The sequence below is a fragment of the Mycobacterium fragae genome (assembly GCF_002102185.1).
Lineage (GTDB): Bacteria > Actinomycetota > Actinomycetes > Mycobacteriales > Mycobacteriaceae > Mycobacterium > Mycobacterium fragae.
Window position 1 is genome coordinate 1 of record NZ_LQOW01000016.1, and the last position, 108,541, is coordinate 108,541.

Sequence of the window (108,541 nt, forward strand, 5' to 3'; positions counted from 1 at the left end):
TTCTGGGGCGGGGCGGGCTCGGTGGCCTGCCAGGAGTTCATCACCCAGTTGGGTCGCAACTTCCAGGTGATCTACGAGCAGGCCAACCAGCACGGCTCCAAGGTGCAAACCGCCGGGTCCAACATGGCCTCCACCGACGCCGCCGTCGGCTCCAGCTGGGCCTAACCGCCGCCCGATTAACAGGTAAGCCGCACGGCGCGAAGATGAGGAATTTGCGGCCCGCTACTCGTCAGCACCTGGTTTATCCTTCAATTCCGCGCCATCTTCCGGTCGCGGTGTCACGCTGCCAGGTTGGTTTTTCGCGCCGAGTTGATCGGGTATGCAAGCAGTTTGATGCGAGCGCTGTGATTCGTGCGAGCACCAATCCAGGATCACATCAGCAAAGCGGTGCGGCCAAAATGAATCGAACGAGCGCGACCGGCGGTGGGCCAATGTTAGTCGATAACCGCTTCACCGAAGTCTGTGGTGCGTCGAGGCAGGAGGCGTGTACCCCGGGTGGGGCATTGCTCCGCCGATGTCCGCGAGCATGGGTCAGGCCGGCTCGGTCCGCGCGTTGTCGATTCCGCAGTCATGGGCAGCAGCGGCTCCGGCGTTCCGCCAAGTCGCCACGGCACTGCCGATGACCAGCGCCACCGCGGCCCCAGAAGTTGCAGCAGCAAGTTCGGGCCGGCTTTCAGCGACATGGCCCCCAGTATGGCCGGGCGGGCCCTGGGCGGCACGACCGGTCTAGGCCGCCGGGAACGCGCGTCGCCGGATGCTCGCCCAAGGGCCGAATCACCGCGGCGGCCGCCGAGCGGCCCAGTGACGAGAACCGCGGCCGAACTACGCGAACTCGCCGAACTACGAGACTCCGGGATTCTTACCGAGGAGGAATTCACCCAGCAAAAGCGACGCCTTCTCGGTCAGTAACAGCGCGCGTCGCCGGATGCAGTGCGTCGATGAGCTCTGCTCGGTGTTGGCTCCGTAATAGCGTGGCCGCGGTTTGATGGGCGACACCAGCGGGCAGCCGATGTCAGCGTTGACGGAATCGAGGGCGACGGTGGGGACGAGCGCGGTGACCCGGCTGGCAGGCCGGATGGTATCGAAAGTGTCGTGGCCGGTATATCAGCTACCCGACGAGGATCGCCGTTCGGTCATCGGCGCCCTGATGGTTTCGCCGTCGAGCGCAGCGATATGGCGATTCGCCGTCTTGATGCTGCTGTCAAGCCTGGTTGCGGCGATCGGGCTGCTGCAGAATTCCGCAGCAGTCGTGATCGGCGCGATGATGATCGCGCCGCTGATGTCACCGATCATGGGCATCGCAAGCTGTCTGATCATGGGATGGGGACATCGGCTGTTGGGCGGCTTGGCGCTGGTATCGGTTTCGGTCGCAGGTGCCGTCGCGGTGGGATGGTTCTTCGCCGTCTTGCTACCCCCAGCGGGAACCGGGCTGCCTGCCGAAGTTGTCGCACGGTCCAGCCCCGACATTCGAGACCTGCTGGTTGCGTTGGCAGCCGGCGCCGCCGGAGCGATCGCCACCGTGCACAAACAGATCTCCGTGGCGTTGCCCGGTGTTGCGGTCGCTGTCGCGATCGTCCCGCCACTAGCGGCAATAGGCGTCCTGTTGGGTCGCGGGCAACCGGAGTTGGCTCGTGGCGCGGCGCTGCTGTTTCTGACGAACTTAGTCGGCATCGTGCTGATGGCAGCGGTGGTGTTCCTGCTGACCGGCATAGTGCCTGGCGACACGTTCCGTACCCGTCGCGGCCAGATTCTTACTTCTCTGGCTATCGCCGCCCTTTGCGCACTGGCCGTCGCCTTGATCCTCACGCCGCGCTTTATCGCTGTGACCCGCCAGGCCCACGAACTCAAGGTCGCCACACAGACGATCACAGATCTCCTCGACTCTGGCAGCCGACTCAGCCGCATCACTACTTCTGACAACACGATTCGGGCCGACATCACTGGCCCCACTGCTCCCCCACCGATACAAAAGGTGGCGGCCACGCTCAGTCGCGCGCTGGGCCATCCGGTTACGGTGCAGCTGGGTTGGATACCGATGCGGGACCCGAAGCGCAACCAGCCCGACACGCCGCAGCTGCCGTTGAACGAGCTGAGCCCATTGATCGAAAAGTGGCTAGCCGCACAATCATTGAGTTTGAAAGGCCTCAGTTACGAGTCCGGGACATTGGTTGTCTCCACCGCCGGCCCGCATCCACCCAAGAGTTCGGAAAACCTGACGACGCTGATCCGTGCGCGCTACAACCAACGCGTCCCGGTCAGTCTGGCCTGGACCCGAACTCCCGGGACCATCGGCTCCAATGGCGGGGAAGCAGCACTCACTACCGCGCGCGACACCGCCGACAAATGGGCATCGTCCAGACCGGGCACCACCGTCTTGAGTGTTGACGGGTCCTCCGCGGCGGTCACGGTCACCTTAATCGGCCAGACCCAACCGGACGTCGTCACCCTGCGAACTGACCTTCAGACCGCACTTCCGCAAGCCGCGATCACCATTCAGTGGGTATCCGGGGGCCTATTGGTTGTGGCCACGCCCACATCGACACCCACGCCCACGGCAGGTCCCACACCGACAACGAGTCCGGCAACGACACCGCCGCGATAGCTCGAGGCGGACTGGACCCCGACTGGCGAATACAAACCGCGCATGTACCCGGCCCTCACATGCACTTCGCGTGGAAGCGACGCAACAATGGCTGTGCCATCGGCAGGTTCTGACCTTCCCGACGGCCTATCTCGGGTTCCATGTGAGGCGCGTCTGTTACCAGTTGAGCGAGTCGGCCCGCGTTCGACGTCGGAGATCGCGCGGCTCACGCGGTGGCAGATTTGTTGCTCGAGCAGGTTGAGCGCCACTGACCGCAGGGCAATGTGGACCCGCGCTGATCTTTGTGAGCACGTCAATGCAGTACTTGTGTTCGTCGATCATCTTCGCGATGCCACGTAAACGTCGGGTCGCTGGAGACGACCGTACGGGAAGGCAGGTGATGGCATGGGCGAAAAGGTCAGCAGCGCCGAAGTGCCAGTCAGCCAGGACGTGTCGGCTGCCGTGGCGGTGCGCCCAACGATGGCGCCGACCGCGACGGCCGTGACCCAATCAAACGGTGTGAATTCGGAGATGGTAGGCGTCAGGGTCATCCGGAAAGCGATTGCTCTAATGGCGAATAGGGCAACCGCCTTGAGCGCTGAGTATGCGGCGGGACGCCAGCGTCGACTAGCTGCGCCAGCACCGCGTTCATGACGAGCACTATGTCTTTCACCATCTTTCATCTCCTACCCATGATGAGCGGATCGCCCCACCCGGTTACCGTCCGGCCGGGCTGAGTCCGCTGTGCGAATATTCCCGCCGCAACGCTGAGGCCATCCTTGTCGGAGCGAGCCAATGAACCCTCCCACGCCATCCGGCCCGATATAGCATCACGTCCGCAAAACTCGTCCCAAACGACAAACATTGCAATGGTTTGACCTGCGCAGCGGCCACCCCCGCCGCCCACGGATGTTGGCAGCGCGAGCTCACATGTACTTGCCCCGGAATCGGCGATACAACGGCCAAGCAACAGCCAAGTTGTAGACGGTGCCGGCGAGAAGGTATGGCCACCAGGTGCCGCGGTCGCTGGCGACCCAGAATGCCTTGGCGGCCCAATACGGCGGCAGCACCCCGAATGCCAGATTCCAGCCGGAGTGAATGAACCACGGCAGGCACGGCAGGCCAGCGATGAGCATCCCAAGGGCTCGCACCGCCGCCAAACCCTGAATCTTGTTGTTCGCCATGGCAAGAATCAGCAGCAGGGTCACAACGGCCGACAGCCCGGCCAACAGTCCGATGGGGATCAGCAGTGGAGCAAGGCCCGGTTCCAGTAGCCCGCTGAGCGACATGGTCGCGACCACGTAGGCAGTCGTGACGACCAGCACCGTGCACGCGCGATACCCGAACAAAATCGACAGCGGCACCGGCGTAACCCGCAGCGCCGTCAACGTGCCTGCGTCGACCTCGTCGAGCATTAGGAATGCTGCCAGTCCACCTGCAATGATGATGCTTGTCAGCAGCAGAAACGCTGTGAGAACCAGTGGATAGTAGGGCACCAGGTCGAACTCGTAACGGTTGGCGACCATCCTGGTAAACAACGGCGTGAGCAGCGCGACGCCGGTGGTCCAGATAACGGGAGCGAGGACGATCATGACGAGCAGCGGATCGCGATAGGTACCGCGAATGTCGTTGCGGCCGAAGGCGCTCAATGCCCGGGCACCGACGCTTTTGACCATTAAAGGACACCACACCTTTCGATGACGTAACGGCCGAACATCGTCTTAGCCGCCCGGCACAACGCCACCACCCATGCGACCGGATAAGCCACCGCATAGAACACTTGCAATGGCGCCAAGCTCACCTGGTCGAACGCGGCCCCCAGCAGTAGCAGTGGTCCCTGCGTGGGCATCAGGTAGAGGATCGGGTTCGCCCACAAGCCGGAATAGTGCACGATCGGCGGCACCAGCATCAGCGCGAGCGGGATGGTCGCCGTCAAGAACCAATCGGTCACCGAGGAGAACGGCAGCGAGGTAACGAATCCCACCAGCAGCATTACTAGCGTCCCGAGCACAATGCCGACTACCAGCGGCGCGGGATGGTAGTCCAGCCCATGCACGATGGTAGCCACAGCCACAGCGACGAAGAGTGAAATGAGCAGCAGCACAGTCAGTTTGGCAGCAAGGTATTCGCCGAACCGTAGCGGTGTAGAAATGATTGCACCGATCGTCCGCTCTTGCTTCTCGAAAAACACAGTGCCCCCGATGAAGAAGAAGCCGATGATTGCGACGTCTCCCATCAGGATGTAAGGCTCAGCGACCGGCCGGATTGCCCGCGACATCGGCAGCAGCACGGCGAGCCAAATCAATCCGGAGAAGACCGCGGCGTGCAGAAACCGCTGCCGGACTTGCAGGGTCAGCTCGAGCCGCAGCGCGCTTGCGAACCTGGTCATTCCAGTCTCCTGCCGGTGATCTCGACGAAAACATCGTCGAGGCTGGCTTCCCGGCTGTGGATGGTCTCGACGTGGTGACTTCGCAGTAGAGCGTGGAAGGCGGGATCGTCGGCAAGGCCGTCCATGGCGAATTCGGCAGCGTCAAGACGGCCGCTCTCGCCACGGTATTGGACGCGGACTCGGCGCTGGCTGCGGGCGATCTTCAGCTCGCTGGGCTGGTCCAAGGCAACGATCCTGCCATCCACAACGAAGGCCACCCGATCGCACAGCTCGTCGGCGGTCGACATGTCGTGGGTGGTGAGAAAAACAGTGCGGCCACGCGCTTTTATGTCCAGGATCATGTTTTTGACTTTGCGGGCGTTCACCGGGTCCAGGCCGGAAGTTGGTTCGTCCAGAAAGAGCAACTCTGGGTCGTTGATCAGCGACCGCGCAAAGGTCAGCCGCATCTGCATTCCCTTGGAGTATTGGCCCACCCGCGTGTGGGCGTCATCGGCCAGCCCAGCGGCGGTCAGCAACTGCATCGGGTCCAGCGTCACGCCGCCGTACAGCGACGCGAAGAATCGCAGGTTCTCCAGGCCGGTGAGCTTCTGGTAATGGTTGGGCAGCTCGAACGAGACGCCGATGCGCTCGTAGTAGTCAGGCCCCCAGTGCAGGGGATCTCGGCCCCATACCGCCGCCTTGCCGCCATGGCCGCGGAGAAGGCCGATGAGAAGCTTCTGCGTGGTGGACTTCCCCGCGCCGCTGGGACCGAGGAAGCCGAAGATCTCGCCGCGGCCGACAGTGAAGTCCATGCCACGCACCGCGGGCTCGGAGGTTCTCGGATACGTGAAACTGAGGTCGCGAACCTCAATGACCACGGTGCTCACCCTCGAGGATGTGCCTGCCGGCTCGAGTTTCTGCATGCGCTCGTGTTGTTCCTTCCCGGGTGAGCGCGGCGCGCCAGACGGGCTGGCGGGCCACGCGTACGCGGATACCGGTTCCGACCAGACTTCCCGGAGCGCCACCGCCAGCCTAACGGATTTCAGAGATTATTGAAGGCTCTAAATGTTAAGATCGCGTTTGTGAACGAGGCTCCAGATCAGCAGCACGCCGCTGAGCAACTCGCGCTCGTGCTCACTAACCACGGGCTGCAACGGATGACCGCGCGCGTACTGGCCACCCTGCTGTTCACCGAACAGCCCAGCATGACCATGGGTGAGCTGGCCGAGCGGTTGCAGGCCAGCTCCGGTGCGATCTCCGGTGCCATCAAGATGCTCACCTCGGTCGGCCTGGCCGAGCGGGTGCCCGCGCCGGCCAGCCGACGAGACCACTACCGGCTGCGCGACGATGCCTGGGCGACTCTGTTCACCAACCAAAATGTGGTGATATCAGCCATGCAGGCCGCAGCGGAAGCCGGGATCGCGGCGACGGAACCGGACAGCCTTGCACGACAACGACTTACACGCATGCATGACTTCTACGCCTTCCTACTCGACAAGATCCCGGCCGTGCTGGAGCGCTGGCAGCAGCGCTCACCGCACTAGCGGCTCAATAGCGCGACGCACTCGACGTGATGGGTGAGCGGGAACGAGTCGAATAGCCGGATCTCCTCCACGGCGTAGCCGTGGTTGCGGTACAGGCCGATATCACGGGCGAATGACGCTGCCTCACAACCGATGTGCACCACCCGCGGAACCTCGGCGGCGGCGAGCAGCTCGATCACCTCGCGTCCGGCGCCGGAGCGCGGCGGGTCAAGCACCGCCACATCGGCGGCGTCGCGTTGCGTGGCCAGTGCCCGACGGACCGAATCGGTGATCACCCGAACCTGCGGGAGATCGGCCAGTGCGGCGCGCGCAGCACGTGACGCGGCCCGCGAATTGTCGACGGTCACCACCCGCCCACGCTCACCCACGCCGTCGCTCAGTACCGCGGCGAACACCCCGACGCCGCCATAGAGATCCCATGCCGTCATGCCGGCGCTCGGTTGAGCCCAGTCGCTGACCAATTCGCTGTAGACCCGCGCGGCGTCGCGGTGGGCCTGCCAGAACGCGGTGACCGGTACCCGCCAGCTGCGCAGGCCCACGCGCTGCACACCCTGGTGGTTGCCCTCGATCACCTCGGTCGCGGTTCGCCGGCCCTGCCGCGCCGTGCACACCACGTGTCGCTCACCGTCGTCGTCGACGACGACGTGCAGGTGTGCGCCGGGCGGCCAGCCGGTGCACACCAGACCGTCGGTCATGCCCGCGGGCAGCTGACCGCAGTGCAGATCGGGAACGAGTTCGTCGCTGTGGTAACGATGAAACCCGGCGCGGCCTTCGGCGCCGACGTCGAGGCGGACCCGGGTGCGCCAACCGGTCGGGGCGGACAACGGCTGGGCCACTCCACGCCACTGGTAGCCGCCCAGCCGGGCCAGTTGATTGGCAACCACATCCGCTTTGAGCGCACGCGCCGCCTCCGGCTCGACAAACGCCAGATCGCAGCACCCGGCGCCGTCCACACCGGCGATCGGGCACAGCGACGCCGTGCGATCGTCGGACGGCTCAATCACCTCGATCGCCTCGGCGTGCCAATAGGAACCGCGCTCGGCGGTGACTCGCACCCGCACCCGCTCCCCGGGCAGCGCGTAGCGGACGAACACGACCCGGCCGTCGTGCCGGGCCACGCAGCTGCCGCCGTTCGCGGGCGCGCCGCAGGTGAGGGTCAGTTCGGTCAATCGAAGATCCCTCGACGCGCATCGCCGGGAGCCGCATGCGGCTCCATCGTCTTGAGCCGCTCCGACGAACTCAGTTGCCACGGAACAGATGTCACCATCACTCCCGGCATGAACAACAATCGCCCCTTCAGCCGCAGCGCGCTCTGGTTGTGCAGCAGCTGCTCCCACCAGTGGCCCACGACATACTCCGGGAGGAAGACCGTAACCACGGTGCGCGGCGATTCCTTGCTGACCCGTTTGACGTAATCCAGTATGGGGCGGGTGATTTCGCGGTACGGCGAGGCGATTACCTTGAGCGGCACACTGATGTCGCTGTCTTCCCATCTGCGTACCAGATCACGGGTTTCCGCGTCATCGACACTTACCGTCACCGCCTCAAGTACGTCGGGCCGGGTCGCCCGGGCGTAGGCCAGCGCCCGCAGCGTCGGCAGATGCAACTTCGACACCAGCACCACGGCATGGTTGCGGCTGGGCAACACGACATCATCGTTCGCGGCGGCCGCCTCCTCCAATTCGTGGCTGACTGTCTCATAATGCTTGCGGATCATTTTCATCATGACGAAAAGCGCCGTCATGGCAACGACGGCGATCCAGGCTCCGGCAACGAATTTCGTCACCAGCACGACAACGAGCACCGTTCCGGTGGATACAAAGCCTATCGTGTTGACGACCCGGGAGCGCATCATCTTGCGCCGTGCGGCAGGGCCGGTCTCGTTGCGCAGCAACCGGTTCCAATGCCGGACCATCCCGATCTGGCTCAGCGTGAACGAGATGAACACCCCGACGATGTACAGCTGGATCAGCGCGGTGACCTGCGCGCGGAACGCGATGATCGCCGCCAGCGCAGCCACCGACAAGAAGACGATGCCGTTGGAGAAGGCCAACCGGTCGCCGCGGGTGTGCAGCTGGCGGGGCAGGTAACTGTGCTGTGCGAGTACCGAACCGAGCACCGGGAAGCCGTTGAACGCGGTGTTGGCCGCCAGCACCAGAATGAGCGCGGTCACCGCAGCGATCATCAGGAAGCCGATCTGGAAGCTACCAAACACGGTCTGCGCGATCTGGGTCACCAGGGTCTTCTGCTGATAGCCCGGCGGGGTTCCGGCGAGCTGCCGGGCGGGGTCGTCGACAATCTTGACCCCGGTTTTCTCGGCGAGCACAATGATGCCCATCAACAGCGTGACGGCGATGGTTCCCAACATCAACAGCGTCGTTGCCGCGTTGCGCGACTTGGGTTTTCGGAACGCCGGCACCCCGTTGCTGATCGCCTCGACACCGGTCAGCGCCGCACACCCCGACGAGAACGACCGCGCCACCAGGAACATCAACGCGAAGCCCGCGATCTGGCTGCGCTCGGCATGCATCTGGAAGCCGGCGGATTCCGCCCGCAGCGGATCACCCAACACATAAATCCGAAACAAGCCCCAGGCGAGCATGATGCCGACCCCGACGATGAATGCGTAAGTGGGCACGGCAAAAGCCACCCCGGACTCGCGTACCCCACGCAGGTTCATCGCCATCACCAACAAAATCGCGCTGACGCAGAACATCACCTTGTGCTCGGCCACGTAAGGGATCGCCGACCCGATGTTCGACATGGCCGACGCCGTCGAAACCGCAACGGTCAGGACATAATCCACCATCAGAGCGGCGGCGACCGTCAGGCCGGCGTTAGCGCCCAGGTTGGTGGTGACCACTTCGTAGTCACCACCGCCGGAGGGATAGGCATGCACGTTCTGCCGGTAGCTGGCCACCACGACCAGCATCACCGCGGCCACCGCCAGACCGATCCACGGCGTCAACGAGTACGCTGCCAGGCCGGCCACCGAGAGCATCAGGAAGACCTCTTCGGGGGCGTAGGCCACTGACGACAGCGCATCGGAGGCGAACACCGGCAACGCGATCCGCTTGGGCAGCAGGGTGTGACTCAGCCGGTCACTGCGGAACGGCCGACCCAGAACCAACCGACGCGCCGCGGTTGAAAGTTTGGACACGAGAGCCAAGACTAAGCCCACCCGGGCCTGCCGGTACCGTTCCCTAGACGAGAATGTTCCGGAGCCAAATCGGCTGGCCATCGTGGTTGGCCGTTGGCCCGACGACCAGGACCCCGGCCGAGAGGACCTCAAGTGCGGGTGGTTGTGATGGGGTGCGGCCGCGTGGGCTCTTCGGTGGCCGACGGGCTGTCCCGGATCGGCCATGACGTCGCGATCATCGACCGCGACGGCACCGCGTTTTACCGTCTGAGCCCGGAATTCTCCGGCGAGCGTGTGTTGGGCCTGGGATTCGACCGAGATGTGCTGCTGCGGGCCGGTATCGAGGAGGCCGACGCCTTCGCAGCCGTGTCGTCCGGCGACAACTCCAACATCATCTCGGCCCGCCTGGCGCGGGAAACCTTTGGCGTGCCGCGCGTTGTGGCGCGCATCTACGACGCCAAACGCGCCGAGGTCTACGAACGGCTCGGCATTCCCACGATCGCGACCGTGCCGTGGACGACCGACCGCCTGCTCAACGCGCTGACCCAGGAGACCGAGACCACCAAGTGGCGAGACCCGACCGGCACCGTCACCGTCACCGAAGTCGTCCTGCACGAGGACTGGGTGGGCCACCGGGCCACCGACCTCGAGGTGGCCACCGGCGCCCGGGTGGCGTTTTTGATCCGGTTCGGCGCCGGTGTGCTTCCGGAACCCAAGACGGTCATCCAGGCCGGGGACAAGGTCTATGTCGCCGCGATATCCGGCCGCGCCGCCGAGGCGGTCGCCATCGCGGCCTTGCCGCCCAGCGAGGACCTGGAACCGTGAAAGTCGCCGTCGCCGGCGCCGGGGCGGTCGGCCGCTCGGTCACCCGCGAACTCGTCGCGGCCGGCCACGACGTATCGCTGATCGAGCGCAACCCCGAGCACATCGACGTCGACGCCATCCCGGCGGCGCACTGGCGACTCGGCGATGCCTGCGAGGTGAGCGTGCTGGAGTCGGTACACCTCGAGGATTTCGATGTGGTGGTCGCCGCCACCGGCGATGACAAGGTCAACGTGGTGCTGTCCCTGCTGGCCAAAACCGAGTTCGCCGTGCCGCGGGTAGTGGCCCGAGTCAACGATCCGCGCAACGAGTGGCTTTTCACCGACGCCTGGGGTGTGGACGTCGCGGTCTCCACCCCACGGATGCTGGCCTCCTTGATCGAGGAGGCCGTCGCCGTCGGCGATCTGGTCCGGCTGATGGAATTCCGCAAGGGACAGGCCAACCTGGTCGAGATCACACTGCCCGACGACACCCCGTGGGCGGGCAAGCCGGTGCGGAAGTTGCAGTTGCCGCGCGACGCCGCGCTCGTGACGATCCTGCGCGGCCCCCGAGTGATCGTGCCGGAGGCCGACGAGCCGCTGGAGGGCGGCGACGAGCTTTTGTTCGTCGCGACTACTGAGGTGGAGGAGGAACTGCGGCAGCTGCTTCTCCCGGCGCAATGACAGCGGCAGCCGGTTGCATCGCCTGCTGCGCCACCTTGATCGCCAGGTAGGTCACCACGGCCGACGCCGCGGTCAGCGGCCAGCCCATCGCGATCCGGGCCACCGTGAGCCAGCCCGTCCGGTCGGCGTCGTAGAGCAACCATTGCACGATGAAGCGAGCACCAAAGACCAGCACCCAGGTGAGCGTGGCGACATCGAACGCGTAGACCGCGCGGCGCACGTCGCGCCAGCCGCGATTTTGGCCGCCGAACCAGCTCCAGATGTACCCGACGACCGGCCGGCGGATCAGCACGGACAGGGCGAACACCGCCGCCCAGAACAGCGACGTCCAAATGCCAAGCAGGAAATAACCTTTGGACTCACCCAACGCATAGGCGATCAGCGCGCAGATGGCCACACCGACCAATCCGGACACCGCCGGCTGCGCGGACTCCCGCCGGATCAGCCGCCACAGCAGAATGAGGGTGGCTGTGCCCAGCGCGGCGCCTACCGCCGTCAACAGTCCCAGCAGTCTCGCGGTGGCCACGAAAACCAGGACCGGCAGCGAGGAATAGATGAGTCCGCTCACGCCACCCAACTGCGCCATCACCCGCTCGGCGTTGGTGCCCTCCACTGGGCGCCTCACCGCTGAATTTCGTAGTGCGGGTTGTAAATCGCCTTGGTCCCGTTTTCCAGCTTGCCGAGCCGGCCCCGCACCCGCAGCGTGCGGCCCGAATCGATTCCGGGAATGCGGCGCTGCCCCAACCACACCAGGGCCACGGTGTCGGTGCCGTCGAACAACTCGGCGCGAACCCCGCCGGCGCAACCCTTGGCGTTGGCTTCCACGCTTCGCAGCGTCCCGACCATCGTGACCTCTTGCCCGCGCTGGCAGTCGATCGCCCGCTGCGCGCCGGTGTTGAGGGCCTCATCGGACAACTCCTCGACGTCGAGTTGCTCCGGGTCCTCGGTCAACCGACGGGTGAGCCGGCGCAGATAATTTTCCGCCGCCGCCATGGCCTCTCCTGACACTGCGATCTAGTTATGCCAACGGACACCGTAGACCCGTTAGTTCCCCGGCGCCACGCGGGCCAGGGGTGTCGTGGGGATACCCATAAAACACCGGGCAGTATCTACGTGTGGCGATCGACCTGCGCGGTGTGACGGCCGTCATGCTGCCGGGAACCGGATCCGACGACGACTACATCGCTCGAGCATTCGCCGGTCCGTTGGGCGATGCCGGTGCGCGGGTGGCGGCGCAGCCCCCACAGCCGGGTCGTCTGATCGGCGGCTACCTCGCCGGCCTTGCCGACGCCGCGCGTTCGGGTCCGATCGCCGTCGGCGGGGTTTCGATCGGTGCCGCGGTGGCCGTCGCGTGGGCGCTGGAGCATCCCGATCGCACGGTGGCGGTGCTGGCCGCATTACCGGCTTGGACCGGCGCCCCGGGCAGCGCACCGGCCGCGCACGCGGCACGGCACACGGCGGACCAGCTACGGCGACATGGTCTGGCGGCAACGACGACGCAGATGCGGGCGTCCAGCCCGCTTTGGCTGGCCGAGGAGCTGGCCCGGTCTTGGCGGGGGCAGTGGCCATACCTGCCGGACACCATGGAGGAAGCGGCGGCCTATGTCGCGCCCACCCGCGCGCAGTTGCACCGGCTGGCGGCGCCGATGGGAATCGCCGCGGCCACCGACGACCCGGTTCACCCCCTGGAAATCGGGCTGGAATGGGCGGCCGCCGCCCCGCACGCGGCGTTGCGCACGGTCACCCTCGATGAGATCGGCGGCAACCCCGCAGCGCTCGGCGCCGCCTGTCTGGCGGCGCTGTGTGAGGCCGGTTAGCCGCCGGTCGTGGTGCTGCGCAGTTGCTGCATCGCCGAACCGGCTGCGCTGCGACGCGCGCTTGGCGCGGGCGGATCCTCTCCCCCGCCGGGCCCACCCTGTTGGGCGGCCTGTTGCGCGGCGGCCTCGCGCAGCTGCGCCGCCATCGGCTCAGGCAGCTGCACCGGCAATGGTGTCCTCACCGGCAACGGCGTGTCGCCGCGGCGAACGACGGTGTCTTCCAAGGCTTTCCGAGCTTCCTCTGTCAGCGCGTCGATGGATTCGGCTGATCCGTTGACCACACACCGGATCATCCAGCGGTAGCCGTCGACCCCGATGAACCGCACCACGCCGGACGCCGTGCCGACGACCTCTCGACCCCACCGGCCGTCCTGGATGGACACCGCTGCGCCGTCTTTTCGCAGCGAATCGGCGAGCTCACCGGCGACCTCACGCCACAAGCCGCTGGTCTTGGGCGCCGCATAGGCGGCGATGGTGAAACGGCCGTTGGGCGTCACCACCCATACCGCGCTCGGGACGCCGGTGTCGGTGAGCTCGATCTGCAGCTGTGCCGTCTCCGGCATCGGCACCAACACCGAGCCGAGGTCGAGGCGGCCCGCCTCCGCGGCCGCGGGATCGTCGAAATCCTCGATGTCGAACGGGCCATCCAGGTCGTCGCCAGCGGCGGGCTCGGTCTCTGGTTCCTGTTGTGCGGCCACGCCTTCCGGCTCGACCGTTGGCTCGTCGTCGGGTTTCCGTTTGCGCAATGCCATCACAAGCTCGCATGTCCGCCGGAGGAGCCGTGGCCGCCGTCACCACGGGAAGTGTTGGCCAGCCCGGCCTCGTCGAATGACGACACTTCGACCGGCTCGACCAACTCGACGCGTTGCACCAGCAACTGGGCGATGCGGTCGCCGCGGTGTATCGCGATCGGCTCGCAGGGGTCGAGGTTGATCAGCGCTACCTTGATCTCGCCCCGATAGCCGGCGTCGATGGTGCCGGGGCTGTTGACAATCGAAAGCCCCACTCGCGCAGCCAATCCCGAACGCGGATGCACCAGCCCGACCATTCCGAACGGGATGGCCACTGCGACCCCTGTCCGCACCAGGGCACGGTGGCCGGGGGCGAGTTCGACGTCTTCGGCGCTGTAGAGATCCACCCCGGCGTCACCGTGGTGGGCGCGGGTGGGCAGCGGAAGCCCGGGGTCCAGACGAACAACCGCCAGACTGGTCGACACGGGGCCACAGATTACCCTTGACCGGGTGTCCGGTACGCGTGTCGCGCCGCAAAGCGTGCGGTATCGCGAGCGTTTGTGGGTGCCCTGGTGGTGGTGGCCGCTGGGTTTCGCGCTGGCGGCGCTGATCGCCCTCGAAGTCAACCAGGGCGTGCCCGCCCTCCCGAACTGGGTGCCGTTTGCGACGCTGTTCGTGGTGGCCGCCGGCGCGTTGCTGTGGTTGGGCCGGGTCGAGATTCGGGTCACCGCCGGTAGCCAGGGAGTCGAATTATGGGCCGGCGAAGCGCATCTGCCCGTCACCGTGATCGCCCGGTCCGCAGACATCCCCCGCTCGGCCAAATCGGCCGCGCTGGGGCGCCAACTCGATCCCGCCGCCTATGTGGTGCACCGGGCGTGGGTCGGCCCGATGGTGCTGATCGTTCTGGATGACGCCGATGACCCGACGCCGTATTGGCTGGTGAGCTGCCGTCACCCGGAGCGGGTGCTGTCGGCCCTGAGGAGCTGAGCGCAGCTTCCACCCCCCTCAGGCCGCGCAGTCGGTACAGATCATCACGCCGTTCTTCTCGCTGGCCAGCCGGCTGCGGTGTTGCACCAGAAAACAACTCGAACAGGTGAACTCGTCAGCCTGCTTCGGAATAACACGAACCGACAGCTCTTCGCCGGACAGGTCGGCGCCGGGAAGCTCGAACGACTCGGCGGACTCCGATTCGTCGACGTCAACCACCGCCGACGCCGCCTCGTTCCGCCGTGCCTTCAGTTCCTCGAGCGAGTCCTCGGAAACGTCGTCGGTCTCGGTGCGCCGTGGGGCGTCATAGTCGGTAGCCATGGGCCTTCGCTCCCCTCGTAACCCTGCAAGCAAAGCTTTGTATCAGCGTCGAACGCATCCACCAAACGATTCGTGCCCATATCCCGGGGTCTTATAGTGTGATTTACGTCACACGTAGTATTTAACCCCGCTGCCGGCCGTTAAACATCGGATTTGCAGTGCGCTTAGAGTGCTCATGTGGTCGCGCAAATCACCGAAGGCACAGCTTTCGACAAGCATGGTCACCCTTTTCGGCGCCGCAATGCCCGGCCGGCCATTTTCGCCCTGATCGTCCTGTCCGTGGTGACGGCGGTGGTGTGGACGATCGCGTTGACCCGTCCGCCCGACGTCCACGAGGCCGCCGCGTGCAACCCGCCGCCACAGCCGGCGGAGCCCGGGCAGCCGCGGCTGGGCACACCGGTGTCGCGCACCACGATGACGGACGTCACGCCGGCCAAGCTGGCCGAGACCAAGATCCGCGTCCTGAACGCCAGCGGGCGAGGCGGGCAGGCCGCCGACGTCGCGGGCGCATTACACGACCTGGGTTTCGCCCAGCCGACAGCGGCGAACGACCCGATCTATGCCAACGCCAAGCTGAATTGCCAGGGGCAGATCCGTTTCGGCGAGGCTGGTCAGGCCGGCGCCGCAGCGGTGTGGCTGGTGGTGCCCTGCGCCGAGTTGTTCCGTGATGAGCGCACCGACGACTCGGTGGACCTCGCTGTCGGCACTGAATTCAACGCGCTGGCACATAGCGATGACATCGAGGCGGTGCTCGCAGGGTTGCGCGAGGGCGCCACGGAACCCGCCGATCCCGCGCTGCTCGCGAAGATCCACGCCGGCACCTGCTGAGTGCCGATCAGCCCGGAATGGGGGCCAGGCCGTCGAATCCCCGCAGCGCGGCCAGCAACTCGTCAGCGATTCCTGGTGCCGCGGCGACCACCAGCCCGGCCGCGCCGGCCGGGTCATCCTGGTCGGGCAACGTCACCCTGGCTCCCGCCTCGGCGGCGATCAGCGCCCCGGCCGCACAATCCCAGACGTGCAGCCCGTGCTCGTAGTAGGCGTCGAGCCGGCCTGCGGCGACCATGCACAAATCCAATGCGGCAGAACCGATCCGACGCACGTCGCGCACCACCGGCAGCATCCTGGCCAGCAGTGCCGCCTGCGCGGTGCGGCGACGGCGAGAGTACGCAAATCCGGTGCCCAGCAATGCCATCGACAATTCGTCGACGGCGGAGCAGCGCAGCGGACGGGTTCCCTGCTCGTCGGTGAGATGCGCGCCCAGTCCGGCGCCGGCCGAATACACCTGCCCGGCGACGACGTCGGCAACCGCACCGGCCACCGACACGCCGTCGATCTGAGCAGCCACCGACACCGAGTAGGCAGGGATCCCGTAGACGAAATTCACCGTGCCGTCGATCGGGTCCAGCACCCACGTCACCGTGTCGGCAGTGGTGGTCGGATCGGCGGGGCCGCCGCCCTCCTCGCCGAGGATCGGGTCGCCGGATCGCAGCTGCGCCAACCGATCCCGCAGCAACCGTTCGGTATCGGTATCGACGACGGTCACCGGGTCGGTCGGGGTTGTCTTGGTTCGCACCGCGTCGCCGGCCCCGGCGCGCGCGTCGCCGCCGAAAACCTCGTTACGACGGCGCCGCACGAACGCCGCAGCTTCCCCGGCCAGCGTTTCAGCCACCGAACGCAGATGGGCCGGTTGGTTCTCAGGCGTGCTCACCGATCCATCGCACCACAGAAGGCGCGCTCTGTTGGGTTCGGAAGCGGCGCCAACACGCCCGCCAACGGCTGGTCCACGCATTAGGGTGTGGGCGGACACCCAAGTCTCGCCGAGGAGATGCGATGACCAGTACCGACGCCACCACCGATTCGACCGAGGCCGACGGGTCCGGCGCCACGGCGCAGCGGCGCAGTTTCGGGGTCGACGTCGGGGGCAGCGGCATCAAGGGCGGGATCGTCGACTTGGACACGGGTCTGCTGATCGGCGAGCGGTTCAAGCTGCTGACACCTCAGCCTGCCACTCCGGCCGCGGTCGCCAAGACGATCGCGGCGGTGGTCAACGAATTCGGGTGGTCCGGCCCGCTCGGGGTGACCTACCCGGGTGTGGTCAAGGACGGTGTCGCGCAAACCGCCGCGAACGTGGACAAATCATGGATCGGGGTCAACGCCCGCGACCTCATCAGCTCGGAACTGGACGGTCGGCAGGTCGCGGTTCTCAACGACGCCGACGCGGCAGGACTGGCGGAAGAGCGCTATGGCGCGGGCAAAGACACCAGCGGCGTGGTGGTGCTGCTCACATTTGGAACCGGGATCGGGTCCGCGGTCATCCACAACGGGATATTGCTCCCCAACACCGAGTTCGGTCACCTCGAGGTCGGTGGCAAAGAGGCCGAACACCGTGCGGCGTCGTCGGTCAGGGACAAGCACGGGTGGAGCTACAAGAAGTGGGCCAAGCAGGTGACGAGGGTGCTAATCGCTTTCGAGGATGCGCTTTGGCCGGAGCTGTTCATCGCCGGGGGCGGCATCAGCCGCAAAGCCGACAAGTGGGTGCCCCTTCTCAAGAACCGGACCCCGGTCGTCCCCGCCGCCCTGCAGAACACCGCCGGAATCGTCGGTGCAGCGATGGCCGCGACGCGCGACGTCACCCACTGATTTGCGCGCTCCGGCGGTGCAATCGCGCACGATCGTTACAATGGTCACCGGCAGCCGCCTGACCGATAGCGGTGAGCATCCAAGCTGATAATCGACGCCGACATTCGACATAGCCGACACCTTCGGTAAAGCATGCCTGCCGCGCCGAAGACTCGGCCCGAGAAACTGAGTCATACCGAAGGGGTTTACGTGGCAGCGACCAAAGCAAGGCCGGCCACCGATGAGCGGGCGAAGCGCACCGCCGCCAAATCCCCCGTCAAAGCCGGGGCGAAGCGATCCGCAACCAAGTCCACGAACGGCTCCGCCGCCAAACGGACCACCAAGCCGACGACGCGAGCCAGCAAGGCACCCGCAAAAACCGCCAAGCCCGCTGCCAAGTCGTCCTCTGCGAAGACCTCATCCGCCAAGTCCGCCTCCGGTAATGGAGTCGCCGGCACGAAAAAGGGCCGTACTGCGGCTAAGAGCGCTCCGGCTAAGAGCACGACGGCCAAGAGCGCTGCGCGCAAGTCGGCGGCGCCCCGTAGCCGCGCGAAGAAGGCCACCTCAGCCAAGGAAGAACCGAAAGCCGTCGAAATCATCGACGAAGACTTGGATGCCGAAGAGTCGATCGATGACCTCGAGGCCGAGCCCGACCTCGACGGTGAACCCGGCGAAGACATCGACATAGATGCCGAAGACCTCAGTCTCGACGACCTCGAGGAAGTGTCGACCGACGGTGACGACGCCGAGGTCGATCAGGTCGACACCGAGGACACCGAAGACGCTGAAGAGACCCCGGCCAAGTTAACCGCCGAGGAAACCGTCGACGACGAGGAGCTCGTCGAGCCGAGCGAAAAAGACAAAGCCTCAGGGGATTTCGTCTGGGACGAGGACGAGTCCGAGGCGCTGCGGCAGGCTCGCAAGGACGCTGAGCTGACGGCGTCGGCTGACTCTGTTCGCGCCTACCTCAAGCAGATCGGGAAGGTGGCGCTGCTCAACGCCGAAGAAGAGGTCGAGCTGGCCAAGCGGATCGAGGCCGGGCTGTACGCCACCCAGCTGATGGCCGAGATGGCTGAGCGCGGCGAGAAGCTACCCGCCGCCCAGCGCCGTGACATGGCGTGGATATGTCGCGACGGTGACCGCGCGAAAAACCATCTGCTGGAAGCCAATCTGCGGCTGGTGGTGTCGCTCGCCAAGCGTTACACCGGCCGAGGCATGGCATTCCTGGACCTGATTCAGGAAGGCAACCTCGGTCTGATCCGCGCGGTCGAGAAGTTCGACTACACCAAGGGATACAAGTTCTCCACCTATGCCACGTGGTGGATCCGCCAGGCGATCACCCGCGCGATGGCCGATCAGGCGCGCACCATCCGCATCCCGGTGCACATGGTCGAGGTAATCAACAAGCTGGGCCGCATCCAGCGCGAGCTGCTGCAGGATCTGGGTCGCGAGCCCACTCCCGAAGAGCTGGCCAAGGAGATGGACATCACGCCCGAAAAAGTGCTGGAGATCCAGCAATACGCCCGTGAGCCGATCTCGTTGGACCAGACCATCGGCGACGAGGGCGATTCTCAGCTCGGCGACTTCATCGAGGACAGCGAAGCGGTGGTGGCCGTGGACGCGGTGTCGTTCACGCTGCTGCAGGACCAACTGCAGTCGGTGCTGGAGACGCTGTCGGAGCGCGAGGCCGGTGTGGTGCGACTGCGCTTCGGGCTCACCGACGGGCAGCCCCGCACGCTTGACGAGATCGGCCAGGTCTACGGCGTCACCCGCGAGCGCATCCGCCAGATCGAGTCCAAGACCATGTCGAAGTTGCGCCACCCCAGCCGTTCACAGGTGCTGCGCGACTACCTGGACTAGCGCAGAAGTGCCATCCGATCAGGATCTGTCTGACTAGCGCCGTCGAGATCACAACAATTGTGTGGATCATCGGGTACCGCGACCGTCAAAGGCAGATACTCAGCTAGCCCCAGCTACGGCGGTTCGAGCAGTTGAGGAGCTGCGACGGCCCAGCTGAGAGACAAGTCGAAGGACTGAGCCGATCGGAGGGTTGTCATGGGTCTGCTTGACGACAAGGTCGCGTTTGTGACCGGCGCGGCGCGCGGTCAAGGCCGCAGCCATGCGGTGCGGCTGGCTCGTGAGGGTGCATCGGTGATCGCGATCGACATTTGCGACGAGGTATCGCCAGACATCACCTATCCGCCTGCCACCGAGGCCGACCTCAAGGAGACCGCCAGCCTGCTCGAGCGAGAGGGCAGGCCGTTCGTCGCCGAAACGGCGGACGTGCGCGATCTCAAGGCCCTCCAACAAATCGTGACCGAGGGCGTCGAGCGTCTCGGCGGGCGGCTGGATGTCGTAGTAGCCAATGCCGGAATCGCCAACTGGGCTCGGTTGTGGGAGATGTCTGAAGCGCAGTGGCTGACGATGGTGGACGTCAACTTGTCGGGTGTCTGGCGAACAATGAAAGCCACTGTCCCACACATGATCTCGGCTGGCAACGGCGGATCGATCGTCTTGATCAGCTCTGTCGCCGGGATCAAGTCATTGCCTGGGCAGGCCCACTACAGTGCGGCCAAGCACGGGGTTGTGGGCCTCACCAAGTCGGCGGCCATCGAGCTAGGCGAATACGGAATTCGCGTGAACTCCGTTCACCCGTGGGGTGTGGCGACACCGATGGGCGTACCGCCAACAGAGTTCCTGACCGAGCATCCCAATTATGTCGTCGCGTTCGGCAGCGTGCTGCCGCCCTATGCGGTGGCCGAGCCGGACGACATCTCCGATGCGGTCCTCTGGCTCGCTTCGGACCAGGCGCGAACGGTGACAGGCACCCAGCTCACTGTCGACATGGGTGCCACCAAGGTCTAGCTGGAAGCGTTCAGCTAGGTGTTCGACGCAACCGGTCAGATCTGATCAGGCCTCTCAGTCGGACCCGAGTCGCTCCAGCTTCCCACTCGGGTCGTAGTACAGCTCCTGGCGCGCGATCCTGCCGTCGCGATAGCGGTAGATCACCACGTAGGTCGAACGCAGGCGTTCCGCGCCCGCGGTCCAGTCGAATTGCACCCGCACGAACGCTGCGTCCCCGCCGGGCGTAATTGCGTGCTCCACTGCCTGGTAGCGGATCGCCTCGCAACCGCGGATCGTGAGTGCGATGAACTCCAATGTGCGCTCGACGCCGTCGATCCGGGTCGGCCAATCGAAAAGTCGTACCGTCGGGCTCACGTACACCACGTCGGGCTGATACAGATCCCGCACGGCCGCCGGATCGCCGTTCGCGAATGCCCGCGCGAAGCGCGCCTCCTGCGCAAGCAGCGCCCCTTCCGAGATGCTGCGCGTGGTCATCGAGGCATGTTAACCGGCGGCGGCCGAGTACCTTGGCCCAATGTCAGCTAGCCGCATCCTCATCTCGTCCGGATCCGATTTCGAAACGGCCGTCGGCTATTCCCGCGCGGTGCGTGTCGGCCCGCACGTCGCGGTAGCGGGAACGACCGGCTCGGGGCCGGCCGACGACATCGGCGCCCAGACCCGAGAAGCGCTGCGACGCATCGAGACTGCGCTCAGCGAGGCGGGCGCGACACTTGCCGACGTCGTGCGCACCCGCATCTACGTCACCGATATCTCGCGCTGGCGCGAGGTCGCAGAAGTTCATGCGGAGGTCTTCGGCGACATCCGTCCCGCGGCCACGATGGTCGAGGCTTCGGCGCTGATCGCGCCCGACCTGTTGGTGGAGATCGAGGCCGACGCCTATCTCACTCGATAGCCGGGAAGCTGCCGTCAGCGTCCGGCCGGTAGCTGGTGACATTGATCACAGCGGCGACCGGCATCGGACCGTACAAATGCGGGAACAGCATCGACTCGGGATCGGTTGGTACTCCCGGCTCCCAACGAACGGGTGAACCCAGCCGGGCCGGATCGACGTGTAACAGCAAAAGGTCGTCCCGACCCCGGTAGAGCCGATTGGCCGGTAGGTGCACCTGTTCAGGGGTGGAGAGGTGGATGAATCCGGTGCTGGCAAGCGACTCGGGCCGTAACTCACCACGGCTCCGCGCGGCCGACCACTCGTCGGCGGAGCACAGGTGCACCAGCACCGCCGGGTTCACAGCGCCATCCTGCCGGATTGGCGTCGCGCAGATGCGTGAGGAACGACACAGCGGGTAAACCCCCTGTGAAGACGGCCAAAAACGTTGTCATCTGAGACAGTGGAAGTAGGCCAGAACGGAGTAGCTATGAACGCGACCCTGACCAGTCCCGAGTTAACCAGGGCTGATCGGTGCGATCGGTGCGGCGCCGCCGCCCGGGTGCGCGCCACGCTGCCCTCTGGCGCGGAACTTCTCTTCTGCCAGCACCACGCCAACGAGCACGAGTCGAAGCTCATTGAATTGTCCGCGGTGCTCGAAGTCAGCGCTGCTCCGCTGGACGCTTAAGACATCTCGCCGTCAGCAATCCGGACGTCAGGACAATCGTCAGGCATTCTGAACCAGTCATGAGCCGCACGACGGTAAAGCCTTCGCGCCACCACATCTGGCGCGTCACCCGCCGGGCGCTCACCAAGAGCTGGGACGACTCGATCTTCTCCGAGTCGGCGCAAGCCGCATTCTGGTCGGCGCTGTCGCTGCCGCCGCTGTTGTTGGGGATGCTGGGCAGCCTGGCCTACGTGGCCCCGCTGTTCGGGCCCGACACGCTGCCCGCCATCGAGCACCGGGTCGTGTCGATGTCCAACAGTGTTTTCTCCCCCAACGTGGTCCACGAGATCATCCAGCCGACCATCGCCGATATCGACCGGGGTGCGCGTGGCGAAGTGGTGTCGCTGGGCTTTCTGATCTCGTTGTGGGCGGGATCGTCGGCGATTTCCGCGTTCGTCGACTCGGTGGTGGAGGCGCATGATCAGACCCCGCTGCGCCATCCGGTGCGGCAACGGCTGTTCGCGCTGTTCCTGTATGTCGTAATGCTGCTGTTCGTGATCGCCACGGCCCCGCTGCTGGTGCGTGGCCCGCGCAAGCTTGCGGAGTTCCTCCCGGACAGCTGGGAAGACCTGTTGAGCTTCGGCTACTACCCGGCGCTGGTCGCCGGGCTGATCATCGCGGTGATGATCCTGTACCGGGTCGCGTTGCCCGAGGCGCTGCCGTCACACCGGTTGATCTTCGGCTCGGTGCTGGCGGCCGTGGTTTTCGTGATCGCCACCGTGGGCCTGCGCATCTACCTGACCTGGATCACCAACACCGGCTATACCTACGGCGCACTGGCCACACCGATCGCGTTTTTGTTGTTCGCCTTTTTCGGCGGCTTCGCCATCATGCTGGGAGCCGAGTTCAATGCCGCCATCCAAGAGGAGTGGCCGGCTCCGGCCACCCATGCTCATCGGTTACGGCGGTGGCTGAAGTCACGCGCGCTTGCCGCCGGCGGCGGTGAGGACACCGACGCGGCGTGCACCGGCAACGTCAATGTCGAACGGGTCAGCTCTTCTTGAGCTGGTCGTAGATCCGCTTGCAGTCTGGGCAGACCGGTGACCCCGGCTTGGCCGACCGTGTCACCGGAAACACCTCGCCGCACAGCGCCACAACGTGCGTCCCCATGACGGCGCTCTCGGCGATCTTGTCCTTCTTGACGTAGTGGAAGTACTTCGGGACGTCGCTGCCGGTCCCGTCGTCGACGCGTTCGTCGGCCTCGGTGCGCTCGATCGTCTGGGTCTGCATACCTCCATATTGTGCCGGAACGCACTCGGCGCGAAAGTGTGGGACAGTGGATAGATGAAGCGCGGCTCCGAGCTGGGTTTCGACGACGACGGTCGGCCGGTACTCATCACCGCCGCCGCACCCTCATACGAAGTGCAGCACCGCGAGCGGGTGCGGAAATACCTGACGCTGATGGCGTTCCGCATTCCGGCGCTGGTGTTGGCCGCCGTCGCCTATGGCGCGTGGCACAACGGTCTGATCTCGCTTCTGATCCTCGTTGCGTCGATCCCGTTGCCGTGGATGGCGGTGCTGATCGCGAACGACCGGCCGCCGCGCCGCGCCGACGAACCCCGGCGATTCGACGCCACCCGGCAGCGCACGCCGCTGTTCCCGACGGCCGAACGCCCGGCGCTCGAGAGGCGCAGTCACCCAGCGCCGCAACCGGAATCGCGCCCCGCGGACAGTGCCGGTTCCGAATAACCGGCCGCCGACGCATCTTCTCAGCACATTCTCAGCTCGCCCACGCATTCGCGCACGTCAAGGGGTGTGAGATAGCTGCCGAATGGGAACTCTTGACTCGGGTTGGTCGTTGGACCACATGACAATGCAAGCCGATCAGGAGGCCGTCATGGCAAATGCCACCACAAGCCGGGTCGACAGTGATCTGGATGCTCAGAGCCCTGCCGCCGACCTGGTGCGCGTGTATCTGAACGGCATCGGCAAAACGGCGTTGCTCAACGCCGCTGATGAGGTCGAGCTCGCCAAGCGCATCGAGGCCGGGCTTTATGCCCAGCATCTGCTGGAGACCCGCAAGCGCCTCGGCGAGAACCGCAAACGCGACTTGGCGATCGTGGTCCGCGACGGCGAAGCTGCACGACGCCATCTGCTCGAAGCCAACTTGCGGCTGGTGGTGTCGTTGGCAAAGCGCTACACCGGTCGGGGAATGCCGCTGCTGGACCTCATCCAGGAAGGCAACCTGGGTCTGATCCGCGCGATGGAGAAGTTCGACTACACAAAGGGATTCAAGTTCTCGACCTACGCGACGTGGTGGATCCGGCAGGCGATCACCAGGGGCATGGCCGACCAGAGCCGCACCATCCGGTTGCCTGTTCACCTGGTCGAGCAGGTGAACAAGCTGGCGCGAATCAAGCGCGAGATGCACCAGAATCTCGGCCGTGAAGCCACCGACGAGGAACTCGCCGCCGAATCCGGCATTCCTGTCGACAAGATCAATGACCTGCTGGAGCACAGCCGCGACCCGGTGAGCCTCGATATGCCGGTCGGCTCCGAGGAGGAGGCGCCGCTGGGCGATTTCATCGAGGACGCCGAAGCGATGTCCGCGGAGAACGCGGTGATCGCCGAACTGCTGCACACCGACATCCGCAGCGTTTTGGCCACGCTCGACGAGCGTGAGCATCAGGTGATCCGGTTGCGCTTCGGTCTCGACGACGGCCAGCCGCGCACCCTGGACCAGATCGGCAAGCTGTTCGGGCTGTCCCGTGAGCGGGTTCGCCAAATCGAGCGTGAAGTGATGGCCAAGCTCCGCAACGGCGACCGCGCCGACCGGTTGCGGTCCTACGCGAGCTGACTTACGGCCTAGACGCAGCAGTATGCCCGCCGCAGCAGCGGCGGGCATACTGCTGCCGGTGGAGTGTTAGCAGACCATTCACCCAGCTGGGCAAGTAGACTCAGCTGCGATGGAGGGTGCGGAATGAACGAGCTGGTTGATACCACCGAGATGTACCTGCGGACGATTTACGACCTCGAAGAAGAGGGCGTAACTCCGCTGCGTGCCCGGATCGCCGAGCGGCTTGACCAGAGCGGGCCCACCGTAAGCCAGACCGTGTCACGGATGGAAAGGGATGGGCTGCTGCATGTGGCCGGCGACCGCCATCTCGAGCTGACCGACAAAGGCCGGGCACTGGCCATCGCGGTCATGCGCAAGCACCGGCTCGCCGAGCGGTTGCTGGTCGACGTCATCGGACTGCCGTGGGAGGACGTGCATGCCGAGGCTTGTCGGTGGGAGCACGTGATGAGCGAGGACGTCGAGCGCCGGCTTGTGCAAGTGCTCAACAACCCGACCACCTCGCCGTTCGGCAACCCGATTCCCGGGCTGTTGGACCTCGGTGTGGAGTCCGGCGCCGAGGACGCCAACCTGGTGCGGTTGACGGAGTTGCCGCCGGGCGGCTCGCCGGTGGCCGTGGTGGTGCGCCAGCTCACCGAACACGTGCAGGGCGACATCGATCTGATCACCCGCCTGAAGGACGCCGGCGTCGTGCCCAACGCACGCGTGACCGTCGAAACCAACCCGGCCGGCGGGGTGACCATCGTGATCCCGGGACACGAGAACGTCAGCCTGCCCCACGAGATGGCCCACGCCGTCAAGGTCGAGAAGGTCTGACTACACGGCTCGCCGGTTGAACGCACGCCGAGGTGGCAGGCGCACGCCCAGCCGCTTGGCCAATCGGTAGCCGGTGAACGCGAGGTCACGGATGCGCTCCGGTCGCAGACCCGACTGCAGGGCGGTATCCAGCATGCCCGCCATCCTGTGCCCGGGTACGCAGCGCAGCGCGGCCTCCAGCGACACCCCGGCCAGCGGCCCGTCGCCGCGGACATAGGCGCTGAACGCCAGCAGCACCAATGCCTCTACCCGCCACGGCTCGGGCAGCCTGCGCGACAGCAGTGCCCACAACGACTCGGCCTCGTCGGCGTTTTGGCCGACCGCAAGGGCATACAGCGTGTCGCGCACCTGCACGTCGGCCAGCGCACAGCCCAGCTTGGCCAGCTCCGCATCGGAGAGCTGCTGCCCGTCGGCGACCCGGGCGGCGGCAGCCATGGCGTCTTCGACGTCGCGACGGGCGCACCCGTCGGGATCTGCCCGATGGGCGACCTCACGTGACGCGGCGTGTTCGCCGACCACAGCGGCCAACTCGGCACTAGCGGCGTCGTCGGCCGCGATGACGGCCTGCAGGTCGGCGCGCCGGGCGTAAAGGCGCCGACCGTCCAGCACGGCGGCCATCGCCAGCGGTGACGCCGACGGGTCATCGACGCGACCGCCCGACCCACAGCCGTCAACGCAGTGCCAGCGGCCCCCGGCAGCCACCCGGTCCACCACGTGCGCGGCCCACAGCACGATGTCGCGTCGCGACAACTCCTCAGCGAGCGCCGAACAGAGCTCCCGGTATTCGTCGTTGCACATCGGGCAGCCGGCGCCGTCGGCGTCGACGACCACGGCGACGGCAGCCTCGGGCTCGGCGGCCGCGGCGATCTCGGCGAGGCGCCCGATTCCGTCGGCCAGGGCCCGCGACAGGTCGACGCGCATGACCGAGCCCAGCTCACCGTCGTCTATCGAGACCAGCACCAGCGACTTCTCCGGCACGAAACCCAACACTGCCGGTAGCGCGCCGATCAGGGCGCCGGGGCGATTCAGTTCAAAGTCTTCTCGATGCGTTGTCATGAGGCGAACGCTGTCAACGCCCACCGTCAGACGGCAGACACCCTGGATGGCCGAGCGGCCGGGCTGTGGATGAAGCCGCAACTGTGCAGTAAGCGCCCGAATGGTCAGCACTCGTCGTCGAAGGCAGCCGGCGGCACGTCGCCCGGGCCGCCCGCCTCGGCGCGCGTCAAAAGCTCCGCGACGTGCTCGTCGAATGGCGCTGAGTAGGAAAGGTTTTCGGCGCAGCCGCCGCCGTGGAGACCTCCGATCACCCCGACGACGCTGGATCCGCTGATCCACGGCGCGCCGCTGGTGCCGTCGGCCAGCCCGGCACACGGCAGCTCGGGATAACCGTCGACGGTTCGAACGTTGGCCTGGCATCCGATCGGCGTACCGCCGACGCCGGCCAGGTAGGCGATGACGCTCACCGAGCTGCCCGCCGCCGGTGCAGCACCCAGCGACAGCGCCGAGCCGACCTGCGCCTCGATCGATCCGCCCTCGGCCCGGCTGACCCGCACGATCGCATAGTCGGCCTGCGGATCCTTGGCGCTCACCCAGCGCGGATCCAGATACACCTGGTCAACCGTCCACGTATGGGCGGGGTCGGCCTGGCCGGCAAAACCCGGAACGATGGCGGTCGCGATGCCAGGACCCAGACAATGCGCAGCGGTCAGCGCCAAGTCTCCCGCAGCCGAATGCAACACCGAGCCCGTGCATCCGTGCAGGTCGCTGCCGCCGAAGAAAATCGCGCCCACCCGCGGGTCGGGATGCGCCGGCCCGGCGACGATCCGGTTCGCAAAACCGACGACCGGCTTTTGGGGTCGCGTGGTAACCGGTGCGGAATCCGGCCGTTGCCCACAGGCCGTCATCGACATGCACAAACCGACCGCCAAGCTAACTGCCGCTGCCAGAATGCGCATCGCTGTCGATGATGCCCGATCGTGTGGACCTCGAAACGGGTACCCGTCCGGAATGCGGCCTACAGCGGCCGCGTTTTCGAACATATCGGCACGCGGACCCCTCAGCGGGTCCGGTATCAGCAGCCCGCCGATTTGAGAGACACTATTGGGCACGGTGCGACACGCGCCGTGGCGAGGAGGCAACACCATGGGTGAGAACCAGCCCCCGGACCGGGAGCGGCACTACCAGCGCGAGCAGGACGGGATGTACGAACTGGAGTTCCCGGCGCCGCAGCTGTCGTCGGCGGATGGCCGTGGCCCGGTGTTGGTGCACGCTTTGGAAGGTTTTTCCGACGCCGGCCACGCGATCCGGCTGGCCGCCAGGCACCTCAAGGACACGCTGGACACCGAGCTGGTGGCGTCGTTCGCCATCGACGACCTGCTGGACTACCGGTCACGCCGGCCGTTGATGACGTTCAAGACCGATCACTTCACCAACTACGACGATCCCGAACTGAGCCTCTATGCCCTGCATGACAGTGTCGGTACGCCGTTTCTGCTGCTGGCCGGCATGGAGCCGGACCTGAGGTGGGAGCGATTCGTCGGCGCAGTGCGGCTGTTGGCCGAGCGTCTGGGCGTGCGGCAGACCATCGGCCTGGGCACCATCCCGATGGCGGTTCCGCACACCCGCCCGGTGACGATGACGGCGCACTCCAACAACCGAGAGCTGATCAGCGACTTCACGCCGTGGATCGCCGAGGTGCAGGTGCCGGGTAGCGCGTCGAACCTGCTGGAATACCGGATGGCCCAGCACGGCCACGAGGTCGTCGGGTTCACCGTGCACGTCCCGCACTACCTGGCGCAGACCGACTATCCGGCCGCCGCGCAGGCACTTTTGGAGCAGGTCGCCAAGACCGGATCGCTGCAGTTCCCGCTGAAGGCGCTGGAAGAGGCCGCCTCGGACATTCAGGCCAAAATCGATGAGCAGGTCGAGGCCAGCACAGAGGTCGCTCAAGTGGTGGCGGCGCTGGAGCGCCAGTACGATGCCTTCATTGCCGCGCAGGAGAACCGGTCGCTGCTGTCGCGGGATGAAGATCTGCCTAGCGGTGACGAGCTCGGCGCGGAGTTCGAGCGATTCCTCGCGCAGCAGGCGGAGAAGAAGAAGTTCGACGACGACGACCGGACCTGAGCGCCCTCACCGGGCCCGATAGCGAAGTTGGCGACATGACAGCAACGATCGGGCGACGGCCAGCCCTGCGCCCGGTGCGGGAAGTCACACCCACACTGCAGTTCCGAACCATCCACGGCTATCGGCGGGCCTTCCGGATCGCCGGCTCGGGCCCGGTGATCCTGCTGATCCACGGCATCGGCGACAACTCGACAACCTGGGCGACCGTGCAAGCCAAGCTCGCGCAGCGGTTCACCGTCATCGCCGTCGACCTGCTGGGCCACGGTCAGTCGGACAAACCGCGCGCGGACTATTCGGTCGCCGCCTATGCCAACGGGATGCGGGATCTGCTGTCGGTCCTCGACATCGAGCGGGTCACCGTGGTCGGACACTCGCTCGGCGGTGGGGTCGCGATGCAGTTCGCGTACCAGTTCCCTCAGCTGGTCGAGCGGCTGGTCCTGGTCGGCTCCGGCGGCGTCACCAAGGACGTCAACATCGTGTTGCGCTTGGCTTCGTTGCCGATGGGGAGCGAGGCGCTGGCGTTGCTGCGGCTGCCGCTGATGCTGCCGGCCGTGCAGATCGCCGGACGCGCAGCCGGCATCGTGTTGGGGTCAACCCGGCTGGGCCGCGACCTGCCCGACGTGATGCGGGTGCTGGCCGACTTACCGGAGCCGATGGCCTCGGCGGCGTTCACCCGGACGCTGCGGGCGGTGGTCGACTGGCGCGGTCAGATGGTCACCATGCTGGACCGATGTTATTTGACGCAGTCCGTTCCGGTGCAAATCATTTGGGGCACAGAGGATGTGGTGGTTCCCGTCAGCCACGCCCGGATGGCCCACGCCGCGATGCCGGGTTCCCGATTGGAGATCTTCGAGAACTCCGGCCACTTCCCCTTCCACGACGACCCCGACCGGTTCATCGAAGTCGTCGAGCGATTCATCGACACCACCGAGCCCGCCGAACACGACCCGACGGCGCTGCGCGAGTTGCTTCGCACCGGAGGCGGTGAGCGCACGGTCTCCGGGCCGGTCGACACCCGCGCTGCCGTGTTGAGTGCGATGGGTTCCGACGAGCGCAGCGCCACCTGATCGTCGCGCCTGGCCGACCCCGTACAGTCGGCTCATGAGCATCGATGTGACGGTGTTGCGCGTTTTCACCGACTCAGAGGGCAACTTCGGAAATCCACTCGGCGTGGTCGATGCCAGTACCGTTCAAACCCAGGATCGTCAGCGTCTGTCAAGCCAATTGGGTTACAGCGAAACCGTTTTCGTCAATCTGCCCGCACCCGGGTCGACCACGGCGTACGCGCGCATCTACACGCCGATGACCGAACTCGCCTTCGCCGGTCACCCGGCGGTGGGCGTGTCGTGGTGGCTGCGGCAACGGGGCACGCCGATCCGCACCCTGCAGCTGCCGGCCGGCATCGTGCAGGTGAGCTACGACGACGACGTCACCGCCATCAGCGCACGCTCGGAGTGGGCGCCCGAGCTCGCGATCCACGACCTCGAGTCGGTCGACGAACTCGCCGCCGCCAGTCCCGCCGACTTTCCCGACGACATCCAGCACTACCTGTGGACCTGGACCGACCAGTCGACGGGGTCGCTGCGCTCGCGTATGTTCGCGCCCGGCCTGGGTGTGCCCGAAGACGAAGCCACCGGATCCGCCGCCGTGCGAATCACCGACTACCTCAGCCGCGACCTGACCATCACTCAGGGCAAGGGCTCGGTGATCCAAACCACCTGGAACCCGGAGGGCTGGGTTCGCGTAGCCGGTCGCGTCGTCAACGACGGTGTGACGCACTTCGTCTGATCGTTTTCTCGCCCAACGTCGAGTTGTCAGCCTTTGCGATGCAACACCGCGGCAAGGTGATGCTGCAGCGGTTGTCCGACTGCACCCATTTGCAACGAGTACGACAGCTCGTCGCCGTCGAGCCGGAAACGTCGGCCCAGCGCGGTCACCTCTTTGGCCGTCGGCGTCAGACCGATCTGGGACGCAGTCAATTCCAGTTCGATCACAGCGCCATCGGCCGTGTAGGTCCCCACCTCGATTTCGGTGATCCCGCTCGGGTGGGCGAGCACCAGTTCGACGTGGCCCGGTTGCGGCACCCGCAGATAGCCCGTCTCGGCGTGCAATGGCTTGCCGTCACTGGCCGCTTTCGTTTTTTGGCCGTAGACCAGAAACGGCTTGCCCACATGGGAAAAGACGACTTCCTCGAGGTAGTCGAAGGGCTCGATGGTCGGGTATTTCCCCGAACCACGACCCGACCACGTTCCCAGCAGAGGTGCGAGTGCTTCGACGTCGGGATGCAGGGCGGGCGGCATGCGGTCAGCCTAAAGCGCTGTCGCTGCGGCCGGTCATCCGGGCGCGGAGACCTTGCGGTGGGCGCGCAGCGCCTCGATCTCACGCTCGAAATCGTCTGCGGAGGAAAAGGACCGGTACACCGAGGCGAATCGAAGATAGGCAACCTCGTCGAGTTCGCGCAGCGGCCCGAGGATGGCCAGCCCGACCTCATGGCTGGGCACTTCCGGCGACCCCTTCGCGCGCACGGTGTCTTCGACCTGCTGGGCCAGTAGGTTCAGCGCGTCGTCGTCGACCTGGCGGCCCTGACATGCCCGCCGCACACCGCTGACGACCTTTTCCCGGCTGAACGGCTCGGTGACACCGCTGCGCTTGACCACCGCCAACACTGCGGTTTCGACCGTGGTGAACCGTCGCCCGCACTCAGGGCATGACCGTCGGCGCCGGATCGCCTGGCCTTCGTCGGTCTCCCTCGAGTCGACCACCCGGGAATCGGGATTGCGACAGAACGGACAGTGCATGGCCGCTCCTTCGCCGCGCTGCCAACGGGATACCTCAGACCATCCCGAGAGTACCTGCGCACTCCCCCGCAGGCCTAGCGTCGTCGGAAGCGGCTGGCGCGGTTCGCGGTACACGGCGAAACCGTCAGCCCACGGGCGCAATCAGCGTCTGGCCCGCGGTCACCGTCGCCGAGTCCAGCCCGTTGAGTTCCCGGATGCGTTCGGTGACCTGACCGGTCGGCGCGTCCGGCGCCACCCGAATGGCCAAGTGCTGCAGCGTCTCTCCCGGCTCGACGCGCACCACGGCCAGGCGGTCGGGGACGTGGCCCGTCGGCTGCTCGGAGCCGCCCCGAAGCGCCTCCCCGAACTGCGCGACCAGCCCGAGCCACACGGTGATCAATGCGGCGAGCAGGGCCAGCCCCACAGTGGTCGCCGGCGTTATCGGCCGGGGCCGATGTGGCGCCGTCGACATCAACACGCCCGTACCGCGATAGCGCGGCCGCGCACATGCCGGCCTCGACGGCCGGGGTCCCTGAGGTGCGATGCGGCCAGGACGGGCCGCCGGACGCAGCTGAACCGGGCGGCTACGGACCGGCGCCGCGGGGATGGTCTGGATGAGTGCCATGTGCGTTCTCCCGTCGAGTCGTGGTCGATCACCTGTTCGAACTATAATCGACAATGCGTTCGAATTCCGAACATGTGATCGATTTGTTGCACGCGCTCCAGAGGGTACGGCACGGCACCGACAAACCCCGCTGGGTCAGCGGCTGCTCACCGCGGAGCCGACACGACACACCTCGAACACATGTTTGATATCACGGCGCAATGCGACTACATTCGGCCGTATGAGCGATAGCAGCGATAACCCGGACACCGGGGCCGGCCGGACGCGATCTGCGGATTCCGGGCTGACCGAACGGCAGCGCACCATTTTGAACGTCATCCGCGCCTCGGTCACAAGTCGCGGCTATCCGCCGAGCATCCGGGAAATCGGGGATGCGGTCGGTTTGACGTCGACGTCCTCAGTGGCGCACCAACTGCGCACCCTGGAACGCAAAGGCTATCTGCGCCGGGACCCGAATCGCCCTCGCGCGGTCGACGTCCGCGGCGCCGACGAGAGTGCCGGGCCCACCGTTCTCACCGACGTCTCGGGCTCAGATGCGTTGCCGGAGCCCACTTTTGTGCCCGTGCTGGGGCGCATCGCGGCAGGCGGCCCGATCCTGGCCGAGGAAGCCGTCGAAGATGTTTTCCCGTTGCCCCGGGAGCTGGTCGGTGAGGGCGCCCTGTTTTTGCTCAGGGTGGTCGGTGACTCCATGGTCGACGCGGCGATCTGCGACGGGGACTGGGTGGTCGTACGTCAGCAGAACGTCGCCGACAACGGCGACATCGTGGCCGCGATGATCGATGGAGAAGCCACCGTAAAGACGTTCAAGCGCACCGGCGGTCAGGTTTGGCTGATGCCGCACAACCCCGCCTTCGATCCCATCCCGGGTAACGACGCTGCCGTGCTCGGCAAGGTTGTCACCGTGATCCGCAAGGTCTGACGGCTAGCCCGCCCTGGTGAATCCGTTGGCTCGCGCGATTTCTTCGCTGGCGAACCAGATTTCGGCAAGCGTGTCGTGGTACAGGGCGCTGTCGGGCATGTAGTAGAGACCGAAACTGGCGTTGGCCTTGACGGGGTATCCGTCCGGCACCTGGTACGGGTCATCGAGGGGAAGGTGGATCGCCAGCTGGCCGGGCTGCAGGGGCGCAGCGGCAGCGACGGGAACCTCCTCGTCAGCGGTCTCCACCGCCGCGTGCCGCCCCGTCCTCAGTTCAGGCTCCGTCGGGATCCGGGTGGGCGCGGTGTCCACCGCGTCGGGATCTTCCTCGACCTCTTGGTCCAAGTCGGAAGGCTCTGAGACGTCGGCGATTTCGTCGGCTCGCGGCTCGTCGGCCAGGTCGGCGCGAGTCGGTGACATCCATTCGCTCTCGGGCTCTCTGGGCGGGCCCAACTGAACACGTCGGGACGGCCCGCGGTAGTCCCTCGAGAGCCTGGACGTGGCGAGGTCGTCGTCGCTATCCGGTGACCACTGTGGGACGGACTCGGTGACGGCCTCGTAGCCGGCCTCGTCGTGATAGTCGGGCTCGAGGGCGTCGGCGGTGGCCGCAGCACGACGAGCGCGGGCGCGACGTCGACCTCGCCGCCACATCGGCAGCAAAATGAGGGCCAGCGCGATCAGCAGCAGCACCGCGATACCGACCGCCAACCACCACCAGGGCCAGCTCTGCGGAGTGCCCGTGCCCGCGGTCGACGTCGCATTTGCCGGCGTCTTCTGCCCCGGCACCTGCAGCCCGGACAACGACGACGCCAAATTCGCCGGTTCGGTGCTGAACGTGTTGTTCGCCTTGTTCCAGGTGATCTGGCCGCCGGCGAACTTCTGCGCGACGACGTCGCGGTCGGTTGTCTGATCGTCGACCGGCGCGCCTAGTTTGGCCTTCGGTCCGCCGAGTTTGTCCCACGCGGCCCTGATGGCGCCGCGGACGACAAACGCGCCGTGGTTGGACGTCCAGAAGATCACCGGGTTGTCGGCGGCGGAGAAGGTGGCGATCCGGCTGGCCGGCTCGATGCCGCCGTCCACCTCATTTGCGGTCGGAAATCCGAGATCGCTGCCGACCGGTCCGCCGAGCGACTCGTATTTGGCCAGGACGTCGCTTTCCAGGGCGTTGGCGCCGGTGGCGGGGCTGAAGAAGACCTTGCCGCCGGCGAAGTTCTGGCCCAGTCCGTCGCCGACTTGATACTGCCCGCCTTGCTTGGCGCCCAGCGGGCCGGACGTCCCGCCGGCCGCGCGCCATGCCAGGTTGATGGCCGCGGTCGGGTCGGTGGGAACCTGCACCGCGGTCAGCTGCTGCGCCAGCTCGGGTGGAACTGTGGTGAACGCCTTGGTAACCCGGTTCCATGACACCCGGCCGCGGCTGAACGCCTGGGTGTCGACTTCGCCCTCGTAGGTCTCGTCGCTGACCGGGACGCCCAATGCCCCTCCGGAGCTGCCCAGTTTGTCCCATGCGGCGTTGATCGCGCCGCGCACCACGAATGCCCCGTGCGCAGACGTCCAGAAGATCACCGGCTTATCGCTGGCCGAGAACGTACTGGCCCGGCTGTCGGGCCCGGCCAACCCGGGCGCCATGTCGATGGTCGGAAAGCCCAGGTCGCTACCGGCCGGCCCGCCCAAGGCCTCGTATTTGTCCAACACCGGGCCCGACATCGATTTGGCGCCGGTGGCCGGGGTGAAGAACATCTTGCCGCGGGCGAAGTCTTGGGCAAACCCGGCGCCGACCGGGTACACATCGCCGTGCTTCGCGCCGAGATCCGAGTCGTCGCCGCCGGCGTGCTTCCATGCCGCGGTGATCGCGTCGTCGGCCTCGCTCGCCGGAGACGCCGACGCAGCGGGCGCCAACAAGACCATTCCCGCCGCCAGGGTCACCAGACTGAGCGCTGCACGTCCCACAGCGGTGCGCATTCGACCTCGCTGCCCTTTCACCACACCTCCCGGCGGCTGCCGCATACCCCGTCTGTGGCCGTGTCTATTCGTTCGGACGGGCACAACTCTGCTCCAGCCAACGACTATTGCAAAGGCATACCGCAGACATTACGGAAACGGATATCGAGCCGATGTCGAAATGATGCCCGCCACCGTTATGTCGTGCTCCATCCGTCCCGTCGTGCGTTACCGTGCCGAATAGAGCCACGCGAGCGACGCGGTGAGGAACTGAGCTGACATGGGGGATTCCGGACTGGTCTGGACGGTGATACTCGCCGTCATCGCAGGGCTCGTGTTGTTCGACTACCTATTCCACGTTCGCGAGACACACACCCCGACGTTGCGCGAAGCAGCGGTGTGGTCGACGACTTACATCGTGATTGCGATCCTGTTCGGCGTCGGCGTATGGATTTTCGACAGCGCTAGCATGGCCGTCGAATTTTTCGCCTGCTATATCAGCAACGAAGCGCTTTCGGTAGACAATCTCTTCGTCTTTCTGGTCATCATCAGTAGCTTCGCCGTTCCCCGGATCGCGCAGCAAAAAGTGCTGTTATTCGGCATTGTGCTTGCGCTGGTTGCGCGCACGGGATTCATTTTCGTCGGCGCGGCGATCATCACGATCTTCGATTGGGCGTTCTACCTGTTCGGCCTGATCTTGCTGATCACGGCCGGCAACCTCGCCAAACCCTCGGAGTCGGAGGGCCTCACCGCGGATACGATGCTCATTCGCATCGCCCGGCGGACACTTCGCACCTCGCAAAACTACGACGGCGACCGGCTGTTCACCGTCGAGAACGGCCGCCGGGTGATGACACCGATGCTGCTCGTCATGATCGCGGTCGGCGGGACCGATCTGTTGTTCGCCTTCGACTCGATCCCGGCGCTCTTCGGCCTGAGCCAGAATGTCTACCTGGTGTTTTCCGCCACCGCGTTGTCGCTGCTGGGTCTGCGCCAACTGTATTTCTTGATCGATGGGCTGCTGGACCGGCTGGTGTTTCTGTCCTATGGCCTGGCGGCGATTCTGGCCTTCATCGGAGTGAATCTCATGCTGCAGGCGCTGCACGAGAACAACATTCCGTTCATCAACGGCGGCAACCCGGTACCGGTCGGGGAAGTGAGCACGACGTTGTCGTTGACGGTGATCATCGCCATCCTCATCATCACGACGCTGACGTCGTTGTTGTCCGCGCGCGGGCGAGCGCAGAACGCCGTCGCCGGAGCACGCCGGCATGCGATGGAATACCTCAACCTCGACTACGAGGCCGACCCCGCCGAGCGGGAGAAGATCTTCGCCCGGCTGGTGGCCGAGGAAGACCAGATCACAGCGCTACCAACGAAATACCGGACGAGAATCCGCAAAGAGAAAGAGCTGACGGAGCTACTCGAGCGAGCCCACCGGGCCCACGACGCCCACCGGCCCGGTTAGACGCCGAGGCCCCGGCCGATGATCTCCTTCATGATCTCGGTGGTGCCGCCGTAGATCGTCTGCACCCGCGCGTCGAGATACGCCCGGGCGACGGTGTATTCGCGCATGTAGCCGTAGCCGCCGTGCAATTGCAGGCAGCGATCGATCAGATGCACCTGCTTTTCCGTCGAGTACCACTTGGCCATCGCGGCCTGCTCGGCCGACAGCTTCTCCTCGAGATGCAGCCGGATGAACTCGTCGACCATGATCCGGACCACGGTGGCTTCCGTCGCCAACTCGGCCAGCAGGAACCTGCTGTTCTGGAAACTGCCGATCGGCCTGCCGAAAGCCTTGCGCTCCTTGGTGTATTGCAGGGTCTGCTCCAGCATGACCTCCATGGCGGTGGCGGCCATGATCGCGATCGAAATCCGTTCCTGCGGCAGGTTCTGCATGAGGTAGATGAAACCCTTGCCCTCCTCACCGAGCAGGTTCTCGACGGGGACTTTCACGTCGGTGAATGACAGCTCGGCGGTGTCCTGCGCGTCCAGGCCGATCTTGTCCAGGTGACGGCCGCGCTCGAACCCCTCCATGCCTCGTTCGACCACCAGGAGCGAAAAGCCTTGTGCGCCTGCGTCGGGATCGGTCTGCGCCACCACGATCACCAGATCGGAGTTGATGCCGTTGGTGATGAATGTCTTCGATCCGTTGAGCACGTAATGGTCGTCGTGTTTGACCGCGCGGGTTTTGATGCCCTGCAAGTCGCTGCCGGTGCCCGGCTCGGTCATCGCGATCGCCGTGATCAGCTCCCCGGTGCAGAACTTGGGCAGCCAGCGTTGCTTTTGCTCGTCGTTGGCCAGCCGCAGCAGGTAGGGCGCCACCACGTCGTTGTGCAGGCCGAAGCCGATACCGCTGTAGCGGCCCGCGGTGGTCTCCTCGGTGATGATCGTGTTGTAGCGAAAGTCGGGGTTGCCGCCACCGCCGTATTCTTCGGGGACCGCCATGCCAAGGAAGCCCTGCTTCCCGGCCTCCAGCCACACCCCGCGGTCGACGATCTTCGCCTTCTCCCATTCCTCGTGGTAGGGGGCGACGTGGCGGTCGAGGAAAGCCCGGTAGGACTCGCGGAACAATTCATGCTCGGGTTCGAACAGCGTGCGCTGATAGTTGACGGCGCTACCCATGGCTGACCTCCGGCGGATGGGACTCTGCCGCCCAAGATATACCAACCGGATGGTTGGGCGGCCCGGGGCAGGACTCCGACCTACAGTCGGCCCATGGACGAGACGATCCTGGTCGCCGAACGCGGGCAGATGCTCGAGTTCTCTTTCTCCGACATGCTCTGTTACGCCGGCCCGTACTCACCTGCCGGCGTGGCCACTGCGTTCAAGGCCATGCAGCGGGCGTTCGCGCTGCTCTCCCCCAACCAGCCGCCCCAACGGCGCTCGGTCGTCATCCGCACCGCATTCCAGGGGCCGGGGGCACGCGACGGGTTCGAAGCCGTTACCCGTGCGGTGACCGACGGTCGATATACCGTCGATCCCGCCCTGGCGCGCCCCGACCGCGGGCGGCTGCTGCAAAGCTTCGTCTTCCAGATCGCCATCGCCGATCGTGCAGCAACGCTGCTGCTGCGAAACGGCTACGTCACCAGCGAATTCATCGACCTCGCCGGCAAACCCGACCGCAACCAGGCCGAAGAGACGCGCCTCGACCAGTTGAAGGCCCAGTTGGCGCAGGCACTATTGGCGGCGCCCGCCGAGGACGTCTACGACGTCGACTGATCGCCGTTGGTCGCAAATGCTCGCAGACTCGCGGCCAGCGCCACCGGCACCCGGGCCCTGATCCGAGTCCCGTCGGTGTTGTGCTCGGAATGCTGCACCCGGCCGTCGGAGTGCACGCGGGACACCAGATCACCACGGTCGTAGGGGATCACCACGTCGACGGCGGTGTCGGTCGGGACGGCCAGTTCGGCCATCCGCCGGCGCAGCGCCTCGATGCCCTCCCCGGTGCGCGCCGAGACGAACAACGCGCCGGGCAACGCGCGCCGCAGTTTGGCCAGCGCCAAATCGCTTGCGGCATCGACCTTGTTGACCACCAACAGCTCCGGCGCCGGATCCCCGTGGTGGTCGGCGATCACTTCGGAGAGCACTTGACGCACGGCGCTGATCTGGGCAAGCGGATTGGCGTCGGACCCGTCGACGACGTGCACCAGCAGATCGGCGTCGACGACCTCCTCCAGTGTCGAACGAAAAGCCTCGACCAGCTGGGTGGGCAGGTGCCGGACGAAGCCGACGGTATCGCTGACGACAAACGCTCGCCCATCCTCGAACCGGCCCCGGCGGGTCGTCGGCTCCAGGGTCGCGAACAACGCGTCCTGCACCAGCACCCCGGCGCCGGTCAGCGCGTTCAGCAGGCTGGACTTGCCCGCATTCGTGTAACCGACGATCGCGATCGACGGCACATCGCTGTGCAGCCGGCGGCTGCGCTGGGTGTCGCGGACCTGCTTCATGCCCTTGATGTCGCGCCGCAATTTGGCCATCCGTTCGCGGATGCGCCGGCGGTCGGTCTCGATCTTGGTCTCACCGGGGCCGCGCAGACCCACGCCGCCGGTGCTGCCGCCGGCCCGGCCACCGGCCTGCCGGGACATCGACTCACCCCAGCCTCGCAGCCGCGGCAGCATGTACTCCATTTGCGCCAGCGACACTTGGGCCTTGCCCTCCCGGCTGGTGGCGTGCTGGGCGAAGATGTCCAGGATCAGCGCCGTGCGGTCGACGACTTTGACCCTGACCGCCTTCTCCAGCGCAGTCAGCTGCGCAGGAGACAGCTCGCCGTCGCAGATGACGGTGTCGGCTCCGGTGGCCAGCACCACCTCGCGCAGCTCTTGCGCTTTGCCGGAGCCGATGTAGGTCGACGGATCCGGTTTGTCGCGGCGCTGAATGAGCCCTTCGAGCACTTGCGAGCCGGCGGTTTCGGCCAATGCGGCCAACTCGGCCAGACTGGCCGCGGCGTCGGCGGCGCTGCCCTCGGTCCACACGCCGACAAGCACCACACGCTCGAGGCGCAGCTGCCGGTACTCGACCTCGGAAATGTCGGCAAGCTCGGTGGACAGCCCGGCGACCCTGCGCAGCGCCGACCGGTCGTCGAGGGCTAGCTCGCCAGTACTGGGATCTGAGACCTGATGGGGGAATTCGGGAAATGTCATAGGCAATAACCGATGGTGCACGCCGAAGGGCCGACGCGCATCCGAATTAACGCTGTTGTCCGCGCCACCATTCCTCGCTGAGTTCGCCGTGGGCGACCAGCACGGACGGCCCGCGCAGGTAGCTGGTGGCCTCGGTGATGGTGACGACGACTTCGCCGCCGGGGATGCGTACCTCCAGCGTGCCGGTGCTCGCGCCGCCCCAGGCCAGCGCAGCGACGGCGGCGGCGACGGTTCCTGTTCCGCAGGAGCGGGTTTCGCCGACACCCCGCTCGTGTACCCGCATCCTCACCGCACCGCCGTGCGGCGCGGTGAGGATTTCCACGTTGACCCCGTCGGGGAACTGGTCACGGTCGAACGAGACCGGTGCGCCGACGTCGAGGGCGGCCAACTCCTCGGCGGTCAAGTCGGCGTCGACGCACGCCAGGTGCGGGTTGCCGACGTCGATCGCCAGGCCCGCGAACGGCCGCCCGCCGACGATGGCTTCCCCGACCCCGAGCTCATTGGTCTTTCCCATCTCCACGCTGACGTCGGCGTGGGTGGCGTCCGCGCGGTGCAGGACGACCGGTCGGGGGCCGGCCAGCGACCCGACGACGAACTCATCCCGCGACTCCAGGCCGCTGGCACGCAAGTAATGCGCGAACACCCGCGCTCCGTTGCCGCACATCTGTGCGGTCGATCCGTCGGCATTGCGGTAGTCCATGTACCAGTCCTCGGGACCCACGCCGTCGGGCACACGGTCGAGCACCCCCGCCTCCAAGGCTGCGCCCGCGGTGGTGATCCGCAGCACCCCGTCGGCGCCGATCCCGCGGCGACGGTCGCACAACGCGACCACCCTCGCCGGCGTCAGCGCCAGCTCGGCATCCAGGTCGCGCAGCAGCACGAAGTCGTTCTGGGTGCCGTGGCCTTTCGCGAAGATCACCTGCTCAGGATACGTGCCGCCACGCTGCCATTGCTTCGTCCGCGAGCCCGGGAGCGGTGGCGTCGAGCCAACGGATCCGGTGGTCGCGACGAAACCACGACCGTTGGCGTCGCACATAGCGGCGGGTGCCGATGAACGTCGGTTCCCGGGCGCCGTCGCCAGTGCCGCCCGCGTCGAGGTCGGCGATCACCTGCGCGTACCCCAGTGCCCGTGAGGCGGTGACGCCCTCGCGCAATCCGCGGGCCAGCAGCGTGGTGACCTCGCCGACCAGTCCCTGCTTGAACATGGTTTCGGTGCGCTCGCTCAACCGTTGGTCGAGAAGCTCTGTGGCGCAATCCAACCCGATGATCGCGGCGTCCCAGCGTGGCGCGCCGATCGCCGGCGCCGACGCGGCGAACGGCTGCCCGGTGAGCTCCACCACCTCCAAAGCGCGCACGATGCGCCGAGCGTCGGTCGGCAGGATCGACGTCCCGGCCGCCGGATCGCGGCGGGCCAGCTCGGCGTGCAGCTGTGCCGGGCCGACCTCGGCGAGCCGCTGCTCCCATTTGGCACGCACCGACGGATCGGTCGCCGGAAACGACCAGTCGTCCAGCAGCGATTGCAGGTAGAGCATCGACCCGCCGACGATGACCGGCACCGCACCGCGGGCGGCGATCGCCTCGACGTCGTCGGCGGCGGCGCGCTGATAGCGGGCGACGGTCGCGGTCTCGGTGACGTCGAGGACGTCGAGCTGGTGATGCGGAATGCCGCGGCGCTGCCCGACGGGTAGTTTCGCGGTACCGATATCCATGCCGCGGTAGAGCTGCATCGCGTCGGCGTTCACGACTTCGCCGCCGAGCCGCTCGGCCACGTCGAGCGCAAGCTGCGATTTGCCGGTGCCGGTCGGCCCGACGATCGCCAGCGGCCTCACGGCTGCCAGACGCCGACGAAGTACCCGACACCGTACGGTGCCGCGCGGAGCAGCTCCTTGGCCGACCGCGGCGCCGGCTCGACCAGACCCGCCAGCACCTGGAATGCAACCCGTCCGACGACCTGCCCCGGCAGCCGGCTCAAGGCGGCGACGTCACCGCTGGCCAGCGCATCGTCGAGGGCGAGCTGAACCTCGATGTCGTCGGGCCGGTATCCGCCGGGAGCGCCCGCGGTCAGGGTCGTGGCGCCGTCGGCGACGACCAATACGCCGATCGGCTCCGCCACCCGGTCGATCGCGGCCCGCAGCTGCCGGCCGCGGGCCTGTGCAGCATCGGTGTCGAGATCGGCGGAGTAGACCCGCACTTCGGCACGCGCATCGGGTTGCGCCTGCCCGCGCACCCAGCCGGTGAACAACGCGCACAGCGGTAACTCGACCGGTTGACCGGAGTGGCCGGGCGACAACCGCACCCTGACGTCGGCGCCGAAGCCCGCGAACGTGCCGAGGCTTTCCGGACCGAACACGCCGTCGGCGAGCCCAACGCCGACCGCGACCCACCGCGGCGGCAGCGAGGTAGCGGCGGCGACCACGGCCGCCCGCAGTTCGGCCACCTCGGCGGCCGCTGCACCGGCGAGTTCGGGGACCAGAACCGGCGCGGACGGAACGATCGCGATGGCGCTCAACACGCCACCAAACTAACGTCCCGGCGACGCCGTCGACGGCTCGGTGATGCCCACATCCTGGCCGGCGTCCGCCGCCATGGTGGCGGCCTCGCCACGGGCCAACGCCACCGTCGCGGTTATGACCACCGCGACGGCCGCCACAAGCACGATTGCCTCCGGGCCACTGGCGTTCAACGTCTCATCGAGCACGGTGACTCCGAGCACCGCAGCGACCACAGGCTTGGCCACCGTGATCGTCGGCAATGAGGCGGTCAATGCGCCGGCGCGAAACGCCGATTGCTGAAAGATCATCCCGACCAGCGAGGCCAGTATCCAGGCATAGAACTCAGGCGCACGTAACAACGCCCCAAAGCCACCTTCGACCACCTCGACGACACCCTTGGTCAGCACCGCAAACAGCGCCAGTGACGAACCCGCCACCACCGCCAGCAGCACCGCCGCCACCGGCCCACGCTGCCAGATCCGCGCCGCGAGCACACACAAGATCAATGCCGGACCCAATACGACGGCCACCACGATCCAGGTTTGCAGCGAGGCCCTATGGTTGCCGGATTGCGGGTCACCGACGCTAACGACCAAGGCCAATGCCAGGGCGAGCACCAGCGCCCACATCCACTCCCAGCGGGTCACCCGATGGTGGCTCAACCGCGCGTAGATCGGTAGGGCAAAGAGCAACGCCGTGACCTGTAAGGACGTCACCAACATCACCGAGCCCACTGTCAGGGCCGCGGCCTGCAGGGCGTAATTGGTTACGGCGCCGCCGCCGCCTAACCACCATCGGGCGTCGCGTAACGACATTCGGAACAACTCGAAATGGCCGACCTGCTTGTCGGTGATCTCTTGCGCGGAGCGCTGACGTATGACGTCGCCGACTGCGGACGCCAGCGCCGCGCACAGCGCGAGAAAGATTGCGAGATCTGTCTTCCACATCGGTGACCTCCTCGCCGAGCTTCGGCCCGGAAGCCGTCACACAGTCATCTAACTCGTTGACAGTTCCCGCCACTCTAATTGCGGTGGCCGACGGCGCGAACACAGCCGGGCAGGTCGACACGCGAGTCGCGCGCAGGCGGTCTGACGGCTTCGCAAACCCAAGCCGGGGTGCACCGCGCGTCAAGCTGCTTCAATACTGGTGAAGGAACCGTCGGGACGCCGCACTCGCCTCCCGGCGGTGCAGTTGACGGCGCCGCGCTGCGCGGCAGATGCGCGGGACACAACCGCGCGAAGGGTAGGTGACGGCAGCTCATGACGGCCGAAGAGCCCCGAGACGAATCCAGGCCGATCCCGCGCCCGGGACCGCGACCCGGACCACGACCGACACCTCGGCCCCATCCGCCTCAGGTCGCCGCTCCGCAGGCCAACGACCCGCACCGATTCGGCCGCGTGGACGACGACGGCACGGTGTGGCTGATCAGCTCCGCGGGCGAGCGAGTGATCGGCTCCTGGCAGGCCGGCGACACCGAAGCCGCGTTCGCCCACTTCGGTCGGCGATTCGACGATTTGAGCACCGAGGTCGCGCTGATGGAAGAGCGGCTGGCCGCCGGCACCGGTGACGCCCGCAAGATCAAAGCCACTGCGACGGCGCTGGCCGAGACGTTGCCGACCGCCAAAGTGCTCGGGAACGTCGACGCGCTGGCCGCCCGTCTGGCCGGCATCGTCGAGCGCGCGGACGCCGTCGCCGCCGAAGACCGCTCCCGCCGCGAGGAGTTCCGCGCAGCCCAGACCGCCCGCAAGGAGGCCCTTGCCGCCGAAGCCGAAGAGCTGGCCAACAACTCGACGCAGTGGAAGCTCGCCGGCGACCGGCTGCGCGCGATCCTCGACGAGTGGAAGACGATCACCGGTCTGGACCGTAAGACCGACGACGCGCTGTGGAAGCGCTACTCGGCGGCGCGGGAGACCTTCAATCGGCGACGTGGATCGCACTTCGCGGAACTGGACCGGGAGCGAGCCGGCGCCCGAGAAGCCAAGGAGCGGCTCTGCGAGCAGGCCGAAGAACTGGCCGAATCCACGGACTGGGGCCCGACCAGTGCCCAGTTCCGCAAGCTGCTCACCGAGTGGAAGGCCGCCGGACGGGCGGCGCGCGAGGTCGACGACGCGCTGTGGCGGCGCTTCAAAGCCGCCCAGGACGTCTTCTTCAAAGCACGTAATGCCGCCACTGCCGAACGGGATGCCGAATTGCAGGCGAACGCCGCCGCCAAAGAGGCGCTGTTGAGCGAGGCCGAAAAGCTCGACACCACCAATATCGAGGCCGCACGGACGGCGCTGCGGTCGATTGCCGAGAAGTGGGACGCCATCGGCAAGGTCCCCCGAGAACGGTCGGCCGACCTGGAGCGGCGGCTTCGCGCCGTCGAGAAGAAGGTGCGCGACGCCGGCGAATCAGATTGGTCTGACCCACAGGCCCAGGCGCGGGCCGAGCAGTTCCGCGTGCGGGCCGAACAGTACGAGCGGCAGGCGCAGAAGGCCGAGGCCGCGGGCCGCGACAAGGAAGCCGAAGAGGCCAGGGCGAACGCCGCGCAGTGGCGGCAATGGGCCGACGCCGCCGCCGAAGCGCTGAAGTCCTAGCCGGGCTTCTCGTCGTCCGGCGGCTCGGTCTGGTCCAGGGTTTCCAGCAGCGTGCGGGACTGTTGGTGTGCGGCAGCGCGGCGACGCTGCTCCTCTGCGGCAAGTTGCACGATCGTGGGCGACCACACCACCCGCGCCCAGTGAAACGTCAACACGATGATCGTGATCCACGCGACGACCAGCCCCACGCCCGGGCCCGGATGCCCCGCGGCCACGGTCTGCCGAGACCAAACCGCCAGCAAGCCAACGCCACTGGCGACCGCCGAGCCCGCCAAGGCCACCCACGCCAAGGCCCAGCGCCGGGTCAGCAATGCCAGCATGGAGAAGCCGACGCCGAAAACCAGTGCCAGCCAGGCGAACACCCGTGACGGAAGCGCTACCGCGGCCGCCGCGGAACCGTGGCTGGCGAACAACACATCCCATCCCCGGACGTTACCTGTGTGCGGCAAAATGAATGACACCAGTAGCACAAACACCAGGATCGAGACGACCAAAGCCCTTGCGCCCGGCTCGATTTCGCGTGCGATGCGACGCTCGGCCGCCTCGATGTCAGCCTTGAAGGCGTCGAACTCGCCCTGGTTCTGCGCATTCATCGACGCACCGCCGGCATGCCCAGGCCCACACCGGGCGGGGCGTCGTCATGAGCGTCACCGGCGCGGGTACGGCGGTGGGTCAGCAGGTCGCTGTCCGCGATCAGATGATGCGGTGCGGCGCCGGTCACGGTCGTGGTGACGACGTCACCCGGACGGATCTGCAGCGCGCCCGGCGTGAAGTGCACCAACCGGCCGTCGCGTGCGCGTCCACTCATCCGTGCGGTGCGGCTGTCCTTGCGCCCTTCCCCGGTGGCGACCAGCACCTCGACGATGCGCCCGATCTGAGTCCGGTTCTCCTCCAAGGAGATCTGCTCCTGCAGCGTCACCAGTCGTTCATAGCGTTCCTGCACGACCGCTTTGGGCAGCTGGCCGTCGAGCTCGGCGGCGGGGGTGCCGGGCCGCTTGGAGTACTGGAAGGTGAACGCACCCGAGAACCGGGCCCGCCGCACGACGTCCAGCGTGGCCGCAAAGTCCTCCTCGGTTTCGCCGGGGAAGCCGACGATCAGGTCGGTGGTGATCGCGGCGTGGGGCATGGCCGCGCGGACCCGGTCGATGATGCCGAGGAAGCGCTCGGCGCGGTAAGACCGCCGCATCGCGCGCAACACGCGGTCCGACCCGGATTGCAACGGCATGTGCAAGGCCGGGCACACATTCGGTGTGGTGGCCATGGCGTCGATGACGTCGTCGGTGAACTCCGCGGGATGCGGCGACGTGAAACGCACCCGCTCCAGCCCGTCGATGCGTCCACACTCGACCAGCAGTTCAGCGAAGGCGCCGCGGTTGCGGGGCAACCGCGAATCAGCGAACGAGACCCCGTAGGCGTTGACGTTTTGGCCCAGCAGGGTGATTTCCAGCACGCCATCGGCGACCAACGACCGCACCTCGGCCAGGATATCGGCGGGGCTGCGGTCGACTTCCTTGCCCCGCAGCGACGGCACGATGCAGAACGTGCAGCTGTTGTTGCACCCGACTGAGATGGAAACCCAAGCGGCATAGGCGGATTCGCGCGCAGCGGGCAGCGCTGACGGAAACTCCTGCAGAGCCTCGGCGATTTCCACCTGGGCAACCCGGTTGTGCCGGGCCCGGTCGAGCAGCGTCGGCAACGATCCGATGTTGTGGGTGCCGAAGACCACGTCGACCCACGGCGCCTTGCGCAGCACCGTGTCTCGGTCCTTTTGCGCCAGGCAGCCGCCCACCGCGATCTGCATGTCGGGGTTGTTTCGCTTTCGCGGGGCCAGGTGACTGAGATTGCCGTACAGCTTGTTGTCGGCGTTTTCCCGGACCGCGCAGGTGTTGAAGACCACCACGTCGGCGTCGGCGCCGTCGGGCGCCGCCCGGTAGCCCGCCGCTTCCAACAGACCCGCCAACCGCTCCGAATCGTGGACGTTCATCTGGCATCCGTAGGTGCGGACCTGATAGGTCCGCCCCACATGTGGTGCCAGCGTCGAAGTCACGGGGCCATGGTACGGCGATCGGGCGGTGCGCCGTTTGCCGGACTCCGGTACGGATCCGCCCTGCTGGGTAGGGTCACACCCCATGAAGGCCACCGCGACGCCGATGATCTCGATGCGCGGGGTCAACAAGCATTTCGGCAGCCAGCACGTGCTCAAGGACATCAACTTCGACGTGGGCCGTGGCCAGGTGGTCGTGGTGGTGGGTCCGTCGGGATCGGGCAAATCGACGTTGTGCCGTGCGATCAACCGGCTGGAGACCGTCGACTCGGGCACCATCGCGATCGACGGCGAACAGCTGCCGGAGGAAGGGCGCGGCCTGGCACGGCTGCGCTCCGAAGTGGGCATGGTGTTCCAGTCGTTCAACCTGTTCGAACACAAGACGGTCCTGGAAAACGTGATGCTGGGGCCGATGAAGGTGCGCAAGATCCCCCGGCGGGAGGCGCGCGCGACGGCGATGGAGCTGCTGGAACGGGTCGGCGTCGCCGACCAGGCCGACAAGCACCCCGCCCGGCTGTCCGGTGGCCAGCAGCAGCGGGTGGCGATCGCGCGCTCGCTGGCGATGAAGCCCAAGGTGATGCTGTTCGACGAGCCGACCAGCGCCCTGGATCCCGAGATGATCGCCGAGGTGCTCGCCGTGATGACGGCGCTGGCCGAAGACGGGATGACCATGTTGGTGGTGACCCACGAGATGGGTTTCGCCCGGCGCGCCGCCGACCGTGTCGCCTTCATGGCCGACGGGACGATCATTGAGGACGCGAAACCTGGCGACTTCTTCGAAAACCCGCAAACCGACCGCGCGAAAGACTTCCTCGGCAAAATCCTCAACCACTAGTCACAGCGGAAGGATTCGAAAACATGCCGTCGGCCCCGGTGTGCTTACGGGTGCGGTGGTTCGCCGCCATCGGGTTGACCGGCGCGCTGACGATGTCGGTGGCGGCGTGCGGGGGCATGACCGCCGGGACCATCACGATCGGGGTGAAGTTCGACCAACCCGGTTTGGGGATGAAGAATCCCGACGGAACGATGAGCGGATTCGACGTGGACGTCGCCCGCTACGTCGCGCAACAGCTCGGGTACACGGCCGCGAACGTCGTCTGGGTCGAGGCGCCGTCTGGGCAGCGGGAGGCGCTGATCCGCAACGGTCAGGTCAATTACGTCGTCGCGACCTATTCGATCACTGATGCCCGCAAGCAGAAGGTCGGTTTCGCCGGGCCGTATCTCGTCGCGGGACAGAGCTTGCTGGTGCGTGCCGACCAAACGGGCATCACCGGCCCGCAATCGTTGCAGCACAACAAGAAGTTGTGTTCGGTGGCGGGTTCCACACCGGCCCAGCGCATCAAGGACACTTATCCCGGCGTGCAGCTGCAGCGTTACGACACCTATTCGGCCTGCATCGAAGCACTCAAAAACGGCGCAATCGACGCCGTGACCACTGACGATGTGATTCTGGCCGGCTACTCCGCGCAGAGTCCGGGCACCTTCAAGCTGGTCGGGAAGCCGTTCTCGAGGGAGGAGTACGGAATCGGATTGAAGAGAGAGAACCTCACGCTGCGCCACAAGATCGACGACGCGATCGAGAAAATGGAGCGCGACGGCTCCTGGCAGGCTGCGTTCGCGAAAAACCTTGGGGCGTCGGGCTATCCGACGCCAAAACCGCCGAAGGTCAACCGGTACTGACCCGGCACATCGCGCGGAGCTCACGATGGATGTCTTCAACCAGTACCGCGATCAGATCTTTGCGGCGTTCGAAGTCACCGTCGAGTTGACGCTGCTCGCCGGGCTCGGCGCGCTGATTCTCGGCACGTTGCTGGCCGTCATGCGGCTCTCCCCGGTGCCGGCGCTGAGGTGGATCGGCACCGCGTACGTCAACCTGGTGCGCAACACCCCGCTGACGTTGATCATCCTGTTCTGTTCGTTCGGGCTTTCGCAGACGCTAGGGCTGACGCTGGCCGACCCGCGTTCGCCGACGTCGATCGACGACAGCAATTTCCGGTTGGCAGTGCTTGGATTGGCCGTCTACACAGCGTCATTCGTGTGCGAGGCGCTTCGCTCCGGCGTCAACACCGTTCCGTTGGGCCAAGTGGAGGCGGCTCGCGCGCTGGGGTTGACGTTCGGACAGAATCTGCGAATCATCCTGTTGCCACAAGCCTTTCGCGCGGTGATCATCCCGCTGGGATCGGTGCTGATCGCCTTGACCAAGAACACGACGATCGCTTCAGCAATTGGGGTCGGCGAGGCAGCGCTGCTGATGAAGTCGATGATCGAGAACACCGCGGCGCTGCTCACGGTTGGCGTCATCTTCGCAACCGGATTCGTCATCCTGACCCTGCCGCTGGGGCTGTTGTTCGGTTATCTGGGCCGGCGCTGGGCGGTGCCACGATGAGCAGCGCCTCGATGCTCTTCGACGCGCCCGGGCCCCGCGCGCGGGCCCGCAACCGGGCGATCTCCCTCGGCACCATTCTGGCGGCGGTGTTCGTGGGATGGGTGGTGTATTCGCGGCTTAACGCCAAGGGCCAGTTGGACGCCGACAAGTGGAGGCCGTTCCTGACGGCCAATCTGTGGAAGACCTACCTGCTGCCCGGTGTTCAGGGGACGTTGACCGCGGCGGCCTGGTCGATTGTGCTGGCGCTGGCGGCCGGCGTGGTCCTGGGAGTCGGCCGGCTGACCACGATTAGTGCGATCCGGTGGGTGTGCGCCGTACTGGTGGAATTCTTTCGCGCGGTCCCGGTGCTGATCATGATGATCTTCGCCTACTACGTCTATGCGCTTTATGCGGTAGTCCCGGCCCGGCAACTGGCACTTGCCGGCGTGGTCACCGGTTTGACGCTGTACAACGCCGCGGTGATCGCCGAAATCGTGCGCGCCGGCGTCCACGCCCTTCCCCGCGGGCAATCCGAAGCGGCGGCCGCGCTCGGCATGCGCTGGGGTCAGACGATGCGGGTGATCCTGCTACCGCAGGCCGTCACCGCGATGCTGCCGGTGCTGGTCTCGCAGCTAGTGGTGGTGTTGAAGGACACCGCCATCGGCTACCAGATCACATTCGTCGAGATGGTGCGCCAGGGCACTGTCGCGGGCGCGCAGTACAGCAACTTCGTGCCGGCGCTGATCGTCATCGCCGCGTTGATGATCGTGGTCAACATCGGTCTGTCAGGGTTGGCGTTCTCGATCGAGCAACGGCTGCGTCGCACCCGCCGCTCGCCGCTGGAGGCGGCAACCATCGAGCAGGAGGGCGCGCCCGGTGCGGCTGTGGCGCAAGCGCACTAAACGCGTCTGCGCTCCCGTTCGGCGGCCAGCTCGGTGTTGACCACGTCGTAGGCCATCGTCTGGTCGTACCCGCGGCGCGCCAGCATTGCCACCAGCCGGCGGCTGGCCCGGACGGCGTCGTTGTCGTTGCCCAGCGGCTCCCGCCGCAGCCTGGCCCGCACCAACTTCTCGGCGCGGCCGCGCTCGGCAGCCGGTTTGAGACCGGCGAGCACCTCGGTGATCACGTCATCGTCGACGCCCTTGGTGCGGAGCTCAGCGGCCAACGCGCGCTTGCCCTTTCCCGCGTTCACCCGCCGGGAGTGCACCCACTGTTCGGCGAAGCCGGCGTCGTCCACCAGCCCCACGTCGGCCAGCCGGTCCAACACCTGGGTTGCGACGTCGTCGGGATAGCCGCGCTTCGCCAGCTGACCGGCCAGCTCGGCGCGGGTGCGCGCCCTCGCGGTGAGCAAGCGCAGGCACAACGCCCGCGCCTGCTCTTCGCGAATCGACTCAGAAGTCGACGGGGGCGGGCAAGACGCTGTCATCGGTCAAGTCGTCGGTCACCACCGCGCCGATGCCGAGCTTCTCCTTGATCTTCTTCTCGATCTCGTTGGCCACGTCGGTGTTCTCCAGCAAGAAGTTTCGGGCATTCTCCTTGCCCTGACCGAGCTGTTCGCCCTCGTAGGTGAACCAGGAGCCGGACTTGCGGATGAAGCCCTGCTCCACGCCCATGTCGATCAGCGAGCCTTCCTTACTGATGCCCTTGCCATAGAGAATGTCGAACTCGGCCTGCTTGAAGGGCGGTGAGACCTTGTTCTTGACGACCTTGACCCGGGTACGGTTGCCCACCGCATCGGTGCCGTCCTTGAGTGTCTCAATTCGCCTGACGTCCAAGCGTACTGAAGAATAGAACTTCAAAGCCTTTCCGCCCGTTGTCGTTTCGGGCGAGCCGAACATCACTCCGATCTTTTCGCGCAACTGGTTGATGAAGATCGCCGTGGTGCCCGAATTGTTCAATGCGCCAGTCATTTTCCGCAGCGCCTGGCTCATCAGCCGGGCCTGTAGTCCAACATGGCTGTCGCCCATCTCGCCTTCGATCTCGGCGCGTGGCACCAGCGCGGCCACCGAGTCGATGACCAGGATGTCCAGCGCGCCGGAGCGGATCAGCATGTCGGCGATCTCCAGCGCCTGCTCACCGGTGTCGGGTTGGGACACCAGCAGCGAATCGGTGTCCACGCCCAGCTTGTTGGCGTAGTCGGGGTCCAGCGCGTGCTCGGCGTCGATGAACGCCGCGATGCCGCCGGCGGCCTGGGCGTTGGCCACCGCGTGCAGGGCGACGGTGGTCTTACCCGAGGACTCCGGACCGTAGATCTCCACGATCCGGCCGCGCGGCAGGCCGCCGATGCCCAGGGCAACGTCCAGTGCGATCGACCCGGTCGGGATGACCGAGATCGGCTGGCGCACCTCGTCCCCGAGGCGCATCACCGAACCTTTGCCGTAACTCTTCTCGATCTGGGCCATCGCCAGTTCGAGGGCCTTCTCGCGGTCAGGGGCTTGCGTCATGGTGCTACCTCTCGGTGTAGTCGGTGTTCTCCTCGACCGGTATCGGTCGGTTGGCCGCGACGTTAGAGCAGCCCACCGACAAGTCCGCGTCTGTCGAACGATCCCACAGTAACGAACAGGTGTTCGAAAGCAAGGAGGCGCGCCGAGTGTGCATCCACGGCGTCGACCCTGCGTCCAGGGCGGAATTTTTAGCCCACAAGCGCCCCGGACGCAGTCTCGACCGGAGACACCGAGAGTCTCACCACTGTTCGCGGGGGACGTCGAAGTCGACGCACAGCGCCCGCCATACGTCGCGCGGGTCCACCCCGTCTTCGATCGCCTGTGCGGCGGTGCGCCCGTCGAACCCGCTCAGCACGTGATCGGCCAGCACCGAGGCGCCGTAGGTCGCGCCGAAGCGCATGGTCACCAGCTCGTGAAACTCCGTCAGCCGCACGGCATACAAAGCTACCTGGACAGCGCATCGTGACACACCTGGACCGGATCGGCGACGTCGGCAATGCCATCCGCGGCGCGCCGGGCAGCCTCGCGGTAGCTCGGCGTCGACAGCACATCGTTGGCCGCACTAACCAGCGCGTCGGCAGTCAGCGGCCGAACCAGCCGCCCACTGCCCTGGCGGGCCACCCGGTTGGCGATCTCCCACTGGTCCCCGCCACCGGGAACCACCACCAGCGGCACCCCGGCCAGCAGTGTCTTGGCCACCATGCCGTGACCGCCGCCACAGATCACCAGCTCGGCCTGCTTCAGCAGTTCGTCTTGGCGTCCCAGCCCGACCACCGCCCACGGCGGCACCGTCAGGTCGGGACCGTTCAGCCGCGAAACCACCACCCGTGCTTCGGCGGGCAGTCCGGCGCCAGGCACCAGGCAGTCCAGCGCGGTCTGGGCCATCCCGCGTGTGCCGGTCAACGCCGTCGACGGCGCAACCACCACCACCGGACCGGACCCGGGCGGGATCGGCAGCACATGCTCGGTCGGCTCGAAGTGCAGCGGCCCCACCAGCACGGCTTCGGCGGGCCAGTCCGGACGCGGAACCTCCAGGGCGGGCAGCGTGGCGATCAGCCGCCGCAGCGGCCCGGGGTCGCGGGCCGGCAGACCGATATCGACGCGGACCGCCGCGCGCTGCCGCAAACCCGCGCGCCACGACCGCGCGGTCAGCGCCCGCATCACTGCGTCACGGGTCCGGCCGACGATGCCGGTGCCGGGTGCCAGCCCGCTGCCCAACGGCGGCAGCCCCTTCGACGGCAGGTACAGCGGATGCGGGTTGAGCTCTATCCACGGGATTTCCAGAAGCTCGGCGGACATCCCGCCGCAGGCCGTGATGACATCCGACACCACCAGATCCGGCGCCAGCTCCCGCAACTGCGGAAGGTTGAGCACGGCCATCCGCGCGGCGCGCTGGTGGATCTTGGCGCCGGCATCGCGATCGTCGTCCTCGGCGGTGGGGTCGAGCCCCGCCAGTTCCACGGCGTCGACTCCGGCGCCACGGGCGGCGTCGAGCCATTCTGTGCCGGTCAGCAGGGTCGGCTTGTCGCCGGCTGCGATGAAGCGCTGGCACAGTGCGATGGCGGGAAACGAGTGCCCGGGATCCGGTCCGGCGACCACCGCGACGCGCATGCCTTACCCTCCCACAGGGCCACGGCTAGGCTGGCGACCATGACCGAGCAGACTGCCGAGAGCACCCGAACGGTCGAGGTCTTCCTCAACGCGCTACAGGACGAGGACTTCGAAACCGCAAGCGCCGCATTGGCCGACGACCTGGTGTACCAGAACGTCGGATTGCCGACCATCTATGGCCGTGATCGGGCGATGCGCCTGTTTCGCCGGATGGAGGGCCGCGCCGGATTCGAGGTGAAGATCCACCGGATCGCCGCCGACGGGTCCGCCGTCCTCACCGAACGCACCGACGCGCTGATCTTCGGCCCGCTACGCCTGCAGTTCTGGGTCTGTGGCGTGTTCGAAGTGCGCGACGGGCGAATTACCCTGTGGCGGGACTACTTCGACTTCTACGACATGCTCAAGGCGACGGCGCGTGGGCTGGCCGCGTTGGTAATCCCGTCGCTGCGGGCATCGTTCTAGAGACGCCGATGAGCGACACCCGGCCCAACGTCATCCAGTACATCCGCTATTGCTACGGGCACCGGCTGCCCGACTCGATGCGGGACTGGGTGCGCAACGACTTGGCCGGCAAGGGCGCGGCCGCGCGGATGATGGTCCGGGTCGCGGTTCCGGCGGTGCTGGTGCTCGCGCCGTTCTGGCTGATCCCGACGACGCTGGACGTCCATTTGAGCATGACGCTGCCGATCCTGATCCCGTTCGTGTACTTCTCGCACGCGCTCAACAAGGTGTGGCGCCGCCACATGCTGCGGGTACACGGCCTGGACCCGGATCTGGTCGACGAACGCCGCCGCATACGCGACGCCGACATGCACCGACGCTATGCGGAACGCTACGGCCCCCGTCCCGACTCAGCCGAGTTCCGCAGCCACGACGTCTAAGCCCGCGGCAGCCCGCCGAGCTCGTCGAAAGCCTGCGCCCAACCGAGCAGGCGGTCCGTCGCATCGGTCAGCTCGTCGCGGTAGCGCTGCCGTGCCAGCTGGGATGCCGGCCCTGGGCCCGGCGACTGACTGTTCGCTGCCGACACCAATTGCGCTGCGGCGGTGACCATTTCGTTGTACTGACGCACGCCGTTGGACAGCTGGGTGGTGAACGCGTTGATGGTGGGCACCAGATACGACCGTGATTCGCTGGTCGAGCGGACCGCCCGCTCCATCGACACCACCTCGGAGGCGGTTGCCGCCATGGCCGCAGCGGTCTGGTTCGCCGCGGCGGTCAAGTCGCGAATCTCGTCGGCCGGCAACATGTTTCCCCGCTCCATGACCCCCAGCAGCGAGAAGAAGCCACGCTCAGAAGCACCCAGCGCGTACATCGCCGGTCGCGCCGCCGAACCTGGTGGGGGCAGCCGACGGGCGTTGGCCGGCCGCTGCGGCGGCAGCGGCTCCGCGCGCAGCCAGCGATAGCGAAGCAGCAACAGCGTCGCCGGAATCGCCTGAATGACCGCGATCGCCCCGGTGAGCACCAAGAGCGAGACAAACCAGCCCCAGGCCGCCAGCAGCGCCGTGACCACTCCCCAGAACAGGCAACCGGCGCCGAATATCAGACCCCAGCGCAGCGCACGGCGGCGGCGGCGCAGCATTCGGGCCCGCGGATCCGTGGCGGCGCTGATCCTCTGTGCCACCGAGTCGGAAAACTCCAGAGCACGTTGCAGCAGCGACCGCCATTGACCCGTGACGTGACCCTGCCTCACCGCCATTTCGCTTTCCCGTCTACTGGTGGCCTACTGCTGGCCGATCGGCTTCTGGGCGGGGGCGGCGTTGGGAGCGGCGGCCGGTGTGGTGGGGGTGGCCGCCTGGTCGCCCTCCGGCCCACCGGCCGGTAGCGCCTCGCCGCGCATCGACGCGCGGATCTGCTCCAGCCGCGAGTGGCCGGCCATCTGCACACTGGCCTGCTCGACCTCGAGCATGCGGCCCTGCACCGAGTTCTGGGCCAGCTCGGCTGCGCCGAGCGCGTTGGCGTAGCGTCGTTCGATCTTGTCGCGCACCTCGTCGAGGCTCGGCGTGTTGCCCGGCGCCGCGAGCTCGCTCATCGACCGCAGCGACGCGCTGACCTGCTCTTGCATCTTGGCCTGCTCGAGCTGGCTGAGCAGCTTGGTGCGCTCGGCGATCTTCTGCTGCAGCACCATCGCGTTCTGCTCGACGGCCTTCTTGGCCTGAGCGGCGGCGGCAAGCGCCTGGTCATGCAGTCCCTTGAGGTCTTCGACGCTCTGCTCCGCGGTGACCAGCTGCGCCGCGAACGCCTCGGCGGCGTTGTTGTACTCGGTGGCCTTGGCGGTGTCTCCGGCCGCAGTGGCCTGGTCGGCCAACGTCACCGCCTGCCGCACATTGACCTGAAGCTTCTCGATGTCGGCCAGCTGCCGGTTGAGCCGCATCTCCAGTTGGCGCTGGTTGCCGATCACCTGCGCGGCCTGCTGGGTCAGCGCTTGATGCTGACGCTGAGCTTCCTCAATGGCCTGCTGAATCTGCACCTTGGGGTCGGCGTGCTCGTCGATCTTCGCGTTGAACAGCGCCATCACGTACTTCCAAGCCTTGACGAACGGATTGGCCATGAGTCAGCTCCGCCTCCGAATAGATGGACTACTGCCGCTCAATTTATCCGTTCCGCGCGGATCGCCGCACCCTTGTTGCGCATACGCCAGTCGGGCGTCTCGGGGCTCATTATGTGAGGGCCAGCGAGACCACCGGCGGAATGACGACCTTGGTATCGGGATCGATGTTGACGGCGCTTGCCGTGGCAACCTGTGCGCGCTCTTGGCGTGCCAACTCCTCGCCGGCGTCGACGAGCACCTGCGACAGCGGGACCTCCAGCGCGTCGCAGATCGCGCTGAGCAGCTCACTGGACGCCTCCTTGCGCCCGCGCTCGACCTCGGACAGATACCCCAAGCTGACCCGGGCGGCATCGGACACTTCGCGCAGCGTCCGGTTTTGGGTGGTCCGGGCCCGGCGCAGCACGTCGCCGATGACCTCGCGCACCAATGACGGCATTGCGCTCTCCTTCGTCCGGTCAGCAGTTCAACTGGTAAACGCCCGGTGCGTGGTCATCGTTCCCGCGGGCATCAATGCGGAGCGGGTCGTGCGCGGACATCCCGCGCGGCGGACGCGACGTAATCGACGCCCGTGACCACGGTCAACACGATGGCGAGGGCCATCACCGCCGATGCGGCCACCTCCCACGACCCCGACAGCGGCAACACGAACAACCCGATTGCGATCGCCTGCACCAGCGTTTTGAGTTTGCCGCCGCGACTGGCCGGGATGACGCCGCGGCGCAGCACGACGAACCGTAACACCGTGATCCCGACCTCGCGGACCAGGATCACCACCGTCACCCACCACGGCAGGTCGCCGAGCATCGACAGGCCGATCAGCGCCGCGCCGATCAGCGTCTTGTCCGCTATAGGGTCGGCCAGCGTGCCGAATTCGGTCACCATGCCGTAGTTGCGCGCCAGCGCGCCGTCGAAGCGATCGGTGATGACAGCGACCGCGAATATCACGAAAGCGATTATGCGGCTTAGGGTTTCGTGGCCATTCCCGGCGAACAGCACCAACAGGAAGACCGGGACCAGCACCAGCCGCAACAGAGTGAGCATGTTGGCCAGGTTGGTGACGCGGACACGCCGGACCATCGGGCCGGTTTGGGGTTGCCACGACACGGCAACAGAATATCGGTTGCCCACCTGGGAAGCCGAAGCCGATAGTGTGCACCCGTGAACGCAGCGGGCGATCCGCAGGCCCCCCGGCCGGTGGTCCGGCGCGCGCGAACCTCCGACGTCCCGGCGATCAAGCGGCTCGTCGACACCTATGCGGGCAAGATCCTGCTGGAAAAGAACCTGGTGACGCTGTATGAGGCCGTCCAGGAGTTCTGGGTGGCCGAACTCGACGGCGAGGTGGTCGGCTGCGGGGCGTTGCACGTGCTGTGGTCGGATCTGGGCGAGGTACGCACGGTGGCCGTCGACCCCAAGCTGACCGGCCGAGGCGTCGGCCATGCCATCGTCGACCGGCTCCTCGAGGTCGCCCGCGAGCTGGAGCTGGAGCGACTGTTCGTGCTGACCTTCGAGACCGATTTCTTCAGCCGTCACGGCTTCACCGAAATCGAGGGCACCCCCGTCACCGCCGAGGTGTTCGAGGAGATGTGCCGCTCGTATGACCTTGGTGTCGCCGAGTTCCTGGACCTCAGCTACGTCAAGCCCAACATCCTGGGCAACACCCGGATGCTGCTGGTGCTCTAGATTGCGCGAGCGTGCGGCTGGCCGCACAGCGGGCGCCGAATGTGCGGCTGGCCGCACATTCGGGACTAACCGGCTTATTCGGTGGGCTGGTCACCGAGACCGCGGATGGACGCCAGAGTGGCGGCCAGCTCGTCGGGCTTGACCAGCACGTCGCGGGCCTTGGATCCCTCGCTGGGGCCGACGATCCCGCGGGTCTCCATCAGGTCCATCAACCGCCCGGCCTTGGCGAAGCCGACCCGTAGTTTGCGCTGCAGCATCGACGTGGAGCCGAACTGGCTGGACACCACGAGCTCCACCGCTTGCAAGAAGACGTCCATGTCGTCGCCGATGTCGGGGTCGACGTCCCGGCGTTCTCCGGTGGGCTTGGCGGTGGTGACGCCCTCGGTGTATTCGGGTTCGGCCTGCTCTTTGCAGGCGGCGACGACGGCGTGGATCTCCTCGTCGGTGATGAACGCCCCTTGGAACCGGACCGGTTTGCTCGCACCCATCGGCAGGAACAGGCCGTCGCCCATGCCGATCAACTTCTCCGCGCCCGCCTGGTCGAGGATCACCCGGCTGTCGGTGAGCGACGAAGTCGCGAACGCCAGCCGCGAGGGGACGTTGGTCTTGATCAGGCCGGTGACAACGTCCACCGACGGCCGTTGGGTGGCCAGCACCAGATGGATGCCCGCGGCGCGGGCCTTCTGGGTGATCCGCACCACGGCGTCCTCGACGTCGCGCGGAGCCGTCATCATCAGGTCGGCAAGCTCGTCGACGATTGCGACCACATACGGGTAGGGCTGGTACTCGCGCTGGCTGCCCAGCGGCGTGGTGATCTCACCCGAGCGCAGTTTGTCGTTGAAGTCGTCGATATGGCGCACCCGGGAGGCCTGCATGTCCTGGTAGCGCTGTTCCATCTCGTCGACCAGCCACGCCAGCGCCGCCGCGGCCTTCTTCGGCTCGGTGATGATCGGGGTGATCAGATGCGGAATGCCTTCGTACGGCGTGAGTTCCACCATCTTCGGGTCGATCAGGATCATCCTGACCTCCTCCGGGGTGGCCCGGGCCAGCAACGACACCAGCATCGAGTTGATGAAGCTGGATTTGCCCGATCCGGTGGAGCCGGCGACCAGCAGGTGCGGCATCCTGGCCAGGTTCCACGAAATGTATTCGCCCTCAATGTCTTTGCCGAGCGCGATCACCAGCGGATCATGGTCGCGCCGGGTCGACGGCGCGGTCAGCACGTCGGCCAGCCGGACCATCTCGCGATCGGTGTTGGGAACTTCGATGCCGACGGCGGACTTGCCGGGGATCGGGGCCAGCATCCGCACGCTCTCGGTCGCCACCGCGTAGGCGATATTGCGTTGCAGCGCGGTGATCTTTTCCACCTTGACGCCGGGTCCCAGTTCCACCTCGTAACGGGTCACAGTCGGTCCACGGGTGCAGCCGGTGACCGCCGCGTCGACCTTGAACTGTTGCAGCACCGACGTGATCGCCTCGGCCATATGATCATTGGCGGAGCTGCGCCTCTTGGGCGGATCGCCTTTGACGAGTAGCTCGAGCGACGGCAAGGTGTATGGCCCCTCGACCACTCGGTCGGTCACCAGGGTTTCGCGTTTCGGGGCGCTGCGGCGGCTGCGCGAAATGGTGGGCTCCGGGACGGTGGGGGTGTCATCCGGGGCGACGGGCCACGCTTGGGCTTCGCCGTTATCGAAGGGTTCGTCGTAGTAGCCGTCGGAGAAGTCTTCTGCGACAGCATCTTCGATGTCCATCTCGTGGTCATCGTCGACGTCGTCGAACACGTGGGTGCTGAACATGGACCGCACAGTGGCCGGCACCTCCCGGATCGTGGTGCCGGTCAGAAGGAGCAACCCGAACAGCGCGCCGATGAACAGAAGTGGCGCACAGATCCACACGGTCAATCCGTCCGAGAGTGGCCCCCCGATGGCGAACCCGATGAATCCCGCCGCATGCGCCCGTCCGGCCGGCGTGTCCGGCGAACCGGCCCACAGATGCCACAGGCCCAGCACCGGGAGCGCGACCATCGCGGCGCCGAGAACCAGGCGCGGCCGCGCATCCGGATTGGGCTCGGTGCGCATCAACAGCACCGCCACCGCGGCGGTGACCACCGGCAGCACAACGACCGCCGAGCCGACGAACATGCGCAGCACCGAGTCGACCCATGCGCCGACCGGGCGGGCGGCGTCGAACCACGAACTGGCGGCGACGACGACGGCCAGACCCAGCAGGGCCAGCGCCATTCCGTCGCGGCGGTGGCCCGGATCGATGTCGCGGGCCCGGCCGACCGACCGCGCCGTGGTGCCGGTGCCCTTGGCCACCATCAGCCACGCCGCGCGCACGGCCCGCCCCGCGGTGGCCCCGGCCGTCGCGACATGCGATGGATGCCGGCGCTTGGGCGGCTTGCGGCGCGGCGCCGCCCGACGGGCAGGCCGGGCTCCTCCCCGCGAACCGGCCTTTGACCTGCTGGTTCGGGCACGCGATCGCGCAGCGGTCTTACTAGCCATGGCCCCAAGCCTAGTCGCACTGGCCCCGGTTTCACCATCTGCCACACGGGTCACAGAATTGTGTCAGTTCTGTAGATGTTGCGCCCTAGCATCGCGAAATGGCCGAAACAACTGCTGTTCAACCCACTGCCGGCATGCCGACTGCCAGCAAGATCCTGTGTGCCAGCTACGCCGTCATCGCGATCGCCGCCTTGGTGGCCACCTGGAGCCAGAACGTCGCCTACTTCGACCGCCCGGCGCGTTTTGTGACCGCATTCCTCGACGACTCGAAGGTCACGCCGGCTTCGAGGTCGCTGACCGTTGACATCGTGCTCTTCTTCCTCGCCGCCGCGGTGCTGATGGTGGTCGAGGCCAGAAAGCACGGCGTCAGGTTCGTCTGGCTCTACATCCTCGGCGGAGCCACCATCGCGATCAGCGTGGCGTTCCCGTTATTCCTGATCGCGCGCGAATCTCGCATCGCCAAGACGGATTCGCCGCGACTGGGGGCGGCCGACACGATCGGGCTTGCGCTCTTCGCGATCGCCGCCGCGGCCCTCACCATCTGGGTGGACACCTGAGTAGGGTGGATGGCTGTCCGGTCTATCACTCATCGCGGAGTTCCCAGGAGGCCCCAGCATGCCCGTCGTCGTCGTCGCCACCATGACCGTCAAACCCGAGTCGGTCGACACCGTGCGCGAAATCCTCACCCGCGCGGTCAAAGACGTCCACGACGAACCGGGCTGTCAGCTGTATTCGCTGCACGAATCCGGTGACACCTTCGTGTTCGTCGAGCAGTGGGCCGATGCCGACGCGCTCAAAGCCCACAGCAGCGCGCCCGCGGTCACGACGATGTTCAAAGACGCCGGCGAACACTTGGCCGGGGCACCGGACATCAAGATGCTCACGCCGGTCGTCGCCGGCGATCCCAACAAAGGGCAGCTGCGTCCCTGATGGGCTCGCTCAGCGGCAAGGTCGCGCTGATCACCGGTGCCGCCCGCGGGCAGGGCCGCGCCCACGCGGTGCGACTGGCATCCGAGGGCGCCGACATCATCGCCGTCGACCTGTGCGATCAGATCGCCAGCGTGCCGTATCCGCTGGCCACTCCGGATGATCTGGCCGCCACCGTCAAGCTCGTCGAGGACGCCGGCGCACGCATCGTGGCGTGCCAGGCCGACGTGCGCGATCGAGCCGCGCTGGGCGCCGCGCTGCAAACCGGTCTCGACAAGCTCGGCCGGCTGGACATCGTGGTGGCCAACGCCGGGATCGCTCCGATGCAGGCCGGCCCCGACGGCTGGCGCGACGTGATCGACGTCAACCTCACGGGTGTGCACCACACGGTGGAGGAGGCGATACCCACGATGGTCTCCCAGGGCGAGGGCGGATCGATCGTGCTGATCAGTTCGGCCGCGGGCCTGGCCGGCATCGGCAGCCCCGATGCCGGCTCCATCGGCTACGCGGCAGCCAAACACGGCCTGGTCGGTTTGATGCGTGTGTATGCCAATCACCTTGCACGGCACAGCATTCGGGTTAACTCGGTGCACCCGGCAGGCGTCGACACGCCGATGATCAACAACGAGTTCACCCGGCAATGGCTGGCCGACTTGATCGCCGAGTCCGACTCGCCGCCGGATATGGGCAATGCACTGCCGGTGCAGGTTCTGTCTGCGGAGGACGTCGCCAACGCGGTGGCGTGGTTGGTGTCCGATCAGGCGCGCTACATCACCGGCATCACCCTGCCGGTCGACGCGGGCTTCCTCAACAAGCAGTAGCAATGGCTCGAAATCCAGCGGCGCAGACTGCTTTCGGACCGATTGTGCTTGCCGGCGTCGAACAACACGAACCGCCGGGACGCCGGCTGGTCGACGACGATCTGGCGGCCCGGTTTCTGCCCGCGCCGACGCGCTGGCTGGTCGCCGCAACCCGGCCGGTACCGCTGCGACGACTGCTGGTCGCCGCGATGGACCGCGGCGGCCCCGGGCTGTGGGCCAACCTGGCCTGCCGTAAGCGCTACATCGCCGACAAGCTCCGCGAGGCGCTCGGCGAAATCGACGCGGTGGTCGTGCTGGGGGCCGGATTGGACACCGCGGCATACCGATTGGCGCGCGAAACTTCCCTCCCGATCTTCGAGGTCGACCAGTCGATCAACATCGCCCGCAAGGCCAAGACCGTGCAGCGGGTGCTGGGCGAGCCGCCGAAGTCGGTTCGACTGGTGGCGTTGGACTTCGAGCGCGACGAGCTGCTCACCACGTTGACCGAACAGGGTTATCACACCGACTATCGCACCTTCTTCGTCTGGGAGGGCGTGACCCAATACCTCACCGCCGACGCCGTGCACGCCACCCTGGACGGGCTGCGGCCGGTGGCGTCGGGTAGCCGGCTGGTGTTCACGTATGTGCGGCGCGACTTCATCGAAGGCGTCAACCTCTACGGCGCAAAGCAGTTGTACCGCAAGGTTCGTCAACGCCGAGAGCTGTGGCACTTCGGGCTGCAGCCCGAAGAAGTTGCGGAGTTTCTCGCCCGCTACGGTTGGCGGCCGATCGAACAGCTTGGGCCCGAGCAGATTGTGCAGCGCTACGTCAAGCCGACCGGTCGTAACCTCACTGCGTCGGAAATCGAGTGGTCCGTCTACGCCGAGAAGAGCTGAGATGGCCCATTCGCCGCGACACTTAATCTATTGCGACGACACGCCGTGGATTCGCAATGGTTTAAGTTTCGGCGCGGAGGTTGCGGAACCTAGACTTCGATGACGGTCGGCACGATCATCGGCTGGCGGCGATACGTCTCGCCGACCCACTTGCCGACTGCGCGGCGTACCGCCTGGGCGATCCGGGCCGGTTCGGTGACATTCTCGGCCACCAGCGACTCCAACTCCGCCTCGACCTTGCGCACGGCCGGCTCCAGCGCCTTGGGGTCTTCGGAGAAGCCGCGCGAGTGCAGATGCGGCGCGGCAGCGGGACGCCCGGTACCACGCCGCACCACCACGGTCACCGCGACGAAACCCGACGCCAGGATCAGCCGTTCACCCAGAGTGATGTCGCCGACGTCGCCGGTGATCAGGCCGTCGACGAACATCTTGCCGACCGGCACAGCGCCGGCGATCCTGGCCTTTCCACCGACCAGGTCGACGCTGACCCCGTTCTCCGCCAACAGGATTGACTCTTCCGGCACACCGGTGCTGGCGGCGAGCTTGGCGTTGGCCCGCAGCATCCGCCAGGTCCCGTGCACCGGCATGACATTGCGGGGCCGCACCCCGTTGTACAGGAACAGCAGTTCACCGGAATAGGCGTGGCCCGAAACATGCACGCGGACTTGCTGATTGGTGACGACACGCGCCCCGATCTTGGACAGCTCGTCGATGATGCCGTACACGGCCTCCTCGTTGCCCGGTATCAGCGACGACGACAAGATGATCAGGTCGTCGGCGGTCAGCGTGATGCTGCGATGTTCGCCGCGTGACATCCGCGCCAGCGCCGACATCGGCTCACCCTGAGTTCCGGTGGTGATCAGCACGATCTTTTCGGGCGGCATCATCTCGGCGGCACCGATGTCGATCAGGTCCGAATCGGCCGCCCGCAGGAATCCCAGCTCTCTGGCGATGCCCATGTTGCGCACCATCGACCGCCCGACGAACGACACCCGCCGGCCCAGCGCCACCGCGGCGTCGATGATCTGTTGCACCCGGTCGACGTTGGAGGCAAAGCATGCCACCAGCACCCGCCCGTGAGCGCCGCGGATCAGCCGGTGCAGCGTCGGCCCGATTTCGCTTTCGGACGGCCCGACGCCGGGGATCTCGGCGTTGGTCGAGTCGCACAGGAACAGGTCCACGCCGTCGTCGCCGAGCCGGGACATGCCGGGCAGGTCGGTGGGCCGGCCATCCAGCGGCAACTGGTCCAGTTTGATGTCGCCGGTGTGCAATACGGTCCCGGCGCCGGTACGCACGGCGATGGCCAGCGCGTCCGGAATGGAGTGGTTGACGGCGAAGTACTCGCACTCGAACACGCCGTGGGTGCTGCGCTGTCCCTCAGCGACCTCGATGAACACCGGTTTGAGGCCGTGCTCACGGCATTTCGCGGCGACCAGGGCCAGGGTGAACTTGGAGCCGACGACGGGAATGTCGGGACGCAGCTTGAGCAGGAACGGAATCGCCCCGATGTGGTCCTCGTGGGCGTGGGTGAGCACCAGCGCCTCTACGTCGTCGAGCCGGTCTTCGATATGACGCAGATCCGGCAGGATCAGGTCGACGGCCGGCTCGTCGTGGGTGGGAAACATCACGCCGCAGTCGATGATCAGCAACCGGCCCAGGTGCTCGAAAACGGTCATGTTGCGGCCGATTTCGCTGATGCCGCCGAGCGCGGTGACCCGCAGCCCGCCGACGGTCAGGGGACCTGGCGGAGCGAGGTCTTGATTCACCGCTGGCTCACCGAAGCACCGAGGCCGCGCGCATGTCCGCGGCCAGGGCGTCGACCTGCTCGGGCGTGGCGGCGACTTGCGGCAGCCGCGGGTCACCCACCTCGATGCCCTGCAACCGCAGCCCGGCCTTGGACATCGTCACTCCGCCGAGGCGGCTCATCGCGTTACACAACGGTGCCACACCGATGTTGATCTTGCGGGCGGTGGTGACATCTCCGGAACCGAACGCGCTCAACATGTCTCGGAGCTGACCGGCGGCCAGATGCGAGATCACGCTGATGAAGCCGGTCGCACCCATCGCCAGCCACGGCAGGTTCAGCACGTCGTCACCGGAGTAATACGCCAGCCCGGCATCGGCCATCAGCTGCGCGCCGGCATGCAGATCGCCCTTGGCGTCCTTGACCCCGACGATGTTGGGGTGCGCTGCCAGAACGCGGAGGGTGTCCGGCTGGATCGGGACCACCGAGCGTGGCGGGATGTCGTAGAGCAGCACGGGCAGGTCGGTCGCATCGGCGACGGCGGTGAAGTGCGCGATCAGCCCGGCTTGCGGCGGTCTCGAGTAGTAGGGGGTGACCACCAGTAGCCCGTGGGCGCCCTCGGCCGCGCACGCCTTGGCCAAATGGACGCTGTGCGCGGTGTCGTAGGTGCCGGCGCCGGCGATGATCCGCGCGCGGTCGCCCACCGCGTCCAGCACCGCCCGCAGCAGGGCGATTTTCTCCGCGTCGGTCGTGGTCGGGGACTCGCCGGTGGTGCCCGATAGCACCAGGCCGTCGCAGCCGGCGTCGACGAGGTGGTTGGCCAACCGAGCGGCCGCAGCCAGGTCCAGCGAGCCGTCCGGTCCGAACGGCGTCACCATGGCGGTCAACACCGTGCCCAAACGGGTATGGACGTCGAATCCGCCGGTGCTCACGGTTGTCAAGATTACCTGGCGGGTTCAAGCTTCCATGGCCAGCGGACTGGTGGCCACCTCGGTGCCGTCGGCCAACTCGGCGATCTGGAAATCGGCGAACACCGCGGGCGCGGCGTCGACGAGCTGGCGCAGGCACGCGATGGCCAGCCGCCGGATTTCCACGTCGGCTTGCTCGCTGCCCCGCATCGCAATGAAATGCCGCCAGGCTCGGTAGTTGCCGGTGACCACGATGCGGGTCTCGGTGGCGTTGGGCAGCACGGCGCGTGCGGCCTGCCGGGCCTGTTTTCGGCGCAACTGCGCGTTGGGCTCGTCGGCGAACTTGGCTTCCAGCCGGCCCAGCAGCTCGGTGTAGGTGGCCCGGCTGGCATCGGCGGCCGCGGCGAGGATCTGCTGCAGCTCCGGGTCGTCTTCCATGCCGGGCGGCACCACGACCTGCGACTGCCTCTCCGGCACGTAGCGCTGCGACAGTTGTGAATAGGAGAAGTGCCGATGCCGGATCAGCTCGTGAGTGCAAGACCGCGAAATGCCGGTGATGTAGAACGACACGCTCGCGTGCTCGAGCACCGAGAGATGCCCGACGTCGATGATGTGCTTGAGATAGCCGGCGTTGGTCGCGGTTTTGGGGTTGGGCTTGGACCAGCTCTGGTAGCACGCCCGGCCGGCGAACTCGACGAGTGCCTGGCCGCCGTCAGCGTCGGTACTCCATGGCACATCCGGCGGCGCGAAGAACTCTGTCTTGGCGATCAGTTGCACACGCAACGCCGCGGTCTCGGCCACGGCGCCAACCCTAACTGGTGGCTGTCGTGAGCCCGCCGCGACGCAGTGAGCCGATCCAGGCGTCGCGCCGCTCACCTCGCTGTTCGAGCAGACCCCGCACGGTCCCCTCCATCCGGAACCCGCACCGCTCCGCGACCCGCCGCGACGCAACGTTGCCCACCTGTGCCCGCCAGTGCACCACCTGGATGTCGGGCAGTTCGAACGCCCACGCCAGCGCCAGCCGCAGTGCCCGGCTCATCACGCCCCTGCCTCGCGCCCATGGAGCCAACCCGAAGCCCACCTCGGCGCCGCCAACGCCGTCGAACCGCAGGTCCACGCTTCCCGCGAAGCGCCCCTGGTGCTCGATGGCGAACGTTGCGACGTTGGCCCGCCAGCCCTCGGCTACCCGCCGCAGAAACTCGTGCGCGTCGGTCTCCTGATACGGCACCGGCACGGTGGTCCAGCGCTGAAACTCCGGATCCTGGCATTGCGCCACGATGTCGTTCACGTCCTGCGGACACGGCGGCCGCAACCGTAGATCCGGCCCGTCGGTCAGCTCGGGAGCCGCCGGGAGACGAACGGGTTTGCCCGACGTCATCGCGACATCCTCAGCTGCGCCGCCAGATCGCCGCGGTCACCGATCGTCACGCCCGCCAACCCCAGCCAGGCGGCCATGGTTTCCAGCTCGGTGCTCAGCGCCGCGGCCACCCGCGACGGCGACCGATCCTCTTCGATGAACGCGCCGACGACATGCAGGGCGTTCGCCGCACGGTCGGCCTTGAGGTCGACCCGGGCAACCAGCTCACCGTCGAGCAGAAACGGCCACACGTAGTAGCCGAATTGGCGCTTGGCGGCCGGCGTGTAGATCTCCAGGCGGTAGGAGAACCCGAACAGTCGCTCGACCCGGGGCCGGAAGAAGATCAGCGGGTCGAACGGGCACAGCAGGGCCGTGCCGCTGTCGACGCGCGGCACCGAGCGCCCGGCACGCAGGTATGCCGGTGCGGACCACCCGTCGACGTCGACTTGTTCGAGCTCGCCGTCGGCGACCAACTTGGCGATCGCGGGCTTGGCCTGATCGGCGGCCAGCCGGAAATAGTCGCGGATGTCGGCTTCGGTGCCCACACCCAGCGCGGTGGCCGCCCGCAGCGTGAGCTCGCGGACTGCGTCGTCCTCGTCGATTTCACGGGTCAGCACCTCGTGGGGCAACACCCGCTCGGTCAGGTCGTAGTGCCGGGCGAACCCCACCCGGGTGGCCGTGGTCAGCACACCGGAGGAGAACAGTGCCTCGGCGACCCACTTGGTGTCGCTGCGTTTCCACCAGGCGCCTTTGGCGGAGCGGGGTGCCGCGGCGAGATGCGCCTCGATCTGGCCGGCGGTCGACGGCCCGAGCTCGGTCACGGCGGCGACGATGTCGTCGGCCAGTTGCGGGTTGGCCTTGACGATATGGGTGCCCCAGCGACCATGCCGGTACCGGCGCATTCGCCAGCGCAGCAACGGCCAGTCGTCGACGGCCATCAACGCCGCCTCATGCGCCCAGTACTCCACCAGCAGCCGCGGTGAGCGCGCGCTATGGCTCCAGGCGGCGCGGTCCAGGACGTCGCGGTCGTAGGGACCGAGGCGGCTGAACACCGGCGCATAGTGGGCGCGCACCGCCACCGACACGGAGTCGAGCTGCAGCACCTGGATGCGCGAGATCAGCCTCCGCAGGTGCGTGCGGGTGACGGGTCCGGCCGGCCGCTGTTCGGTGAAGCCTTGCGCCGCAACGGCTATCCGGCGGGCCTGCGGCGCTGTCAGCCTACGGCTTCGGGCCGGCACGCCGCTGAGAATACCGACCCACCCTCACCCGGTGCTTCTCTTCTGCTCGAACGGCACTACGACACCGGCCTCCGGCGGTTTGTCGCGTTCTTGGTATGCCGCCTCCAGAGCCGCCGGAATCGTTTCAAATCCGCGGTAGACGTCCATCAGTTGCTCGAGGATCTGGAGTCGCTGCTGACGGGCCTCGTCCAGCACCCGTACCGCCTCCTCACGAACGCGATCAGCCTCCCGCTTGGCGTCCGCGAGCAGCTGGTCTCGCTCCTGCGCGGCCTTCTGCCGCTCGTCATCGATCGCCGATTGCGTTTCAGCGCGCATCTTGGTGAGCTTTGCCTCCAGTTTGCTCTTGGCTTCAGCACACTCGGCCGCCGCGGCGCTTCGCTGCGCCGCCGTTTCCGCCAACATCTCATCATGCTTTTGGCGCGCGGCCTCCGCCTCCGACTCAATCGCCGCCACGAGCGCCGCTACCTCAGCCTTTGCCTCGGCATGCATCCGAGCAACCTCGTCGACCACATGCTGCATCAGTTTGGCCATGCGATGCGCCATCGCGTGTGGCGATGGCGAGGTGTCGTTGAGGACGGCGATTTCGTTTCGCAGCGCGGCTGTTTCATCGGCGGATGCCCTCAGCCGGGTCCCTAAGCGCTCGATGTCGTCGAGCAGCGACTGCTGCTCGGCGGTCGACTCCTCGATGTAGGCATCGACGGCCATCGGATCGTAGCCCAGGAGAACACGAGGGAACTTGTGTGCTGGTCCGGTATTCACGCCCGATTCTCCTTCCTGAAATGCCTGGTAAACCAACAGAAACCGACCCAAGTCGAGTATGTCACGGTTTGCCTGCCGGTGGACAGTTTCGTCATCGCCGGCGGTAGCTGTGTAGTCGGTAGCGCAGTCCGGACCGGCTGAGCTGCCACTCCCCCGTCGCACCGACCCAGGTCTCGTCGAGCACCGGGGCAAGGACATCGCCGTCGTCGCGCGGCAAGTCGATGTCGATTTCGGTGACCTCACAGCGGGTGGCGCGCGGCATCGCCAGCGCGTAAAGCTGCTCGCCGCCGATCACCCAGCTATCCGGATCGGCCAGCGCTTCTTCCAGTGTGCTCACGACCTCAGCGCCCTCAGCCATATAGCCAGTCTGGCGGGTGACTACGACATTTCTGCGGCCCGGCAACGGTCGAACCTTGGCCGGCAGTGACTCCCAGGTGCGACGGCCCATCACCACGGTGTGACCGATGGTGAGCTCCTTGAACCGGGCCAGGTCTTCGGGCAGCTGCCATGGAATGCCACCGCCGCGGCCGATGATCCCCGATGTCGACTGAGCCCAGATCAGGCCTGTCATACCGCGACGGGCGCTTTGATCGCCGGATGCGGATCGTAGCCCTTGATGACGACGTCCTCGTAGCTGTAGTCGAAGATCGAATCACGATGCGCCAGAACCAATTCCGGGTACGGCCGTGGTTCGCGGCTGAGCTGTAGACGCACTTGCTCGACGTGGTTGTCGTAGATGTGGCAGTCACCGCCGGTCCAGATGAACTCACCGACGGTCAGACCGGCCTGCGCGGCCATCATGTGGGTCAGCAGTGCATAGCTGGCGATGTTGAACGGCACCCCGAGGAACAGGTCGGCGCTGCGCTGGTAGAGCTGACAGCTCAGCCGGCCGTCGGCCACATAGAACTGAAACAGCACATGACACGGCGCCAGCGCCATCGCCGGGATGTCGCCGACGTTCCACGCCGACACGATGATGCGCCGCGAATCCGGGTCGGTGCGCAACAGCTCCAGCGCCGCGGAGATCTGGTCGACGTGCTCGCCGGACGGAGTTGGCCACGACCGCCACTGCACGCCGTAGACCGGACCGAGATCGCCTGTGGGACTGGCCCATTCGTCCCAAATGGTGATTCCGTGTTCCTGTAACCACCTCACGTTGGAGTCGCCGCGCAAAAACCACAGCAGCTCGTAGACCACCGACTTCAGGTGCACCTTCTTGGTGGTGATCAGCGGGAAACCGGCCGACAGGTCATAGCGCATCTGGTGGCCGAACAGGCTGCGGGTTCCGGTGCCGGTTCGGTCGGCTTTGGGCGTGCCCCGCTCCAGGACCAGCCGCAGCAGATCCTCGTACGGCGTGGCGATCGGCACGCGGCCAGCTTACGTCGAAAGCCGGGGAGTAAAACGGTAGCCATGCCGAACATCACCGACACCGTCAAGACGCAGGACGGCGACTGCACCGTCCGCCTGTTCACCCCCGACGGGGAGGGTCCATGGCCGGGTGTCGTCATGTACCCCGACGCCGGCGGGGTGCGCGACACCTTCTACGAAATGGCCGCCAAATTGGCCGGCTTCGGGTACGCCGTGCTGCTGCCCGACGTCTACTACCGTCTTGGCGACTGGGCCCCGATCGACATGAAGACCGCGTTCGGCGATCCCGAGGAACGCACGCGGCTGATGAAGATGATCGGCAGCGTGACACCGATGATGATGGCCCTGGACGCCGGGTCTTTCTTCGATTACTTGGCGAGTCGCCCGGAGGTGAGCGGGGAGCGCTTCGGCACGACCGGTTACTGCATGGGCGGGCGGACGTCGATCGTGGTGGCCGGCCGGCAACCGGACCGGGTGGCGGCCGCGGCGTCGTTCCATGGCGGCGGGCTGGTGACCGACAACGCCGACAGCCCACATCTGCGGGCCGGCGACATTCAGGCGGCGATCTATGTGGCCGGCGCGGAGAACGATGCGTCGTTCACATCCGAACACGCCGAGCAGCTGGACAAGGCGCTGACGGCGGCCGGCGTCGAGCACACCATCGAAACCTATCCCGCAGCCCACGGGTTCGCCGTCCCGGACAACGAGCCCTACGACGCCGCCGCGGCCGACCGGCATTGGGCAGCGACGCGGGACTTCTTCGCCTCACATCTGAAGGGTTAGTCGGCGCGCATGCATGTCGACGCAATGACGAGTCCGGTGCCGTTGAGCCGGATCGGTGAGCTTGCCCGACGCACTCAATCCGCCGGATTCTCCGGCCTGCTGTTCACCGAGACAGGCCGCACGGCCTACCTCAACGCGGCCGTGGCGTCACAGGCCGCGCCCGGGCTCGAATTGTCCACCGGTGTCGCGGTGGCCTTTCCGCGCAGCCCGTTCGTCACGGCGGCCGCGGCGTGGGAGCTTGCCGAGGCGACTGACGGGAAGTTCCGACTGGGCTTGGGCACGCAGGTCCGTACTCACGTGGTCCGGCGATACGGTGTGGCCTTCGAGCGGCCCGGTCCGCGGCTGCGAGACTACGTCCGCGCCGTCAAGGCGTGCTTCGCGGCGTTTCGCTCCGGGAAGCTCGATCACCACGGCGAGTTCTACGACCTCGACTTCATCTCTCCCCAGTGGAGCGCGGGTCCGATCGACGCCCCCGACCCGAAAGTGGATGTCGCGGCTGTGAATCCGTGGATGCTGCGGATGGCGGGCGAGGTAGCCGACGGGGTGCATATCCATCCGATTGCCGAGCCGGGCTACATCAAGCGTCACGCCTTGCCGAACATCGCCGCCGGAGCCGCGAAAGCCGGACGCGAAGCGTCGGACATCGCGGTGATCGTGCCGGTGCTGACAATCGTCGGCGACAGCGACGAGGAGCGTGCCCAGGAGCGAGAACGCGTGCGGGCGAGCATGGCCTTTTACGGCAGCACACCCAACTATGCGTTCATCTGGGACGAGGCCGGGTTCGAGGGCACCACCGCCCGGATTCGCGAGAAGCAGAAAGCCGGCGACTTCGCCGGGATGGCGGCGCAGATCACCGACGACCACATCGGCGCCTTTGCCACCGAGTCGACCTGGGACGGACTGGCGGACGCGCTGACGCAAAAGTACGACGGAATCGCCACGCGCCTTGTGCTGTACAACGCTTTCGGTGACCCTGAGCGCATCGAGCGGTACGGCGAAGTGGCCCGCCGCGTCAGCGCCGCCCGATCACCCGCTGCATGAAGTCGGGGTAACGGGCACCCTGCACCTCGATACCGGCCGACGCGTCGTCGATCTCGCGCAGGTCGTCGGTTGTCAGCTCGACATCGGCCGCCGCGAGGTTCTCCTCGAGGCGTTCGGTTCGGCGGGTGCCGGGAATCGGGACGATCCATGGTTTCTGCGCAAGCAGCCAGGCCAGCGCGACCTGACCGGGTGTCGCGTTCTTGCGCGCGGCGATTGCTTCGAGTAGGTCGACCACGGCCCGGTTGGCCTCACGCGCATCGGGGGCAAAGCGCGGAATGCTGTTGCGGATGTCGTAGCCGTCGAATTGCGTGCTCTCGCTGATGGTTCCGGTGAGGAAGCCCTTGCCCAGCGGGCTGTACGGCACGAAGCCGATGCCGAGTTCCTCGCACGTGGGCAGTATTTCGGCCTCCGGCTCCCGCCACCACAGCGAGTACTCGCTTTGCACAGCCGTCACGGGTTGCACGGCATGTGCGCGACGGATTGTCTCCGCGGACGCCTCGGACAAACCGAAATGCCTTACCTTGCCGTCGTCGATGAGCTCCTTGACCGCCGCGGCCACGTCCTCGATGGGCACCTCGGGGTCGACGCGGTGCTGATAGAACAGGTCGATCGTCGGCACCCGAAGCCGGCGCAGCGACGCCTCGGCGACTTGCCTGATGTGCTCGGGCCGACTGTTCAGTCCCGCGATATTCCCTTTGGCGTCGAAAGCGAAGCCGAACTTGGTGGCGATCACCACCTGTCCCGCGAACGGCTCAAGCGCCTCGCCGACGAGTTCTTCGTTGGGCCCATAGGCTTCCGCAGTGTCGAAGAAGGTGACGCCGTGCTCGACGGCGGAGCGGATCAGCGCGATCATCTCGTCGTCGGGTCCCGCGGGGCCGAAGCCGCGGCTCATCCCCATGCAGCCCAAGCCAATTGCTGAGACTTCGAGGTTGTTCCCGAGAATGCGCTTATGCATGCAGGTCGACCAATTCGGCCAGCCGGGCACGGTGCCGGTAGGCGGTGCCGAAGGCCAACTGATCGGCCTTGGCCCGCTTCAGGTACAGGTGCGCCGGGTACTCCCAGGTCATTCCGATGCCGCCATGCAGCTGGATGCATTCCTCCGCGGCGTGAACGGCAATCCCGCTGCAGTAGGCCTGTGCGACGGCGGCGCCGATCGTCGCGTCTTCATGTTCCCGAGCGCGGGTGTCGGCGGCGTAACGTGCGGCCGCCGCCGCCGAATTGACTTCCACCCAGAGATCCGCCAACCGGTGCTTGATCGCTTGATAGGACCCGATCGCGCGGCCGAACTGCTTGCGCTGCTTGACATAAGCCAAGGTGGTGTCGAAACACCATTGCGCGACGCCCAGCTGCTCGGACGCGAGCAGAGCCGCGCCCGTCTCCAGTGCCGCCGCCACCGCGACCGTCCCCGCCCCGCTGCCGACGCGCGATGACTCGGCTCCCGAAAACTCGATGTTCGCAAGCGGTCTGGTCATGTCCAAGGCGAGCACCGGCGACACGTCGACGCCGGCTGCGTCGCGGCTGACCGTGTGTAACTCCAGCCCCTCCGGCCCGGCCACCGGCACTACCAGCACGTCGGCCTCGCTCGCGCCGGCCACGCTGGTGACTCGTCCGGTCAGCCCGTTCGCGCCGACACTGACACCGGCAACCGCATCGTGGGGCGCAGTGGAAAACGGCACCGCCAGCGCCGCGGTGAGCGATCCCGCCGCCAGTTCCTTGACCGTCTCGGTGTCGCCGGCGTGCAGCAGCGCGACGGTGGCCAGCACCGCGCTGGACAAGAACGGCACCGGCGCGACGGACCGGCCGATCTCCTCCATCACGACGGCAGCCTCGCGGGCGCCCGCTCCCGCGCCGCCGAGCTCTTCGGGCACCAGCAAACCGGCCATGCCCAGGTCGGCGGCCAGCGTGTGCCACACCTTGGAAAAGTCCTGCGGCGCAGAGTCATAGACGCGCATGACGGATTCCGGCGGGCATCGGTCGGCGAACAGGCGCCGCACGCTGTCGCGCAATGCTTCCTCGGTGTCGGAGTACAGCAGGTCGATCATCGGTCCAGGTCCTTCCACGCGACGTCTTTGTCGACCCGATGTTCCGGGGGCAGCCCGAGGATTCGCTCGGAAATCGTGTTGCGCAAGATCTCCGACGTGCCGCCCTCGATCGAATTGCCCCTGGCCCGCAGATAGCGATACCCGGGCTCGCGGCCGGTGAAATCGACCACATCCGGCTGGCGCATGGTCCAATCGTCATAGCGCAGGCCGGATTCCGCGTGTAGTTCGATTTCGAACCCCGAAACCGTCTGTGCCAGCCGGGCAAACGCCACCTTCATGCCGGCGCCCTCCGGCCCTGGCTGACCGGCGGTGAGTCGCTGGCGCAGCCGCAGGCCGGTCAGCCGGGTGACCTCGGCTTCCACCCACAGCCGCATCAGCTCGTCGTGCATTGCCGGATTGCGCAGCTGCGGGTCGGAGCGCCACGCTTCGGCGACCTTGCCGATCATCCCGGTTTCCCGTCCGCTGCCGGCCAGCGAGCCGATGGCAACCCGCTCGTTGTTGAGCGTGGTCGTCGCCACCTTCCAGCCGCCGCCCACGGCGCCGAGCCGGTTCGCGTCGGGCACTCGGACATCGGTCAGGAACACCTCGTTGAACTCGGCCTCTCCGGTGATTTGGCGCAGCGGGCGGACCTCGACGCCGTCGACCGTCATGTCACACAGGAAGTAGGTCAGCCCTTGGTGTTTGGGAACGTTCGGGTCGGTGCGCGCGACCAGGATCGCCATCTGCGCGTTCTGGGCGCTCGACGTCCACACCTTCTGCCCGTTGACAATCCAGTCGTCCCCATCCCGGACCGCGCGTGTGGTGACCCCGGCCAAGTCCGACCCGGCACCCGGCTCGCTGAACAGCTGGCAGTAGATGTGTTCGCCGGTGAACAACGGCCGCAGGAACTTTCGTTGTTGTTCGGCGCTACCGAACGCTGCGATCGTCGGCGCCGCCATGCCCATCCCGATGCCGTTGCGTCCACCGCCGCCCGGCGGCGCGCCCACGCCGGCCAGTTCGGCTTCGACGTGCGCTTGAAAGTCCCGCGGCAGGTCGAGCCCTCCACTGCCGACCGGGAAATGCACCCACGCCAGGCCGGCATCGAACCGCGCACCCAGGAAATCGCGAGGGTCGCTGCTCACCGGATCGTGCTCTTTCAGCAGCGTCTGCAGCCGCGAGTCCAGGTCTGCTGTTATATCGTCAGCGCCCATTGCCGCCTCCCTTGTTCGGCCCTATTGGGCCCGAAATCCCTGCGCGGGGCCGAGGAGCAGACCGCCGTCGATGACCATCGTCTCCCCGGTGATCCAGCTCGCCGCATCGGACACCAGGAAGGCGACCGCGCCCGCCACATCGTTGGGCTCGCCGATCCGGCCCAGCGCGATGGACGAGGCCAGCGGATCCTCGTTGTCCTTCCACAGCGCCTCGGCGAGCCGGGTGCGAACCACGCCAGGGCAAATTGCATTGACCCGGATTCGCGGCGACAGTTCGAGCGCCAGTTGTTTGGTGACGTGGATCAGCGCGGCCTTGGTTGCGTTGTACATCCCCATGGCCGGCGATTGGTGCATGCCCCCGATGGACGCGGTGTTGACCACGGCACCGCCGTGTTCGCCCATCCAGGCCTTGACGACGAGCGAGGTCCACAGCAGCGGCGCCCACAGATTGACGTCGAAGATCTTGGCGAACCGCGCGTGGTCCTGCTCGATCAGCGGACCGTACGCGGGGTTGGTTCCGGCGTTGTTGACCAGGATGTCCACGCTGCCGAAGCGCTCCAGCGTGAGCTCGACGCAGCGCCGCGCGGCATCCTCGTCGACCGCGTGCGCGCCGACGCCCACGGCGTTACCGCGGACCTGGGCTGCGGCCTCGTCCGCGGACTCCTGCTTGCGGGCGGTGAGCACCACGTTGGCGCCGGCGGCTGCCAGCTGTTGGCACGTCGCGAGCCCGATTCCGCGCGAGGCGCCGGTGACAATCGCGGTACGGCCGGTCAGATCCAGTGCGGTCATTTCGGTATGCCTTCAGGTTGCGTTGGTCGCCGGCAAATCTTTGGCGCGATGTTTTGTACACGTGTGCAGGGGTATGCGAATGGAATGTTAGCGAAGTTAAACCTCATGAAACCACTGCTTGTGGCCGGGGCTGTCGCTGCAACGATCGCCGCACCGACGGCGGCCGCCGACGCCTACGCGACCGGCCCGGCGATGACCACCCCAGCGGCCACGCACGTCGTCTTCAAGGACGACCCACCGCCACCGCCCCCTGGCCCGGGCGGCGGCGGCTGCGACGTCAACGGGAACTGCGGCTCAGGAGGCCAGTTCACCGGGCCCGGTGGCGGCCCGGGCGGGCAAGGATGCGCCCCCGGCGTCGGCTGCGGTTTCGGCGGTCAGAACGCGGGCCCCGGCGGCGTGCCGGGCGGCCAGGGATGCCTCCCAGGCGTCGGTTGCGGTTCCGGACACGGATAGTCAGTCGTCATAGCGTCTCAGCTAGCAGGCTGCGCCGATAGCGGCGCATACCGCGCAGCCAGCGGTCGTAGTCGACGCCTTTCTGCCGGTACATGTCCAGCACGGTCGGATGCGGCAGGATCAGGAAGCGCTCCTCGTCGATCGCCGCCAGCACACTGTCGGCCACGTCGGCGGGCTCCAGCACGTCGCCGGACGCCGTCACCGCCCGGGTTGCCAGCCGGGCCAACGGGTCGTCGGATTCCCCCGGCGCATGCAGCAGCGTGGTGTTCACGCCCATCGGGCACAGGCAACTCACCCGCACCCCTTGGTCGCCGTAGGTGATGTTCAGCCACTCGGCGAAGCCGACGGCGGCATGCTTGGTGACCGAGTATGTCGCCGATCCCAGCTGGGTGAGCAGTCCCGCCGCCGAGGCTGTGCTCACGAAATAGCCCTCACCGCGCTCGACCCAGCCGGGCACCAGCAATTGGGCGGCGCGGATGTGTGCCCGCACGTTGATGTCGATGGACCGATCCCAGTCGGCCTCGCTGACGTCCAGGCCGGTCGCGCCGGTGATGCCGGCGTTGGCGAAATACAGGTCGACGGCGCCGAATTCGCGTTCGGCGAGGTCGATGAGCCGTTGTATCTGCGCGGTGTCGGCGACGTCCGCTTGGGCGTCGATGGCGGTGCCGGGCCGCTCGGCGTTGATCTCGTTAGCCGCTGCCCGCGCGGCGTCGGCGTCCAGGTCGGCGACCACGACCTTCGCATCCTGTTGCGCCAGTTTGGATGCCAGCGCGCGGCCGATGCCGTTGCCGCCACCGGTGACGATGGCGACCTTGTGCGCGACCTTCACAATCGATTCCTTCCGTCGCGAAAGAGCAGTCGGGTGATCCATGACCGCGAGTCCGCGGGGTCGATCACGTCGTCGAGCTCGAAGGTGGTGGCCGACGTGAGCGCCTTGCCGTGCTGATAGGCCGACTCGACCAGCTTTTCGAATAGTTTCTGACGCTCGGTCGGGTCGCTCACCGCCGCTAGCTCTTTGCTGAATCCCAGTCGCACGGCACCTTCCAGGCCCATCCCGCCGATCTCCCCGGTGGGCCACGCCACGGTGAATTCTGGGGCGTGAAACGAACCGCCGGCCATGGCCATCGCTCCCAGCCCATATCCCTTGCGCAGGATGATCATCCCGAACGGCACGGTCAACCGCGCGCCGACGATGAACAGCCGGCTCATCCGTCGAACCGCGCCATGAATTTCCGCATCCGGGCCGACCATGAATCCGGGAGTGTCGCACAGCGAAACGATCGGCAGGCCAAACGATTCGCACAACATTAGGAAGTCGGCGATCTTGTCGGATGCCTCGGCGTCGATGGCGCCACCCAGATGGTGGCTGCTGTTGGCCAGCAACCCGAACGGGGCGCCCTCGACGCGGATGAGCGCCGTCACCACCCCGACGCCGTAGTCGGCCCGCAGCTGCAGCACCGAGCCGACGTCGGCAACCGACTCGATCGCACGGTGCACGTCGTAGGCCCGTAATCGGTTCTCCGGCACCACATGCCGGGCCAATCGCGGGTCCGGGGCCTGCCAGTCCTCGACACGGCCCTGGAAGTAGGAGAGGTAGCGCTTGGTCAGCTCCACCGCGTGCGCGTCGTCACGCGCTACCAGGCCTACCACGCCGTTGCGCCGCTGCACGTCGATGGGCCCGATGTCCTCTGGCCGGTATTCGCCGAGCCCGCCGCCTTCGATCATCGCCGGCCCGCCCATGCCGATGTTGGCGTCGGGCGTCGCGATGATCACGTCGCACGTTCCGGCCAGCGCGGCATTGCCGGCGAAGCAACGTCCGGAGACCACCGCCACCAACGGCACTTTGCCACTCAGTGCCCCGAGCGCCCGGAACGTCGGCACATCAAGGCCTGCGACATTGTGGACGTCGGTGTCACCGGGCCGGCCGCCGCCGCCTTCGGCGAAGATCACCAGCGGGATACGTTTGCGCGCAGCGAGATCGAAGACGCGGTCGGTTTTGGCGTGGTTGCGCATGCCCTGCGTGCCGGCCAGCACGGTGTAGTCGTAGGACACCACCACGGCCTCGCCACCGTTGATCGTTGCCACTCCCGCGACCAGGCCATCGGCCGGGGTGTTGGCGATCAGGTCCTCCTCGGAGCGTCTGCTGCGTTGCGCGGCCACCGCCAACGCGCCGTACTCGACGAAGCTGCCCGGGTCGACCAGGTCGTCGATGTTCTCCCGTGCGGTGCGGCGATTCTGCTTGTGCCGCTTGGCGACCGCAGCCGGTCTGCCTTCGTCGAGGGTGAGCAGATGGCGGCGACGAACCTCGTCGAGATCGGCACGAGGCCGGTCGAGATCGAGGTCGGTGACCGCTTCGCCCTGCGCGCTCGCGCCCGTGCGGATGAAGACCACCAACGGGTCTCCGGTTCCGACGACCTGACCGGACGTCACCAGAGTCCGCACGGTGCGCAGCGCGTCCGGCGCGGTCAGCACGTGCTGCATCTTCATCGCCTCGAGGACCGCCAACTGTTGGCCGGCGCTCAGCTCCACACCTTCCGCCGCGATTTCGACCACGGTGCCGGCCAACTGAGCGCGCAGCACCTCCTCGCCCGGGTACAGCTCGAGCGGCGCGACGGGTAGTTCGTCGCGCCGCGACTTCGCGGCGCCGACGAGGCGGGCAAGGTTGTCGTCGACAAAGCTCGTCGTCGCCGCTCCCGATTGCAGCTGGCTATCCGACAGCACCTCGCGCAGCAGAGGGATGTTGGTGCGAACGCCTTCGATGCGGAATTCGGCCAACGCGGTCTGTGCCTTGCGCAGCGCCGCATCGAGATTCGTGCCGTGCACGTGGGTGATCACCTTGGCCAGCAATGAGTCGTAGCGTGGGCTCGGCGTCAGGCCGGGCCGCCCGTGAGTGTCGACGCGCACGCCGGGGCCAGTCGGCGGCGAGAATACCGTCAGGGTTCCGCTCGTGGGCAGGACGGACCCGTCGGCGTCCAAAGTCTCCATGTTGATCCGGCTCTGTATCGCGATGCCGTGCGCCGCCACCGGCTCAGGGGGCAGCCCCAGCTCGTCGAAGGCGGCCCCTCCTGCGATGGCCAGCTGCAGCGCTACCAAGTCCAGCCCGGTGGTTTCTTCGGTGATGGTGTGTTCGACCTGAATGCGCGGATTGACTTCGAGGAAGACGAATTGTTCGCCGGTGACCAGGAATTCAACGGTGGCCAGCCCGCGGTAGTCGGTCTGAGCGCACAGCCTTGCCGCGGCCTCGTGGAGCTCGCGGCGCAATGTGGCGGAAATGTTTTGCGCGGGTGCGATTTCGATGAGCTTTTGGTAGCGCCGCTGGATGCTGCAGTCGCGGTCGCCGAGTACCACTGCACGCATGGCCGGGCCCGCCTGTGCCGCGGCGATCTGCACCTCGATGTGCCTCGCGTTCCTCAGATACGCCTCGGCGAACACCGCCGGATCGCCGAAACCGAGTTGGGCCTCGGCGGCGCACTGGCGGTATGCATCGTCAATCTGGTCGGCGCGCTGGACTATTCGCATTCCCCGCCCGCCGCCGCCGGCCAGCGCCTTGATCACGATCGCGCCGTCCTGGGCGGCTGCAAATGCGCGCACCTCTTCGACGCTGCTCGGCCCGTCGGTGGCGGGCAGCACCGGGACGTCGGCCGCGCTCGCCGCACGACGGGCCGACGACTTGTCGCCGAACAGCTCGAGCGCGTCGGGGTCCGGCCCGACGAACGTGTAGCCCGACGCGGCGCACGCCCGTGCGAATTCGGGTTGCTCGGACAAGAAACCGTAGCCGGGATGGATCAGCCCGGCGCCGGACTTCTTGGCAGCCGCCAGTATCGCGGCGTGATCCAGGTAGGCGGCAGGACCGCTGCCGGACAGGCCGATCGCTTCGTCAGCCGCGTGCACGTGCGGGCTTTCGGCATCGTCCTCGGCGTAGACGGCGACCGTGGAGAGTCCCAATTCGGTTGCGGTGCGGACGATCCGCAGTGCGATCTCACCGCGGTTGGCAATCAGCAGGGTCGAGCTCATCGGAGCGGGTCGCCCCACTGCACCTGGTCGCGCAGCTGCCCCTTGAGCAGCTTGCCGCCCGGATTGCGCGGTAGCGGCTCGGTGACCACGCTGATGTACTGCGGAACTTTGAAGTCGGCAAGCTGCGTGCGGCAATGTTCCAGCACCGTCGCCACGTCGATCTGCTCGCCGACGAGCACCGCCCCGACCTTCTCCCCCATCACCTCGTCGGGCACGGCGAGCACACAGGCGTCGGCGACATTGGGCGCCGACAGCAGCGCGGCTTCGACCTCGACGCTGGACACGTTCTCCCCGCCGCGGTTGATGATGTCTTTGAGCCGGTCGATGATGTGCACCCGACCCGCGTCGTCGACCCGAACCACGTCGCCGGTGTGCAGCCAGCCGTCGATGACCGTGGCCGCGGTGGCCTCCGGCCGGTTCCAGTAGCCGGCCGTCACGTTGGCTCCGCGCGTTACCAACTCACCCTCGGCGGGATCGTCGCCGTAGGGAACCACGCCGAGGTCCACTGAGGGCACCGCATACCCCACCGAGTCGGCGTGATCGATCGCCTCCTCGTCGGGCAGCGCGGTCATCAGCGAAGCGGTTTCGGTCATTCCGTAGCCGTTGAATACCCGCGCCTCCGGGAAGGCATTCTTCACCGTTTTCACCAACGACGGCGCAATCGGCGCGCCTCCGTAGCCGACCCAGCGGACACCGGAAACGTCGGTGTTGCTGAACTCGTTGTGCCGCAACAGCAATGCGTATACCGCGGGCACGGTGACGATAGACGAGATCCGCTCGGTCGATAGCGCCGAAATCAGTCCGGGGAGGTCCAGCGCGGGCATGATCACCGAGCTGCCACCGACGTAGGTCGCGGCCAGCAGCTGGGAGTTGCAGCCCGTCACATGAAACAGCGGCACCGAGATGAGGGTGCGGAACTGCTCGCCGAGATCCCGTGGCTGGCCCAGCACGCGGACCATGTTCTCGGCGTTGGTCAGAAACGCCTCGTGGGTGGTCGGCACGCCTTTGGGGCGTCCGGTTGTGCCCGAGGTGTAGAACAGCGCGGCGATGTCGGCGCGGTCAAGTCCGTCGACGACATACGGTTCGCCCTCGGGCAGCGGGGTGTCGGCGGCCAGATCGACTCGGGCGCCGGCGTCGGACAAAACGAACGCGACCTCGGGCTCAGCCGAGCGGGTGTTCACCGGCACCGCGACGCCGCCGGCCATGATCGTGCCCCAGAAGGCCAGCACCCAGTTGACGCCTGCGGGGTAGCGCACCGCGACCCGTTCGCCTCGCTGCAGGCCGCTGTCCCGTAACCCGCCGGCCACTTTCGCGGCGCGGTCCCACAACTGCCGGTACGTCAGGCGATCGGCGCCGAGCTCGATGACGGCTTCGCTGTCCGGCCGGTTGTCGACGTGCTCGGACAGCATCTCCAGCAGTGTGGCCGGCAACTCGTCGTAATGTGGAATTCCGTTGCGGTCGCGGGAAACACCCGTCGTCGCGAACGGGTTGGCATCGCGCGAAATCTCGGTTACCGCAGTCATGTTCCTCACCCCATCAGTGTCGCGGCCAGCGTGCCGCCCAGCTCGTAGGCACGCTCTCGGACCCCGGCGTCGATCGCACCGGTGACCTCCAGAACATCGGCGGCTTTTACCAACGACAGGCCCGTGGCCACCTTTTCCACCGCTGTCGCCGCGCCCACGGTGTCATTGTTGCCGTGCACCCACAGGCCGTAGGGGCGACCGGCCACATGATCCAAGCTCGGGTAGTAGACGGTGTCGAAGAAATGCTTGAGCGCCCCGGACATGTAGCCGAGATTGGCTGTCGTGCCGAACAAGTAGCCGTCCGCGTCGAGTACGTCGGGGACCGTCGCCGCCAGAGCAGGCCGGGATACGACTTCCACACCCTCGATGTCGGGGTCGTTTGCCCCCGCGAGCACGGACTCGAGCAGTTCGCGCGTGGCCGGTGACGGGGTGTGATGAACCACTAACAGCCTCTTGCTCATTGGCGACCTTGCAGCTCGACGGCTGTCTTCATCGCTTCGCGCGCGCGACTCCGATCCCCGGCGTAGTCATAAGCGCGGGCCAGCCGATACCAGCGCCGCCAATCGCCGGGGTCGCTGCGCAGTTCGGTGCGCACCGTGTCGAACAGGGCGTCGGCCGCGTCGCGGTCGACGCGCCCGGAGGGCCGTCGCGGCAGCGCGCTGACATCGAGTTCCATCCCGTCTTCGGCGGCCATCCGGGCCAGTCGCTGATGGACGAAGCCGGCGCGCAGCGTGGCAATCATTGCCCACAGGCCGATGGCGGGCAGGATCAGCAGCGCCACGCCGAGGGCGATGGCGACGGTATGCCCGGAGCCGATCATCAGCACCGCGGTCCGGCCGAGCAACGCGAGGTACACCAGCAGCGCCACGCACATGAACGCGATCATCAGCTGGATGCGCACGGTGTTGGTCATTGCAAGTTCAGTAGCGATTCAATGCCGACCGTGAGGCCGGGGTGTTCGGCGACGCGGCGGACCGCCAGCAGCACGCCGGGCACGAACGATGCGCGGTCGATGCTGTCGTGCCGAATGGTCAGGGTCTCCCCGGCCGTGCCGAACAGCACTTCCTGATGGGCCACCAGCCCGGCCAGCCGCACCGAATGCACCGGGATGCCGTCGACGTCGGCGCCGCGGGCGCCCGGCAAGCTCGTCGTGGTGGCATCGGGGTTGGGCGGCAGGTCTTTTCGGGCCTCCGCGATCAGGGCCGCCGTGCGCGTTGCAGTGCCCGACGGCGCATCGGCCTTGTGCGGGTGGTGCAGTTCGATCACCTCGGCCGACTCGTAGAACGGTGCGGCCTGCTTGGCGAAATGCATGGACAGCACTGCTCCGATCGCGAAGTTGGGCGCGATCAGCGCGGAGACCCCCGGTTTGGCGGCCAGCCAGGACCGCACCTGCTGGAGCCGCTCCTCGGTGAAGCCGGTGGTTCCGACGACGGCGTGAATCCTGTTGTCGATCAAGAACTTCAGATTGTCCATCACGACGTCGGGGTGGGTGAAGTCGATGACGACCTCGGTTTTGTTCTCGGTCAGCAGGCTCAGCGGATCACCGGCGTCCACTTCGGCGGACAGGGTCAGATCGTCGGCGGCCTGTACCGCCGCCACCATCGTCGCGCCGACTTTGCCTTTCGATCCCAGCACTCCTACCCGCATGGTCCTCACCCTAGACCGGGCCCGTCGTGTCGGAGTTGTCCACAGTTCGCGGTTTATCCACAGCCGAGGCGTATCGGGTCGCTTTTTATCGGACTCGGCCAATAAGCTTTCGAACATGAGTTCGACTTGCGTGACTGCACTGCCGGAGGTGGCTTCCGCCTTCGACGCGCTTGATGCAGCGGTGGCGACGGTCGGCGAGTTGAACCTCGACAACTACGAGCCCGCGGTTCGGCTGCGCGCACTGGAGCGCCTGGAAACCGCCCGTCGCCGGCAGGCAGTGGCTAGCCACGACATCGTCGCGGGCCTGGCCAAAGAGGATCCGGCCGACATCGGCGGCCCGGTGCACAGGGTGATCGCCGACTGGCTTCGGATCACCCCCGCAGAGACACGCCGCCGGATGCGCAACGCCGGCCAGCTCGCCCCGCGGACCACACTCACCGGCGAGACGTTGCCGCCGCAATTGCCGGCCACAGCCGAGGTGTGGCGGTCCGGCCAGCTCGACGAGCAGCATCTGCGGGTGATCCAGACATTCGTCCGTGACCTGCCGGTGGACACTTCTGTCGACACGGTTGAGCGCGCCGAGCGCTTCCTGGCCGAACAGGCGACCGCACTACGCCCCGACCAGTTGGAGAAGGTGGCGAACCGGTGTGCCATCACCATCAATCCCGACGGGAAATTCTCCGACGAGGACCGTGCCCGCCAGCGCGGCTTCACCTGGTCTGGCCAGCGCGCCGACGGGATGAGCATCGGCAAGCTCGTCGCGTCGCCCGAACTGCGGGCCAACCTGGATGCCTGGATGGCTCGCTTCGCCGCGCCGGGCATGTGCAACCCGGACGATCAAACCCCTTGCGTCAAGGGCGAACCCGACCAGGACATTGCAAGCAAGGACTTACGTAGCCATGCCCAGCGTCAACACGACGCGCTGAACGCACTGGTTCGCGGCCAGCTGGGTGATCCGAAACTCGGTGTGCACAAAGGGTTACCGGTAGCGGTCGTCGTGTCGACGACTCTGCAGGAACTGACGGCGGCCGCCGGCCAAGCGGTCACCGCCGGCGGGACACTGCTGCCGATGCGCGACGTCATCCGGATGGCCAGTCACGCATATCACTACCTGGCCGTGTTCGACGAACATCAAAGCCGTCCACTGTATCTCGGCCGCACTCGAAGAATAGCGTCGCCGGATCAGCGCATCGTTCTCTACGCCAGGGATCGCGGCTGCACCGCGCCCGGCTGTGACGTGCCCGGTTATTGGTCGGAGGCCCACCATGACGACGACTGGGCCCACGGCGGCCTGACCGATGTCGACAAGCTGACTCTGGCCTGCAAACCCGATCACAAGATGACCGAGAACGGTTGGCGGACAATCAAACTCGAAAACGGCGAGACGCAATGGATTCCGCCGCCCCACTTAGATCACGGCCAGGCCAGAACCAACGACTACCACCACCCCGAGCGATACCTGCCCGAGGACGACCCTTAGCGGCGCACTACCGGTGGCAGTAGGAGTCCGACGATGCGTCCCCGCCTTGCAACCGAACCTGGTGCACCCGCAGGCCCCGGAAGTCCTCGCCGTGCGGGAAGAACCGCTCGTCGATGCGCAGCCCGCCGCCGGCGTCCGGGTCGGTGTCAACCTTCGCCATCCAGGAGCCAACCCCGTCCGGGAAGAACTGGTCGTCCCACGCGCCGTAGAGCGAGTTCGTCATGTAGATGCGCTTGCCGTCGCGGCTCACCTCCACCATCTGCGGGCCGCCGGCCAGCGGCTCCGATGGCGCCGCCGGGTGGGCTACCCGGCCGGTGACCCCGCCCAGCCGCACCGAGCCGGTCTCGACAGGGTGCGCCGGGTCGGACACGTCGTACTGCTTCAATTCCCCGGTGGCCCAACATGAGACGTACAGGAAGCGGTCGTCGACCGAGAGATTGATGTCGGTGACCAACGGCGGAACCGCACCGAACGGCTGCAGCGCCGGTGGCAGCGCGCTGGCGTCGGCGGGCTCGGCCGGGATGGTGATGACCTTGTCAGCGGTCCAGCGATCACCGTCGCGATACCAGCGCCACACCGATGCCGACAGGTCCTCGGTGCTGACCACCACACCGACAAACCCCCACGCGGCCTGCGGGTCATGCGACGGCCGCAGCTCCAGCGCCATCTGATACTGCTCACCCAGGTCGACGGTCTGTTGGTGGCGGCCTTCCGCGAGGTCCCAGAAGTGGATCGCGTGCCCATACTTGTGGCCAAGCAGCAGGTCGGGTTGCAACCCGTTCTCGATCATCGAGGGCGTGCCCCACTCGCTGGTGATGAGCGTGTTCTGCCCGAGGTGCCACCACGCGTCATAGGACAGGTACTGCGGACCGCGGTCGGTCTCCCACGCGCGCAGCACGTCGAAGGTGTCGTGGTCGAGCAGGGCGATGCCGCCCGGGCCCTCGTCGCCGCCGCCGTTTCCAAGGCAGGACAGGAAGATGCCGTCCGGGCCGCAGTGCAGCGTGTGCGGCCGGGAATAGCCGGCTTTGGCCGCCAGCTCGGCGGCGTCGATCGTGCGCGAAAGCGTCGGCTGTGCGGGATCGGGATGGGTATCGAAAACATGCACCCGCGACGACCGCAATCCGGGCAGCAGCAGATAGCGCCGCTGCAACCCGTCGGTGTGGTGCCCGGCGTGCGCGAGCGCGCTGCTGCAGGCGTTCCAGCCGAAGTGATGCAGCTCGTCGCCGCGGGTCGGCAGGTCGGCCCACCCCGCGACGCGTCCGTAGCTGTCGGACGCCGGGTCGACGTCGATCACGGTAAGCGCATCGGGTCGCTCGGCGGTGCGGTCGAACGCGACAACGTAGGCCAGCTTCTCCGGCGGCGCCGCGATGGCGTCGGCGGCGGTGCGGTAAAAAGTCGGGTCCATAGCGCATCGACTATATGTCGCCCAGACCTCCACGAGCAGGCGTTTGGTCAGGCCTGGCCGCCTACCACCCCGTCGATCCATTCGCCGGTCAAGCGGGCGATGACGTCGGGTTGCGAAGTCACCACCCAATGGCCGCCGCTGATCGGAACCACCCTGCCGCCCACCGGGATTGAGCCGGTGAACCGTTGCAGAGCGGGGGTGACGAAGATGTCCTTGCTCGGCGCGAGCACTTGGACCGGCACGCGTGTCTGCGGCAGCTGCGCGCCTGGCGCCAGAAACGGCTTGGGCATGTTGGCCCGGTACAGGTTGAGCCCGTTGAGATAGTCATCGAGCGACCGGTGTGACCCGCGGGGCTGACCGAGGTCGCTCGACCGGCCGATGCGTTCCGAAGCCTCAACGACTTTCACGCCCAGGCCGGAACGAAATACCAGTTCGGGCAGGCCAGGGCACAAAAAGAACCAGATGTACCAGGACGCCAGCAGCTGCTTGGCCACGTCGGCAACGCCGCGCGCAGTGCGCAGCGAACGCAGGAACTTGCCCGCGTAGTTCAGATGCGGCCCCGAAATCGAGGTGAACGAGGCGAATTTGCGCATCGCCGCGGCGTCGGTGACCGCTGCCCAGGCCTGAATCGAGCCCCAGTCGTGTGCCAACAGGTGCACCCGGTCGCCGCCCAGGCTGTCGATCACCGCCCCGATATCGGAGATCAGCTGGCCGAACCGGTAGCCGGATCGGCCCGCCGGGCGTCCCGATTCGCCGGCACCGCGCACGTCGTAGGCGACGACGTTGTAACGGTCGGCGAGGTGCTCGGCCACCCCGTCCCATACGTGGTGGTTATCCGGGTAGCCATGGATGGCCAGGACGGTTGGGCGCTTCGGATCGATCGCGGTGTAGGCGTGCACGGCGAGAGTGATGCCGTCCGACGCGGTCACCGAACTGTGAGTAGGCACCTTGGACTCAGTGTGACCGTGACCATCGCAGCAGCCTAGCCAGTACCGCCGGTATCGGGGAAACCCCGGCGGCTAAATCGGCGCCGCTCCCCGCAGGTGCTCGAAGATCAACGACGTCTGGGTGCCCGCGACGTCGGCGTCGGCGTTGAGGTTCTCGACGACGAAGGAGCGCAGGTCGTCCGTGTCGCGGGCGGCGACATGCAGGATGAAATCGTCGGCGCCCGCCAGGAAATACACGTCCATGACTTGCCGCCGTCGGCGGATCTGCTGGATGAAGTCACGGATCCGACCGCGGGCGTTGGACTGCAGGCTGACCGAGATCATCGCCTGCAGCGGCAGCCCGACGGCGGCCGGGTCGATGTCGGTGTAGAAGCCGCGGATGACGCCGAGGTCCAGCAACCGCCGGACACGGCCGTGGCAGGTCGAGGCGGCGATCTCGAGCTCGGCGGCCAGGGCGCTGTTGGTGATGCGCGCATCGCCGTGGAGCAGGCTGAGGATTTTACGGTCCACGTCGTCAAGATCGGCGGGCCGAAGATCCTTCGGGGAGGGGCCCGAAGGAGGCGGCGTCTCCGAGGATTTAACGGTCATAGCGCGACGATATCGAAATGTCATCGCGCTGCAAGCATCGCTGTCGAAGTTTCTTCACAATTGAAGGAGGTCTTACTTCCGATTCAAGGGGCGATCATGCAAGTCGGAATTCCCACGGAGACCAAGAACAACGAGTTCCGCGTGGCTGTCACCCCATCCGGCGTCGCCGAGCTGACCCGCCGGGGCCATGAGGTGCTGATCCAGGCCGGCGCCGGCGAGGGCTCGGCGATCGCCGACAGCGATTTCAAGGCGGCGGGCGCGCACCTGATCGACACCGCCGACGAAGTGTGGTCCGAGGCCGACCTGCTGCTCAAGGTGAAGGAACCGACCGCAGCCGAGTGCGCCCACTTGCGACGCGGCCAGACCCTGTTCGCCTTCCTGCACCTCGCCGCCTCGCCCGCTCTGGCCGAGGCCCTGCTGGCATCGGGAACCACGTCGATCGCCTACGAGACCGTGCAGACCGCCGACGGCGCGCTGCCGCTGCTGGCGCCGATGAGCGAGATCGCCGGGCGGCTGTCTGCTCAGGTCGGCGCGTATCACCTGATGCGGACTCGCGGTGGCCGTGGCGTGCTGATGGGTGGCGTGCCCGGCGTCGAGCCCGCCGATGTGGTCGTGATCGGCGGTGGCACCGCCGGATACAACGCGGCTCGGGTCGCCGGCGGCATGGGGGCCACCGTCACGGTGCTCGATGTCAACATCGACAGGCTGCGCGAGCTCGACGCCGAGTTCACCGGCCGGGTGCAGACGCGCTACTCCTCGGCCTTCGAGCTGGAGGACGCCGTCAAACGTGCCGACCTGGTCATCGGAGCCGTCCTGGTCCCGGGCGCCAGGGCGCCGAAGATGGTATCGAATTCGCTTGTCGCACATATGAAACCGGGCGCGGTGTTGGTCGACATCGCCATAGACCAGGGCGGCTGCTTCGAGGACTCGCATCCGACCACCCACGACGACCCGACGTTCGCTGTGCACGACGCGATGTTCTACTGCGTGACGAACATGCCGGCTTCGGTGCCGAAAACGTCGACGTTCGCGTTGACCAACGCGACGATGCCTTATGTCATCGAGCTCGCCGAGTACGGCTGGCAAGCCGCCTGCCGGTCGAATCCCGCACTGGTCAAAGGGCTTTCCACTCACGACGGCGCGCTGCTATGCCAGCAGGTGGCCGACGACCTGGGTTTGCCGTTCACTGACCCGGCCGGCGTGCTAGACAAGCCGCGTGACTTCACTAGCCGATGACACCCGATGGATGGACGCCGTCGACCAGGCTGCCCTGGTCAAGAAGGGTGAGGTAACGCCGCTGGAGCTGCTCGAAGCGGCAATCGAACGCATCGAGCGCATCGACCCGGTGCTCAACGCAGTCGTGATCCGCTGGTTCGACCACGCCCGCGACACGGCCCGCGGTGATATCCCCGACGGACCGTTTCGCGGCGTGCCGTTTCTCCTCAAGGACCTGTTCGCCGGTTACGCCGGCCAACGCATCACCAACGGCAACCTCGCCCTCAAAAACGAGAACGTGATCTGCGACGCGGACACGACATTGGTCAGCCGATACCGGGCCGCCGGTTTGGTGATCGCCGGGCGCACCAACACGCCCGAACTCGGCAGCGTGCCGACCACCGAACCGGTCGCCTGGGGCGCGACCCACAACCCATGGGACACAAGGCGTTCCCCGGGGGGATCCAGTGGTGGTGCCGCAGCCGCGGTCGCCAGTGGCATGGTCCCGTTCGCGCACGCCAGCGACGGCGGCGGCTCGATTCGCATCCCCGCATCGTGCTGTGGACTGATCGGCCTGAAGCCCAGCCAGGGCCGCATCACGCTGGGCCCGATCCGCGACGAAACCGCCCTGGCCGTCGAGCTGTGCGTCAGCCGCACAGTGCGCGACACGGCGACACTGCTCGACGCGGTTCGGGGACCCGGCATCGGCGACACGGTGATCGCGCCGGCTCCGTCGCGCCCGTACATCGACGAGGTCGGCGCCGATCCGGGCCGGTTGCGCATCGGCCTGCTCGACCATCATCCACAAGGAGGACCCGTCGCACCCGAGTGCACGGCCGCCGCCCGGTCGGTCGCCGCGTTGCTCGAGTCCCTCGGTCACGCGGTCGAGCAAGCGTGGCCCGAGGCGCTCGAGGACACGACGTTGGCCCACCGCTTCGGCGCGCTGTGGAGCGCGAACATGGGCGTCAACCTGCGGCGGTTCGAAGAACAGCTCGGACGACCATTGGCCGACAACGAGTTCGAGCCCATGAACCGGGTACAAGCCGAGTTCGCCGCGCGCGTCAGTTCAGTTGACTACGCGCTTGGGCTGTCGGCCGTCAGCCACTTCCGTCGCGCGGTGCAAGCCTGGTGGGCCGACGGCTGGGATCTGTTGCTCACACCGACCGTGGCCGAGCTTCCGCTGCCGCTCGGCACGATCACCAACAACCCGGATCATCCGATGGATGCCCAGGACCGCGCGGGCCAGTTCTGCCCGTTCACCCCGCCGTTCAACATGAGCGGCCAGCCGGCGATCAACGTGCCGGTCGAGTGGACCGACAGCGGGCTACCGGTCGGCGTGCAGCTGGTGGCCGCCTATGGGCGCGAGGACGTTCTGCTGCGGGTGGCCAGCCAGCTGGAGGCCGCCAAGCCGTGGGCGCACCGAACGCCACCGGTGTGAAGCAAGGTCACACCGCCCCGAGCGTCTTGACGATGTCGGCGGCCTTACCGGGGCGGGCGGCGCCAAATCCCGTTCCCGCCCAGAGGTTGGTGCCGTGCGGGTCCTCCGCCGCCACTGCGGCCGCACGAATCGGCGAGGTCATCTGGTTGACCTCCGGATAGCCCAGCGGCGCAACCTCATCGAGCAGCCGGGTGAAGTCGTTCTCCAGACCGCGCGCATACCGGCCCGAGAATGCCCGAGTGACCAGAGTGGCGCCGAACTGTGGATTCTGCAGAGCGGTGCGGTGAGCGGGGTTGGTCCCCGCTTCGTCGGACAGCAACAGCGCGGTCCCGATCTGAGCGGCGACGGCTCCCCTGCGCAGTACGCCCTCGACGTCCTCCGGGGCAGCCAAGCCGCCGGCCGCGACCAGCGGAACGTCGTGTTTGGCCCGGATCTGGTCCAGCAGTTCGCCCAGTGACTCGGTGCCGGGGCGCATATCCGGAGCGAACGTGCCCCGGTGGCCACCGGCGCCGGGGCCCTGCACCACCAGGCTGTCGGCGCCCGCGGCCAACGCCACGCCCGCCTCGTAGGCCGAGGTAACGGTGACCATCACCAACAGCCCCAGTGCGCCCAACCGCCGCATCACATCCGGCGACGGGGCGCCGAAGGTGAACGACACCACCTCGGGCCGGACATCGGCCACCACCTCGAGCTTTTCCTGCCAGCCGTCGTCGTCGCCGAAACGCGGCCGGCCCACCTCGACCTCGTAGTGCTCGGCAAGCTCGTCGAGCGCCTCCGCGTAGTGGTCCAACTGATAGACGTCGGCGACACTGGGTTGCGGCACAAACAGATTCACACCGATCGGACCGGTGGTCGCGGCGCGCGCGGCGGCGATATCGTCGGCGAATCGGTCCGCGCTCAGGTACCCAGCGGCGACGAAGCCAAGGCCGCCCGCATCGGAGACCGCCGCCGCCAACTCGGGCGTACCCGGGCCACCCGCCATCGGCGCACCCACGATGGGCACCGCGATGTCCCAGAAGCCCAGTACCATGGCACTACTGCACTATCGCCTGAAGTTGTTGCGGCACAGATCTTTTCGACCTATACGGGCCGAGAACGGCGACGCCGTAGGGCTTGCCCAACAGCCGGCGGGCCACGGCATTGACCTCATCCACGGTGACCTCGTCGAGCTCCTTGAGCGTGCGGTCGATACTTCGATGCTCAGCGTAATTGAGCTCGCTGCGGCCGATGCGGTTCATCCGCGAACCGGAATCCTCCAAGCCGAGCACCAGCCCCCCGCGCAGCGAACCCTTGGCGATTCGGCACTCCTGCTCGGTGATGCCGTCACGCGCCACCGACTCGAGCACCGCAGTGGTCACGCGCGACACTTCGGCGAAACGCTCGGGCAGGCATGCGGCGTACACTGACAGCGCGCCGCTGTCGGCGAACATGTCCAACGACGAGTAGACCGAGTACGCCAGCCCGCGGGATTCCCGAACCTGTTGGAACAGCCGGGAACTCAAGCCTCCGCCGAGCGCGCTGTTCAACACCGTCAGCGCCCAGCGATGCTTCCAATGCCGGCCCGGCGTGCGGACGCCTAGGCAGACATGGGTCTGCTCGGCTTCCCGGTTGACCACGGTGAGCCGCGGTCGCCCGGTGATACGGCCGGTCCCCTTGCGCGGCGGTACCGGCCGCCGGCCGCGAACCAAATGCGGTCCGAAGTGCTCGCGCACCAACGCCACGACGTCGTCGTGGTCGACGTTGCCGGCGGCTGCGACGACCATCCGCTCCGGTGTGTAGCGGCGTACGTGAAACGAGTGCAGCTGACCGCGTGTCATCGCCGCCACCGATTGCGCGCTGCCGATCACCGGACGTCCCACCGGATGGTCGCCGAACAGCGCCGCCAAGAACACGTCGGCCAGCGTGTCCTCGGGATCGTCGTCGCGCATCGCGATCTCCTCGAGCACGACGTCGCGTTCCAGCTCGACATCGTCGGCGGCGCAGCGCCCGTTGAGCACCACGTCGCCGACCAGGTCGACGGCCAACTCGAGATCGTCGTCCAAGACGTGCGCGTAGTAGCAGGTGTGCTCCTTGGCGGTGAACGCGTTCAGCTCACCGCCAACGGCATCCACCGCCTGCGCGATGTCCACGGCCGTGCGCGTCGGGGTGGATTTGAACAGCAGATGCTCCAGGAAGTGCGCGGCCCCCGCCACGCTGGCACCCTCGTCGCGCGACCCGACACCAACCCAGACCCCGACCGACGCCGAGTGCACCGCGGGAAGGTGCTCGGTTACCACCCGCAGGCCCCCCGACAGGGTGGTGCGGCGAAACGCGGCGGCGGGCTCGGCGCCATGCCGGCCGCGCCGCAGCGCGCCGCTCTTAACTACTGGCCGTCGCGGCATCGGCTCCCGCGGCCTCGCTGTCGGCATCGCCGTCATCCGACTCGGGAACGAGCACCAACGAAATCTTGCCGCGCTTGTCGATGTCGGCGATCTCCACGCGCAGCTTGTCGCCGACGTTGACGACGTCCTCGACTTTGGCGATGCGCTTGCCCTTGCCGAGTTTGGAGATGTGCACCAACCCGTCACGCCCGGGCAGCAGCGACACGAACGCGCCGAAGTCGGTGGTCTTGACCACGGTTCCGAGGAACCGCTCCCCGGTCTTGGGCAGCTGCGGGTTGGCGATCGCGTTGATCTTGTCGATGGCGGCCTGCGCCGACGGGCCATCGGTGGCGCCGACGAACACGGTGCCGTCGTCCTCGATGGAGATCTGCGCGCCGGTCTCCTCGGTGATGGCGTTGATGATCTTCCCCTTGGGACCGATCACCTCGCCGATCTTGTCCACCGGCACCTTGATCGTGGTGACCCGCGGGGCGTACGGGCTCATCTCGTCGGGCTTGTCGATGGCCTCGGCCATCACCTCCAGGATGGTCAGCCGCGCGTCGCGGGCCTGTGACAGCGCACCGGCGAGCACCTGCGAGGGGATGCCGTCGAGTTTGGTGTCCAGCTGCAGCGCGGTGACGAAGTCCTTGGTGCCGGCGACCTTGAAGTCCATGTCGCCGAACGCGTCCTCGGCACCGAGGATGTCGGTCAACGTGACGAAGCGACGTTCGGTGCCACCACTTTCCAGTTCGACGTCGTCGGATACCAGGCCCATCGCGATACCGGCCACCGGCGCCTTCAGCGGCACTCCGGCGTTCAGCAGCGCCAGCGTCGACGCGCATACCGAGCCCATCGAGGTGGAACCGTTGGAGCCCAACGCTTCTGAGACCTGACGGATCGCATACGGGAACTCCTCGACACTCGGCAACACCGGCACCAGCGCCCGCTCTGCCAATGCGCCGTGCCCGATCTCGCGTCGTTTGGGCGAGCCGACCCGGCCGGTTTCCCCGGTGGAGAACGGTGGGAAGTTGTAGTGGTGCATGTAGCGCTTGGAGGTCTCCGGCCCCAGCGAGTCGATCTGCTGGGCCATCTTGACCATGTCCAGGGTGGTCACCCCGAGGATCTGCGTCTCGCCCCGCTCGAACAGCGCGCTGCCGTGTGCCCGTGGCACCACCGCGACTTCGGCGGACAGCGCGCGGATGTCGGTGATGCCGCGGCCGTCGATGCGGAAGTGGTCGGACAGAATGCGCTGGCGCACTAGCTTCTTGGTCAGCGCGCGAAACGCCGCACTGATCTCCTTCTCACGCCCGGCGTAGGTGTCGGCCAGCCGCTCGAGAACTTCGGCCTTGAGCTCATTGGTGCGCTGGTCGCGCTCGGCCTTGCCGGAGATCGTCAGTGCGGCGGACAGCTCGTCGGTGGCCACCGAGGACACCGAGTAGTACACGTCGTCGCCGTAGTCGGGAAACACCGGGTATTCGTCGGTCGGCCTGGCAGCGGCGTCAGCGAGTTCCTGCTGCGCGGCGCACAGCTTGGCGATGAACGGCTTGGCGGCCTCCAGGCCTTGCGCCACAACGGTTTCCGTCGGCGCCTGGGCACCGCCGTCGATGAGTTCGACGACGTTCTCGGTGGCCTCCGCTTCGACCATCATGATCGCGACGTCGCCGTCGTCGAGTACGCGTCCGGCGACCACCATGTCGAACGTGGACCGTTCAGTCTGCTCGACGGTCGGGAACGCCACCCAGGTGCCGTCGATCAGCGCCACCCGGACCCCGCCGACGGGCCCCGAGAACGGCAGGCCACCCAGCTGGGTGGACGCCGACGCGGCGTTGATCGCCAGCACGTCGTAGAGCTCGTTGGGGTCCAGGCTCAGGATGGTCACCACGATCTGGATCTCGTTGCGCAGGCCGTCGACGAACGACGGGCGCAGCGGGCGGTCGATGAGCCGGCAGGTCAGGATCGCGTCGGTGGACGGCCGGCCCTCGCGGCGGAAGAAGGAGCCGGGTATGCGCCCGGCAGCGTACATCCGCTCCTCGACGTCGACGGTCAGCGGGAAGAAGTCGAAATGCTCCTTGGGACTCTTGCTGGCGGTGGTGGCCGACAGCAGCATGTTCTCGTCGTCGAGGTAGGCGACGACGGCGCCGGCGGCCTGCAGGGCCAACCGACCGGTTTCAAAACGGATGGTGCGGGTGCCGAAGCTCCCGTTGTCGATGGTGGCGGTCGACTCGAACACGCCTTCGTCAATTTCAGCTACAGACATGGACGTCCGTGCGGCCTCTCTGGGTTTATTCAGCTGTTTCGCGTAGTAACGCATACAGCTGCCAGCGCCTGGATGCGGCTACGGCCATCGATCGAAGCGGCCGGACTGTGCCCCACTTTCTGGGGGCCCGGCCGCCACTACCGAGGACCGCTCGATACAGGCTTGGCAGCTCCTGTCATGACTCGCTGGGACGGTCCGCGCGGATCGCGCGAACCGCACCTGCTCGGGCCGAATCCGGCCCAGAACGTCCCCACTCTACACGCCGACCAGGCAGTTCCTAACCGCAAGGGCGACGCCGGGTCTAGGTCAGCGACGCAGACCCAGTCGGTCGATAAGCGAGCGGTAGCGCTCCACATCGATCTGGGCCACGTATTTGAGCAGACGCCGCCGCCGGCCGACCAACAGCAGCAATCCGCGCCGCGAATGGTGGTCGTGCTTGTGCACCTTCAGATGCTCGGTCAGGTCGGCGATCCGCCTGGTCAGCAGCGCGACCTGCGCCTCAGGGGACCCGGTGTCGGTTTCATGCAGGCCGTAGGAGCCCAGGATTTCCTTTTTTTGCTCGGCTGTCAGCGCCACGAACTATCTCCATCAATCGGTCCGCGATCAGGTTTGAGGGCGCAGCCACCGCGAACTGCAGCACGCGCCGTGTCGTCGGGCAGTCTAGCAGCGGGAGTCTCCCGGCAGCTCATCCCGCAGTCAGCAGGGCCCGCGCCCGGTCGGTGTCGGCGCCCATCGCGGCGATGAGGTCCTGCACCGATCCGAACCTCTCCTGCCCGCGGATACGGGCGACGAAGTCCAGCGCCACGTGTTGCCCGTAGAGGTCGGCGTCGGTGTCGAGCACGTACGCCTCGACGGTGCGGGTCCGCCCGGAGAAGGTCGGGTTGGTGCCGACCGATACCGCGGCCCGGTAGCGCTCGCCCGGCACCACCGTGCCGCTGGCGGGACCATGCCCGAGGACGGTGAACCAGGCCGCGTACACGCCGTCGGCAGGGATAGCCGAGTACATCGGCGGCGCGACGTTGGCGGTCGGGAAGCCCAGCGCCTTGCCGCGCCCGTCGCCGCGCACCACCACGCCCTCGACCCGGTGGGGGCGGCCCAGCGCTTCGGCGGCGGCCACCACGTCGCCGGCGTCCACGCAGGACCGGATGTAGGTCGAGGAGAACGTCACGGTCTCGCTGTCGTGGTGCTCGGTCACCAGCGACATCGACTCCACCGCGAACCCGAACCGCTCGCCGGCCCGGCGCAGCGTGTCGACGGTTCCGGCCGCCTTCTTGCCAAACGTGAAATTCTCGCCCACCACGACTTCCACCACATGCAGGTGTTCGACCAGCAGTTCGTGGACGTAGCGTTCGGGCGTCAGCTTCATGAAGTCGCTGGTGAACGGCATCACCAAAAACACGTCGATGCCGAGCTCTTCGACCAGCTCGGCTCGCCGCGCCAGCGTCGTCAGCTGTGCCGGATGACTGCCGGGGAAGACGACCTCCATCGGGTGCGGGTCGAACGTCATCAGCACCGTGGGCACGCCGCGCGTCCGGGCCGCCTTCACCGCGTGGGCGATCAGTTCGGCGTGCCCGCGGTGCACGCCGTCGAACACTCCGATCGTGAGCACGCATCTGCCCCAGTCCGTGGGTATCTCGTCCTGGCCCCGCCACCGCTGCACAATCGCAAGCCTACGGCGCAAGGTGACCCCCGGAGATGCGCGAGCCCCAGATCAGGTGAGGATTGCATAAACTTCCGTTGTGCCCCCTGACGAGCCCAACGAGCTCACCGCGGTTGCCCAGGACTACTTGAAGGTCATCTGGAACGCGCAGGAGTGGTCGCGGGAAAAGGTCAGCACCAAGATGCTGGCCGAGAAGCTCGGCGTGTCGGCGAGCACGGCCTCGGAATCCATCCGCAAACTCGCCGAGCAGGGCCTGGTCGACCACGAGAAGTACGGCGCGGTCACATTGACCGAGTCGGGGCGTCGGGCGGCGCTGGCGATGGTGCGCCGGCACCGGCTCCTGGAGGCCTTTCTGGTCAAGGAGCTCGGTTACAGCTGGGACGAGGTGCACGACGAGGCAGAGGTGCTCGAGCACGCGGTCTCCGACCGGCTGATCACGCGTATCGACGCCAAGCTGGGGTTCCCGCAGCGCGACCCACACGGCGACCCGATCCCGGCCTCCGACGGACAAGTGCCCACCCCGCCGGCCCGCCAGCTGTGGGCATGCCGCGACGGTGACGCCGGCACGGTGGCACGGATCTCCGATGCCGACCCGGAGATGCTGCGCTACTTCGACAGCATCGGCATCAGCTTGGACTCGCGGCTACGGGTGCTGACCCGTCGGGAGTTCGCCGGGATGATCTCGGTGGCCATTGAGTCGGCAGTGTCCGCCGACGGTGCGCCCACCACCGTCGACTTGGGCAGCCCCGCCGCCCGGGCGATCTGGGTGGTCGCCTAAGCCGCGAGCGGACCCAAAATCCCCCGAAACCACGCGTTTTGGGGGATTTTGCGTCTGCTCACCAATGGCTGGGCCGACGGCTAGGACCTTATCTCGGTGAGGATGATGGCGGTTGGGGTCCCGGTCATGACGTTCGACGCGTCGGCTGATGTCCACACGTTCTCGCGGAGGAAGGTACGGAAATCGTCTGCGGCAGAGGTCGTTTCGAATTCGAGGTCGATGACCACGTGGTGCGGGTCGCCGACTGGCTGGCCGAGGCGAACCTGTGTGACGCCGGCTGCCTTGCGCTGTGGCTCGAACGCATTGAATACCTTGAGCCAGGTGTCGAGGTCATTGACACCGTGTTCGATGTGCAAAAGGGGCATTTCTCCTCCGATCATGGCTGAGTTGATGGGCCAACGTTAGGAGCCCCGGAACGGTCGCCGGTATCCCTAATTTCTGGGGTATTGCGCCAGTTTCGGGTATGTTGAACCGCTACGCTGCGGTCGGTGAGAAGCCGCTACCGCACTGTGCGCGAGCAGATCAGCGCCTGCTGCGCCGGCCCGCTCGATGACAGGGCGTTTCGGGCGGCGACCCTGGATGCCCTTGGTGTGGCGGTGCCATTCGATGCCTACGTGTGGGTGCTCACCGACCCGGTGTCCGCAGTGGGCGTTTCACCGCTGGCGTATCTGCCTTCATTCGATATGCGCCGGTTACCGCGACTCATCCGCGCCAAATACGCCACGGCGATCAACCGCTGGACCACACTGCACGGCTGTGTCAGCCTCGTCGCAGCCACGAAGGGCCGGCTTTCCGAGAGCCGGCTGTGGCGTGTCGGCAGCGAAACGCTGAGGGTGGCCGACATCGCTTCGATGGTGCTGCGAGACCGCCACGGGTGCTGGGGATTTGTTGACCTATGGCGCTACGACGGGCGGCCCTTCAGTGACGAGGAGTGCGCGTTCGCCGCCACGCTGCTGGCGATGATCACCACAGCGCAGCGTGCTCGGGTGGCCCGCATGTTTGAGCCCGCCCACGACCAGCCGTCAATCGCTCCGGCGTTGGTGCTCTACGACGACGACCTGAACGCTGTTGGTGAAACCCCGGCCGCGGAACCCAGCTTCCGACGATTGCTGCCCACTCAATCCGGCGACTCACCGGTGCCGGCGGCCGCATTAAACGTCGCCGCGCAACTACTCGCCGCCGAAGAGGGCACCGATACATCGCCGGCGACGTCGCGGGTGCATGCCGGCGGGGCTGCGTGGCTTGCCCTCACCGCGGCACGGCTGCAGGCAGGCAGCCCGGGGATGCCACCGTCGGTCGCCGTCACAATTGACCCGATCACCGTCGCAGAACGGCTGGATGTCTTCAGCCGGGCCACCGGACTGACTACGCGCGAAACCGACGTCCTCGTCGAGCTGTCGCACGGAAACTCCACTCGCCACATCGCGCGCAATCTGAGTATTTCCGAATTCACCGTGCAGGAGCACCTCAAGGCGATCTTCGCCAAATCGGCCACCGCCAGCCGCGCCCAGCTGGTGGCCCGGGCCTGCGGAACCGCAACTACCTAGAATGCGGATCCGGCTTCGACGAGTTCGCTATGCCGACCTAGCGTTCAGCGCGTTGATAGGCGGTGACGACGGCCGCCCCGCCCAGCCCGATGTTGTGCTGCAACGCCGCTGACACATTGTCGACCTGACGTTTGTCGGCCGTGCCGCGCAGCTGCCAGGTCAGCTCGGCGCACTGCGCCAAACCGGTTGCCCCCAGCGGATGGCCCTTGGAGATCAGCCCGCCGGACGGGTTGACCACCCACCGACCGCCGTAGGTGGTGTCGCCGTTGTCGATCAGCTTGGGCGCCTCGCCCTCGCGGCACAGCCCCAGCGCCTCGTAGAGCAGTAGTTCGTTGGCGGAGAAGCAGTCGTGCAGCTCGATCACCTGGAAGTCCTCGGGACCAAGTCCGGACTGGTCGTAGACCTGTTGTGCGGCTTGCACGTTCATGTCGTAGCCGATCAGCGCCTTGGCTGTGCCGCCGAAGGTCGATTCGAAGTCGGTGGTCATCGCCTGCCCGACAATCTCGGTCGCCTGCCCGGCGAGACCATGCTTGTCGACGAACGCCTCGCTGGCCAGGATCGCCGCACCCGAGCCGTCCGAGGTCGGCGAACACTGCAGCTTGGTCAGCGGATCGGAAATCATTCGCGCCGCCAGGATGTCCTCGAGGGTGTAGGACTCCTGGAATTGTGCGAACGGGTTGTTGACCGAGTGTTTGTGGTTCTTGTAGCCGATCTTGGCGAAATGCTCTGCGGTGCTGCCGTATTGGCGCATATGCTCACGACCGGCGGCGCCGAACATCCATGGTGCGACGGGCATCGCGAACTCGTCGATTTCGGCCATCGCCTTGACGTGTCTGCCCATCGGCGATTCGCGGTCCTGTGCGCCTCCGCTCAACGAGCCGGGTTGCATCTTCTCGAAACCGAGCGCGATCGTGCAGTCGGCGAGCCCGCCGCGGATGGCCTGCGCCGCCAGGAACAGCGCCGTCGAGCCGGTCGAGCAGTTGTTGTTGACGTTGACGATCGGAATCCCGGTCATGCCCAGCTCATAGAGCGCCCGCTGACCGGACGTCGAATCGCCGGCGACATAACCGACGTAGCCCTGCTGCACCTCGGTGTAGTCGATACCCGCGTCGACGAGCGCATTGGTTCCCGACTCCCTGGCCATATCCGGGTAGTCCCAGCCCTCCCGGCGGCCCGGTTTCTCGAACTTCGTCATGCCGACACCGACAACGTAGACCTTGTTGGTCATCGCGATCCTTCCAACTGGGCAGCAGGTGCACTGCCGCATTCCAGGATATAGCTGTCGTCGTCGGGCTCTTCGAGCAGCCGGAGATAATCCTGCGGGCGGTACGGCCACAATTCCGGCAGCCCGTCCTCGCCGAAATACCAGCTGTTGCAACCGGTCGTCCACACCGTCCCGGGCAATCCGCGTCGAATGTGCTCCAGGTGAGCTTCCACGGCGCGCCCGGTCGGACGAATTGTGTCGTATTCTCCTGCAGCCCAACGCTTTATCCAGTTCAGCGCATACGTCGACTGCGCCTCGGCAACCTGTACCAGCGGGAAGTTGCCGATCGGTGAATGCGGACCCATCAGCATGAACAGGTTCGGCATGTGCTCGACTGTCACGCACTTGTAGGCGCGGGGACTCGGCGACCATGCGTCGCTCAGCGTGTGGCCGTCATGGGTGCGGATGGTCGCCGGGCGAACATAGGCATGGGCGTCGAAACCGGTTGCCAGCACGACGATGTCGGCCTGGTGCAGGCGACCGTCGACGGTCCGGATACCGCCCGGTTCGAACTTCTCGATCGCCGTCGTCTCCACACTGACGTCCCGGCGCTGCACCTGACGGTAGAAGTCGGGATGCATGACCAACCGTTTGCACCCGGGTCGGTAGTCGGGGGTGAGCTTGGCGCGCAATTCCGGATCGGTGACCGAAGCAAGGTTGTTCTCGCACAGACGGTTCACCATGTGCCGTCGCAGACCGGGCTGCGTGAGTGCGACGCTGAAGATCTCGAACATCTTGTATTCGGCTTGCAGCACCGCCTTGCTCAGCAACCGGCTTCGACCCATCAGCGTGCGAGCCGCTCGCGGTATCCGCGGGTTGGGCAGGCGCGCAACCCACTGGGGTGTGCGCTGGAAGAGCGTGGCGTGAGCTGCGACGCCGGCCACCGCCGAAAGCAGTTGCACACCGGTGGATCCGTTGCCGACGATCGCGATCCGCTTGCCTGCGACGTCGATGTCGTCGCTCCACCGTGCCGAATGCACGATCCGGCCGGCGAAGTCGTCCATGCCGGGGAAGTCCGGCACTTTGGGCCGGTGCAAGAAGCCGGTCGCAAAGACCACGAAGTCGGCGTCGAGGCTCTCGCCGTCCCGCGTGGTCATCCGCCAGCACGTCCCGGTGTGGTATGCGTCGAGGACCTCGGTCTCATACCGGATCATCCGTTCGACGTTGTGGCGTCGCGCCGAATCTTCAAAGTAGTTCCGGATTTCCGGGCCGGGCGAAAACAGCTGGCTCCACGATGGGTTCAGGTCGAAGGAGTACTGGTACAGATGCGACGGCACGTCGCAGGTCAATCCCGGGTAGCGGTTGTCCCGCCAGGTTCCGCCCAGGCGGTCGGCCTTCTCCAGGATGGTGACGTCGTAAAATCCCGCGCGGTCGAGCAGGATCGCCTGGCATATCCCCGACATTCCCGCGCCGACGATGACGACCCGCGGGTTGCGGTGCGTCATGTCGACGCCTTGTAGCGGCGCGGCGCGAGCGCCACCTTCATCTGTTCCAGACCGCGCAGCGAGCTGTTCGTCGTCCACTTCGGCGTGCCGATGATGTCGATCCGCTCAACGCGCTCGACGAGTTCGCGCAAGATGGCCCTGCTTTCCATTCGCGCCAGTCCCGCACCCAGACACAGATGGATGCCCGACCCGAACGCGACGTGGGACGGATTGCGCGCCGCACGGAACGCGTCGGGATTGTCGAACTGGCGCGGGTCACGGTTGGCGGCGCCCCACAACAACGCCACCCGCGCGCCGGCCGGAATCGTTGCGTTTCCGACGGCGTAGCGGGCCTTCGTCGTGCGGTAGAAACCCTGCACCGGCGACGTATAGCGCAGCTGCTCCTCCACCGCGCTGCACACCAGCGTGTCGGGATCCCGCCGGATCAGCTCGAACTGGTCAGGGTTCTCCGACAACGTCAGAAACATGGTGCTCAGCAAATTGGTCGTCGTCTCGTTGCCCGCCAACAGTAACAGCAACGCGAAGTAAAACAGCTCGTCTCGGCTGAGCTCGCCCTCCCCTGCGATCGCCACCAAACGGCCCAGCAAGCTGTCGGACCCGAGAAGCTCGCCGCTTCGGAAACGGCTGCTGAAGTACGAGTGCAGGTGGCGGGTGGCGTTGAGGCTGGGCAAGATCTGCCACAAACCCTTGGGCGTCATTTGGATATTGGCGACTCGGACGGCCTCGTTGGACCAGTACCGGAAGAACTTTTCGTCCTCCGGCGGAATGCCGAGGATGTGTGCGATAAGCCGGACCGGCATCGGCACGGCCAGCCGTTCCACCACGTCCGAACCCGGGTCGGCCAGCAGATCGGAGACCAGTTCGGCGGCCAGCCGATCGACCATCGACTGCCAGCTGCTGAGCGCTCCGCGCGCGAACGCGGGCTGGACCTTGCGCCGCAACTCCGTGTGCCGCGGCGGATCCATGGTCAGCAGGACCGGGAGCTTCGTGCGGGACCGCGTTACCCCTTCGGCGCTGGTCAGCATCGCCTCGTTGCGGGCCGCCGCGCGCACATCTTCGTAGCGGCTGAGCAAGAAGATGTTCCGCTTGCGGTTGTAGTGGACCCGTGGGCCGCGCAGCAGTTCGGCATATCCCGGATAGGGGTTGGCCGCGGTCGCCGGGTCGAACGGGTCGAACGACGTCTCGGCGATGCCGGGGTAGTCAGCGCGCTTCAGCTTGGCGCCCAGATCATTGGTGATGTTCGTGTACAGGTTGCCGGCGACCGGCCGCGCGATCGTGCTCGCCAGCCGGATGTCGTGCTTGAGGCTCATCGTCCTCCGTCCGCGAGCGCGATCACAGCGACCGCTACACGCCCGACCGTAACAATTATTTCTGTAACGGACAATGGCGTTAAGATTGCCGTCAAATGGAGATGACCATCGACCGCCTGGCCCAGCACGTTTCCATGTCCTCGCGCAATATTCGGGAGTGGCAACGCCAGGGTCTGCTACCGCCGCCGACCCGTCGCGGACGCGTCGGAATCTACGGCGACGAGCACGTTGCGCGGATCAAGCGCGTACAAAGCCTGCACGCCGACGGCTTTCCGCTCGACCTGATCCGGCGAATGATCGACACCGGCACCGGCAGCGAGACCGACATCCGGCACCTCGCCGCCGAAGTGCTGGCACCATTCAGCACGTCGGGGTCGACGACGATCAGCCGAGAAGAACTCGAGCACCGACTCGGCCCCAACGCCGCGGCGCAGCTCGCCAAGCTCGGCCTGATCGCCGACACGGAGGCCGACCCGGTGTCGGTACGCGACGCGGAGACGTTGAACCTGATCGAAGGACTCACCGGCGCCGGCATCTCGCTGGAGCGGCTTGTCGCGACGCTGGTCGATGTTCGCGCACATCAACGCTCTATCGCCGAAATGATCCTGCGCGCGTATGCCGAGGACGTGTGGGAGCCGTTTGTGTCGTCGAAATTCCACACCCCCGACTGGGGTTCGCTTGCGGACAACGCAGGGCGGGCGCGCCCGCTCACCGTCGCGCTGCTCACTCATCTGCAGCGAACCGCGCTCGACGACGCGGCGAAGTCACTGGTGCTGCACGAGGTTCAGCAGGCCGAGCGGGCGTTGGAAGACATCGACCCGTCGGGTCGGTCACAGCGTGGCCGGGCGGATGACGACCACTGACTTCGTCCGCGGCCCGTCGTCGCGCAGCAGCGCGATCACCTGGCCGTCGGCGGTGCGAGCGGCGTAGACGCCGTCGATGCCGGCGGGCGTCAGCGCTCGCCCGTGGCCGGCGGCGTCGGCCTCCTCGGCGCTGAGCTGCCGCCCCGGAAACAACAGCAGGCAAGCCTCGTCGAGCGTGAGGTTCAGTCGCGGTTGGTCGGCCAAGTCGTCGAGTGAGCGGGCCTGATCCAGCCCGAACCGGCCGACCCGGGTGCGCCGCAACGCGGTCAGGTGGCCGCCGACTGCCAGCGCATCACCGAGATCGCGGGCCAGCGCGCGGATGTAGGTCCCGGAGGAACAGTCGACCTCGACGTCGACGTCGACGAGCCGGCCGTGGCGGGCGGCGAGCAGTTCAAACCGGTCGATGCGCACCGGGCGGGCCGCCAGTTCGACGATCTGGCCTTCACGGGCCAGCCGGTAGGCCCTTCGACCGCCGATTTTGACCGCGCTGACAGCCGACGGGACCTGGCTGATGTCGCCACGGAACCTGCCCATCGCCGCGGTTATCGCCTCGTCGGTCAGATGCTGCGCCGAAACCTCGTGCAGCACTTCGCCTTCGGCGTCGTCGGTGGATGTCGACTGACCGAGGCGAATGGTGGCGGCATAGGACTTCGGCGCACCGCTCAGCAGACCGAGGATCTTGGTCGCGCGCTCCACCCCGATCACCAGCAGGCCGGTGGCCATCGGGTCCAGCGTCCCGGCGTGTCCCACCCTGCGCGTGGCGAAGATCCGCCGGCAGCGCCCCACCACGTCGTGGCTCGTCATGCCGGCGGGTTTGTCGACGATGACCAGGCCGGCCGTCACAGGACGATCGCCGTCAGCACCAAGTCCTGGTCGACCGACCACCGCCCGGCCAACGCGGTCAGCGGCGGACCCGACAATGCGGCGCCGTCGATCAGGATCTTGGACAGGAAGTCGCCGGTCTTCCCGTCGGCGTCGACGTCGAAGACGATGTGGGCGTCCTCGAAGCCCAGCCAACGCTTGGTCAGCGGATACCACGCCTTGTACGTTGCTTCCTTGGCGCAGAACAGGATTCGGTCCCAGTGCAGACCCTCGGGCAAGGCCGCGATCTCGTGGCGTTCCTCGGGCAGCGTGATCGCGTCCAGCACACCGTCGGGCAGCACGTCATGCGGTTCGGCGTCGACGCCCACCGAGCGGACGGCGGTGCTGCGGGCGACCACCGCACCGCGGTAGCCCGTGCAGTGGGTCAGGCTGCCCACCACGCCGTCGGGCCAGCACGGTTCGCCCTTGTCCCCCTTGAGGATCGGTACCGGCGGCACGCCGAGCTCGCTCATCGCGATCCGGGCGCAGTGGCGCACGGTGATGAATTCGTTGCGCCGCTTGGCCACCGAGCGCGCGATCAACGGCTCTTCTTCGGGCAGTGCCGCCAGGCCGGGCGGATCGGTGTACAGCTCGGCGGACGCCAAGTCGGCCCGATCGTCCGGCAGCACCGGCGACATCAGCTTGCTCACCGTCATCGTGACTGCCGCTGGCGCACTCGTTCCGCGAACCGTTCGGCCTGCTTGCGCATCTCCGGGGTGACGACGAAGTGGCCGCCGAAGTCGTTGAGATAGCCGGGCGCGTACTGCGGGTCGGGCAGTACCTGCCGAAGCCAGCTGAACGGTTTGCGGCGCCGCCACTCCCGGGGATAGCCCACCGAGACCTCTTCGAACCGAACCCCGTCATACCAGGTGGTGCGGGGAATGTGCAGATGGCCGTAGACCGAGCAGACAGCGTTGTAGCGGGTGTGCCAGTCGGCGGTCTCGGTGGTTCCGCACCACAGCGAGAACTCGGGGTAGAACAGCACGTCGCAGGGCTCGCGCACCATCGGGAAATGGTTGACCAGCACGGTCGGCGTCATCCAATCGAGGTCTTCAAGCCGCGCGCGGGTCGTCGCGACCCGGTCCCGGCACCACGCCTCTCGGGTGGCGTAGGGCTCCGGTGAGAGCAGAAACTCGTCGGTGGCCACCACGTTGCGCTCCCGCGCTATGGCCAGCCCCTCGGCCTTGGTGGTCGCCCCCTCTGGCAGGAACGTGTAGTCGTAGAGCAGAAACATCGGGACGATGGTGGCCGGGCCGCCGCGCTCGGTCCACACCGGAAACGGATGCTCCGGGGTCACGATGCCCATTTCGTCGCACATGTGGACCAGATAGTCGTAGCGGGCGCGGCCGAAGACCTGCATCGGGTCCCGGCCGGTGGTCCACAGCTCGTGGTTGCCCGGAACCCAGATCACCTTGGCGAAGCGTCGCCGCAGCAGATCCAGCGACCAGCGGATGTCGTCGGTGCGCTCCCCCACGTCACCGGCCACGATCAACCAATCGTCCGGCGACGACGGGTGCAGCGACTCGGTGATGGGCTTATTGCCGAGGTGACCGACGTGCAGGTCGGAAACCGCCCACAGCGTCGGCTCGCGCGTTACCACGACTACTCAGCCTAGCGACCCACCCGAACTAGAACAGGTTCTCGTTTGGGCTGTGACGGCGTGGATGCGACTTGTACACTCCCCGCAATGGGCGACCCGGACGGAGGGGGTGCGATGGTCACCAAGCTGCGCCTGTTCGCGGCGCTAGGCGCCCTGGTCATGGCGGCGGTGGTGGTGTGGCAGAGCGCACCGCCCAGCGGCGTCGGGACCGGCAGCGTGCAGCTGCGCTCCACCGCCGCACCGCTCGATACGCCCACCACCATGAAGAGCCCGATCGTGGCGACCACCGACCCGCGCCCGTTCGACCCCTGTGAGGACATCCCGCTCGACGTGGTTGCGCGGTTGGGCCTGGCCTTTACCCCGCCCGAGCATGAAGAAGGGCTGCGCTGCCATTACGACGCGGGCAACTACCAGCTGGCCGTCGAGGCGATCATCTGGCGCGATTACGAGCATTCGCTGCCGGCCGATGCCATCGAGACGACGGTCAACGGCCACCGCGCCGCGCAGTACTGGGTGATGAAGCCGACGTATCACAACAGCTTCTGGTACATGTCCTGCATGGTGGCGTTCAAGACCGGCTATGGGGTCATCCAGCAGGCGCTGTACTACTCGACGGTCTACTCCAACCCCGACGTCGATTGCCCGTCCACCAATCTGCAGCGCGCCAACGAGCTTTCCCCCTATTACGTCTTCTAAGTGGTCATCCGACGGCGGTGCGGACACGGGCGGCGACGCGGCGTAGCGATTCGTCGTCGCACACCGGCGCGCCCAGTGTCGGGGTCACCGGAAGCTGCACCCAGCTGACGCAGCCGGAGTACTGCGGGGCCCGCGGCAGCTCCACCGGCTCCACCAATGGGATGGCTTGAACGACCAGCACGGCCAGCCGGTGCTTGGGCCGAAAGTCCAGCCGATCGACGCGCACCGACTCGGCGGTCCAGATATGCAGATCCTCGATCGCCTCGATGTTGTCGGCGCGGTTGACCGGCAGTGCCGCAACGACTTTCGCCGCGGCCCGCACGATCACCCGGTCGTCGGCGCTGTCGGGTGCGGCCGCCGTGAGCAGATCCCGGTGCTCGGGCCGTACCCGCTCGGCGTGGCTGTGCGCGACGGTCGGGAAGAACAGGAACTCGGGGGCGGCGACGTCAAAGCGCTTCTCGCCGATCCCGCCCTTGCGCAACAACACGCGCTGCCGGCCCGCCAGCAGCGCATGCACGACCGCGCTCCACTCCTTGAGGGCGGGCACGGTCGCGGTCTGCGTCATCGCGCGGCGATCCGGGCGGCAACTTCGGGTCGGCGCAGCGGCGGCAGGCTCTTGGGGGGTTGGCGGCGCGGCGGCAGGAGATCTAACAGCCGCGTCGTCGCCTCGGTGACCTGCGCGACGGCCGCTTCAAACGTTTCGACGTTGGCCGCCGACGGGTGCGTGATGCCGCTGACCTTGCGGACATATTGGCGCGCCGCGGCTTCGATCTCCGCGGCGGTGGCCGGCGGCTCGAGTCCGCGCAGCTCGGTGATGTTCCGGCACATGGATCCACGATAGGTGCGCATGGCTACGGTGATGCAATGACCGACGACATCCTGCTGATCGACACCGCCGAGCGGATCCGCACGTTGACCCTGAACCGCCCGCAGTCCCGCAACGCGCTTTCCGCAGCCCTGCGCGAGCGGTTTTTCGCCGCGCTGGCGCAGGCGGAAAGCGATGACGCCGTCGACGTGGTGATCCTGACCGGCGCCGACCCGGTGTTCTGCGCGGGACTCGACCTCAAGGAGCTCGGCGAGCGGTCGGCGCTGCCGGACATCTCGCCGCGCTGGCCGGCGATGAGCAAGCCGGTGATCGGCGCGATCAACGGTGCCGCCGTCACCGGTGGGCTCGAGTTGGCGCTGTACTGCGACATCCTGATCGCCTCGGAGCGCGCACGATTCGCCGACACGCATGCGCGGGTCGGCCTGCTGCCGACATGGGGCCTGAGCGTCCGGCTCCCGCAGAAGGTGGGCGTGGGCATGGCCCGACGGATGAGCCTCACCGGTGACTACCTGTCGGCCGACGATGCGTTGCGTGCCGGTCTGATCACCGAAGTGGTACCGCACGAGGAACTGCTG

At 66.8% G+C, this 108,541-nt stretch carries 120 protein-coding genes and 1 pseudogene (1 of these 121 cut by a window edge); 48 read left to right on the plus strand and 73 right to left on the minus strand.

Annotated elements, in window-relative coordinates; translation table 11 throughout:
• The 4 genes from AWC06_RS07915 to AWC06_RS07930 form a co-directional block, all read left to right on the plus strand.
• Window positions 1-165, plus strand: a 165-nt coding sequence (locus tag AWC06_RS07915; RefSeq protein ID WP_211281934.1) for a WXG100 family type VII secretion target, incomplete at its 5' end; no start/stop codon positions are given.
• Between the two features lie 361 nt (window positions 166-526).
• On the plus strand, window positions 527-730 hold the full coding sequence (locus AWC06_RS07920; RefSeq protein WP_244899051.1) for a PPE family protein, SVP subgroup: 204 nt from the start codon (window positions 527-529) through the stop codon (window positions 728-730).
• Complete coding sequence (locus tag AWC06_RS23945; RefSeq protein WP_227371145.1) at window positions 694-909, plus strand: SHOCT domain-containing protein; 216 nt, start codon at window positions 694-696, stop codon at window positions 907-909. Before AWC06_RS07920 ends, AWC06_RS23945 begins: the two co-directional genes overlap by 37 nt.
• A gap of 76 nt (window positions 910-985) precedes the next feature.
• Window positions 986-2,602: a DUF389 domain-containing protein gene (locus AWC06_RS07930; RefSeq protein ID WP_085196144.1), complete on the plus strand. Its 1,617-nt coding sequence runs from the start codon at window positions 986-988 to the stop codon at window positions 2,600-2,602.
• A gap of 191 nt (window positions 2,603-2,793) precedes the next feature.
• On the opposite strand, the pseudogene AWC06_RS23585 reads toward AWC06_RS07930, so the two are convergent.
• From AWC06_RS23585 to AWC06_RS07950, 4 genes and pseudogenes are all read right to left on the minus strand, one after another.
• Window positions 2,794-2,944: pseudogene (locus AWC06_RS23585) on the minus strand (metal-sensing transcriptional repressor); the annotation flags it as partial.
• A 563-nt stretch (window positions 2,945-3,507) separates the two neighbouring features.
• Entirely contained in the window at window positions 3,508-4,257 is a 750-nt protein-coding gene (locus tag AWC06_RS07940; RefSeq protein ID WP_085196148.1) for a fluoroquinolone transporter permease, read from the minus strand.
• The gene (locus AWC06_RS07945) at window positions 4,257-4,970 is read right to left on the minus strand and encodes a fluoroquinolone export ABC transporter permease subunit (RefSeq protein ID WP_085196150.1); all 714 of its coding nucleotides are present in this window, start codon (window positions 4,968-4,970) and stop codon (window positions 4,257-4,259) included. The genes AWC06_RS07940 and AWC06_RS07945 overlap by 1 nt, the downstream gene beginning before the upstream one ends.
• On the minus strand, window positions 4,967-5,872 hold the full coding sequence (locus AWC06_RS07950) for an ABC transporter ATP-binding protein (protein WP_085196588.1): 906 nt from the start codon (window positions 5,870-5,872) through the stop codon (window positions 4,967-4,969). Before AWC06_RS07950 ends, AWC06_RS07945 begins: the two co-directional genes overlap by 4 nt.
• A 159-nt stretch (window positions 5,873-6,031) precedes the next feature.
• On the opposite strand from AWC06_RS07950, the gene AWC06_RS07955 reads away from it, so the two are divergent.
• Window positions 6,032-6,493 (plus strand): GbsR/MarR family transcriptional regulator, encoded by a 462-nt coding sequence (locus tag AWC06_RS07955; RefSeq protein ID WP_169715323.1) that lies wholly within the window; start codon window positions 6,032-6,034, stop codon window positions 6,491-6,493.
• Here the strand turns inward: AWC06_RS07955 and AWC06_RS07960 are convergent.
• Window positions 6,490-7,662: a class I SAM-dependent RNA methyltransferase gene (locus tag AWC06_RS07960; RefSeq protein ID WP_085196152.1), complete on the minus strand. Its 1,173-nt coding sequence runs from the start codon at window positions 7,660-7,662 to the stop codon at window positions 6,490-6,492. The two genes, AWC06_RS07955 and AWC06_RS07960, sit on opposite strands and share 4 nt — an antisense overlap.
• A complete protein-coding gene (locus AWC06_RS07965) occupies window positions 7,659-9,653 on the minus strand; it encodes an APC family permease (protein ID WP_085196154.1) in 1,995 nt (664 codons plus the stop codon). The genes AWC06_RS07960 and AWC06_RS07965 overlap by 4 nt, the downstream gene beginning before the upstream one ends.
• A 132-nt stretch (window positions 9,654-9,785) precedes the next feature.
• On the opposite strand from AWC06_RS07965, the gene AWC06_RS07970 reads away from it, so the two are divergent.
• The gene (locus tag AWC06_RS07970) at window positions 9,786-10,457 is read left to right on the plus strand and encodes a potassium channel family protein (RefSeq protein WP_139819962.1); all 672 of its coding nucleotides are present in this window, start codon (window positions 9,786-9,788) and stop codon (window positions 10,455-10,457) included.
• Window positions 10,454-11,116 carry a potassium channel family protein gene (locus tag AWC06_RS07975; RefSeq protein WP_085196156.1) on the plus strand — a complete coding sequence of 221 codons (663 nt, stop codon included), beginning with the start codon at window positions 10,454-10,456 and terminating at the stop codon, window positions 11,114-11,116. Before AWC06_RS07970 ends, AWC06_RS07975 begins: the two co-directional genes overlap by 4 nt.
• On the opposite strand, the gene AWC06_RS07980 is transcribed toward AWC06_RS07975, so the two are convergent.
• On the minus strand, window positions 11,067-11,702 hold the full coding sequence (locus tag AWC06_RS07980) for a DUF3159 domain-containing protein (protein ID WP_085196594.1): 636 nt from the start codon (window positions 11,700-11,702) through the stop codon (window positions 11,067-11,069). The two genes, AWC06_RS07975 and AWC06_RS07980, sit on opposite strands and share 50 nt — an antisense overlap.
• A gap of 35 nt (window positions 11,703-11,737) precedes the next feature.
• The gene (locus AWC06_RS07985; RefSeq protein WP_085196158.1) at window positions 11,738-12,109 is read right to left on the minus strand and encodes an OB-fold nucleic acid binding domain-containing protein; all 372 of its coding nucleotides are present in this window, start codon (window positions 12,107-12,109) and stop codon (window positions 11,738-11,740) included.
• A gap of 122 nt (window positions 12,110-12,231) precedes the next feature.
• On the opposite strand from AWC06_RS07985, the gene AWC06_RS07990 reads away from it, so the two are divergent.
• On the plus strand, window positions 12,232-12,933 hold the full coding sequence (locus tag AWC06_RS07990; protein WP_085196160.1) for an alpha/beta fold hydrolase: 702 nt from the start codon (window positions 12,232-12,234) through the stop codon (window positions 12,931-12,933).
• Here AWC06_RS07990 and AWC06_RS07995 read toward each other — a convergent pair.
• Window positions 12,930-13,685, minus strand: a complete 756-nt coding sequence (locus AWC06_RS07995; protein WP_085196162.1) for a DUF3710 domain-containing protein — start codon at window positions 13,683-13,685, stop codon at window positions 12,930-12,932. The genes AWC06_RS07990 and AWC06_RS07995 overlap by 4 nt on opposite strands.
• Window positions 13,685-14,149 (minus strand): dUTP diphosphatase, encoded by a 465-nt coding sequence (gene dut, locus AWC06_RS08000; RefSeq protein WP_085196163.1) that lies wholly within the window; start codon window positions 14,147-14,149, stop codon window positions 13,685-13,687. Before dut ends, AWC06_RS07995 begins: the two co-directional genes overlap by 1 nt.
• 25 nt (window positions 14,150-14,174) lie before the next feature.
• Between dut and AWC06_RS08005 the strand changes: the two genes are divergently transcribed.
• Complete coding sequence (locus AWC06_RS08005) at window positions 14,175-14,651, plus strand: DUF3093 domain-containing protein (protein WP_085196165.1); 477 nt, start codon at window positions 14,175-14,177, stop codon at window positions 14,649-14,651.
• A gap of 18 nt (window positions 14,652-14,669) precedes the next feature.
• On the opposite strand, the gene AWC06_RS08010 is transcribed toward AWC06_RS08005, so the two are convergent.
• Window positions 14,670-14,972, minus strand: coding sequence for a DUF4193 domain-containing protein (locus tag AWC06_RS08010; RefSeq protein ID WP_069396609.1), 303 nt, complete (start codon window positions 14,970-14,972; stop codon window positions 14,670-14,672).
• A 177-nt stretch (window positions 14,973-15,149) separates the two neighbouring features.
• On the opposite strand from AWC06_RS08010, the gene cei reads away from it, so the two are divergent.
• Entirely contained in the window at window positions 15,150-15,800 is a 651-nt protein-coding gene (gene cei / locus AWC06_RS08015) for an envelope integrity protein Cei (protein WP_085196167.1), read from the plus strand.
• A gap of 7 nt (window positions 15,801-15,807) precedes the next feature.
• Here cei and AWC06_RS08020 read toward each other — a convergent pair whose 3' ends face one another.
• A complete protein-coding gene (locus AWC06_RS08020) occupies window positions 15,808-16,680 on the minus strand; it encodes an inositol monophosphatase family protein (protein ID WP_085196169.1) in 873 nt (290 codons plus the stop codon).
• Between the two features lie 122 nt (window positions 16,681-16,802).
• On the opposite strand from AWC06_RS08020, the gene ppgK reads away from it, so the two are divergent.
• The 3 genes from ppgK to AWC06_RS08035 all read left to right on the plus strand — a co-directional run bounded on the left by ppgK (window position 16,803) and on the right by AWC06_RS08035 (window position 20,456).
• A complete protein-coding gene (ppgK, locus tag AWC06_RS08025; protein ID WP_085196171.1) occupies window positions 16,803-17,612 on the plus strand; it encodes a polyphosphate--glucose phosphotransferase in 810 nt (269 codons plus the stop codon).
• Window positions 17,613-17,801: 189 nt separating this feature from the next.
• Window positions 17,802-19,451 (plus strand): RNA polymerase sigma factor, encoded by a 1,650-nt coding sequence (locus AWC06_RS08030; RefSeq protein ID WP_139819963.1) that lies wholly within the window; start codon window positions 17,802-17,804, stop codon window positions 19,449-19,451.
• A 195-nt stretch (window positions 19,452-19,646) separates the two neighbouring features.
• A complete protein-coding gene (locus AWC06_RS08035; RefSeq protein ID WP_085196175.1) occupies window positions 19,647-20,456 on the plus strand; it encodes a mycofactocin-coupled SDR family oxidoreductase in 810 nt (269 codons plus the stop codon).
• A gap of 54 nt (window positions 20,457-20,510) precedes the next feature.
• On the opposite strand, the gene AWC06_RS08040 is transcribed toward AWC06_RS08035, so the two are convergent.
• Entirely contained in the window at window positions 20,511-20,930 is a 420-nt protein-coding gene (locus AWC06_RS08040; RefSeq protein ID WP_085196177.1) for a nuclear transport factor 2 family protein, read from the minus strand.
• Between the two features lie 40 nt (window positions 20,931-20,970).
• Here AWC06_RS08040 and AWC06_RS08045 point away from each other — a divergent pair, with 40 nt between their 5' ends.
• Window positions 20,971-21,348, plus strand: a complete 378-nt coding sequence (locus AWC06_RS08045) for a RidA family protein (protein WP_085196179.1) — start codon at window positions 20,971-20,973, stop codon at window positions 21,346-21,348.
• Here the strand turns inward: AWC06_RS08045 and AWC06_RS08050 are convergent.
• The gene (locus AWC06_RS08050; RefSeq protein ID WP_085196181.1) at window positions 21,338-21,688 is read right to left on the minus strand and encodes a DUF952 domain-containing protein; all 351 of its coding nucleotides are present in this window, start codon (window positions 21,686-21,688) and stop codon (window positions 21,338-21,340) included. The genes AWC06_RS08045 and AWC06_RS08050 overlap by 11 nt on opposite strands.
• A gap of 126 nt (window positions 21,689-21,814) precedes the next feature.
• On the opposite strand from AWC06_RS08050, the gene AWC06_RS08055 reads away from it, so the two are divergent.
• Window positions 21,815-22,012 (plus strand): DUF7455 domain-containing protein, encoded by a 198-nt coding sequence (locus tag AWC06_RS08055; RefSeq protein WP_085196183.1) that lies wholly within the window; start codon window positions 21,815-21,817, stop codon window positions 22,010-22,012.
• A 59-nt stretch (window positions 22,013-22,071) separates the two neighbouring features.
• A complete protein-coding gene (locus AWC06_RS08060) occupies window positions 22,072-23,055 on the plus strand; it encodes a YihY/virulence factor BrkB family protein (protein WP_085196185.1) in 984 nt (327 codons plus the stop codon).
• On the opposite strand, the gene AWC06_RS08065 is transcribed toward AWC06_RS08060, so the two are convergent.
• The gene (locus AWC06_RS08065; RefSeq protein ID WP_085196187.1) at window positions 23,042-23,281 is read right to left on the minus strand and encodes a DUF3039 domain-containing protein; all 240 of its coding nucleotides are present in this window, start codon (window positions 23,279-23,281) and stop codon (window positions 23,042-23,044) included. The genes AWC06_RS08060 and AWC06_RS08065 overlap by 14 nt on opposite strands.
• Before the next feature lie 54 nt (window positions 23,282-23,335).
• Between AWC06_RS08065 and AWC06_RS08070 the strand changes: the two genes are divergently transcribed.
• From AWC06_RS08070 to AWC06_RS08080, 3 genes are all read left to right on the plus strand, one after another.
• Window positions 23,336-23,740, plus strand: coding sequence for a DUF3099 domain-containing protein (locus tag AWC06_RS08070; RefSeq protein WP_085196189.1), 405 nt, complete (start codon window positions 23,336-23,338; stop codon window positions 23,738-23,740).
• 118 nt (window positions 23,741-23,858) lie between these two features.
• On the plus strand, window positions 23,859-24,848 hold the full coding sequence (gene sigB / locus AWC06_RS08075; protein ID WP_085196191.1) for a sigma-70 family RNA polymerase sigma factor SigB: 990 nt from the start codon (window positions 23,859-23,861) through the stop codon (window positions 24,846-24,848).
• A 123-nt stretch (window positions 24,849-24,971) separates the two neighbouring features.
• Entirely contained in the window at window positions 24,972-25,661 is a 690-nt protein-coding gene (locus tag AWC06_RS08080) for an iron-dependent transcriptional repressor DtxR (RefSeq protein WP_085196193.1), read from the plus strand.
• On the opposite strand, the gene AWC06_RS08085 is transcribed toward AWC06_RS08080, so the two are convergent.
• A complete protein-coding gene (locus AWC06_RS08085) occupies window positions 25,662-26,717 on the minus strand; it encodes a DUF4192 domain-containing protein (protein ID WP_085196596.1) in 1,056 nt (351 codons plus the stop codon).
• Window positions 26,718-26,821: 104 nt separating this feature from the next.
• The gene (locus AWC06_RS08090) at window positions 26,822-27,616 is read right to left on the minus strand and encodes a trypsin-like serine peptidase (protein ID WP_085196195.1); all 795 of its coding nucleotides are present in this window, start codon (window positions 27,614-27,616) and stop codon (window positions 26,822-26,824) included.
• 187 nt (window positions 27,617-27,803) lie between these two features.
• Between AWC06_RS08090 and AWC06_RS08095 the strand changes: the two genes are divergently transcribed.
• Genes AWC06_RS08095 through AWC06_RS08105 form a run of 3 tightly spaced genes read left to right on the plus strand, consistent with a single transcriptional unit; the run spans window position 27,804 to window position 30,572 of the window.
• Window positions 27,804-28,784, plus strand: coding sequence for a proteasome assembly chaperone family protein (locus AWC06_RS08095; protein WP_085196197.1), 981 nt, complete (start codon window positions 27,804-27,806; stop codon window positions 28,782-28,784).
• A gap of 35 nt (window positions 28,785-28,819) precedes the next feature.
• A complete protein-coding gene (locus AWC06_RS08100) occupies window positions 28,820-29,851 on the plus strand; it encodes an alpha/beta fold hydrolase (protein ID WP_085196199.1) in 1,032 nt (343 codons plus the stop codon).
• 34 nt (window positions 29,852-29,885) lie between these two features.
• The gene (locus tag AWC06_RS08105; protein WP_085196201.1) at window positions 29,886-30,572 is read left to right on the plus strand and encodes a PhzF family phenazine biosynthesis protein; all 687 of its coding nucleotides are present in this window, start codon (window positions 29,886-29,888) and stop codon (window positions 30,570-30,572) included.
• 26 nt (window positions 30,573-30,598) lie between these two features.
• On the opposite strand, the gene AWC06_RS08110 is transcribed toward AWC06_RS08105, so the two are convergent.
• From AWC06_RS08110 to AWC06_RS08120, 3 genes are all read right to left on the minus strand, one after another.
• Window positions 30,599-31,084 carry a peroxynitrite isomerase gene (locus AWC06_RS08110; protein ID WP_085196203.1) on the minus strand — a complete coding sequence of 162 codons (486 nt, stop codon included), beginning with the start codon at window positions 31,082-31,084 and terminating at the stop codon, window positions 30,599-30,601.
• 33 nt (window positions 31,085-31,117) lie between these two features.
• Window positions 31,118-31,582, minus strand: a complete 465-nt coding sequence (gene nrdR / locus AWC06_RS08115) for a transcriptional regulator NrdR (RefSeq protein ID WP_085196205.1) — start codon at window positions 31,580-31,582, stop codon at window positions 31,118-31,120.
• Between the two features lie 124 nt (window positions 31,583-31,706).
• The gene (locus AWC06_RS08120; RefSeq protein WP_085196207.1) at window positions 31,707-32,186 is read right to left on the minus strand and encodes a LysM peptidoglycan-binding domain-containing protein; all 480 of its coding nucleotides are present in this window, start codon (window positions 32,184-32,186) and stop codon (window positions 31,707-31,709) included.
• A gap of 220 nt (window positions 32,187-32,406) precedes the next feature.
• Here AWC06_RS08120 and lexA point away from each other — a divergent pair, with 220 nt between their 5' ends.
• A complete protein-coding gene (lexA, locus tag AWC06_RS08125) occupies window positions 32,407-33,105 on the plus strand; it encodes a transcriptional repressor LexA (protein ID WP_085196209.1) in 699 nt (232 codons plus the stop codon).
• Window positions 33,106-33,108: 3 nt separating this feature from the next.
• Here lexA and AWC06_RS08130 read toward each other — a convergent pair whose 3' ends face one another.
• Entirely contained in the window at window positions 33,109-35,082 is a 1,974-nt protein-coding gene (locus AWC06_RS08130; protein ID WP_227371144.1) for an LGFP repeat-containing protein, read from the minus strand.
• Between the two features lie 238 nt (window positions 35,083-35,320).
• Between AWC06_RS08130 and AWC06_RS08135 the strand changes: the two genes are divergently transcribed.
• Window positions 35,321-36,508, plus strand: coding sequence for a TerC/Alx family metal homeostasis membrane protein (locus AWC06_RS08135; protein WP_085196213.1), 1,188 nt, complete (start codon window positions 35,321-35,323; stop codon window positions 36,506-36,508).
• On the opposite strand, the gene AWC06_RS08140 is transcribed toward AWC06_RS08135, so the two are convergent.
• Window positions 36,505-37,665 carry an acyl-CoA dehydrogenase family protein gene (locus AWC06_RS08140; protein ID WP_085196215.1) on the minus strand — a complete coding sequence of 387 codons (1,161 nt, stop codon included), beginning with the start codon at window positions 37,663-37,665 and terminating at the stop codon, window positions 36,505-36,507. The genes AWC06_RS08135 and AWC06_RS08140 overlap by 4 nt on opposite strands.
• A 93-nt stretch (window positions 37,666-37,758) precedes the next feature.
• Here AWC06_RS08140 and AWC06_RS08145 point away from each other — a divergent pair, with 93 nt between their 5' ends.
• The gene (locus AWC06_RS08145; protein WP_085196217.1) at window positions 37,759-38,262 is read left to right on the plus strand and encodes a hypothetical protein; all 504 of its coding nucleotides are present in this window, start codon (window positions 37,759-37,761) and stop codon (window positions 38,260-38,262) included.
• Here AWC06_RS08145 and hflX read toward each other — a convergent pair.
• Genes hflX through AWC06_RS08170 form a run of 5 tightly spaced genes read right to left on the minus strand, consistent with a single transcriptional unit; the run spans window position 38,247 to window position 43,122 of the window.
• On the minus strand, window positions 38,247-39,683 hold the full coding sequence (gene hflX / locus AWC06_RS08150; RefSeq protein ID WP_085196219.1) for a GTPase HflX: 1,437 nt from the start codon (window positions 39,681-39,683) through the stop codon (window positions 38,247-38,249). The genes AWC06_RS08145 and hflX overlap by 16 nt on opposite strands.
• A gap of 46 nt (window positions 39,684-39,729) precedes the next feature.
• A complete protein-coding gene (gene dapF, locus AWC06_RS08155; protein WP_085196221.1) occupies window positions 39,730-40,602 on the minus strand; it encodes a diaminopimelate epimerase in 873 nt (290 codons plus the stop codon).
• Window positions 40,603-40,606: 4 nt separating this feature from the next.
• Window positions 40,607-41,512, minus strand: a complete 906-nt coding sequence (gene miaA, locus AWC06_RS08160) for a tRNA (adenosine(37)-N6)-dimethylallyltransferase MiaA (protein ID WP_085196223.1) — start codon at window positions 41,510-41,512, stop codon at window positions 40,607-40,609.
• Window positions 41,509-42,195 (minus strand): class III extradiol ring-cleavage dioxygenase family protein, encoded by a 687-nt coding sequence (locus tag AWC06_RS08165; protein WP_085196225.1) that lies wholly within the window; start codon window positions 42,193-42,195, stop codon window positions 41,509-41,511. The genes miaA and AWC06_RS08165 overlap by 4 nt, the downstream gene beginning before the upstream one ends.
• 9 nt (window positions 42,196-42,204) lie before the next feature.
• Window positions 42,205-43,122, minus strand: coding sequence for a DMT family transporter (locus AWC06_RS08170; RefSeq protein WP_139819964.1), 918 nt, complete (start codon window positions 43,120-43,122; stop codon window positions 42,205-42,207).
• Window positions 43,123-43,434: 312 nt separating this feature from the next.
• Here AWC06_RS08170 and AWC06_RS08175 point away from each other — a divergent pair, with 312 nt between their 5' ends.
• Complete coding sequence (locus AWC06_RS08175; protein ID WP_085196227.1) at window positions 43,435-44,751, plus strand: DUF349 domain-containing protein; 1,317 nt, start codon at window positions 43,435-43,437, stop codon at window positions 44,749-44,751.
• Here AWC06_RS08175 and AWC06_RS08180 read toward each other — a convergent pair.
• Window positions 44,748-45,344, minus strand: coding sequence for an Rv2732c family membrane protein (locus AWC06_RS08180; protein ID WP_085196229.1), 597 nt, complete (start codon window positions 45,342-45,344; stop codon window positions 44,748-44,750). The genes AWC06_RS08175 and AWC06_RS08180 overlap by 4 nt on opposite strands.
• Window positions 45,341-46,798, minus strand: a complete 1,458-nt coding sequence (miaB, locus tag AWC06_RS08185; RefSeq protein ID WP_227371143.1) for a tRNA (N6-isopentenyl adenosine(37)-C2)-methylthiotransferase MiaB — start codon at window positions 46,796-46,798, stop codon at window positions 45,341-45,343. Before miaB ends, AWC06_RS08180 begins: the two co-directional genes overlap by 4 nt.
• A 103-nt stretch (window positions 46,799-46,901) precedes the next feature.
• Between miaB and AWC06_RS08190 the strand changes: the two genes are divergently transcribed.
• Genes AWC06_RS08190 through AWC06_RS08205 form a run of 4 tightly spaced genes read left to right on the plus strand, consistent with a single transcriptional unit; the run spans window position 46,902 to window position 50,062 of the window.
• Window positions 46,902-47,630, plus strand: coding sequence for an amino acid ABC transporter ATP-binding protein (locus tag AWC06_RS08190; RefSeq protein ID WP_085196231.1), 729 nt, complete (start codon window positions 46,902-46,904; stop codon window positions 47,628-47,630).
• 23 nt (window positions 47,631-47,653) lie between these two features.
• Window positions 47,654-48,475 (plus strand): glutamate ABC transporter substrate-binding protein, encoded by an 822-nt coding sequence (locus AWC06_RS08195; protein WP_085196233.1) that lies wholly within the window; start codon window positions 47,654-47,656, stop codon window positions 48,473-48,475.
• A 25-nt stretch (window positions 48,476-48,500) separates the two neighbouring features.
• Window positions 48,501-49,181: an amino acid ABC transporter permease gene (locus tag AWC06_RS08200; protein WP_085196234.1), complete on the plus strand. Its 681-nt coding sequence runs from the start codon at window positions 48,501-48,503 to the stop codon at window positions 49,179-49,181.
• The gene (locus AWC06_RS08205; protein ID WP_085196236.1) at window positions 49,178-50,062 is read left to right on the plus strand and encodes an amino acid ABC transporter permease; all 885 of its coding nucleotides are present in this window, start codon (window positions 49,178-49,180) and stop codon (window positions 50,060-50,062) included. Before AWC06_RS08200 ends, AWC06_RS08205 begins: the two co-directional genes overlap by 4 nt.
• Here the strand turns inward: AWC06_RS08205 and recX are convergent.
• The 4 genes from recX to AWC06_RS08225 form a co-directional block, all read right to left on the minus strand.
• Complete coding sequence (recX, locus tag AWC06_RS08210; protein ID WP_085196238.1) at window positions 50,059-50,586, minus strand: recombination regulator RecX; 528 nt, start codon at window positions 50,584-50,586, stop codon at window positions 50,059-50,061. The two genes, AWC06_RS08205 and recX, sit on opposite strands and share 4 nt — an antisense overlap.
• Entirely contained in the window at window positions 50,552-51,604 is a 1,053-nt protein-coding gene (recA, locus tag AWC06_RS08215; protein WP_085196240.1) for a recombinase RecA, read from the minus strand. The genes recX and recA overlap by 35 nt, the downstream gene beginning before the upstream one ends.
• Before the next feature lie 238 nt (window positions 51,605-51,842).
• Window positions 51,843-52,037 carry a DUF3046 domain-containing protein gene (locus tag AWC06_RS08220; protein ID WP_085196600.1) on the minus strand — a complete coding sequence of 65 codons (195 nt, stop codon included), beginning with the start codon at window positions 52,035-52,037 and terminating at the stop codon, window positions 51,843-51,845.
• An 11-nt stretch (window positions 52,038-52,048) separates the two neighbouring features.
• On the minus strand, window positions 52,049-53,215 hold the full coding sequence (locus AWC06_RS08225; RefSeq protein WP_085196242.1) for a glycosyltransferase: 1,167 nt from the start codon (window positions 53,213-53,215) through the stop codon (window positions 52,049-52,051).
• Between the two features lie 39 nt (window positions 53,216-53,254).
• On the opposite strand from AWC06_RS08225, the gene AWC06_RS08230 reads away from it, so the two are divergent.
• Together AWC06_RS08230 and AWC06_RS08235 are read left to right on the plus strand one after the other, a co-directional pair.
• Window positions 53,255-53,677 (plus strand): limonene-1,2-epoxide hydrolase, encoded by a 423-nt coding sequence (locus AWC06_RS08230; protein ID WP_085196244.1) that lies wholly within the window; start codon window positions 53,255-53,257, stop codon window positions 53,675-53,677.
• 8 nt (window positions 53,678-53,685) lie between these two features.
• The gene (locus AWC06_RS08235) at window positions 53,686-54,096 is read left to right on the plus strand and encodes a DUF5313 domain-containing protein (protein WP_085196246.1); all 411 of its coding nucleotides are present in this window, start codon (window positions 53,686-53,688) and stop codon (window positions 54,094-54,096) included.
• On the opposite strand, the gene pspM is transcribed toward AWC06_RS08235, so the two are convergent.
• The 4 genes from pspM to pgsA all read right to left on the minus strand — a co-directional run bounded on the left by pspM (window position 54,093) and on the right by pgsA (window position 56,840).
• Window positions 54,093-54,911, minus strand: a complete 819-nt coding sequence (pspM, locus tag AWC06_RS08240; protein ID WP_085196248.1) for a phage shock envelope stress response protein PspM — start codon at window positions 54,909-54,911, stop codon at window positions 54,093-54,095. The genes AWC06_RS08235 and pspM overlap by 4 nt on opposite strands.
• 24 nt (window positions 54,912-54,935) lie before the next feature.
• Window positions 54,936-55,763 carry a phage shock protein PspA gene (gene pspA, locus AWC06_RS08245; protein ID WP_085196250.1) on the minus strand — a complete coding sequence of 276 codons (828 nt, stop codon included), beginning with the start codon at window positions 55,761-55,763 and terminating at the stop codon, window positions 54,936-54,938.
• A 109-nt stretch (window positions 55,764-55,872) separates the two neighbouring features.
• Window positions 55,873-56,199 carry a transcriptional regulator ClgR gene (clgR, locus tag AWC06_RS08250; protein ID WP_085196252.1) on the minus strand — a complete coding sequence of 109 codons (327 nt, stop codon included), beginning with the start codon at window positions 56,197-56,199 and terminating at the stop codon, window positions 55,873-55,875.
• A 71-nt stretch (window positions 56,200-56,270) separates the two neighbouring features.
• Window positions 56,271-56,840 carry a CDP-diacylglycerol--glycerol-3-phosphate 3-phosphatidyltransferase gene (gene pgsA / locus AWC06_RS08255; RefSeq protein WP_139819980.1) on the minus strand — a complete coding sequence of 190 codons (570 nt, stop codon included), beginning with the start codon at window positions 56,838-56,840 and terminating at the stop codon, window positions 56,271-56,273.
• An 81-nt stretch (window positions 56,841-56,921) separates the two neighbouring features.
• Between pgsA and AWC06_RS08260 the strand changes: the two genes are divergently transcribed.
• Complete coding sequence (locus AWC06_RS08260) at window positions 56,922-57,443, plus strand: amino-acid N-acetyltransferase (RefSeq protein ID WP_139819965.1); 522 nt, start codon at window positions 56,922-56,924, stop codon at window positions 57,441-57,443.
• Between the two features lie 74 nt (window positions 57,444-57,517).
• On the opposite strand, the gene AWC06_RS08265 is transcribed toward AWC06_RS08260, so the two are convergent.
• Window positions 57,518-59,947 (minus strand): FtsK/SpoIIIE family DNA translocase, encoded by a 2,430-nt coding sequence (locus tag AWC06_RS08265; RefSeq protein WP_139819966.1) that lies wholly within the window; start codon window positions 59,945-59,947, stop codon window positions 57,518-57,520.
• A 98-nt stretch (window positions 59,948-60,045) separates the two neighbouring features.
• On the opposite strand from AWC06_RS08265, the gene AWC06_RS08270 reads away from it, so the two are divergent.
• From AWC06_RS08270 to AWC06_RS08285, 4 genes are read left to right on the plus strand one after another with little or no spacing between them, the layout of a single operon-like run.
• On the plus strand, window positions 60,046-60,504 hold the full coding sequence (locus tag AWC06_RS08270) for a DUF2834 domain-containing protein (RefSeq protein WP_227371119.1): 459 nt from the start codon (window positions 60,046-60,048) through the stop codon (window positions 60,502-60,504).
• Window positions 60,505-60,562: 58 nt separating this feature from the next.
• Entirely contained in the window at window positions 60,563-60,877 is a 315-nt protein-coding gene (locus tag AWC06_RS08275; protein WP_085196257.1) for a putative quinol monooxygenase, read from the plus strand.
• Window positions 60,877-61,695, plus strand: coding sequence for a mycofactocin-coupled SDR family oxidoreductase (locus AWC06_RS08280; RefSeq protein ID WP_085196260.1), 819 nt, complete (start codon window positions 60,877-60,879; stop codon window positions 61,693-61,695). Before AWC06_RS08275 ends, AWC06_RS08280 begins: the two co-directional genes overlap by 1 nt.
• A 2-nt stretch (window positions 61,696-61,697) precedes the next feature.
• The gene (locus AWC06_RS08285) at window positions 61,698-62,570 is read left to right on the plus strand and encodes an SAM-dependent methyltransferase (RefSeq protein ID WP_085196262.1); all 873 of its coding nucleotides are present in this window, start codon (window positions 61,698-61,700) and stop codon (window positions 62,568-62,570) included.
• A gap of 89 nt (window positions 62,571-62,659) precedes the next feature.
• Here the strand turns inward: AWC06_RS08285 and AWC06_RS08290 are convergent, their stop codons facing one another.
• The 8 genes from AWC06_RS08290 to AWC06_RS08325 all read right to left on the minus strand — a co-directional run bounded on the left by AWC06_RS08290 (window position 62,660) and on the right by AWC06_RS08325 (window position 69,944).
• Window positions 62,660-64,336 carry a ribonuclease J gene (locus AWC06_RS08290; protein WP_085196264.1) on the minus strand — a complete coding sequence of 559 codons (1,677 nt, stop codon included), beginning with the start codon at window positions 64,334-64,336 and terminating at the stop codon, window positions 62,660-62,662.
• Window positions 64,337-64,343: 7 nt separating this feature from the next.
• Window positions 64,344-65,246, minus strand: coding sequence for a 4-hydroxy-tetrahydrodipicolinate synthase (gene dapA / locus AWC06_RS08295; RefSeq protein WP_085196266.1), 903 nt, complete (start codon window positions 65,244-65,246; stop codon window positions 64,344-64,346).
• A 24-nt stretch (window positions 65,247-65,270) separates the two neighbouring features.
• The gene (gene thyX / locus AWC06_RS08300; RefSeq protein ID WP_085196268.1) at window positions 65,271-66,023 is read right to left on the minus strand and encodes an FAD-dependent thymidylate synthase; all 753 of its coding nucleotides are present in this window, start codon (window positions 66,021-66,023) and stop codon (window positions 65,271-65,273) included.
• Window positions 66,024-66,033: 10 nt separating this feature from the next.
• Window positions 66,034-66,600, minus strand: a complete 567-nt coding sequence (locus AWC06_RS08305; protein WP_085196270.1) for a GNAT family N-acetyltransferase — start codon at window positions 66,598-66,600, stop codon at window positions 66,034-66,036.
• Window positions 66,597-67,817: a winged helix-turn-helix domain-containing protein gene (locus tag AWC06_RS08310; RefSeq protein ID WP_085196272.1), complete on the minus strand. Its 1,221-nt coding sequence runs from the start codon at window positions 67,815-67,817 to the stop codon at window positions 66,597-66,599. Before AWC06_RS08310 ends, AWC06_RS08305 begins: the two co-directional genes overlap by 4 nt.
• Before the next feature lie 24 nt (window positions 67,818-67,841).
• Window positions 67,842-68,522 carry an ATP synthase subunit B family protein gene (locus AWC06_RS08315; protein WP_085196606.1) on the minus strand — a complete coding sequence of 227 codons (681 nt, stop codon included), beginning with the start codon at window positions 68,520-68,522 and terminating at the stop codon, window positions 67,842-67,844.
• A 145-nt stretch (window positions 68,523-68,667) separates the two neighbouring features.
• A complete protein-coding gene (locus AWC06_RS08320; RefSeq protein WP_085196274.1) occupies window positions 68,668-69,147 on the minus strand; it encodes a dihydrofolate reductase in 480 nt (159 codons plus the stop codon).
• Entirely contained in the window at window positions 69,144-69,944 is an 801-nt protein-coding gene (locus tag AWC06_RS08325) for a thymidylate synthase (protein WP_085196276.1), read from the minus strand. Before AWC06_RS08325 ends, AWC06_RS08320 begins: the two co-directional genes overlap by 4 nt.
• Window positions 69,945-69,986: 42 nt before the next feature.
• Between AWC06_RS08325 and AWC06_RS08330 the strand changes: the two genes are divergently transcribed.
• Both AWC06_RS08330 and AWC06_RS08335 read left to right on the plus strand, forming a co-directional pair.
• Window positions 69,987-70,727, plus strand: coding sequence for a dienelactone hydrolase family protein (locus tag AWC06_RS08330; RefSeq protein WP_085196278.1), 741 nt, complete (start codon window positions 69,987-69,989; stop codon window positions 70,725-70,727).
• Window positions 70,728-70,736: 9 nt separating this feature from the next.
• Complete coding sequence (locus AWC06_RS08335) at window positions 70,737-71,768, plus strand: TIGR03617 family F420-dependent LLM class oxidoreductase (RefSeq protein WP_085196280.1); 1,032 nt, start codon at window positions 70,737-70,739, stop codon at window positions 71,766-71,768.
• Here the strand turns inward: AWC06_RS08335 and AWC06_RS08340 are convergent.
• From AWC06_RS08340 to AWC06_RS08355, 4 genes are read right to left on the minus strand one after another with little or no spacing between them, the layout of a single operon-like run.
• Window positions 71,740-72,723: an aldo/keto reductase gene (locus AWC06_RS08340; protein ID WP_085196282.1), complete on the minus strand. Its 984-nt coding sequence runs from the start codon at window positions 72,721-72,723 to the stop codon at window positions 71,740-71,742. The genes AWC06_RS08335 and AWC06_RS08340 overlap by 29 nt on opposite strands.
• Window positions 72,716-73,810 (minus strand): acyl-CoA dehydrogenase family protein, encoded by a 1,095-nt coding sequence (locus AWC06_RS08345; RefSeq protein WP_085196284.1) that lies wholly within the window; start codon window positions 73,808-73,810, stop codon window positions 72,716-72,718. The genes AWC06_RS08340 and AWC06_RS08345 overlap by 8 nt, the downstream gene beginning before the upstream one ends.
• Window positions 73,807-75,000, minus strand: a complete 1,194-nt coding sequence (locus tag AWC06_RS08350) for an acyl-CoA dehydrogenase family protein (RefSeq protein ID WP_085196286.1) — start codon at window positions 74,998-75,000, stop codon at window positions 73,807-73,809. Before AWC06_RS08350 ends, AWC06_RS08345 begins: the two co-directional genes overlap by 4 nt.
• Window positions 75,001-75,021: 21 nt before the next feature.
• Window positions 75,022-75,789: an SDR family oxidoreductase gene (locus AWC06_RS08355; protein ID WP_085196288.1), complete on the minus strand. Its 768-nt coding sequence runs from the start codon at window positions 75,787-75,789 to the stop codon at window positions 75,022-75,024.
• A gap of 105 nt (window positions 75,790-75,894) precedes the next feature.
• Between AWC06_RS08355 and AWC06_RS08360 the strand changes: the two genes are divergently transcribed.
• Window positions 75,895-76,242: a PE-PGRS family protein gene (locus tag AWC06_RS08360; RefSeq protein ID WP_085196289.1), complete on the plus strand. Its 348-nt coding sequence runs from the start codon at window positions 75,895-75,897 to the stop codon at window positions 76,240-76,242.
• A 7-nt stretch (window positions 76,243-76,249) separates the two neighbouring features.
• Here the strand turns inward: AWC06_RS08360 and AWC06_RS08365 are convergent, their stop codons facing one another.
• From AWC06_RS08365 to dapB, 6 genes are read right to left on the minus strand one after another with little or no spacing between them, the layout of a single operon-like run.
• Window positions 76,250-77,071 (minus strand): SDR family oxidoreductase, encoded by an 822-nt coding sequence (locus tag AWC06_RS08365; RefSeq protein WP_085196291.1) that lies wholly within the window; start codon window positions 77,069-77,071, stop codon window positions 76,250-76,252.
• Window positions 77,068-80,256 (minus strand): carboxyl transferase domain-containing protein, encoded by a 3,189-nt coding sequence (locus AWC06_RS08370; RefSeq protein ID WP_085196293.1) that lies wholly within the window; start codon window positions 80,254-80,256, stop codon window positions 77,068-77,070. Before AWC06_RS08370 ends, AWC06_RS08365 begins: the two co-directional genes overlap by 4 nt.
• Window positions 80,253-81,779: a class I adenylate-forming enzyme family protein gene (locus tag AWC06_RS08375; RefSeq protein ID WP_085196294.1), complete on the minus strand. Its 1,527-nt coding sequence runs from the start codon at window positions 81,777-81,779 to the stop codon at window positions 80,253-80,255. Before AWC06_RS08375 ends, AWC06_RS08370 begins: the two co-directional genes overlap by 4 nt.
• A 5-nt stretch (window positions 81,780-81,784) precedes the next feature.
• Window positions 81,785-82,240 (minus strand): flavodoxin family protein, encoded by a 456-nt coding sequence (locus tag AWC06_RS08380; RefSeq protein WP_085196296.1) that lies wholly within the window; start codon window positions 82,238-82,240, stop codon window positions 81,785-81,787.
• Window positions 82,237-82,692: a tetratricopeptide repeat protein gene (locus AWC06_RS08385; RefSeq protein WP_085196298.1), complete on the minus strand. Its 456-nt coding sequence runs from the start codon at window positions 82,690-82,692 to the stop codon at window positions 82,237-82,239. The genes AWC06_RS08380 and AWC06_RS08385 overlap by 4 nt, the downstream gene beginning before the upstream one ends.
• Window positions 82,689-83,426: a 4-hydroxy-tetrahydrodipicolinate reductase gene (gene dapB, locus AWC06_RS08390; protein ID WP_085196300.1), complete on the minus strand. Its 738-nt coding sequence runs from the start codon at window positions 83,424-83,426 to the stop codon at window positions 82,689-82,691. Before dapB ends, AWC06_RS08385 begins: the two co-directional genes overlap by 4 nt.
• A gap of 115 nt (window positions 83,427-83,541) precedes the next feature.
• On the opposite strand from dapB, the gene AWC06_RS08395 reads away from it, so the two are divergent.
• Window positions 83,542-84,906: an HNH endonuclease signature motif containing protein gene (locus tag AWC06_RS08395; protein ID WP_085196302.1), complete on the plus strand. Its 1,365-nt coding sequence runs from the start codon at window positions 83,542-83,544 to the stop codon at window positions 84,904-84,906.
• 7 nt (window positions 84,907-84,913) lie between these two features.
• On the opposite strand, the gene AWC06_RS08400 is transcribed toward AWC06_RS08395, so the two are convergent.
• The 3 genes from AWC06_RS08400 to aldR all read right to left on the minus strand — a co-directional run bounded on the left by AWC06_RS08400 (window position 84,914) and on the right by aldR (window position 87,846).
• Window positions 84,914-86,311: a selenium-binding protein SBP56-related protein gene (locus AWC06_RS08400; protein ID WP_085196304.1), complete on the minus strand. Its 1,398-nt coding sequence runs from the start codon at window positions 86,309-86,311 to the stop codon at window positions 84,914-84,916.
• A gap of 47 nt (window positions 86,312-86,358) precedes the next feature.
• Entirely contained in the window at window positions 86,359-87,240 is an 882-nt protein-coding gene (locus AWC06_RS08405; RefSeq protein WP_085196306.1) for an alpha/beta fold hydrolase, read from the minus strand.
• A 90-nt stretch (window positions 87,241-87,330) separates the two neighbouring features.
• Window positions 87,331-87,846, minus strand: coding sequence for an HTH-type transcriptional regulator AldR (gene aldR, locus AWC06_RS08410; RefSeq protein WP_211281930.1), 516 nt, complete (start codon window positions 87,844-87,846; stop codon window positions 87,331-87,333).
• Window positions 87,847-87,942: 96 nt separating this feature from the next.
• Here aldR and ald point away from each other — a divergent pair, with 96 nt between their 5' ends.
• Both ald and AWC06_RS08420 read left to right on the plus strand, forming a co-directional pair.
• A complete protein-coding gene (ald, locus tag AWC06_RS08415) occupies window positions 87,943-89,082 on the plus strand; it encodes an alanine dehydrogenase (protein WP_085196311.1) in 1,140 nt (379 codons plus the stop codon).
• Entirely contained in the window at window positions 89,063-90,499 is a 1,437-nt protein-coding gene (locus tag AWC06_RS08420; RefSeq protein ID WP_085196313.1) for an amidase, read from the plus strand. The genes ald and AWC06_RS08420 overlap by 20 nt, the downstream gene beginning before the upstream one ends.
• A 7-nt stretch (window positions 90,500-90,506) precedes the next feature.
• Here the strand turns inward: AWC06_RS08420 and AWC06_RS08425 are convergent, their stop codons facing one another.
• The 5 genes from AWC06_RS08425 to AWC06_RS08445 all read right to left on the minus strand — a co-directional run bounded on the left by AWC06_RS08425 (window position 90,507) and on the right by AWC06_RS08445 (window position 96,776).
• A complete protein-coding gene (locus tag AWC06_RS08425) occupies window positions 90,507-91,529 on the minus strand; it encodes a nitronate monooxygenase (RefSeq protein WP_085196315.1) in 1,023 nt (340 codons plus the stop codon).
• Window positions 91,530-91,533: 4 nt separating this feature from the next.
• Window positions 91,534-92,880, minus strand: a complete 1,347-nt coding sequence (locus AWC06_RS08430) for a M16 family metallopeptidase (protein ID WP_085196317.1) — start codon at window positions 92,878-92,880, stop codon at window positions 91,534-91,536.
• Window positions 92,858-95,116 (minus strand): polyribonucleotide nucleotidyltransferase, encoded by a 2,259-nt coding sequence (locus AWC06_RS08435; protein WP_085196608.1) that lies wholly within the window; start codon window positions 95,114-95,116, stop codon window positions 92,858-92,860. The genes AWC06_RS08430 and AWC06_RS08435 overlap by 23 nt, the downstream gene beginning before the upstream one ends.
• 306 nt (window positions 95,117-95,422) lie before the next feature.
• Window positions 95,423-95,692, minus strand: a complete 270-nt coding sequence (rpsO, locus tag AWC06_RS08440; protein ID WP_085196319.1) for a 30S ribosomal protein S15 — start codon at window positions 95,690-95,692, stop codon at window positions 95,423-95,425.
• Window positions 95,693-95,801: 109 nt separating this feature from the next.
• Window positions 95,802-96,776, minus strand: coding sequence for a bifunctional riboflavin kinase/FAD synthetase (locus tag AWC06_RS08445; RefSeq protein WP_085196320.1), 975 nt, complete (start codon window positions 96,774-96,776; stop codon window positions 95,802-95,804).
• Between the two features lie 79 nt (window positions 96,777-96,855).
• Here AWC06_RS08445 and mntR point away from each other — a divergent pair, with 79 nt between their 5' ends.
• Window positions 96,856-97,554, plus strand: a complete 699-nt coding sequence (gene mntR, locus AWC06_RS08450; RefSeq protein ID WP_085196322.1) for a manganese-binding transcriptional regulator MntR — start codon at window positions 96,856-96,858, stop codon at window positions 97,552-97,554.
• An 80-nt stretch (window positions 97,555-97,634) separates the two neighbouring features.
• Here mntR and AWC06_RS08455 read toward each other — a convergent pair whose 3' ends face one another.
• Complete coding sequence (locus AWC06_RS08455) at window positions 97,635-97,919, minus strand: hypothetical protein (RefSeq protein ID WP_139819970.1); 285 nt, start codon at window positions 97,917-97,919, stop codon at window positions 97,635-97,637.
• Window positions 97,920-98,042: 123 nt separating this feature from the next.
• Between AWC06_RS08455 and AWC06_RS08460 the strand changes: the two genes are divergently transcribed.
• Complete coding sequence (locus AWC06_RS08460; RefSeq protein WP_139819971.1) at window positions 98,043-99,101, plus strand: helix-turn-helix transcriptional regulator; 1,059 nt, start codon at window positions 98,043-98,045, stop codon at window positions 99,099-99,101.
• A 37-nt stretch (window positions 99,102-99,138) separates the two neighbouring features.
• On the opposite strand, the gene AWC06_RS08465 is transcribed toward AWC06_RS08460, so the two are convergent.
• From AWC06_RS08465 to AWC06_RS08475, 3 genes are read right to left on the minus strand one after another with little or no spacing between them, the layout of a single operon-like run.
• Window positions 99,139-100,329, minus strand: coding sequence for a lipid-transfer protein (locus tag AWC06_RS08465; protein WP_085196328.1), 1,191 nt, complete (start codon window positions 100,327-100,329; stop codon window positions 99,139-99,141).
• The gene (locus AWC06_RS08470; RefSeq protein WP_085196330.1) at window positions 100,326-101,810 is read right to left on the minus strand and encodes a flavin-containing monooxygenase; all 1,485 of its coding nucleotides are present in this window, start codon (window positions 101,808-101,810) and stop codon (window positions 100,326-100,328) included. Before AWC06_RS08470 ends, AWC06_RS08465 begins: the two co-directional genes overlap by 4 nt.
• Entirely contained in the window at window positions 101,807-103,120 is a 1,314-nt protein-coding gene (locus AWC06_RS08475; RefSeq protein WP_085196332.1) for a cytochrome P450, read from the minus strand. Before AWC06_RS08475 ends, AWC06_RS08470 begins: the two co-directional genes overlap by 4 nt.
• A gap of 95 nt (window positions 103,121-103,215) precedes the next feature.
• Here AWC06_RS08475 and AWC06_RS08480 point away from each other — a divergent pair, with 95 nt between their 5' ends.
• Complete coding sequence (locus AWC06_RS08480) at window positions 103,216-103,983, plus strand: MerR family transcriptional regulator (protein ID WP_085196333.1); 768 nt, start codon at window positions 103,216-103,218, stop codon at window positions 103,981-103,983.
• Here AWC06_RS08480 and truB read toward each other — a convergent pair.
• Genes truB through AWC06_RS08495 form a run of 3 tightly spaced genes read right to left on the minus strand, consistent with a single transcriptional unit; the run spans window position 103,951 to window position 106,444 of the window.
• Window positions 103,951-104,826: a tRNA pseudouridine(55) synthase TruB gene (gene truB, locus AWC06_RS08485; protein WP_085196335.1), complete on the minus strand. Its 876-nt coding sequence runs from the start codon at window positions 104,824-104,826 to the stop codon at window positions 103,951-103,953. The two genes, AWC06_RS08480 and truB, sit on opposite strands and share 33 nt — an antisense overlap.
• Complete coding sequence (gene pptT / locus AWC06_RS08490) at window positions 104,823-105,500, minus strand: 4'-phosphopantetheinyl transferase PptT (RefSeq protein ID WP_085196337.1); 678 nt, start codon at window positions 105,498-105,500, stop codon at window positions 104,823-104,825. The genes truB and pptT overlap by 4 nt, the downstream gene beginning before the upstream one ends.
• Window positions 105,497-106,444, minus strand: a complete 948-nt coding sequence (locus tag AWC06_RS08495) for a metallophosphoesterase family protein (RefSeq protein WP_085196339.1) — start codon at window positions 106,442-106,444, stop codon at window positions 105,497-105,499. Before AWC06_RS08495 ends, pptT begins: the two co-directional genes overlap by 4 nt.
• 114 nt (window positions 106,445-106,558) lie before the next feature.
• On the opposite strand from AWC06_RS08495, the gene AWC06_RS08500 reads away from it, so the two are divergent.
• Window positions 106,559-107,140 carry a DUF3558 domain-containing protein gene (locus AWC06_RS08500; RefSeq protein WP_085196610.1) on the plus strand — a complete coding sequence of 194 codons (582 nt, stop codon included), beginning with the start codon at window positions 106,559-106,561 and terminating at the stop codon, window positions 107,138-107,140.
• Between the two features lie 4 nt (window positions 107,141-107,144).
• Here the strand turns inward: AWC06_RS08500 and AWC06_RS08505 are convergent, their stop codons facing one another.
• Both AWC06_RS08505 and AWC06_RS08510 read right to left on the minus strand, forming a co-directional pair.
• Entirely contained in the window at window positions 107,145-107,705 is a 561-nt protein-coding gene (locus AWC06_RS08505; RefSeq protein ID WP_085196341.1) for a DUF1802 family protein, read from the minus strand.
• Window positions 107,702-107,968: a DUF2277 domain-containing protein gene (locus AWC06_RS08510; RefSeq protein WP_085196343.1), complete on the minus strand. Its 267-nt coding sequence runs from the start codon at window positions 107,966-107,968 to the stop codon at window positions 107,702-107,704. The genes AWC06_RS08505 and AWC06_RS08510 overlap by 4 nt, the downstream gene beginning before the upstream one ends.
• Before the next feature lie 36 nt (window positions 107,969-108,004).
• Between AWC06_RS08510 and AWC06_RS08515 the strand changes: the two genes are divergently transcribed.
• A protein-coding gene (locus AWC06_RS08515) for an enoyl-CoA hydratase (RefSeq protein ID WP_085196345.1) crosses the window boundary here: on the plus strand, window positions 108,005-108,541 show its 5' portion. The gene runs 213 nt beyond the window's last position; only the first 537 of its 750 coding nucleotides appear in the window; its start codon is at window positions 108,005-108,007; its stop codon lies off the right edge, out of view.

What these genes read in the sequence shown, in the direction of transcription:
- AWC06_RS07920 (WP_244899051.1), top strand. Translation starts at nt 527, where the DNA reads ATGGGTCAGGCCGGCTCGGTCCGCGCGTTGTCGATTCCGCAGTCATGG.
- AWC06_RS23945 (WP_227371145.1), top strand. Translation starts at nt 694, where the DNA reads ATGGCCGGGCGGGCCCTGGGCGGCACGACCGGTCTAGGCCGCCGGGAA.
- AWC06_RS07930 (WP_085196144.1), top strand. Translation starts at nt 986, where the DNA reads ATGGGCGACACCAGCGGGCAGCCGATGTCAGCGTTGACGGAATCGAGG.
- AWC06_RS07940 (WP_085196148.1), bottom strand. Translation starts at nt 4,257, where the DNA reads ATGGTCAAAAGCGTCGGTGCCCGGGCATTGAGCGCCTTCGGCCGCAAC.
- AWC06_RS07945 (WP_085196150.1), bottom strand. Translation starts at nt 4,970, where the DNA reads ATGACCAGGTTCGCAAGCGCGCTGCGGCTCGAGCTGACCCTGCAAGTC.
- AWC06_RS07950 (WP_085196588.1), bottom strand. Translation starts at nt 5,872, where the DNA reads ATGCAGAAACTCGAGCCGGCAGGCACATCCTCGAGGGTGAGCACCGTG.
- AWC06_RS07980 (WP_085196594.1), bottom strand. Translation starts at nt 11,702, where the DNA reads ATGGCGCAGTTGGGTGGCGTGAGCGGACTCATCTATTCCTCGCTGCCG.
- AWC06_RS07985 (WP_085196158.1), bottom strand. Translation starts at nt 12,109, where the DNA reads ATGGCGGCGGCGGAAAATTATCTGCGCCGGCTCACCCGTCGGTTGACC.
- AWC06_RS07995 (WP_085196162.1), bottom strand. Translation starts at nt 13,685, where the DNA reads ATGGCATTGCGCAAACGGAAACCCGACGACGAGCCAACGGTCGAGCCG.
- AWC06_RS08010 (WP_069396609.1), bottom strand. Translation starts at nt 14,972, where the DNA reads ATGGCTACCGACTATGACGCCCCACGGCGCACCGAGACCGACGACGTT.
- ppgK (WP_085196171.1), top strand. Translation starts at nt 16,803, where the DNA reads ATGACCAGTACCGACGCCACCACCGATTCGACCGAGGCCGACGGGTCC.
- AWC06_RS08035 (WP_085196175.1), top strand. Translation starts at nt 19,647, where the DNA reads ATGGGTCTGCTTGACGACAAGGTCGCGTTTGTGACCGGCGCGGCGCGC.
- AWC06_RS08040 (WP_085196177.1), bottom strand. Translation starts at nt 20,930, where the DNA reads ATGACCACGCGCAGCATCTCGGAAGGGGCGCTGCTTGCGCAGGAGGCG.
- AWC06_RS08045 (WP_085196179.1), top strand. Translation starts at nt 20,971, where the DNA reads ATGTCAGCTAGCCGCATCCTCATCTCGTCCGGATCCGATTTCGAAACG.
- AWC06_RS08055 (WP_085196183.1), top strand. Translation starts at nt 21,815, where the DNA reads ATGAACGCGACCCTGACCAGTCCCGAGTTAACCAGGGCTGATCGGTGC.
- AWC06_RS08060 (WP_085196185.1), top strand. Translation starts at nt 22,072, where the DNA reads ATGAGCCGCACGACGGTAAAGCCTTCGCGCCACCACATCTGGCGCGTC.
- AWC06_RS08065 (WP_085196187.1), bottom strand. Translation starts at nt 23,281, where the DNA reads ATGCAGACCCAGACGATCGAGCGCACCGAGGCCGACGAACGCGTCGAC.
- AWC06_RS08070 (WP_085196189.1), top strand. Translation starts at nt 23,336, where the DNA reads ATGAAGCGCGGCTCCGAGCTGGGTTTCGACGACGACGGTCGGCCGGTA.
- sigB (WP_085196191.1), top strand. Translation starts at nt 23,859, where the DNA reads ATGACAATGCAAGCCGATCAGGAGGCCGTCATGGCAAATGCCACCACA.
- AWC06_RS08080 (WP_085196193.1), top strand. Translation starts at nt 24,972, where the DNA reads ATGAACGAGCTGGTTGATACCACCGAGATGTACCTGCGGACGATTTAC.
- AWC06_RS08085 (WP_085196596.1), bottom strand. Translation starts at nt 26,717, where the DNA reads ATGACAACGCATCGAGAAGACTTTGAACTGAATCGCCCCGGCGCCCTG.
- AWC06_RS08090 (WP_085196195.1), bottom strand. Translation starts at nt 27,616, where the DNA reads ATGCGCATTCTGGCAGCGGCAGTTAGCTTGGCGGTCGGTTTGTGCATG.
- AWC06_RS08095 (WP_085196197.1), top strand. Translation starts at nt 27,804, where the DNA reads ATGGGTGAGAACCAGCCCCCGGACCGGGAGCGGCACTACCAGCGCGAG.
- AWC06_RS08100 (WP_085196199.1), top strand. Translation starts at nt 28,820, where the DNA reads ATGACAGCAACGATCGGGCGACGGCCAGCCCTGCGCCCGGTGCGGGAA.
- AWC06_RS08105 (WP_085196201.1), top strand. Translation starts at nt 29,886, where the DNA reads ATGAGCATCGATGTGACGGTGTTGCGCGTTTTCACCGACTCAGAGGGC.
- AWC06_RS08110 (WP_085196203.1), bottom strand. Translation starts at nt 31,084, where the DNA reads ATGCCGCCCGCCCTGCATCCCGACGTCGAAGCACTCGCACCTCTGCTG.
- nrdR (WP_085196205.1), bottom strand. Translation starts at nt 31,582, where the DNA reads ATGCACTGTCCGTTCTGTCGCAATCCCGATTCCCGGGTGGTCGACTCG.
- AWC06_RS08120 (WP_085196207.1), bottom strand. Translation starts at nt 32,186, where the DNA reads ATGGCACTCATCCAGACCATCCCCGCGGCGCCGGTCCGTAGCCGCCCG.
- lexA (WP_085196209.1), top strand. Translation starts at nt 32,407, where the DNA reads ATGAGCGATAGCAGCGATAACCCGGACACCGGGGCCGGCCGGACGCGA.
- AWC06_RS08135 (WP_085196213.1), top strand. Translation starts at nt 35,321, where the DNA reads ATGGGGGATTCCGGACTGGTCTGGACGGTGATACTCGCCGTCATCGCA.
- AWC06_RS08140 (WP_085196215.1), bottom strand. Translation starts at nt 37,665, where the DNA reads ATGGGTAGCGCCGTCAACTATCAGCGCACGCTGTTCGAACCCGAGCAT.
- AWC06_RS08145 (WP_085196217.1), top strand. Translation starts at nt 37,759, where the DNA reads ATGGACGAGACGATCCTGGTCGCCGAACGCGGGCAGATGCTCGAGTTC.
- hflX (WP_085196219.1), bottom strand. Translation starts at nt 39,683, where the DNA reads ATGACATTTCCCGAATTCCCCCATCAGGTCTCAGATCCCAGTACTGGC.
- AWC06_RS08170 (WP_139819964.1), bottom strand. Translation starts at nt 43,122, where the DNA reads ATGTGGAAGACAGATCTCGCAATCTTTCTCGCGCTGTGCGCGGCGCTG.
- AWC06_RS08175 (WP_085196227.1), top strand. Translation starts at nt 43,435, where the DNA reads ATGACGGCCGAAGAGCCCCGAGACGAATCCAGGCCGATCCCGCGCCCG.
- AWC06_RS08180 (WP_085196229.1), bottom strand. Translation starts at nt 45,344, where the DNA reads ATGAATGCGCAGAACCAGGGCGAGTTCGACGCCTTCAAGGCTGACATC.
- AWC06_RS08190 (WP_085196231.1), top strand. Translation starts at nt 46,902, where the DNA reads ATGATCTCGATGCGCGGGGTCAACAAGCATTTCGGCAGCCAGCACGTG.
- AWC06_RS08195 (WP_085196233.1), top strand. Translation starts at nt 47,654, where the DNA reads ATGCCGTCGGCCCCGGTGTGCTTACGGGTGCGGTGGTTCGCCGCCATC.
- AWC06_RS08200 (WP_085196234.1), top strand. Translation starts at nt 48,501, where the DNA reads ATGGATGTCTTCAACCAGTACCGCGATCAGATCTTTGCGGCGTTCGAA.
- AWC06_RS08205 (WP_085196236.1), top strand. Translation starts at nt 49,178, where the DNA reads ATGAGCAGCGCCTCGATGCTCTTCGACGCGCCCGGGCCCCGCGCGCGG.
- recX (WP_085196238.1), bottom strand. Translation starts at nt 50,586, where the DNA reads ATGACAGCGTCTTGCCCGCCCCCGTCGACTTCTGAGTCGATTCGCGAA.
- recA (WP_085196240.1), bottom strand. Translation starts at nt 51,604, where the DNA reads ATGACGCAAGCCCCTGACCGCGAGAAGGCCCTCGAACTGGCGATGGCC.
- AWC06_RS08225 (WP_085196242.1), bottom strand. Translation starts at nt 53,215, where the DNA reads ATGCGCGTCGCGGTGGTCGCCGGACCGGATCCCGGGCACTCGTTTCCC.
- AWC06_RS08230 (WP_085196244.1), top strand. Translation starts at nt 53,255, where the DNA reads ATGACCGAGCAGACTGCCGAGAGCACCCGAACGGTCGAGGTCTTCCTC.
- AWC06_RS08235 (WP_085196246.1), top strand. Translation starts at nt 53,686, where the DNA reads ATGAGCGACACCCGGCCCAACGTCATCCAGTACATCCGCTATTGCTAC.
- pspM (WP_085196248.1), bottom strand. Translation starts at nt 54,911, where the DNA reads ATGGCGGTGAGGCAGGGTCACGTCACGGGTCAATGGCGGTCGCTGCTG.
- pspA (WP_085196250.1), bottom strand. Translation starts at nt 55,763, where the DNA reads ATGGCCAATCCGTTCGTCAAGGCTTGGAAGTACGTGATGGCGCTGTTC.
- clgR (WP_085196252.1), bottom strand. Translation starts at nt 56,199, where the DNA reads ATGCCGTCATTGGTGCGCGAGGTCATCGGCGACGTGCTGCGCCGGGCC.
- pgsA (WP_139819980.1), bottom strand. Translation starts at nt 56,840, where the DNA reads ATGGTCCGGCGTGTCCGCGTCACCAACCTGGCCAACATGCTCACTCTG.
- AWC06_RS08265 (WP_139819966.1), bottom strand. Translation starts at nt 59,947, where the DNA reads ATGGCTAGTAAGACCGCTGCGCGATCGCGTGCCCGAACCAGCAGGTCA.
- AWC06_RS08270 (WP_227371119.1), top strand. Translation starts at nt 60,046, where the DNA reads ATGGCCGAAACAACTGCTGTTCAACCCACTGCCGGCATGCCGACTGCC.
- AWC06_RS08275 (WP_085196257.1), top strand. Translation starts at nt 60,563, where the DNA reads ATGCCCGTCGTCGTCGTCGCCACCATGACCGTCAAACCCGAGTCGGTC.
- AWC06_RS08280 (WP_085196260.1), top strand. Translation starts at nt 60,877, where the DNA reads ATGGGCTCGCTCAGCGGCAAGGTCGCGCTGATCACCGGTGCCGCCCGC.
- AWC06_RS08285 (WP_085196262.1), top strand. Translation starts at nt 61,698, where the DNA reads ATGGCTCGAAATCCAGCGGCGCAGACTGCTTTCGGACCGATTGTGCTT.
- AWC06_RS08305 (WP_085196270.1), bottom strand. Translation starts at nt 66,600, where the DNA reads ATGACGTCGGGCAAACCCGTTCGTCTCCCGGCGGCTCCCGAGCTGACC.
- AWC06_RS08315 (WP_085196606.1), bottom strand. Translation starts at nt 68,522, where the DNA reads ATGGCCGTCGATGCCTACATCGAGGAGTCGACCGCCGAGCAGCAGTCG.
- AWC06_RS08320 (WP_085196274.1), bottom strand. Translation starts at nt 69,147, where the DNA reads ATGACAGGCCTGATCTGGGCTCAGTCGACATCGGGGATCATCGGCCGC.
- AWC06_RS08330 (WP_085196278.1), top strand. Translation starts at nt 69,987, where the DNA reads ATGCCGAACATCACCGACACCGTCAAGACGCAGGACGGCGACTGCACC.
- AWC06_RS08335 (WP_085196280.1), top strand. Translation starts at nt 70,737, where the DNA reads ATGCATGTCGACGCAATGACGAGTCCGGTGCCGTTGAGCCGGATCGGT.
- AWC06_RS08340 (WP_085196282.1), bottom strand. Translation starts at nt 72,723, where the DNA reads ATGCATAAGCGCATTCTCGGGAACAACCTCGAAGTCTCAGCAATTGGC.
- AWC06_RS08345 (WP_085196284.1), bottom strand. Translation starts at nt 73,810, where the DNA reads ATGATCGACCTGCTGTACTCCGACACCGAGGAAGCATTGCGCGACAGC.
- AWC06_RS08350 (WP_085196286.1), bottom strand. Translation starts at nt 75,000, where the DNA reads ATGGGCGCTGACGATATAACAGCAGACCTGGACTCGCGGCTGCAGACG.
- AWC06_RS08355 (WP_085196288.1), bottom strand. Translation starts at nt 75,789, where the DNA reads ATGACCGCACTGGATCTGACCGGCCGTACCGCGATTGTCACCGGCGCC.
- AWC06_RS08360 (WP_085196289.1), top strand. Translation starts at nt 75,895, where the DNA reads ATGAAACCACTGCTTGTGGCCGGGGCTGTCGCTGCAACGATCGCCGCA.
- AWC06_RS08370 (WP_085196293.1), bottom strand. Translation starts at nt 80,256, where the DNA reads ATGAGCTCGACCCTGCTGATTGCCAACCGCGGTGAGATCGCACTGCGG.
- AWC06_RS08375 (WP_085196294.1), bottom strand. Translation starts at nt 81,779, where the DNA reads ATGACTGCGGTAACCGAGATTTCGCGCGATGCCAACCCGTTCGCGACG.
- AWC06_RS08380 (WP_085196296.1), bottom strand. Translation starts at nt 82,240, where the DNA reads ATGAGCAAGAGGCTGTTAGTGGTTCATCACACCCCGTCACCGGCCACG.
- AWC06_RS08385 (WP_085196298.1), bottom strand. Translation starts at nt 82,692, where the DNA reads ATGACCAACACCGTGCGCATCCAGCTGATGATCGCGTTCATGTGCGTG.
- dapB (WP_085196300.1), bottom strand. Translation starts at nt 83,426, where the DNA reads ATGCGGGTAGGAGTGCTGGGATCGAAAGGCAAAGTCGGCGCGACGATG.
- AWC06_RS08395 (WP_085196302.1), top strand. Translation starts at nt 83,542, where the DNA reads ATGAGTTCGACTTGCGTGACTGCACTGCCGGAGGTGGCTTCCGCCTTC.
- AWC06_RS08400 (WP_085196304.1), bottom strand. Translation starts at nt 86,311, where the DNA reads ATGGACCCGACTTTTTACCGCACCGCCGCCGACGCCATCGCGGCGCCG.
- aldR (WP_211281930.1), bottom strand. Translation starts at nt 87,846, where the DNA reads ATGACCGTTAAATCCTCGGAGACGCCGCCTCCTTCGGGCCCCTCCCCG.
- ald (WP_085196311.1), top strand. Translation starts at nt 87,943, where the DNA reads ATGCAAGTCGGAATTCCCACGGAGACCAAGAACAACGAGTTCCGCGTG.
- AWC06_RS08425 (WP_085196315.1), bottom strand. Translation starts at nt 91,529, where the DNA reads ATGGTACTGGGCTTCTGGGACATCGCGGTGCCCATCGTGGGTGCGCCG.
- AWC06_RS08430 (WP_085196317.1), bottom strand. Translation starts at nt 92,880, where the DNA reads ATGCCGCGACGGCCAGTAGTTAAGAGCGGCGCGCTGCGGCGCGGCCGG.
- AWC06_RS08435 (WP_085196608.1), bottom strand. Translation starts at nt 95,116, where the DNA reads ATGTCTGTAGCTGAAATTGACGAAGGCGTGTTCGAGTCGACCGCCACC.
- AWC06_RS08455 (WP_139819970.1), bottom strand. Translation starts at nt 97,919, where the DNA reads ATGCCCCTTTTGCACATCGAACACGGTGTCAATGACCTCGACACCTGG.
- AWC06_RS08465 (WP_085196328.1), bottom strand. Translation starts at nt 100,329, where the DNA reads ATGACCAACAAGGTCTACGTTGTCGGTGTCGGCATGACGAAGTTCGAG.
- AWC06_RS08470 (WP_085196330.1), bottom strand. Translation starts at nt 101,810, where the DNA reads ATGACGCACCGCAACCCGCGGGTCGTCATCGTCGGCGCGGGAATGTCG.
- AWC06_RS08475 (WP_085196332.1), bottom strand. Translation starts at nt 103,120, where the DNA reads ATGAGCCTCAAGCACGACATCCGGCTGGCGAGCACGATCGCGCGGCCG.
- AWC06_RS08480 (WP_085196333.1), top strand. Translation starts at nt 103,216, where the DNA reads ATGGAGATGACCATCGACCGCCTGGCCCAGCACGTTTCCATGTCCTCG.
- pptT (WP_085196337.1), bottom strand. Translation starts at nt 105,500, where the DNA reads ATGACGGTGAGCAAGCTGATGTCGCCGGTGCTGCCGGACGATCGGGCC.
- AWC06_RS08500 (WP_085196610.1), top strand. Translation starts at nt 106,559, where the DNA reads ATGGTCACCAAGCTGCGCCTGTTCGCGGCGCTAGGCGCCCTGGTCATG.
- AWC06_RS08505 (WP_085196341.1), bottom strand. Translation starts at nt 107,705, where the DNA reads ATGACGCAGACCGCGACCGTGCCCGCCCTCAAGGAGTGGAGCGCGGTC.
- AWC06_RS08510 (WP_085196343.1), bottom strand. Translation starts at nt 107,968, where the DNA reads ATGTGCCGGAACATCACCGAGCTGCGCGGACTCGAGCCGCCGGCCACC.